The organism is Nisaea sp., assembly GCF_017640745.1.
GTDB lineage: Bacteria > Pseudomonadota > Alphaproteobacteria > Thalassobaculales > Thalassobaculaceae > Nisaea.
On record NZ_JAEPQA010000023.1, the window covers coordinates 1 to 82,635 of the forward strand.

General features: G+C 65.7%; 71 protein-coding genes and 1 other RNA gene. 36 read left to right on the forward strand and 36 right to left on the reverse strand.

Going from position 1 to position 82,635, the window contains the following annotated elements; translation table 11 throughout:
- Positions 1-1,054 (reverse strand): peptidase C39 family protein (locus JJ959_RS15655; RefSeq protein WP_292885441.1); only part of this gene is annotated, 1,054 nt, incomplete at its 3' end.
- 279 nt (positions 1,055-1,333) lie between these two features.
- Here JJ959_RS15655 and JJ959_RS15660 point away from each other — a divergent pair.
- On the forward strand, positions 1,334-1,948 hold the full coding sequence (locus tag JJ959_RS15660; RefSeq protein ID WP_292885444.1) for a LysE family translocator: 615 nt from the start codon (positions 1,334-1,336) through the stop codon (positions 1,946-1,948).
- Here the strand turns inward: JJ959_RS15660 and JJ959_RS15665 are convergent.
- Genes JJ959_RS15665 through JJ959_RS15675 form a run of 3 tightly spaced genes read right to left on the reverse strand, consistent with a single transcriptional unit; the run spans position 1,945 to position 5,647 of the window.
- A complete protein-coding gene (locus JJ959_RS15665; protein ID WP_292885448.1) occupies positions 1,945-3,213 on the reverse strand; it encodes an MFS transporter in 1,269 nt (422 codons plus the stop codon). The two genes, JJ959_RS15660 and JJ959_RS15665, sit on opposite strands and share 4 nt — an antisense overlap.
- A gap of 50 nt (positions 3,214-3,263) precedes the next feature.
- Entirely contained in the window at positions 3,264-4,430 is a 1,167-nt protein-coding gene (locus JJ959_RS15670; protein WP_292885451.1) for a Xaa-Pro peptidase family protein, read from the reverse strand.
- Positions 4,427-5,647, reverse strand: a complete 1,221-nt coding sequence (locus tag JJ959_RS15675) for an aminopeptidase P family protein (RefSeq protein WP_292885454.1) — start codon at positions 5,645-5,647, stop codon at positions 4,427-4,429. Before JJ959_RS15675 ends, JJ959_RS15670 begins: the two co-directional genes overlap by 4 nt.
- Before the next feature lie 288 nt (positions 5,648-5,935).
- Here JJ959_RS15675 and JJ959_RS15680 point away from each other — a divergent pair, with 288 nt between their 5' ends.
- From JJ959_RS15680 to JJ959_RS15770, 19 genes are all read left to right on the forward strand, one after another.
- Positions 5,936-7,474 carry a S53 family peptidase gene (locus JJ959_RS15680; protein WP_292885457.1) on the forward strand — a complete coding sequence of 513 codons (1,539 nt, stop codon included), beginning with the start codon at positions 5,936-5,938 and terminating at the stop codon, positions 7,472-7,474.
- A gap of 107 nt (positions 7,475-7,581) precedes the next feature.
- Entirely contained in the window at positions 7,582-8,403 is an 822-nt protein-coding gene (locus JJ959_RS15685) for a GntR family transcriptional regulator (RefSeq protein ID WP_292885459.1), read from the forward strand.
- A gap of 24 nt (positions 8,404-8,427) precedes the next feature.
- Entirely contained in the window at positions 8,428-9,669 is a 1,242-nt protein-coding gene (locus tag JJ959_RS15690) for an ABC transporter substrate-binding protein (RefSeq protein ID WP_292885462.1), read from the forward strand.
- Positions 9,670-9,745: 76 nt separating this feature from the next.
- On the forward strand, positions 9,746-10,645 hold the full coding sequence (locus tag JJ959_RS15695; RefSeq protein ID WP_292885464.1) for a branched-chain amino acid ABC transporter permease: 900 nt from the start codon (positions 9,746-9,748) through the stop codon (positions 10,643-10,645).
- A complete protein-coding gene (locus JJ959_RS15700) occupies positions 10,642-11,670 on the forward strand; it encodes a branched-chain amino acid ABC transporter permease (protein ID WP_292885467.1) in 1,029 nt (342 codons plus the stop codon). The genes JJ959_RS15695 and JJ959_RS15700 overlap by 4 nt, the downstream gene beginning before the upstream one ends.
- Positions 11,663-12,409, forward strand: coding sequence for an ABC transporter ATP-binding protein (locus JJ959_RS15705; RefSeq protein ID WP_292885470.1), 747 nt, complete (start codon positions 11,663-11,665; stop codon positions 12,407-12,409). Before JJ959_RS15700 ends, JJ959_RS15705 begins: the two co-directional genes overlap by 8 nt.
- Positions 12,402-13,103, forward strand: coding sequence for an ABC transporter ATP-binding protein (locus JJ959_RS15710; RefSeq protein ID WP_292885473.1), 702 nt, complete (start codon positions 12,402-12,404; stop codon positions 13,101-13,103). The genes JJ959_RS15705 and JJ959_RS15710 overlap by 8 nt, the downstream gene beginning before the upstream one ends.
- 3 nt (positions 13,104-13,106) lie before the next feature.
- Positions 13,107-14,384, forward strand: coding sequence for a 3-isopropylmalate dehydratase large subunit (locus JJ959_RS15715; RefSeq protein WP_292885476.1), 1,278 nt, complete (start codon positions 13,107-13,109; stop codon positions 14,382-14,384).
- The gene (gene leuD, locus JJ959_RS15720) at positions 14,381-14,866 is read left to right on the forward strand and encodes a 3-isopropylmalate dehydratase small subunit (RefSeq protein WP_292885479.1); all 486 of its coding nucleotides are present in this window, start codon (positions 14,381-14,383) and stop codon (positions 14,864-14,866) included. The genes JJ959_RS15715 and leuD overlap by 4 nt, the downstream gene beginning before the upstream one ends.
- Positions 14,863-15,741, forward strand: coding sequence for an isocitrate lyase/phosphoenolpyruvate mutase family protein (locus JJ959_RS15725; RefSeq protein WP_292885482.1), 879 nt, complete (start codon positions 14,863-14,865; stop codon positions 15,739-15,741). Before leuD ends, JJ959_RS15725 begins: the two co-directional genes overlap by 4 nt.
- On the forward strand, positions 15,741-17,474 hold the full coding sequence (locus tag JJ959_RS15730) for a hydantoinase B/oxoprolinase family protein (protein ID WP_292885485.1): 1,734 nt from the start codon (positions 15,741-15,743) through the stop codon (positions 17,472-17,474). Before JJ959_RS15725 ends, JJ959_RS15730 begins: the two co-directional genes overlap by 1 nt.
- Positions 17,471-19,540 (forward strand): hydantoinase/oxoprolinase family protein, encoded by a 2,070-nt coding sequence (locus JJ959_RS15735; protein WP_292885487.1) that lies wholly within the window; start codon positions 17,471-17,473, stop codon positions 19,538-19,540. The genes JJ959_RS15730 and JJ959_RS15735 overlap by 4 nt, the downstream gene beginning before the upstream one ends.
- On the forward strand, positions 19,540-20,148 hold the full coding sequence (locus JJ959_RS15740) for a cysteine hydrolase (RefSeq protein WP_292885490.1): 609 nt from the start codon (positions 19,540-19,542) through the stop codon (positions 20,146-20,148). The genes JJ959_RS15735 and JJ959_RS15740 overlap by 1 nt, the downstream gene beginning before the upstream one ends.
- Positions 20,145-21,527, forward strand: a complete 1,383-nt coding sequence (locus JJ959_RS15745) for an FAD-dependent oxidoreductase (protein ID WP_292885493.1) — start codon at positions 20,145-20,147, stop codon at positions 21,525-21,527. Before JJ959_RS15740 ends, JJ959_RS15745 begins: the two co-directional genes overlap by 4 nt.
- Positions 21,528-21,601: 74 nt before the next feature.
- Positions 21,602-22,783 (forward strand): MFS transporter, encoded by a 1,182-nt coding sequence (locus JJ959_RS15750; protein WP_292885496.1) that lies wholly within the window; start codon positions 21,602-21,604, stop codon positions 22,781-22,783.
- 145 nt (positions 22,784-22,928) lie between these two features.
- On the forward strand, positions 22,929-24,089 hold the full coding sequence (locus tag JJ959_RS15755) for an ATP phosphoribosyltransferase regulatory subunit (RefSeq protein ID WP_292885499.1): 1,161 nt from the start codon (positions 22,929-22,931) through the stop codon (positions 24,087-24,089).
- A gap of 49 nt (positions 24,090-24,138) precedes the next feature.
- The gene (locus tag JJ959_RS15760) at positions 24,139-25,431 is read left to right on the forward strand and encodes an adenylosuccinate synthase (RefSeq protein ID WP_292885502.1); all 1,293 of its coding nucleotides are present in this window, start codon (positions 24,139-24,141) and stop codon (positions 25,429-25,431) included.
- Between the two features lie 117 nt (positions 25,432-25,548).
- Entirely contained in the window at positions 25,549-27,549 is a 2,001-nt protein-coding gene (locus tag JJ959_RS15765) for a hypothetical protein (RefSeq protein WP_292885505.1), read from the forward strand.
- A 63-nt stretch (positions 27,550-27,612) separates the two neighbouring features.
- Positions 27,613-28,113, forward strand: a complete 501-nt coding sequence (locus tag JJ959_RS15770; RefSeq protein ID WP_292885507.1) for a hypothetical protein — start codon at positions 27,613-27,615, stop codon at positions 28,111-28,113.
- A gap of 26 nt (positions 28,114-28,139) precedes the next feature.
- Here JJ959_RS15770 and rpoH read toward each other — a convergent pair whose 3' ends face one another.
- Both rpoH and JJ959_RS15780 read right to left on the reverse strand, forming a co-directional pair.
- The gene (rpoH, locus tag JJ959_RS15775; RefSeq protein WP_292885510.1) at positions 28,140-29,027 is read right to left on the reverse strand and encodes an RNA polymerase sigma factor RpoH; all 888 of its coding nucleotides are present in this window, start codon (positions 29,025-29,027) and stop codon (positions 28,140-28,142) included.
- A 166-nt stretch (positions 29,028-29,193) separates the two neighbouring features.
- The gene (locus tag JJ959_RS15780) at positions 29,194-30,186 is read right to left on the reverse strand and encodes an RluA family pseudouridine synthase (protein WP_366817070.1); all 993 of its coding nucleotides are present in this window, start codon (positions 30,184-30,186) and stop codon (positions 29,194-29,196) included.
- On the opposite strand from JJ959_RS15780, the gene JJ959_RS15785 reads away from it, so the two are divergent.
- The 5 genes from JJ959_RS15785 to JJ959_RS15805 are packed head-to-tail and all read left to right on the forward strand — an operon-like array spanning position 30,185 to position 34,010.
- A complete protein-coding gene (locus JJ959_RS15785; protein ID WP_292885513.1) occupies positions 30,185-30,595 on the forward strand; it encodes a hypothetical protein in 411 nt (136 codons plus the stop codon). The two genes, JJ959_RS15780 and JJ959_RS15785, sit on opposite strands and share 2 nt — an antisense overlap.
- A gap of 19 nt (positions 30,596-30,614) precedes the next feature.
- On the forward strand, positions 30,615-30,809 hold the full coding sequence (locus JJ959_RS15790) for a hypothetical protein (protein WP_292885516.1): 195 nt from the start codon (positions 30,615-30,617) through the stop codon (positions 30,807-30,809).
- The gene (locus JJ959_RS15795) at positions 30,806-31,888 is read left to right on the forward strand and encodes a low specificity L-threonine aldolase (RefSeq protein ID WP_292885519.1); all 1,083 of its coding nucleotides are present in this window, start codon (positions 30,806-30,808) and stop codon (positions 31,886-31,888) included. Before JJ959_RS15790 ends, JJ959_RS15795 begins: the two co-directional genes overlap by 4 nt.
- A complete protein-coding gene (locus JJ959_RS15800) occupies positions 31,885-33,126 on the forward strand; it encodes a CoA transferase (protein WP_292885522.1) in 1,242 nt (413 codons plus the stop codon). The genes JJ959_RS15795 and JJ959_RS15800 overlap by 4 nt, the downstream gene beginning before the upstream one ends.
- Positions 33,126-34,010: a CoA ester lyase gene (locus JJ959_RS15805; RefSeq protein WP_292885525.1), complete on the forward strand. Its 885-nt coding sequence runs from the start codon at positions 33,126-33,128 to the stop codon at positions 34,008-34,010. The genes JJ959_RS15800 and JJ959_RS15805 overlap by 1 nt, the downstream gene beginning before the upstream one ends.
- Positions 34,011-34,125: 115 nt before the next feature.
- Here the strand turns inward: JJ959_RS15805 and JJ959_RS15810 are convergent, their stop codons facing one another.
- The 4 genes from JJ959_RS15810 to JJ959_RS15825 form a co-directional block, all read right to left on the reverse strand.
- Positions 34,126-34,410 carry a GIY-YIG nuclease family protein gene (locus JJ959_RS15810; protein WP_292885528.1) on the reverse strand — a complete coding sequence of 95 codons (285 nt, stop codon included), beginning with the start codon at positions 34,408-34,410 and terminating at the stop codon, positions 34,126-34,128.
- Between the two features lie 168 nt (positions 34,411-34,578).
- Positions 34,579-34,941: a hypothetical protein gene (locus JJ959_RS15815; RefSeq protein ID WP_292885531.1), complete on the reverse strand. Its 363-nt coding sequence runs from the start codon at positions 34,939-34,941 to the stop codon at positions 34,579-34,581.
- A gap of 134 nt (positions 34,942-35,075) precedes the next feature.
- Positions 35,076-36,890, reverse strand: a complete 1,815-nt coding sequence (locus JJ959_RS15820) for a sodium:solute symporter family protein (RefSeq protein ID WP_292885534.1) — start codon at positions 36,888-36,890, stop codon at positions 35,076-35,078.
- A gap of 12 nt (positions 36,891-36,902) precedes the next feature.
- On the reverse strand, positions 36,903-37,178 hold the full coding sequence (locus JJ959_RS15825; protein ID WP_292885536.1) for a DUF4212 domain-containing protein: 276 nt from the start codon (positions 37,176-37,178) through the stop codon (positions 36,903-36,905).
- Positions 37,179-37,386: 208 nt separating this feature from the next.
- Here JJ959_RS15825 and JJ959_RS15830 point away from each other — a divergent pair, with 208 nt between their 5' ends.
- The 4 genes from JJ959_RS15830 (at position 37,387) to ettA (ending at position 42,600) form a co-directional block, all read left to right on the forward strand.
- Entirely contained in the window at positions 37,387-37,995 is a 609-nt protein-coding gene (locus JJ959_RS15830) for a hypothetical protein (RefSeq protein ID WP_292885539.1), read from the forward strand.
- A gap of 4 nt (positions 37,996-37,999) precedes the next feature.
- Positions 38,000-39,382, forward strand: coding sequence for a 3'-5' exonuclease (locus JJ959_RS15835; protein WP_292885542.1), 1,383 nt, complete (start codon positions 38,000-38,002; stop codon positions 39,380-39,382).
- 19 nt (positions 39,383-39,401) lie between these two features.
- Complete coding sequence (locus JJ959_RS15840) at positions 39,402-40,847, forward strand: DUF294 nucleotidyltransferase-like domain-containing protein (protein WP_292885545.1); 1,446 nt, start codon at positions 39,402-39,404, stop codon at positions 40,845-40,847.
- Positions 40,848-40,917: 70 nt separating this feature from the next.
- The gene (gene ettA / locus JJ959_RS15845; protein WP_292885548.1) at positions 40,918-42,600 is read left to right on the forward strand and encodes an energy-dependent translational throttle protein EttA; all 1,683 of its coding nucleotides are present in this window, start codon (positions 40,918-40,920) and stop codon (positions 42,598-42,600) included.
- A gap of 85 nt (positions 42,601-42,685) precedes the next feature.
- Here the strand turns inward: ettA and JJ959_RS15850 are convergent, their stop codons facing one another.
- From JJ959_RS15850 to JJ959_RS15865, 4 genes are all read right to left on the reverse strand, one after another.
- Positions 42,686-43,309 (reverse strand): phospholipid-binding protein MlaC, encoded by a 624-nt coding sequence (locus JJ959_RS15850; RefSeq protein ID WP_292885551.1) that lies wholly within the window; start codon positions 43,307-43,309, stop codon positions 42,686-42,688.
- 14 nt (positions 43,310-43,323) lie between these two features.
- A complete protein-coding gene (locus JJ959_RS15855) occupies positions 43,324-44,100 on the reverse strand; it encodes a VacJ family lipoprotein (RefSeq protein WP_292885554.1) in 777 nt (258 codons plus the stop codon).
- Between the two features lie 271 nt (positions 44,101-44,371).
- Positions 44,372-46,123: a hypothetical protein gene (locus JJ959_RS15860; RefSeq protein ID WP_292885557.1), complete on the reverse strand. Its 1,752-nt coding sequence runs from the start codon at positions 46,121-46,123 to the stop codon at positions 44,372-44,374.
- Between the two features lie 102 nt (positions 46,124-46,225).
- The gene (locus JJ959_RS15865; RefSeq protein WP_292885560.1) at positions 46,226-47,182 is read right to left on the reverse strand and encodes a hypothetical protein; all 957 of its coding nucleotides are present in this window, start codon (positions 47,180-47,182) and stop codon (positions 46,226-46,228) included.
- Between the two features lie 59 nt (positions 47,183-47,241).
- Here JJ959_RS15865 and JJ959_RS15870 point away from each other — a divergent pair, with 59 nt between their 5' ends.
- The 4 genes from JJ959_RS15870 to JJ959_RS15885 all read left to right on the forward strand — a co-directional run bounded on the left by JJ959_RS15870 (position 47,242) and on the right by JJ959_RS15885 (position 53,067).
- On the forward strand, positions 47,242-47,733 hold the full coding sequence (locus tag JJ959_RS15870; protein ID WP_292885563.1) for a thioesterase family protein: 492 nt from the start codon (positions 47,242-47,244) through the stop codon (positions 47,731-47,733).
- Positions 47,734-47,737: 4 nt separating this feature from the next.
- Positions 47,738-49,531, forward strand: a complete 1,794-nt coding sequence (locus JJ959_RS15875; protein ID WP_292885566.1) for a chloride channel protein — start codon at positions 47,738-47,740, stop codon at positions 49,529-49,531.
- A gap of 342 nt (positions 49,532-49,873) precedes the next feature.
- Positions 49,874-52,183: an ATP-dependent helicase gene (locus JJ959_RS15880; RefSeq protein WP_292885569.1), complete on the forward strand. Its 2,310-nt coding sequence runs from the start codon at positions 49,874-49,876 to the stop codon at positions 52,181-52,183.
- Complete coding sequence (locus JJ959_RS15885; RefSeq protein WP_292885572.1) at positions 52,180-53,067, forward strand: 50S ribosomal protein L11 methyltransferase; 888 nt, start codon at positions 52,180-52,182, stop codon at positions 53,065-53,067. The genes JJ959_RS15880 and JJ959_RS15885 overlap by 4 nt, the downstream gene beginning before the upstream one ends.
- A gap of 115 nt (positions 53,068-53,182) precedes the next feature.
- Here the strand turns inward: JJ959_RS15885 and JJ959_RS15890 are convergent, their stop codons facing one another.
- Positions 53,183-53,623: a DUF1127 domain-containing protein gene (locus JJ959_RS15890; protein WP_292885575.1), complete on the reverse strand. Its 441-nt coding sequence runs from the start codon at positions 53,621-53,623 to the stop codon at positions 53,183-53,185.
- A 246-nt stretch (positions 53,624-53,869) separates the two neighbouring features.
- On the opposite strand from JJ959_RS15890, the gene JJ959_RS15895 reads away from it, so the two are divergent.
- The 3 genes from JJ959_RS15895 to JJ959_RS15905 all read left to right on the forward strand — a co-directional run bounded on the left by JJ959_RS15895 (position 53,870) and on the right by JJ959_RS15905 (position 56,897).
- Positions 53,870-55,687: an aminopeptidase P family protein gene (locus JJ959_RS15895; RefSeq protein ID WP_292885577.1), complete on the forward strand. Its 1,818-nt coding sequence runs from the start codon at positions 53,870-53,872 to the stop codon at positions 55,685-55,687.
- 21 nt (positions 55,688-55,708) lie between these two features.
- Positions 55,709-56,497: an enoyl-CoA hydratase-related protein gene (locus JJ959_RS15900; protein WP_292885580.1), complete on the forward strand. Its 789-nt coding sequence runs from the start codon at positions 55,709-55,711 to the stop codon at positions 56,495-56,497.
- A gap of 67 nt (positions 56,498-56,564) precedes the next feature.
- A complete protein-coding gene (locus JJ959_RS15905; protein WP_292885583.1) occupies positions 56,565-56,897 on the forward strand; it encodes a DHCW motif cupin fold protein in 333 nt (110 codons plus the stop codon).
- Between the two features lie 492 nt (positions 56,898-57,389).
- On the opposite strand, the gene ligA is transcribed toward JJ959_RS15905, so the two are convergent.
- The 21 genes from ligA to rnpB form a co-directional block, all read right to left on the reverse strand.
- Positions 57,390-59,477 carry an NAD-dependent DNA ligase LigA gene (ligA, locus tag JJ959_RS15910; protein WP_292885586.1) on the reverse strand — a complete coding sequence of 696 codons (2,088 nt, stop codon included), beginning with the start codon at positions 59,475-59,477 and terminating at the stop codon, positions 57,390-57,392.
- Positions 59,478-59,488: 11 nt separating this feature from the next.
- Positions 59,489-61,153: a DNA repair protein RecN gene (gene recN / locus JJ959_RS15915; protein WP_292885589.1), complete on the reverse strand. Its 1,665-nt coding sequence runs from the start codon at positions 61,151-61,153 to the stop codon at positions 59,489-59,491.
- 6 nt (positions 61,154-61,159) lie between these two features.
- Positions 61,160-61,993: an outer membrane protein assembly factor BamD gene (locus JJ959_RS15920; RefSeq protein WP_292885591.1), complete on the reverse strand. Its 834-nt coding sequence runs from the start codon at positions 61,991-61,993 to the stop codon at positions 61,160-61,162.
- Between the two features lie 121 nt (positions 61,994-62,114).
- Entirely contained in the window at positions 62,115-63,029 is a 915-nt protein-coding gene (gene lpxC, locus JJ959_RS15925) for a UDP-3-O-acyl-N-acetylglucosamine deacetylase (RefSeq protein ID WP_292885594.1), read from the reverse strand.
- A 181-nt stretch (positions 63,030-63,210) separates the two neighbouring features.
- Complete coding sequence (ftsZ, locus tag JJ959_RS15930) at positions 63,211-64,818, reverse strand: cell division protein FtsZ (RefSeq protein ID WP_292885597.1); 1,608 nt, start codon at positions 64,816-64,818, stop codon at positions 63,211-63,213.
- Between the two features lie 188 nt (positions 64,819-65,006).
- Positions 65,007-66,305, reverse strand: a complete 1,299-nt coding sequence (ftsA, locus tag JJ959_RS15935) for a cell division protein FtsA (RefSeq protein WP_292885600.1) — start codon at positions 66,303-66,305, stop codon at positions 65,007-65,009.
- Entirely contained in the window at positions 66,305-67,177 is an 873-nt protein-coding gene (locus tag JJ959_RS15940) for an FtsQ-type POTRA domain-containing protein (protein ID WP_292885603.1), read from the reverse strand. Before JJ959_RS15940 ends, ftsA begins: the two co-directional genes overlap by 1 nt.
- Positions 67,165-68,082 carry a D-alanine--D-alanine ligase gene (locus JJ959_RS15945; RefSeq protein ID WP_292885606.1) on the reverse strand — a complete coding sequence of 306 codons (918 nt, stop codon included), beginning with the start codon at positions 68,080-68,082 and terminating at the stop codon, positions 67,165-67,167. The genes JJ959_RS15940 and JJ959_RS15945 overlap by 13 nt, the downstream gene beginning before the upstream one ends.
- A complete protein-coding gene (gene murB / locus JJ959_RS15950) occupies positions 68,079-69,023 on the reverse strand; it encodes a UDP-N-acetylmuramate dehydrogenase (RefSeq protein WP_366817071.1) in 945 nt (314 codons plus the stop codon). Before murB ends, JJ959_RS15945 begins: the two co-directional genes overlap by 4 nt.
- Positions 69,020-70,465, reverse strand: coding sequence for a UDP-N-acetylmuramate--L-alanine ligase (gene murC / locus JJ959_RS15955; protein ID WP_292885609.1), 1,446 nt, complete (start codon positions 70,463-70,465; stop codon positions 69,020-69,022). The genes murB and murC overlap by 4 nt, the downstream gene beginning before the upstream one ends.
- Complete coding sequence (murG, locus tag JJ959_RS15960; RefSeq protein WP_292885612.1) at positions 70,462-71,598, reverse strand: undecaprenyldiphospho-muramoylpentapeptide beta-N-acetylglucosaminyltransferase; 1,137 nt, start codon at positions 71,596-71,598, stop codon at positions 70,462-70,464. The genes murC and murG overlap by 4 nt, the downstream gene beginning before the upstream one ends.
- Positions 71,598-72,722, reverse strand: a complete 1,125-nt coding sequence (locus tag JJ959_RS15965) for a putative peptidoglycan glycosyltransferase FtsW (protein ID WP_292885615.1) — start codon at positions 72,720-72,722, stop codon at positions 71,598-71,600. The genes murG and JJ959_RS15965 overlap by 1 nt, the downstream gene beginning before the upstream one ends.
- Complete coding sequence (gene murD, locus JJ959_RS15970; RefSeq protein ID WP_292885618.1) at positions 72,719-74,107, reverse strand: UDP-N-acetylmuramoyl-L-alanine--D-glutamate ligase; 1,389 nt, start codon at positions 74,105-74,107, stop codon at positions 72,719-72,721. The genes JJ959_RS15965 and murD overlap by 4 nt, the downstream gene beginning before the upstream one ends.
- Positions 74,108-74,109: 2 nt before the next feature.
- Positions 74,110-75,198: a phospho-N-acetylmuramoyl-pentapeptide-transferase gene (gene mraY, locus JJ959_RS15975; protein ID WP_292885621.1), complete on the reverse strand. Its 1,089-nt coding sequence runs from the start codon at positions 75,196-75,198 to the stop codon at positions 74,110-74,112.
- A gap of 8 nt (positions 75,199-75,206) precedes the next feature.
- On the reverse strand, positions 75,207-76,643 hold the full coding sequence (murF, locus tag JJ959_RS15980; RefSeq protein WP_292885624.1) for a UDP-N-acetylmuramoyl-tripeptide--D-alanyl-D-alanine ligase: 1,437 nt from the start codon (positions 76,641-76,643) through the stop codon (positions 75,207-75,209).
- A complete protein-coding gene (locus tag JJ959_RS15985) occupies positions 76,640-78,133 on the reverse strand; it encodes a UDP-N-acetylmuramoyl-L-alanyl-D-glutamate--2,6-diaminopimelate ligase (RefSeq protein ID WP_292885627.1) in 1,494 nt (497 codons plus the stop codon). The genes murF and JJ959_RS15985 overlap by 4 nt, the downstream gene beginning before the upstream one ends.
- A complete protein-coding gene (locus JJ959_RS15990) occupies positions 78,120-79,856 on the reverse strand; it encodes a penicillin-binding protein 2 (protein ID WP_292885630.1) in 1,737 nt (578 codons plus the stop codon). The genes JJ959_RS15985 and JJ959_RS15990 overlap by 14 nt, the downstream gene beginning before the upstream one ends.
- Entirely contained in the window at positions 79,853-80,224 is a 372-nt protein-coding gene (locus JJ959_RS15995) for a hypothetical protein (RefSeq protein ID WP_292885633.1), read from the reverse strand. The genes JJ959_RS15990 and JJ959_RS15995 overlap by 4 nt, the downstream gene beginning before the upstream one ends.
- Entirely contained in the window at positions 80,224-81,192 is a 969-nt protein-coding gene (gene rsmH / locus JJ959_RS16000; protein ID WP_292885636.1) for a 16S rRNA (cytosine(1402)-N(4))-methyltransferase RsmH, read from the reverse strand. Before rsmH ends, JJ959_RS15995 begins: the two co-directional genes overlap by 1 nt.
- Positions 81,189-81,788 carry a division/cell wall cluster transcriptional repressor MraZ gene (mraZ, locus tag JJ959_RS16005; protein ID WP_366817073.1) on the reverse strand — a complete coding sequence of 200 codons (600 nt, stop codon included), beginning with the start codon at positions 81,786-81,788 and terminating at the stop codon, positions 81,189-81,191. The genes rsmH and mraZ overlap by 4 nt, the downstream gene beginning before the upstream one ends.
- A 281-nt stretch (positions 81,789-82,069) precedes the next feature.
- Positions 82,070-82,458: RNase P RNA component class A (gene rnpB / locus JJ959_RS16010), an RNA gene on the reverse strand.
- Positions 82,459-82,635 lie beyond the last annotated feature (177 nt).

Below are 82,635 nucleotides of genomic sequence, written 5' to 3' on the forward strand. Positions count from 1 at the left end.
GGCCGAACGCCTCTTTCGGTACCGGCAGCGCCGCCGCGGCGCTTTCCGTCTCCAGGGCGTCGGTTTCGACCCACGGATCGTGGATCAGAAAGCGGCCATTCTCCTCGCCATAGACCAGCACCCAGTGCGGCGTCCGGCTGCCGACCATCTGGTAAAGGCTTACCAATACTATGGCGAAAGCGCCTTCGGCGAGCGCCGCACTGAGACCGGCATTGTCGAGCGGCGTGATATGGATCGGAATCTCCATCTCCTCCGCCGCCCGCCGATAATCCTCCTGGATCAGGGTCAGGGCCTCCCGGCGGTCCTTCTGCCGGACGCTGTCGACGAAAAGCGGCGGTTCCTCGCTGAGAAAGACCTCGACCGACAGGCCATGACGCGCCAGGGCGACGGCCATGCCGACAGGTTCGCAGCCGCCATGTCCTGATTGCATGAAGACCGTCGTCGACTCGCGCCAGAGGCGGAACTCCTCAACCCGGTTGAAGACGTAATCCGGATCGAACGCCTTCAGCGCCATCATCATGCAGGACGGACCGCAGGTGAAATCGGAGGTCTGGGAATAGTAGGACGGCGTCGTCGCCGAGAAAGAGGAGCGTGCAAGCCGCTTCTCGTAGCGCAGCGCATCGGCGTGATCCTCGTAATAGTCGAGATATTTTCCGAACTCGTGATAGCCGAGGCGTTCATACAGCGCGATCGCCCAGGCATTGTCCGGCCGGACCTCGAGCCGCATGGAAAGACAATCGTGGGAACGGGCGACGTCTTCTCCCGCTTCGAGCAAGGCGGCCGAGATCCCTCTGCCGCGGGCGCCCGGCAGGACGGCGATCGAATAGAGTCTGGCGAGGGCCGTCCCCCGCCGGAACAGGATCAGGATGTAGCCGGCGATGCCGTCGTCCGTTTCCGCGACCAGGAGCGAACTGTGTCCGTGACGGATGAATTCCCTGAAACTGCGGCGGCTGATCCTGTCGCTCTCGAAACAGGCGGTCTCGATTTCGGTAAGCGCATCGAGGTCCGTAAGCGCGGCGGCACGAATCAGCGCCTCGCTCGAGGGGGCGGCCAACGCAGGTTGTGTCCGCTGATTGAGATTTGAAATCGTCGTACTTTCCGCAGGTTCTGCAATTCACTTCCAGACCGGTGCCCGAACTGCATCCGACCCGACGGCACCGTTGCACTCCGGTCCCCGATTTACAGGCGATTATATACGATTACTGACCTAGCAAAGATATCCGAGTTGCGAAAAACGGCCATCGATTTTCTTTCGGCCTCGCCGATAGCGGTGCGCTTGTAAAAGGCCGCTTTTCGGTGGCAGACTGCGCATCCGATTATGAAGGAACCTCACATGGACGTAACGTCGTTGCTGGTCTTCGCCCTTGCCCTCGCGCTTGCCGCAGGATCGCCCGGACCGAGCCTGGCCGCGCTTGTGGCGCAGGTTTTGGCGCGCGGCTGGCGCGCCGTCCTGCCGTTCCTGATGGCGATGTGGCTTGGCGAGCTGATCTGGCTGACCATGGCGATCGTCGGCCTGGTCGCGGTCGCAGAGACCTTCCATGCCGCTTTCGTTGCCATCAAGTGGCTCGGTGTCGGTTATCTCGCCTGGCTGGCCTGGAAGATGTGGACGGCGCCTGCCGAAACCTCCGGCGCGTCGCTGCCGGAGCCGCGCAGCGGCCTGAAGATGTTCCTCTCCGGTATGGCCGTGACGCTCGGCAATCCGAAAATCATGGTGTTCTATCTTGCCTTGCTGCCGACGCTGATCGATCTCGGCAATGTCAGCTTCGCCGATTGGGTGAGCATATCCGTAACTCTGCTGGTCGTGCTCGCCGCAATCGACCTCGCCTATGTCGTGCTGGCCGCCGGGGCGCGGAACCTGATGCGCAGCCCGCGCGCCGTCCGCATCGCGAACCGGACGAGCGCGACGGCGATGGGCGGGGCGGCGATCGCAATTGCCCTCAGAGACTAGGCTGCGTCCTTCTTGTCGTCGGATGTGTCCAGCTCGTCCGGGCTGGTCGGGTCGACCGCGGCGGTGGTCTGCGCCATCCGGACCGCGGCGGTGAACGGAATGTGTTCCTCGGCCGGCGCCGCCGCCCGGACCCGCATCCGGTAAACGCAGAAAATCGCGGCCACGATGTGGATCGCGGCGGTATAGGCGAACAGATAGCGAATGCCGACCAGATCGATGATGGCAGACGCGATGGTCGGGCCGGCGACAGCGCCGAGCGCAAAGACCAGCAGCAGACCGCTTGCCGCCTCGACATAGTCGTTCGGATCGGTAATGAAGTCGTTCAGATGCGCGACGCTGAGCGAATAGATCGGAAATGCGAAGATTCCGAACATGAACCCGAAGACGAAGACTCCGTAAGGGACATGTTCCGCGAGCAGGACCATGCCAAGGCCCGCCGCGGCGGAACCGAGGCAGGCGGTGATGATCACCAGCCGCCGGTCTATCCGGTCAGAGAGACTGCCTAGCGGCCACTGCCCGATGGCGCCGGCAATCACCACGATGCTCATGAACCAGGCGACCGTCGAGACATCGGAGGAATTTGCGGTGGTCAGGGCGTAGACAGGCGCGAGTGACCAGAACGCGCCGTTCGCCAGCCCGACCGCAACGCAGCCGACCACGCCGACGGGCGAGATCCGGAAGAGCCGTCCGAGCCGGAGCTGGACGACCTCAAGCGGTGCCGGCTGATCGATCCGGGTCAGGGCGATCGGCACGGCCGCCACGGAAACCAGGATAGACGCGAGCGCGAAGAGCGGGAAACTCGCGGGATCGGCCGTCATCAGCAGAACCTGCCCGACGGTGATCACGGTCAGGTTGATGATTGTATAGACAGAGAAGACGAGGCCGCGGTTCTCGTTGGTCGATTTCTCGTTCAGCCAGCTCTCGATCACCATGTAGAGCACCGCGAAGCAGAACCCCGTGATCGCCCGCAATACCCACCAGACGACCGGCTCGAGAACGAGCGCGTGGATCAGGACCACCGTCGAGGCCACGGCGACCATCCCCGTAAAGGTCCGGATGTGGCCGACCACGCGGATGACCCTGGGGCCGTACAGGCATCCGGCCATGAAGCCGAGGAAATAGGCGGAACCCAGGATGCCAATCTCCATGGAACCGAAGGATTCCATGCCTGCGCGCACGGGAAGCAGCGTTCCCTGCAGGCCGTTGCCCATGAGCAGGATGGCGATGCTGAGAAGTAGAGGGATGAGGGGAATGATCGAAGCCATGGGGGCCCAATATAGAGAGCGGCCGAACGCGGCTCAAGGCCACCCGGAGCTTATCTCACCGGCAAGTCCAGCCCGTGCCGGCTGAGCACTTCGCAGCCTGACGGGGTTACGAGAACGGTATTGCCCAGTCCCATCGCGAGGCGCGTTTCGGGATCGCCGACCATGACATGCGGAAAGAAAACCATCCCCGGCTGCAGCTCCAGCGGGTTGCCTGTGTAAATCATCGGCGGCACGTCCATCCAGGAGGGACGGTAGGTCGCGCCGAGCGAATAGCCGCAGGCGGCAAACCGGTGTTCGGCGTGCCCTGCGGCATCAAGCCGGGCGCGGTGGATTTCGTCGACGGAGCCGAGCGCCGCGCCGGGCCGGAAAGCCTCCTGCATCTCCTCGAGCGTGTCGCGGACCAGCGCATGCAGGTCGCGCTGCGGCGTCGTCGGGCCCCCGATGGAGATGCTGCGCTCGATGCAGCAATTGTAGCGCCGGAAGGTGCCGGCATATTCGAGGATCAGCAGGTCCTGCGCATCGAGCGGCCGGGGTCCGCCGACGCCGCGTCCGTAGATTGCGCGCGACCCTGAATTCACCAGCGGACCCGCCGGAGAAACGTCGCCGCCGCCGCGCAGGGTCGTCGTCATGATGGCGGCGGTCACTTCCGCATCGATCACCCCGGCGCGGGTGACCGCCAAGGCGGCATCGTAGGCGTCGTCGGCCAGGGCCGAGGCTTTCCGCAGATAGGCGACCTCTGTTTCGGATTTGACCAGCCGGAGGCCCGAAACCACGTCGCTCGCATCGGTGAGGGTGCAGAACCCGTCCATTGCACGCTGGACCGCCGCATGGTTCTTGCCCGTCAGTCCGTAGGTTTCGAGCTCGATCCCGATACGCCCGCCCGTAAGGCCTAGGCCGGCGAGGATGTCGCGCAGCTGTCCCGCCGGGTCCGCGTCTTCCGCGTTCAGCCAAACATGGATCTCGTCGACGAGCGAGGTGTCCCGGGCCTGGGAGACGTCGGGCCGCCGGCAGAGCAGCGTCAGCGGACGTTCCTCCGTGGTCAGCACCAGGCACTGGAAGAACACGTAGCCGCCGCCGTCATAGCCGGTCAGGTAATAGTGGGTCTCCTGGCCGAAGCAGAGCAGGGCATCGAGGCCCCGCTCCGCCAGCCGCGCGCGGGCCCGGGCGATCCGTGCCCGGTATTCCGTCTCTTCGAAAGCGAGTGTCTTGGAGTTCATGCCGCCACGATATTGTGCGCCGGGCCGAACGGGAAGCGGGTGATGTTCTCGGCGCCGTCCCTGCCGATCACCAGGATGTCATGCTCGCGGTAACCGCCCGCGCCGGGCGTGCCTTCCGGAACCCAGAGCATCGGCTCCATGGAGACGACCATGCCGGGCTCCAGCACGGTGTCGATGTCCTCGCGCAGTTCGAGGCCTGCTTCTCGTCCGTAATAGTGCGACAGCACGCCGAAGGAGTGGCCGTAGCCGAAGGAGCGGTAGTCGAGCAGCCCTTGCTCGTGGAAGAAGCGGTTGATCCCGGCGCAGATCTCGTTGCAGCGCGCGCCCGGCCTGATCAGCGAGATGCCGAGCTCGTGCGCCGCCACGTTCGCTTCCCAGAGATTCAGCGTCGCCTTGTCCGGCTCGCCGAGGGTGAGGGTGCGCTCGAGCGCGGTGTAATAGCCCGAGATCATCGGGAAGGTGTTGAGACTGAGCAGGTCGCCGGGTTCGAGTTTCCGCATGGTGACCGGATTGTGCGCGCCGTCGGTATTGAGGCCCGACTGGAACCAGACCCAGGTATCGCGCATCTCGCTGTCGGGAAAAGTCTCCGCAATGGCCAGTTCCATGGCGTCGCGGCCCGCCATCGCGACGTCGATCTCCCGCGCTCCCGGTCTGATCGCGTCCCGGATCGCAGCGCCGCCGATATCGGCGATGCGTGCCCCTTCGCGGATCAGGGCGATTTCCTCCGGCGACTTCACCATGCGCTGGCGCATCGCCGCGGGGGCGATGTCGACGATCTCGGTCACGCCGGCGATTTCCTCCAGCGCATCGTGTGCCTGCAGGGTCAGATGATCGCCCTCGATACCGACCTTCTTGGCCGACCCGACCAGGTCCTTCACGGCGCGCCAGAAATTATTCCGCTGCCAGTCGGTATAGATGACGTTGTCCTCGACGCTGCGGCGCCAGGGCTGACCGCCGTCGATATTGGCGGAGACGGTGGTGCATTTGTCGTGGGTCACGACGCAGCCGAACGGGCGGCCGAAGCTGCAATAGAGGAAGCCCGAATAATAGGCGATGTTGTGCATCGAGGTGAACAGCACGGCCTCCACCCCGAGGCTGTCCATGATCCTGCGAAGGCCGCTCAGCCGGCGGGTGTATTCGCCTGAGGAAAAGGGCAGTGGAGCTTTCTCGCCGTTGTGACGGGTGAAATGCGTGGGGCGTTCGCCGATCGGCGTCATCCTGACCTCCATATCCGAACCGGACGCGTGGAGCGCCCGGAAAATCCATCCGGGCGTACAGGATGTTGGATCACCCCGCCGTCTTGTGGAGCGGCGAAGACGCATGCCTGAACCACGTCACCGGCGACGCCATCGCCGCGCATGCTGAGGCGAGGTTAGGGCCGGATTTCGGCTTCAGTCAATCCCGATAAAAGCCATTCTGCCGTCGTCTCCAAATCCAGCGCTTCCCGGAATGACCGGCTCGCGCGTCTACCGGTTGCACCCCATGCGACCGGAAGGAGCGTAGCCATGTCTGATGCCGTCATCGATCTGCCGAACAGTGCGGGAAAAATCCTCGAAGGGTCGACCCGGATCTCGGATGTCGATCCGAACGAGCCGATCGAGATCAGCCTGCTTCTGAAAGATCCGGAGCCCGGTGCGTCGGGCCGTATCACGCGGACGGAGCTTGCGGCGGCGCGGCGGAGCGGGACGCGGGAGGCGATTTCGCGGATCGCGGCCTATGCCGGGAGGAACGGATTCACCCTGACGGCCGTCGAACCGGCGAAGCTCCGGGTCAAGCTCGCCGGACCCGCCTACCGGCACGAGGCGGCCTTCCGGACGCGGCTCGCCCACTTCCATCACGCGCGCGGACGGTATCGCGGGTTTTGGGGGCCGCTCTATTGCCCGGCCGGTCTCGCGGAACTGCTCGAGGCCATACTCGGGCATGAGACCGCGCCGGTCGGGCGCTCGCATCGTCAGCCGGTGCTCGATGTCGGCGCGGCGAAGCCGATGCTCGCGAACCAGGTCGCCGCGCTCTACGGCTTTCCGCAGCAATCCGCGGCGGGCCAGACCGTTGCGATCCTCGAGTTCGGCGGCGGCTATCTGCAGTCGGATATGGCGGCGGCAGCGCGGGCGATGGGCGTTCCTGTGCCGGAGATCCTCGCGCTCTCGGTCGACGGGGCGAGCCAGGATTTCGCCGGCGGGGCCGGGGCGAGCGGCGAGGTCGCGCTCGACATGCAGGTGGTCGCGGGCGCGGCGCCGGGCGTCCGGCTCGCGGTCTATTTCGCCCCGAACGCCGCGCGCAGCTTCGTCGATGCGACGCTGGACGCGTTGCACGACCAGCAGAACGCGGCTTCGGTGATCTCGATCAGCTGGGGCGGCGCCGAGGAAGGCTGGAGCCAGGCCGGCATGCAGGCGATGAACCGGGCGCTCGCCGATGCGGCGCGGCTCGGGGTCAGTGTCTTCATCTCCTCCGGCGACCTGCTTGCCCCCGACGGCGTGGAGGACGGCCGCGCTCATGTGAACTTCCCGGCCTCCAGTCCTTGGGCGACCGGGTGCGGCGGCACCCTGCTGGACGTCTCGGGGAGCGCGGTTTCCTCGGAGACGGTCTGGAATACCGGCGATGCGGGGACCGGCGGCGGCGTTTCGCGTGTCTGGCCGGCGCCGGACTATCAGGCGAACGCGAACGTGCCGGTCAATATCGACAGCGGTCAGGCCGGGCGCGGGGTGCCGGACATCGCTGGCGATGCGGACCCGGCGAGCGGGTTCTGGGTCTTCCTCAACGGCAACCCGACGCCGGTCGGGGGAGCCAGTGCCGTGGCGCCGCTCTGGGCCGGTTTTACCGCCATGGTGAACGCGGCGCGGGCGGAGCAACAGAAACAGCCGATCGGCTTCCTCAACCCGCTGCTCTACCGCAATCCGGCGCTGCTGAAACCCGTCATCAGCGGAGACAACAAGCCCGCTGGAACCGATATCGGCTACGACGCGACCTCGGGTTACTCGGCCACGACGGGGCTCGGCAGCTTCAACAACCCGAACCTGTTCACGGCGCTGGTCGACGCGGACTGACGGCGGCATCCATTAGCCTGGAGGGAAATCCTCCGCACGCGATCAGATTCCGCTTGCGCGGCCTTTTAAACGCATATCAATATAACAATTAGCGTTTAGGAGTTTTTATGGCCGACCGGGTTGTCAGTGCTGGGATCGATGGGGTGAGCGGGGCGCTTCGCATGCCGCTCTATCACCAGATTTTCCTGATCCTGCGCCAGCAGATCACCGACGGCCTGCATGAATACGACGCGCTGATCCCGGGCGAGCAGGAGCTTGCGGAGACCTACGATGTCTCGCGCATCACCGCGAAACGGGCGCTCGACGAACTGGCGGCCGAAGGTCTCGTCGTACGCGAGCGCGGACGCGGCACGCGGGTGCGCTACCGGCCGAAGGCGCGGGCCTTCCAGTCCTCCATGGACGGGCTGCTCGAGAACCTGATCGCCATGGGGCTCGAGACCAAGGTGAAGCTGATCTCCTTCGGCTATGTTCCGGCGAACGAGGAGGTGGCGGCAGCGCTGTCTTGTCCGATCGGCCAGGAAGTGCAGCGCTCCGTCCGGATGCGCAGCGTCGAGGGCAAGCCCTTTTCCTTTCTCACAACCTATGTCCCGGCGGATATCGGACGGCGTTACGACGCCTCTGACCTCGCCAACAAGCCGCTGCTTTCGCTTCTGGAGCGGAGCGGCGTGCAGGTCGACGCGGCGAGCCAGGCGATTTCCGCCACGCTCGCGGATCCGGGAGTTGCCGGACATCTCGGCATCTCGGCCGGATCGGCGCTGCTCAAGATCAACCGGATCGTGAAGGACCGGGAGGGGCGTCCGGTCGAATACATCACCGCGCTCTACCGGCCCGACCAGTACCAGTATCGCATGGTGCTCTCGCGGGTGCAGGGAGAGACCCACAATACCTGGACTCCCAGCCAGGACGCGGCAACGACCGCAAAAGACTGAGCCAACCGAACAGGGGAAAAGGCAATGACAAAGACCAAGACTTTCAATCAGTTCTCCCGCCGCCAGGTGCTGGCCGGCGTGGCTGCCGGTGGCGCCGTTGCTGCGGCCGGCACGCTCGGCATGCCGCATATCGCGCGCGCCGCCGATCCGGTGAAGATCGGCGTGGTCCATCCGGTGACCGGTTTCCTGCAGTTCTCCGGCACCCAATGCCGCTTCGGCGCGGTCGCCGCGATTGACGAGGTCAACGCGGCCGGCGGCCTCAAGGCGCTCGGCGGTGCCAAGATCGAAGCCGTGCTGGGCGATGCCCAGTCCAAGGCCGAGATCGGTGCGGCCGAGGTCGAGAAATTCAATGAGGCGGGCGTCTCCGCCGTGGTCGGCGCCTATGCATCCGGCATCTGCCTCGCCACCACGCAGACCGCCGCGAAATACGGCATCCCGCATGTCGTCGATGTCGGCGTGAGCGACCAGATCGTCTCCCGCGGTCTGGAGAACACCTTCCGCTTCGGTCCGGGCTTCGGCACCATCACCAAGGAAGGCGTCGATCACCTGATCGCCATCAACAAGGAAGCCGGCAGCCCGGTGAAGTCCGTGGTCATCGTGCATGAGAACACGACGCCCTTCGGCAGCGGCATGGCCGGCCTGCTCGAGAAGAACCTGACCCCGGCCGGTTTCGAGGTGAAGGAGATCCTCCCGCACCCGACGGGTAACAAGGACTTCAACAACATCGCGCTGAAGATCAAGGAGCTGAACCCGGATCTGGTGATCCCGTCGCACTATTACGGCGACGGCGTGCTGTTCCTGCGCACCCTGCAGCGCCAGCGCGTGCAGCCGAAGGCGATCTATTCGGTGCTGGGCGGCGCGTCCTCGCAGTACCGTCTCGTGAACGAGTTCCCGGATGCCGCCGAATACGTGATGGACTGCAATCACTGGTTCGATCCGCGCAAGGACGCCGCGCTCGCCCTGCGCAAGAAGACCGAGGCGGCGGGTCTCTCCTATTCCTACGAAGTGTTCCTCGCCTATGAGGCGGTGATGTTCGCCGTCGACGCGATCGAGCGTGCTGGCTCCGCCGACCGCGCCAAGATCATCGAGGCGATGGCGTCCAGCACCTGGGACGGCCACTTCATGCCCTACGGTCCGACCAAGATGGTCAACGGCCAGAACGAGGGCGCGCAGGCGATGGTCATGCAGGTCCTCGGCAAGGAGATCGAGGTCGTCGCCCCGAAAGAGTTCGCGACCAAGGCCCCGGTGTTTCCGCGCCCGGCCTGAGACTGGCTCTGAACCGCGGCGGGGACGGCTGGGGCCGTCCCCGCCGTTCCTTGCGGCCTGAACGCGACTGACTTCGATGGATTTTCTCGGTATCAGCCTGCCGTCCTATTCCTTTGACACGGTCTTCGGCTCCGCCATCAGCGGCGTTTTTCTCGGTGCGATCTATGCTCTTGTCGCGCTCGGTCTGACGCTGATCTACGGCGTCCTCCACATCATCAATTTCGCCCATGGCAGCCTCCTGATGCTGGCCATGTACGCGGTCTTCTTTCTCTGGAGCGGGCTCGGGGTCGATCCCTATCTCGCCATGCTGATCGTGGTTCCGGGAGGTTTCTGCTTCGGCTATCTCCTGCAGCGCAGCGTGATCGGCCGGGCGAGCCACGGACGCGACGAGATCATCCTGCTCGCCACCCTCGGGGTTTCCATTGCGCTCGAGAATTTCGCGCTCTTCGCCTTCTCCGCCAATGAGCGAAACGTCCAGGTGCCATACGATTTCGATGGCATCGATCTCGGCTTCGTCTATGTCGTCTGGCCGCAGGTCGCGGCGCTCGCGGGATCGCTGCTGATCACCGCAGCGCTCTGGGCCTTCATGAAATTCACCGATACCGGCAAGGCGATCCGCGCCGTCGCGAAGGAGCGACAGGGCGCGCGCCTGATGGGTATCAATGTCGAGCATATCTTCGCCGTCAGCTTCGGCATCGGCACCGCCTGCGTCGCCGCGGCGGCGAGCCTGCTGGCGCCGACCTATGCCGTCTTCCCGCAGGTCGGCTATCTCTTCGTTCTGATCGCCTTCACCGTCGTCGTGCTCGGCGGCATGGGCAGTTTTGTCGGGGCGCTGGTCGGCGGGCTGATCATCGGCGTGACCGAGCAGATCGGCCGGCTCTATCTCGGCGAAAGCCTCGGCCTGATCACCATCTCGGCGATCTTCATTCTTATCCTTCTCTTCCGGCCGACCGGCCTCTTCGGACAGCGGCTATGATCGACGTCAGGACACAGCGGATCGGCTGGGCGATCCTGATCGCGGCCCTGCTGGCGGCCCCCTTTGCCATCAGCTCCGGGCGTTGGATGGAGTTCATCGAGCTGACGCTCTTCGCCGCTCTCCTCGGACAGGGCTGGAACATCCTCGGCGGCTATGGCGGGCAATATTCCTTCGGCCACGCGCTGTTCTTCGGGACCGCGGCTTACATACAAGCGCTGCTGCAGTTCAAGCTCGGCTGGAGCCCGTGGGTCACGCTCTGGTTCGCCATCGCGGGCGCGGTCGCGGTCGGCGCCTTCGTCGGGTTCCTGAGCTTCCGCTACGGCCTGCGCGGATCCTATTTCGCGCTGGTGACGCTGGCCTTCGCGGAGGCCTTCCACGTACTCGCCCGCTCCCTCGTCTCGGTGACCGGGGGCGGAAGCGGCATCCAGCTTTCGCTGAACCAGGATCCGGAAATGGCGATCGCCAGCTTCCAGTTCACCTTCGCCGGCCCGTTCCTGGCCGAGGCCGGCTATTACTACGTGATCCTGTTTTGCCTGCTGATCGGCTTCGCCGTGACCGGATGGCTCAATCATTCCCGCTTCGGCGCCCAGCTGCAGGCGGTGCGCGAGGACGAGGATGCGGCCGAGGCGCTCGGCATCAACGCCTTCCGGGTGAAGATGCGGGCGATCTGCCTTTCCGCCGCGGTGACTTCGCTCGCCGGGATCTATTACGTTCAGAAATTCCTCTTCGTGGATCCGGGCATAGCGTACGGGCCGGGCAAGTCGGTTGAGGCGCTGTTCGCTGCAATCATCGGCGGTCTCGGCACGGTGATCGGGCCGCTGCTCGGCTCCGCCTTCATCCATATCGTCGGCGAGTTCGCCAAGGAGACCATCGGCGCCATGCTCGGCGACCGGCCGGGCGTCGACCTTATCCTCTTCGGCATCATCCTTGTGCTGATCCTCGCCTACATGCCGCGCGGCCTCGTGGGCCTCGCAGAAGTAATCTGGAAACGCCTTTCTGCGAGGAAGGAGGCCGGCGATGCTTGAGGTCTCCTCCCTTACCAAGCGGTTCGGCGGCCTCGTCGCGGTCAACGGCGCCAGCCTGCATGTCGAGAAAGGCGAGATCGTCTCCCTGATCGGCCCGAACGGCGCGGGCAAGACCACGCTGTTTGCGTCCATAGCCGGCTTCCTGAAGCCGAACGGTGGAAAGGTGACGCTGGACGGCCAGGACATCACCGGGCGCCAGCCGCACGAGATCTGCCTGCGCGGCATGGTGCGGACCTTCCAGGTGGTGAAGCCTTTCGCCGGGCTGACCGTGCGGGAGAACATCGCCGTCGGCGCGCACACCCGGATCGCGAACCGGACCGAGGCTCTCGAACTTGCCGCGCAGGTCGCGGAGCGGGTCGGTATGGGCCGGCGGCTCGACCAGTCCGCGGGCGATCTGACGGTCGCCGGGCGCAAGCGTCTCGAGCTGGCGCGGGCGCTCGCGACCCAGCCGAAGCTGCTGCTCCTCGACGAGGTCATGGCGGGCCTGAACGCGACCGAGATCCTCGAGATCGTCGAGATCATCCAGGGCATTCGCGAGAGCGGCGTCACAATTCTCCTGATCGAGCATGTCATGCAGGCCGTGATGAAGCTCTCCGACCGTGCCTATGTGCTGAATTACGGCGAGATCATCGCCGAGGGCAGTCCGGCCGAGATCGCGCACGATCCGGACGTGATCGAGGCCTATCTCGGCCACGGCGCAGCGGAACGTATGAAAGCCGCGGGAGGCGCCGATGCTTGAGGTCAAGGACCTCCGCGCCGGCTACGGCCACGCCAAGGTGCTGCACGGCGTCTCGCTCAAGGTGGGCGAGGGTGAGCTCGTCGCTCTGCTGGGCAGCAACGGTGCCGGCAAGTCGACGCTGAACAACAATGTCTCCGGCATCTTCAAGCCGTTCGGCGGCAGCATCCGCTTCGACGGGATCGAGATTTCCGGTGCCTCGCCGGAGGAGATCGTCGACCGCGGCCTGATCCAGGTGCCGGAAGGGCGCCGGGTCTTTCCGAATATGACGGTCAGGGAGAATCTCGAGCTCGGCTCCTACCGCCGGGCGAAGCCGAACCGTGCGCGCAATATCGAGCATGTTGTCGAGACCTTCCCGCGCCTGAAGGAACGCTTCGGTCAATATGCCGGAACGCTTTCCGGCGGCGAGCAGCAGATGCTGGCGATCGGCCGCGGCCTGATGGCGGAGCCGCGCCTGCTGATCCTCGACGAGCCCTCTCTCGGCCTTTCGCCGCTGCTGGTCGAGGAGATGTTCACGCTGATCCAGAAGCTGCGCTCGCAAGGGCTCGCGGTCTTCCTGGTCGAGCAGAACGTCGTGCAGTCGCTGGAAATCGCCGACCGTGCCTATGTGATGGAAAACGGCCTGATCACGGTTGAGGGCGCGGCACGCGATCTGATGAACGACGAGGAGCTGCGCCGCTCCTATCTGGGGATGTAACCGATGGGTATGACGCTCGCGGAAAAGATCATCGCCCGCGCCGCCGGGCAGGACACCGTCCGGGCAGGGGAGATCGTCACCTGCCGGGTCGATCTCGCCATGATCCACGACAGCGGCGGGCCGCGCCGCGTGAAGCCAGTGCTGGAACGGCTCGGGGTCAAGGTCTGGGACAATCGCAAGGTCGTGGTCATTTCCGACCATTACGTCCCCGCGGTCGACCAGCAGAGCGCGGCGATCCTGAAGCTCACCCGCGAGTGGGTGAAGGACCAGGAGATCGAGAGCTTCTACGACCAGCAGGGCATCTGCCATGTCGTGCTGCCGGAGCGCGGGCACCTGAAACCGGGCATGTTCGTGGTCGGCGGCGACAGCCATTCGCCGACCGGCGGCGCCTTCGGCTGCTACATGTTCGGCGTCGGCGCGACGGACATGGCGGGCGTTCTGGTGACCGGCGAGACCTGGATCCGGGTGCCGGAAACCATCCGCATCGACTGGACCGGCAGCCTGCCGCACGGCTCGTCCGCCAAGGACATGATGCTCAAGCTTTGCGCCACCCTCGGCATGGATGGTGGCGACTATCAGGCGGTGGAATATACGGGCGGCACCATCGCCGGCCTCTCCATGACCGAACGCATGACAATGTCGAACATGGCCGCCGAACTCGGCGCGCAGGCGGGGCTGATCGCTGCGGACGATACGACCACGGATTACATCCGCGCCGCCGGGGCCGACCCGGAGGAGGGCACGGTCCTGAAGGGCGACGATGACGCAGCTTACCGCGTCGTCCACAGGTTCGACGCCTCCGCGCTCGGCCCGCAGGTCGCGGCGCCGGACAGTCCGGCCAATTCGGGACCGGTCGAGGAGGCGGACGAGACGGCGATCGACCAGTGCTATATCGGCGCCTGCACCGGCGCGAAGCTGGAGGATCTACGGATGGCGGCGGAAGTGCTCGGCGGCCGGAAGGTCGCCAGTTCGACGCGCCTGCTGATCGCCCCGGCCTCGACTCGCGTCACGGCGGCTGCGGCTGCAGACGGGACGCTGGCGAAACTGACCGAGGCAGGCGCGATCCTGATGCCGTCCGGCTGCGGCGCCTGCGCGGGCTACGGGGCGGGCGTGCTGGCGGAGGGCGAGACCTGCATGGCCTCCACGGCGCGCAACTTCAAGGGCCGCATGGGTGCGCGTTCCTCCAAGGTCTGGCTGGGCTCGCCCTATACGGTGGCGGCGACCGCCGTTACCGGACGTGTCGCCGATCCGCGGCCTTTCCTCGCGGAGAACGGCCGATGAGCCGGGTCTGGAAATGCGGCGACAATGTCGATACCGACCTGCTCGCGCCTGGCGCCTACATGAAGGGCCCGATCGAGGATCTGGCGGCGCATTGTCTCGAAGCCATCGATCTCGATTTCGCCAAGCAGGTGCGGCCGGGTGACGTCATCGTCGCGGGGCGCAATTTCGGCATCGGCTCCAGCCGCGAGCAGGCGGCGGAGGTGCTGGTCCGGCTCGGCGTGAAGGCGGTGATCGCCAAGAGCTTCGGCGGGATCTTCTACCGCAACGCCTTCAATCTCGGCCTGCTGGCGCTGGTCGCCGACGCGGAGACGGAGGTCGAGGCAGGGCACGAACTCGAGCTCGACCCGGCCTCCGGCACCATCACCAACATGAGTACCGGCGCGCAGATCGCCGCCGAACCCGTTCCCGAGCACCTCCGCCGCATCGTCGCGGCGGGCGGGCTCGTTCCCTATCTCGAGCAACGACTGGAGAAGCGCTCATGACGCCGTCAAGCGTCCTGAAACAACGACTGAAGCAGCCCGATATCCTCGTGGCGCCCGGCGTGTTCGACGCCTTCAGCGCCATGGCGGCGGCGAAGGCCGGCTTCGAGGCGCTCTACGTTTCCGGCGCCTCGATCGCCTATACACGCCTCGGCCGCCCGGATATCGGCCTCTTCGGGCTGGAAGAGGTCGCCGACGTGGTCTCGCACATCTCCGAGCGCGTCGATCTGCCGCTCGTCGTCGATGCGGACACCGGCTTCGGCAATGCATTGAACGTGCAGCGCACCGTGCGCCTGCTGGAGCGCTCCGGTGCCGCCGGGATCCAGATCGAGGATCAGGCGATGCCGAAGCGCTGCGGCCATCTCGATGGCAAGGCTCTGGTCTCCAAGTCGGAAATGGCAGGCAAGATCCGCGCGGCCGTAGACGCCCGGCGGGACGAGGCGACCCAGATCGTCGCCCGCACCGACGCGATCGGCGTCGAGGGTTTCGAGGCGGCGCTGGAGCGGGCCGAGGCCTACAGGGACGCCGGCGCCGACGTGCTCTTCGTCGAGGCGCCGCGGGACGAGGCGGAGATCGCCGAGGTGGTGAAGCGGTTCGGCGCGGACATTCCGCTGCTCGCGAACATGGTCGAGGGCGGCAAGACCCCGGCGATGACGGCCGAGGAACTGCAGGCGGCCGGCTTCGACATCGTGATCTTCCCGGGCGGCCTGATGCGCGCGCTCGCAGTCACCATCACCGAATATTTCCAGAGTCTGCATGCCAACGGCTCGACCAAGCCGTTCCAGGACCGAATGCTCGATTTCCGCGAGCTGAACGAGCTGCTGGGCACGCCGGGCATCCTCGAGGCGGGCCGGAAATATGACGGGGAGAACGCGTGATGGCCGACCTCGATCCGGTCACGCTCGCGGTCCTCAAGGGCCGTCTGGAGCAGATCGCCGACGAGATGGACGCGACTCTCTTCCGCAGCGCCTTCAACCCGATCATCGCCGAGGCGCATGACGCCTCGCACGGCCTCTACCACGCGACCACTGGCGAGACGCTGGTGCAGGGCAAGTCCGGCCTGCCGATCTTCGTCGGCGCCATGTCATTCGCGGTGAAGGCGGTGATCGACAAGTTCGGCGCCGAGGGGATCTCCGAAGGCGACGTCTTCATCTTCAACGATCCCTATGAGGGCGGCACGCACCTTTCCGACTTCAAGCTGGTGCAGCCCTTCTACCGCGACGGCGAGCTCTTCTGCTTCCTTGCCTCGGTCGGGCACTGGCACGATGTCGGCGGCAATGTGCCGGGCAACTACAATCCGGTCGCGACCGAGAGCTTCCAGGAGGGAATGATGATCCCGCCGGTGAAGCTCTTCTCCAAGGGCGAGATGCGCACCGACGTGGTCGATATCCTGAAGGCCAATTCCCGCCTGCCGGGCAGTCTCTACGGTGACCTGAATGGTCAGATCAACGCGCTCCGGCTCGGCAACGAGCGGCTGCACGCGCTGCTCGACGAGTACGGCGCCGGTACCGTTGCGGGCGCCATGACCGAACTGCGCGACCGCGCGGGCCAGCTCATGCGCAGCCTGATCAAGGACATGCCTGACGGGCGCTATTCGGCCGACGATTTCCTCGACAATGACGGCATCCACGACGAACCGCTTCGCATCGCGCTCGACATCGTCATAGAGGGCGAGAAGATGGTGCTGGACTTCTCCCGCACCTCGCCCGCCTGCGACGGGCCGGTGAACATCTCCCGCTCGACCGCGATCGCTTCCTGCTACGTGGCGCTGAAGCATGTCTTCAAGGACGTGCCGGCCAATGCGGGCGTGCTGGCGCCGATCGAGTTCGTCATTCCGGAAGGCAGTCTGCTCAGCGTCTCCGCGCCGAAGCCGGTCGGGGGGTACACGGAGACGATCCTCCGGATCATCGACACGGTCTTCGTCGCGCTCAGCACGGCGGCGCCGGAGCGGGTTAACGGCTGTGCCTACGGCACGATCAATGCGCTCTCGCTCGCGGGACACCGCAAGGACGGACGCCGCTGGGTCATGTTCTCCTTCTTCGGCGGCGGCCATGGCGGCAATCCGAAGGGCGACGGACTAAACCACGGCAACGCGCCGATCTCGACCGCGACGATCCCGCCGATGGAGATCCTGGAAGCGGCCTATCCGGTGCGCTTCACACAGTGGGCGCTCAGGCCCGACAGCGGCGGCGCGGGACGGCATCGCGGCGGCCTCGGCGCGGTCTACGAGATCGAGCTTCTGGAGGAGAAGGCGGACGTCTTCCTCTTCGGCGAGCGCGGCCGCTTCGCGCCGAAGGGCGTGGTCGGCGGCGGCTCCGCGGCGCTGAACAAATTCACCTACGAACAGGCGGACGGCGACCATGTCCCGCCGATGGCCTCCAAGATGGTCGGCATCAAGCTCAAGAAGGGCCAGAAGGTGCGGCTGGAGACACCGGGCGGCGGCGGCTATGGCGACGTACTTGAACGCGATCCGGCCGCGGTCGCCGAGGACGTGCGCCTCGGCTATGTCAGCGCCGAGGCCGCCAAAGAGACCTATCGCACCATCATCGCGGCCGACGGTTCCGTCGATGCCGCCGCTACCGAAATCCTGCGCGCGGAGTCTGCGCAATGAATGACCTGAGCCGGAAGACCGTCGTCGGAGTGGATGTCGGCGGGACTTTCACCGATCTCTTCTTCCTCGACGAGGCGGCGGGCACCTGCGGCGTCGCCAAGGTACCCTCGACCAAGCCGGACCAGTCGCAAGGCATCCGCGGCGGGATCGCTGAAGGCGGCGTCGAGCTCGGCGCCATCGGAACCATCGTGCACGGCACCACCGTCGGCACCAACGCGCTGCTGGAGCGCAACGGCGCCCGCACCGGGGTGATCACCACGACCGGCTTCCGCGACGTGCTGGAGATGCGCCGGCGTGACCGGCCGCAGACCTGGGGCCTCTGGGGCAGCTTCGATCCGGTCGTCCCGCGCGACCTCCGTCTCGAGGTGGACGAGCGGGTGCTGGCGGACGGCTCCGTCCATACGCCGGTCGATCCGGAAGCGGTGAAGGCGGCGGCGAGGACCCTGCTGGAGCGCGGCGCCGAGTCCGTCTGCGTCTTCTTCGTCAATGCCTATGCCAACGATGCGAACGAGAAGATCGCGCTGGAAGCGGTGAAGCAGGTCTGGCCGAACCCGCATGTGACCGCCTCCAGCGTCATCCTGCCGGAGATCCGCGAGTTCGAGCGCGGCTCGACCGCCTCCCTCAACGCCTATCTGCAGCCGCCGGTCGGCAACTATCTCGAGCGACTGGAGAACGGCCTCCGCGAGGGCGGTTTCGGCGGTCAGGTCCTGATCGTGCAGTCGAATGGCGGCGTCATGTCGGCCGAGGTCGCGCGCGCCCTGCCGGTACGCACCGCGCTCTCCGGCCCGGCGGCGGGCGTCATCGCCGGCGCCTATATCGCCGCGGCGGCGGGCGAGCCGAACATCATCACCTGCGACATGGGCGGCACCAGCTTCGACGTCTCGCTCGTGGCGGACGGGGAGAATGCGCTCAGCGCCCAGACCTCGATCGATTTCGGCATGGTGGTCCGCACCCCGATGATCGAGATCACCACCATCGGCGCCGGCGGCGGCTCCATCGCCTCGGTCGACCGCGGCGGGCTGCTGCAGGTCGGGCCGGAAAGCGCGGGCTCCGATCCGGGGCCGGTCTGCTACGGGCTCGGCAACAAACGGCCGACCGTGACCGACGCGAATGTGGTCATGGGGCGGATCAACGCGGCCCGTCCGATCGGCGGCAAGCTTGCCCGGCTCGACGTCGAGGCGGCGAAGGAGGCGATCCGCGTGCATGTCGCCGACCCGCTCGGCATCGAGGTGATGGAGGCGGCGGAGGCCATCGTCCGCGTCGCCAACGCCAAGATGGCGGGCGCGATCCGTCTCGTCTCGATCGAGCGTGGACACGATCCGAAGAGCTTCACGGCGATGCCGTTCGGTGGCGGCGGTGCGCTCCATACCGGCGCGCTGATCAAGGAGGTCGGCCTCGCCCGGGCGCTGGTTCCCCGGTATCCGGGCGTTACCAGCGCGCTCGGCTGCGTCATCGCCGACATGCGGCACGACCGGGTGCAGACCCTGAACACCCTCCTCGACGCGCTCGACGTCGCGGCCCTCAACAAGGCGGTCGACGAGATCGTCGCTGAGGCCGAGGGCCTGCTCTCGGGCGCCAACGTGGTCTTTGAGGGCGTCGAGCGCATGGTCGAGTTCGACATGCTCTATCTCGGCCAGACCCACACCGTTTCCGTCCCTGTTCCGGATGCGATGACCGGCGGCTCCGCCGCGCTCGATGTGGCGAAAATCCGTGCGGCCTTTGAGGCTGCCTACAGGTCCGCCTTCGGCAGCCTGTTGGAAGGAATTGGCATCCGGGTGATGAACCTCCGCGTCGCCGTCATCGGCAAGCGGCCGAAATTCGATCTCGCCCTGCTGGCGCCTGCCGCGGGCGGATCGGTCGAAGCCTCGCGCACCGGCGAACGGAAGATCTGGTTCGACGGTCAGTGGTGGGACAGCCCGGTCTACGACCGGCTCTCGCTGCCGGTCGGGGCCGAGGTCCCGGGCCCGGCGGTTCTCGAGCAGGCGGACACGACGATCCTCGTCGATCCGGACCTGAAGGGCACGGTCGACAGCTACGGCAATTTCGTGATCGCGAGGAAAGGCTGATGGCGAACCAATTCGATCCGGCGACCACGGCGTTGCTGCTGGTCGACATGCAGAACGACTTCCTGCATCCCGAGGGCGCCTATGCCCGCGGCGGCGCCAAGGCGGCGGAGATCGCCGCCCTGCCGGCGAAACTGAAGCCGGTGGCGGACGCGATGCGGGCAGCAGGCGGCTGGATCGTCTCGACCCATTTCACCCTGGTGCCGGGCAAGGGCGGCGAGCCCTTCATCTCGCCGCACCTGAAGCAGCTCCGGCCGTTTCTTGCCAAAGGAGACTTCGCCCCCGGCAGTTTCGGGCAGGACCTGATCGATGAGCTGGCGCCGGCCGACATCAAGGTCGAGAAGGTCGCCTTCTCCGCCTTCTACATGAGCCGGCTCGAATGGGTGCTGAACCGCGCTGGCATCGAGCATCTCGTGGTCGGCGGGATCGTCACCAACGGCGGCGTCGCCTCGACGGTGCGCGACGCGCATGTGCGCGACTTCCACGTCACCGTGCTCTCGGACGGTTGTGCGGCGTTCTCACCCGAAGTGCACGAGACCAACATCGCCGCGCTGAAAAGCGTGGCCGGTATCGCGAGCTGCGCGGATGTGATCGCCAGGCTCGGACGATGAGCCGGGTCGAGAGCACATCGGGCATCGACTTTCCGGACCGCGTCGGCATTGTCATTGTCGGCGCAGGGGCCTGCGGTCTGACCGCGGCGCTTGCCGCGCATGACGCGGGCGGCGATGTTCTGGTCCTGGAACGGGACGAGAGCCCGTCCGGCTCGACCTCCATGTCCTCCGGATTCATCCCGGCGGCGGCGACGCGCTGGCAGACGGCGAAGGGCGTCGAGGACAGTCCGGAGCTCTTCCTCGCCGATATCCAGAAGAAATCCCACGACCGCTCCGACCGGGTCGTCGCGGAACGGGCTGCAGAGACGGCGGGCGCGGCGCTCGAATGGCTGGCGGACAAGCACGGGCTGGTCTTCGAACTGCTCGACGGCTTCCTCTATCCGGGCCACAGCAAGCACCGCATGCACGCTGTGCCGGAACGCACCGGCGAGGCGCTGGAAGCGCGGCTGCTGGCGGCGGTCGAGGCGGCGGAGATCCCGGTCATGACCGGGGCGCGGGTGACCACGCTCTATGCCGATGCCGACGGGCGGATCGCCGGTGTCGAGATCGCGCGGCCGGACAGCGGGACGGAACGCATCGGCTGCAGCGCCCTGATTCTCGCCTGCAACGGATATGGCGGAAACACGTCTATGGTGGCCGAGCACATCCCGTCGATGGCGGAGGCGGAATATCACGGCCATGTCGGTAACCAGGGCGACGCGGTTCTCTGGGGCGAGGCGCTCGGTGCCGCCACGCGCGACCTGACCGCCTGCCAGGGCCACGGCTCGCTCGCCATGCCGCACCGGATCCTGATCACCTGGGCGCTGATGATGGAAGGCGGCATCCAGGTGAACCGCAACGGCGCGCGGTTCGCCAACGAACATCAGGGCTACAGCGAGCAGGCTGTCGACGTGCTGAAGCAGCCGGACGCCGTCGCCTTCGACATCTACGATGCGGGCCTGCACAAGCTCGGCCTCGAGTTCCCGGATTACCGGGACGCGGTTGAGGCCGGCGCGGTCAAACAAGGCGATAGCGTCGAGGCGCTGGCGACCGCGATCGGCGTTCCGGCGGCGAATCTCGCCGCCGCCATCGCCGAGACGGCGGGCGAGGGGATCGACCGCTTCGGCCGCGATCTCTCGAAGACCCGCGCCCTCGAGGCGCCGTTCTATGCGGTCCGCGTCACCGGCGCGCTCTTCCACACCCAGGGCGGCCTCGCGGTCGATGGAGAGGCGCGCGTGCTCCGGCCGGACGGCAGTGCCTTCCCGAACCTCTTCGCGGCGGGCGGTGCCGCCGTCGGGGTCTCCGGTCCGGAGATCTCAGGCTACCTCTCCGGCAATGGCCTCCTGACGGCCGTCTCCTTCGGGCGCATCGCGGGAATGGCCGCCGCATCTGGCGGATAGGCCGGCATTGACAGAAGAGGGCGGGCCGGTAACGGTCCCGTCTTCCCGATTTCTGCCAAAGCACAGTGCATCCCATGACAGACCGTTCCGATGTCCCGTCTGACGAGTCCGGCCATCCGCCCACTGGGATGCATGCCGGCCGCGGGGCATTGCTGCGCTGGTTCGTCTCTTCCGCGACCCTGAACGTGCCGCAGGCAGCAAGCCCAGTCGCCTTCGCGCTGCTGACTCTCAGCCTCACCGGCGACGCCAGCGGGGGCGCTGCTCTGATCCTTGTCATGACGGTTGCCCAGGTGCTCGGCGCGGTTCCGATCACGCGCATGGGCCGGACCCTGCCCGCGGCGCGCTACCTGCAGATCCTGATTGCGATACGGACGCTGGCGCTGGTGCTGATGGCCATGCTTGCCGTCTCCGGCATTCCCTTCGCCTGGCTGTTCGTCTGCGCAGCCGTCGCGGGTTCTGTGAATGGCGCGGCGTTCGGGTATCTCCGCTCCATTCTCAACAGCCTGACCACGACATCCGGACTCCCGCGGGCGCTCGGGATCGCGGCGACCCTCGGCGAGGTCACCTTCGTCCTGTCGCCGGTGATCGCGTCCGGACTCGGCAGCATCTCGCCGGTCTTCGCCATCCTGGCGCTCGCGGCGCTCGGCGCTGTGCCGGTCGTGCTGGTCCCGCATGTCGCGTCGGTGCATGGCGAGAAGGTGCAGCCGGCCAAGACCTCGGTGCTGACCCCGGCAGTTGCCCTCTGGCTGCTCTGCGCGACGGTGGGCGGTGCGGTTGTCGCCGCGATCGAGATCGGTGCCGTCGCCCTCGCGCTCGCGTTCGGCAACGAGCCGGCGCTGGCAATCATGTTCACGGTGCCGCTCTGTATCGCTTCGATCTCCGGCGGCATCTGGGTCAGCGTCTTCAACCGCAGCCTCTCCCGGCCGGCTGTGGTGATCCTGCTGATGATGATGGCTGCGGGCGCGACGCTTGCCGCATCCGGACTGTCGCTGGCGACGACGATTGCCGGGGCTGTCGTGATCGGCTCTGTCATCGCGCCGCTCGGAACCTATTATTCCCTCACCCTCGACACGCTGGTCCCGCCGGAGAAGCGGGCGGAAGTCTTCGCGCTTCTGCGGACCGGGAACGCGGTCGGGGTCATCTTCGCGAGCTCGGTTCTGACCGCATTCTCCATCACGGCGGCGCTCGGCGCCGTTGCGGCGGCGATGTTCGCCACGGCGCTTCTGGTCGCGGCCGCCTCGCTGCCGAGGCGCTGAGGCGGCCGGTCATGCAAAGCAGAGAGCGAAGAAAGCCGGGGCATGCCGGAAACGGGAGACTGCCCGGCGCCAGCATCCGGTTGCGGCAGCAGCGCAAAACCGCTAGGACAAGTCGCTTTTTTGCCTTCAGAGCCGGAGAGACCGCGTGTCGCATCCTGACAGTGAGAGCGAACTGACCAGACGCGCCCTGCTGCCCGCGGGATTGCGCGACGTGCTGCCGCTTGACGCGGCGCACGAGGCGGAGGTGATCCGGGCCCTGCTCGCGCAGTTCGCCGCGCATGGCTACGACCTCGTGAAGCCGCCGCTGGTCGAGTTCGAGACCTCGCTGTTCGCGGGACCGGGCGCGGCCATGAGCAACAGTACCTTCCGCCTTATGGACCCCGTCTCGCAGAAGATGATGGGGGTGCGCGCCGACATGACGGTGCAGATCGCCCGCATCGCCACCACCCGTCTGCGAGACGAGCCGCGTCCCCTCCGTCTTTGCTACGCCGGCGAGGTCCTGCGGGTCTCCGCCAATCAGCTCAATCCGGAGCGCGAACTGGTCCAGGTCGGCGCGGAACTGCTTGGCGGCGACAGTGTCGCGGCGGATGTCGAACCGATCCTGCTGGCGGTCGAGGCGTTGCGCGCCATCGGCGTCGGGAACCTTTCGGTCGACCTGACGGCGCCCCGGGTGATCCCGGTGCTGCTCGAAGAGGCGAACCTTCCGGCCGATACCCTGCGCGCGCTGCGCACGGCGATCGACCGCAAGCACGCGGCGGAGGTAAGCCGCCTTGCCGGACCGCTGGCGCCGGTCCTGAAGCAGCTGATGGACGCGACCGATTCCTGGCGGGAGGCGTTGGGCGATCTGAAGAACGTCACGCTCCCGGATGCCGCTCGGGCCGCGATCGAGCGGGTCGGTGCGATCGCGGAGAGCATAGCCGCGGTCGAGCCGGATCTCGCGATGACGATCGATCCGGTCGAGAATCGCGGTTTCGAATACTACACCGGCTACGGTTTCAGCATTTTCTCCCGCGGCGTGCGTGGCGAGCTCGGACGCGGTGGCCGCTATCGGGTGGATGGCGGTGAGGGACTGCGTTCCGCCGGCTTCACGCTCTACATGGAATCCGTGATGCGCGCGCTGCCGGAACCGGCACGCCCGGAACGGCTCTACCTGCCGTTCGGGACCTCCCCGGAGACGGCACGCGAACTGCGCGCCGACGGCTGGATCACCATTGCAGGATTGGACAAGGAAGGCGATCCGGCGCTAGAAGCGTCGCGCCTCCATTGCACCCATCTGCTGAAGAACGGAGCGCCGGTCGCGCTCTGAACCCGGGCCGCCGACCTGCGGCCGGAACCTGAGAAAGACGAGACAGACCATGAGAAACGTCACCGTGATCGGCGCCCAGTGGGGCGACGAAGGCAAGGGGAAGATCGTCGACTGGCTCTCGGAGCGCGCCGACGTGATCGTGCGCTTCCAGGGCGGCCACAATGCGGGCCATACGCTGGTCATCGGCAATCAGACCTACAAGCTGAGCCTGCTGCCGTCGGGTGTGGTGCGCGACGGCAAGCTCTCGGTGATCGGCAACGGCGTCGTGATCGATCCCTGGGCGCTGGCGAGCGAGATCGAGACGCTCGGCAAGGCCGGCGTGAAGATCTCCACCGACAGCCTCGTGATTGCGGACAACGCCTCGCTCATCCTGCCGGTGCACCGCCGGATCGACCAGGCCCGCGAAGCGGTCAAGGGTGAGGGCAAGATCGGCACCACCGGCCGTGGCATCGGCCCGGCCTACGAGGACAAGGTCGCCCGACGCGCTGTCAAAGTCTCCGATCTCGCCGATCCGGAATGCCTCGCCGTGCGGGTGCGCGAACTGATCGCGCATCACAACATCTTCCTGAAGGGCGCCGGTGAGGACCTCGTCGACCCGGAGGAGACGCTGGCGCAGCTGGCCGAGATCTCCAGGACGGTGCTGCCGTTCGTGCGACCGGTCTGGCGCGAGCTTCAGGCCGCGGTTGCAAACGACAAGCGGATCCTCTTCGAGGGCGCGCAGGGCGTGATGCTCGACGTCGACCACGGCACCTATCCGTTCGTCACCTCCTCCAACACCGTAGCCGGACAGGCCGCGGCGGGTTCCGGGCTCGGCCCGCGGGATGTCGGCTACGTGCTCGGTCTGGTGAAGGCCTACACCACGCGCGTCGGCTCCGGCCCGTTCCCGACCGAACTCAATGACGAGAACGGCCAGCGGCTCGGCGAGCGCGGACGCGAGTTCGGCACCGTCACCGGACGCAAGCGGCGCTGCGGCTGGTTCGACGCGGTGATGGTCCGCCAGGCGCTGAAAGTGTCCGGCGTCGACGGCATCGCACTGACCAAGCTCGACGTGCTGGACGGCTTCGAAGAGCTGAAGATCTGCGTCGGCTATGAGCTGAACGGCGAGCGGATCGACTATTTCCCGGCGGGCGCGGGTCCGCAGGCCGCCGTGACCCCGATCTACGAAACCGTCGAGGGCTGGTCCGAAAGCACTTTCGGGGCCCGGTCATGGGCCGATCTTCCGGCCAACGCGGTGAAATACATTCGTTATCTCGAGGAACTGATCGAAACGCCGGTCGCCTTGCTGTCGACCAGTCCGGAGCGCGAGGACACCATTCTGGTGCATGACCCGTTCCGCGGTTAGGCCTCATAGAAGACTGTAGTTTCGGCGGGTAAACCCCTTCGTCTGCTGCTTTTTCTTGCATTCTCGGCGAAAGCTTGGGAAACCGGAGGAGCTCTTGGATGAAGGGACCTGCCTAAAATGGCGGATGTGGTCTCAGTCAACGACCGGTTCGATATCGATCCCGGTCAACCCTTGCCCGACTATGATTCGCCGACGGCGAAGGCATATGCGTGCCGTGACGCCACCAGCAAATCCGATTTCTTGGCCCTGGTCTGCGAGCCGAAATACCCGCTCAGGGTCGAGGCGATCAATGCCCTGAAGGGCTTTCCGAACCACAGCCTGATGCGCGTTCAGGATCATGGCGTCGTCAACTGGACCCTGACCGGCCGGAGGATGCCGGTCCTTGTCGTGGACCGTCCGCGCGGCGGGCGGGTCTTCAAGTCCGAGGACGACACGATCGAGCCCTTTACGGACGAACAGCTGACCCGTGGCTTCCTGACGCCACTGGTCGCGACCCTGCGCGAGATGTCCCAGCGCGGCGTGACCCATCGCAACATCCGTCCCGACAATCTGTTCTACAGCGATCCCAACCGCCGCTCCGTGATGCTCGGAGAATGCATCAGCTGTCCCGCGGGGCTTTTCCAGCCGGACAAGTACGAGAGTCTCGAAAACGCGATGGCGGACCGCACCGCGCGGGGTGACGGCAGCGTGCTCGACGATCTCTTCTCGGTCGGAGCCACCGTGCTCAGTCTCGTGACCGGCAGGATGCTGCCGGAGGATCCGGACCCGCAGCGCGCGATCTTCGACCGTATCAATCTCGGGTCCTATGCCTGCCTCGTCGGGGGCACCCGGCTGCAGATGAACATGGTCGAGCTGCTCCGCGGCCTCCTGACCGACGAGCCGCGCGAGCGCTGGACGATCCGCGATATCGAACTCTGGCTCGGCGGGCGCCGGCTGACTCCGAAGCAGGTCAAGCTGCCGCAGAAAGCTGCGCGTCCGCTCATGGTCGGGGGCGGTTCGTACGAGAATGTGCGGGCGGTCGCGCATGCGATCGGGCGGAACTGGAACACGGCGGCCGAACTGGTCAGGGGACAGGATTTCGACAACTGGCTCAGGCGTTCGCTCGGCAACGAGAATGTCGTCGAGGCGGTCAACAAGGTCACCGGTGGGGCGAATGGTATCCAGAGCGCTCCGAAGGAAGAGGACGCGCGCCTGATCACCCGGGTCGCGATCGGCCTCGATCCGGCCGCGCCGATGCGGCACAAGGGATTTTCCACCCATATCGATGGCGTCGGCCCGACGCTGGCACTCAATTTCAACGACGATGCCACCCGGCAGAAGGTGGCGGCCTTCATCGGCAGCCGCTCCGTCGGCCCCTGGATGTCGGTGCAGACCCGTTCGAAACAGGATCTGCTCGGGCTGTTCTCCAAGTTCGACAAACTGCCGACGCTGCTCAACAGTACCGGCCCCGGTTACGGGATCGAGCGGGTGCTCTACGAGCTGAACGAAGACATCCACTGCATGAGCTCGATGATCGAGCACCTCTACGTCACCGATCCGGAAGAGGTGATCCCGGCTCTGGAAGCCGTGGCGCAGCAAAGCCGTCGTCCGCCGATCCCGATGGACCGCCATCTGGCGGCCTTTCTCGGCGCCAGGTCGCCCGATATCGACGATCGCCTGTTGCGGCCGCTCGGCAATGCCTCGGACAATCGCCCGGCGATCGACGCGCTCAACGTGCTGCGCCTGCTCGCGCGGATCCAGACTCTCTCTCGCAACGGTCCAATGCCGGGACTGAGCCATTGGTTCGTCGAGCTGATGAAGCCGGCGGTCAACGCCTTTCACAATCTGAAGGCCCGGGCAGCTGTCGAGAACAGTGTGATGAAGGCTTCGGATTCGGGGCAGCTCGGGGAAATCCTGAAGATCTTCGACGATCAGCGCGCGCAGCAGCGGGACCAGCAGGGATACCAGCGCGCGCAGCAGGAATTCACCCAGTGCGCGGTCCAGATCGCGCAGATGAATCTCGATCTGCAGAACAAGGACAGTCTGGCGGCGGAAGTCGGCGAGCAGGCCGCCGCCGTGGTCTCGGGCGTGGTCGGCAGCGTCGGAACCACCGCTATCGTAATCCTTTATTTGGTATAAACTCGCGGATCGGATGTTTGCGGCGGCGGTTTCCGTCGGCATTGGGATGTATCGGGACGGGCGATGGCAGCAAGTTCGGCAAATGCCGCTTCGATGAAGGTGATCGTTTTTACGATCGTCGGCGGGCTGATGCTGTTCACCCTGCCGACCGTGCTCCTGCTCGGGATCGTCATGATGCCGACCTTCGCCGCCATGGCGATCGACCGGCGGCGGGAGAAATACACCACGCTCTGTGTCGGCTGCATGAATTTCGTCGGCGTGCTGCCCTTTGTCGCCCAGCTCTGGACGGAAGGGCATTCCTACGAGCGCGCCTTCGCCATCATGGCCGACCCGTTCGCCTGGCTCACCATGCTGGGGGCGGCTGGCCTTGGCTGGTGCATCTACCTGATCGCGCCGGGGATCGTCTCGATGGGAATCGCGATGCGGATCGAGCAGCGCATCAGCCGACTACGCCGGCGCCAGCGCGAACTGGTCGAGGAATGGGGCCCCGGTGTGGCGGGGGCGCTCGATGATCCCGAAAAGAGAGAAGCCAAGGCCGCCGAGGACGCCAAGCAGGGTGGCTAGCTGAACGTCCCGGCGGGGTGGTTTGCTCAGGCGGTCTCGAGCCGCTGTTCGATGGCGGCGTTCTTCATCGCTTTCTGCAGTTTTTCGAAGGCGCGAACCTCGATCTGACGCACCCGTTCGCGGCTGATGCCGTATTCCTGGCTCAGATCCTCGAGGGTGGTCGGATTGTCGAGCAGGCGGCGCTCGGTCAGGATGTGGCGTTCGCGTTCGTTGAGCGCCTCCATGCCGACTGCGAGCAGCTTGCGGCGTTGCTGCAGTTCCTCGCTCTCGGCCAGAACGTCTTCCTGGCTTTCGTTCTCGTCGACCAGCCAGTCCTGCCATTCGCCTTCGCCCTCGACGCGGAGCGGGGCATTCAGGGAATGGTCCGGGGCGGAAAGCCGCCGGTTCATGTTGATGACGTCCTGTTCCGGCACTTCCAGCTTCGTCGCGATTGCCGTCACCCGTTCCGGAGAGAGGTCGCCTTCCTCGATCGCCTGCATCTGGCCCTTGAGCTTGCGCAGGTTGAAGAACAGCTTCTTCTGCGCCGCCGTGGTGCCGATTTTCACCAGCGACCAGGAGTGCAGGATGTATTCCTGAATCGCGGCGCGGATCCACCACATCGCATAGGTGGCGAGGCGGAAACCGCGCTCCGGATCGAAGCGCTTCACCGCCTGCATCATGCCGACATTGCCTTCGGAAATCAGTTCGGCGACGGGGAGACCGTAGCCGCGATAGCCCATGGCGATTTTCGCGACGAGGCGCAGATGGCTGGTGACCAGCTTGTGGGCGGCCTCGGAATCGTCATGCTCCCGCCAGCGCTTGGCGAGCATGTATTCCTCTTCCGGCTTCAGCATCGGAAACTTGCGGATTTCCTGCAGATAGCGGGTGAGGTTGCCTTCAGCAGTAAGCGTCGGAAGTTGTGTCGCCTGTGCCATGTGATCCCCTTCGTCACGTGTCCGGCGGCTTCGTCCTTCGTCCGCCGGTTTCGGGGAAACGCGCCCAAGCGCCCTTTGTTCCCCCGTCCGGTACACTATGTAGTGTTCTTCTGTGGCGATTTTAAGGCCTTGTTAAGGGTCAATTGGTCGCCACAGGAAAACAATCTTATTCGCCAGACTGCCGGAGACCCGCGAGCAGCGCCTCCATATCGTCCGGCAGGGCGCTTTCGAAGCGCAACTGTTCCTTCGTGACCGGATGTTCGAAACCGATGACCGCCGCGTGCAGGGCCTGCCGGCGGAAAGCTTTCACTGCCTCCGGGTCGCCTGCCTTGTGGCCGCGTCCGTAGAGCGGGTCGCCGATCAGCGGATGGCCGATATGGGACATGTGGACGCGAATCTGGTGCGTCCGTCCGGTTTCCAGCCTGCACTCGACCAGAGCTGCACGGGTACCGAAGCGTTCGATGATCTTGTAGTGCGTCACCGCCGGCTTGCCGTTCGACGTTACCGCCATCTTCTTGCGGTTGCGCTGGCTGCGCCCGATGGCGCCCTCGATCCGGTCCTTCGATTTCGACGGCACGCCTCGGGTGACCGCGCGGTAGAGCCGCTCGATCGTGTGCGCGGCGAACTGTACGACCAGGCCGTGATGCGCCTCGTCGCTCTTGGCGACGACCATCAGGCCGCTGGTGTCCTTGTCGATACGGTGCACGATCCCAGGCCGCTTGACCCCGCCGATGCCGGAGAGCGAGCCGCCGCAATGGGCCAGCAGAGCGTTGACCAGCGTGCCCTCGCTGCTGCCGGGCGCCGGATGCACAACCATGCCCGCCGGTTTGTCGACGACGATCAGGTCCTTGTCCTCGTAGACCACGGTGAGCGCAATGGCCTCCGGTTCCGGGTCCGCAGGCTCTGGCGGCGGCACATGAATGCGGTAGGTCCGCCCGGGTTTGACCGCTTCCGAGGGGTCGGTTATCGTCGCCCCTCCGGCGCTGACGCGGCCGTCCAGGATGAGATTTTTCAACCGACTCCGGGACAGTTTCGGCACATCGGGCATCTCCACGAGACGCCCGGCGAGCCAGCGGTCGATGCGGTCGGTCGTCTCGTCGCTCTGCCCGGCCTCGCCGGAGGCGATCTCTATCTGAAGTGTCTCTGAAGCAGGATCCATGGCCGCGAAGCTACCCGATAGCGATCAGAATCAGAAGCCGGCAGAACCCTCCTGGCTGCTGCCCGCCAAAATTGCCGTTGTCGTGATGGGAATCATGATCTTCGCTGGCCTCGGCGTGATCGCCTATACCATCGCCACGCGCCTCGCCGGAAGCGGCGGAACGGAGACGGCCGACGTACCCGCCGCGGTCTCCCCGTCGCCTGCCTCCAGCCGTCAGGCGGTCGCCGCCCCCTTCGGTACGGTGCAGATAGAGATCCCGCAGGGCAGCCGGCTCGGCGCGGCGGAGTTCGACAGCGGCCGGATGATTCTGCAGATGAACATGCCCAACCGGAAAATCCGTCTTCTGGTATTCGATCTGGCCACCGGGAAACAACTCGGTACGTTCGAGCTGGCCCCGCCTGCGAACTGATCAAATTGAGGAACGCCCCATGAGCAAATGGAACTCGGAGACGCTGCGCGTTGTGATTCCCGACGGCGCGACGCTCGGCCCCGCGCAGTATCACGACGGCAAGATGATCCTGCAGGTGACCGGTCCCGAAGACCTGATCCGCCTGATCGTGGTCGATCTTGCGACGGGCGATCCTCTCGGCAGCGTCGCCCTCATTCCGGAAAGCAAGGCATGAGTACGAATTCCAACGCCTGGAAGGTCAATTTCGCCAGCGACAATGTCGGCGGTGCGGCGCCCGAGATCCTTGCGGCGCTTGGCGAGGCCGCGTCCGGCTTTGCCATGCCCTACGGCAATGACGACCTGACGGAGAAGTTCCGCCGGATGGCGGCGGAGACCTTCGAAACCGAGCTCGCGGCCTATCCGGTCGCGACCGGCACGGCGGCCAATTCCATTGCCCTCTCCACGCTCTCGCCGCCCTACGGCGTGATCTATTGCCACGAGGGCGCGCATATCGAGGAGGACGAGTGCGCGGCGCCGGAATTCTATATCGGCGGCGGCAAGCTGACCGTGCTCGGCGGGGCCGACGGCAAGTTTACCGCCGAGGCGCTCGCAACGAAGCTCGGCGATCCGAGCGCGGCCTCAGGCGTGCACCACGCCCAACCGGCGGCGGTCAGCATCACCCAGCTCACGGAGAAGGGCACGGCCTACTCGCTCGACGAGATCAGGGCCATCGCGGACGTCGCCCACGCCCACGGGCTGAAGCTGCACATGGACGGCGCCCGCTTCGCCAACGCGGTGAACGCGCTCGGTTGCTCGCCGGCGGAAGCGACCTGGAAATCCGGGGTCGATGTGCTTTCCTTCGGCGCGACCAAGAACGGCGCCTTCGCGGCCGAGGCGGTGATCTTCTTCGATCCCGCGCTGGCGGGGGATGTCGAGTTCCGGCGCAAGCGCGGCGGGCATCTCTTCTCCAAGATGCGGTTCCTCTCGGCCCAGCTCTGCGCCTATCTCGAGAACGGCAACTGGCTGCGCTACGCGGCGAACGCCAACCGCGCGGCGAAGGTTCTGGCCGACGGCCTTTCCGGACTGCCGGGCGTCGAACTGCTGCATCCCGTGGACGGCAACGAGATTTTCGCCCGCATTTCCGCCTCCGTGCATCAGGCGCTGCGTGCTGCAGGCTGCCAGTACTACGCCTTCGGCGAGGCGCCGGACGGCTCGGTCGGCATCCGCCTCGTCACCGCCTTCAATACGGGTGATGCGGAGACCGGACATTTCCTCGACGCGGCCAGGGCCGGCGCGAAGGGAGCGGCGGCATGAGCAAGGCCCAGGCAAGGCCGGGCCGCTACCCGGCGAACGACTACCAGACAGGCGCGAAGCTGCCGCTCGACGGCGTCCGGGTGCTCGACCTTTCCCGCCTCGTCGCGGGCAATATGGTCACCCACGTGCTTGCCGATTACGGCGCCGAAGTGATCAAGCTGGAGCGTCCGGGCTTCGGCGACGATCTGCGCAACTGGCGCACCGAGGGCGTCGCTACCCACTGGAAGGTGTTCTGCCGCAACAAGAAGAGCGTCACCCTCGATCTCCGCAAGGAGGAAGGCAAGGCGCTGTTCCTGCAGCTGGTGGAGACCGCCGACGCGGTGGTCGAGAATTTCAAGCCGGGCACGCTGGAGGAATGGGGGCTCGGGCCGGATGTCCTGCAGGCCCGCAATCCGAAACTGACGCTGGTCCGCGTCTCCGGCTGGGGCCAGACCGGGCCCTGGAAGCACAAGCCAGGCTTCGGTTCGTTGGTCGAGGCGATGAGCGGCTTCGCGGCCCTCAACGGGTTCGGCGACCGGCCGCCGGTGCTGCCGCCGCTGGCCCTCGCCGACATGATCGCCGGGCTCTACGGCGCCTTCGCCGTGATGGTCGCGCTGCGAAATGTCGAGGTCTCGGGCGGGAAGGGGCAGAGCATCGATCTCTCTCTCTTCGAGCCGATCCACGCCATTCTCGGCCCGGAGGCGGCGAACTATGCCCTCTCCGGCAAGGTGCCGCCGCGCACCGGCAGCCGTTCCAACCTTACCTCGCCGCGCAATACCTACCGCTGCAAGGATGGCAAATACGTCGCGCTCTCGGGCTCGATACAGGCGATGGCCGAGCGGCTCTTCCGGACCATAGGCCGGCCTGACCTGATCGACGATCCGCGCTTCAAGACGAACTCGGACCGGGTGAAGAACAACGACATCCTCGATCCGATCGTCGCCGAGTATATGGCCGAACGGACCCAGGCGGAGTGTCTGGAGATCTTCGAGAAGGCCGGCGTCACGGTCGGTCCGGTCGCCGACGTCGCGCAGCTCGCGGACGACGACTACATGGAGGGCCGCGGCGTGGTCGAGGCCTTCCCGGACCCGGATATCGGCACCCTGCCGATGCATGCGGTGATCCCGCGGCTTTCCGACACGCCGGGCGCGGTGCGCAGCCCGGCGCCGGAACTGGGTGAGCACAATGCGGAAATCTGGGGCGGGCTCGGCATCGACGCGGCCGAGCAGGCACGTCTCGTGAAAGAGGGAGTGATCTGATGGCCGGTAACCTCCCACTCTGGCGTTCGCTGCTCTATGTACCGGTGACCAATGAGCGATTCGTCGAGAAGGCGGCCGCGCGCGGCGCCGACGCGATCAAGCTCGATCTCGAGGACAGCATCCCACCGGCCGAGAAACCGGCTGCCCGGAAGGCGCTGCGCGACGCGGCGCAGGTAATCTCCAATGCCGGCACCGAAGTGCTGGTGCGGATCAACCGCCCCTGGCGCCTCGCCGTGCAGGATCTGGAGGCCGCTGTCTGGCCGGAGGTCTCCGGTCTCTGCCTGCCGAAACTGGAAAGCGCCGATCATTTGGCCTTCCTCGACGAGACCGTGGAAGAGCTGGAGCGCGAGCGAGGCCTTGAGCCCGGCTCCATTTGCTTCATGGGTCTGATCGAGACCCCGCGCGGCCTCAACAACGTGCGGGAGATCGCCAAGGCGAGCCCGCGTCTGAAGGGCCTTTCGCTCGGCCAGGAGGATTATTCCGCCGCCCTCGGCATGCCGAGCCTCGGGCCGGGAGACCTCACCGAGGACATGCGCCTTGTCCAGCGCGCCGCCCGCGAGGCCGGCATCCTGCCGCTCGGTTTCGCCGGCTCGATCGCCGAGATCACCGACATGGAGGCGTTCCGCGCCAGCGCCGAACGCGCCCGCGCCCTCGGCATGGAGGGCGCCTCCTGCGTCCATCCGGCCCAGGTTCCGATCCTGAACGCGGTCTTCTCCCCGACGGAGGAAGAAGTCGAGACGGCGGAGGCGATGGTCGCGGCCTACGACGCGGCGATGGCCGACGGTCTCGGCGCGGTCAGCTTCCGCGGCAAGATGATCGACGTGCCCGTCGTGGAGCGGGCGCGAAGGGCTCTGGTGCTGCGGGATCGGATCGCGGGGCGGTAACAAGAGTCCGTCATCCCGGACTTGATCCGGGACCTTTCGATAAGAGATCTCGCCATTTTCTGCGGAAGGTCCCGGCTCTTCGGCCGGGATGACGATGGTGGGGAGGCCTGGCTCGCTAGAAGAGCTCCCCGAACCGGTCGCGCCAATCCGGATTATGCCGTTCGATCAATTCGAATTTCCACTGCCGCCGCCAGCGCTTCACCTGATGCTCGCGCCTTATGGCGCTTTCCATAGTCTCATGGGGCTCGAAATAGACCAGGTTATTGACGTTGTAGCATTTGGTGAAGCCGGCAATTGCTCCGCTCTTGTGCTGCGCTATGCGCGTTCTGAGATCGGAAGTAACTCCGGTGTAGAGAACGCCCTGACGCTTGCTGGCGAGGATGTAGACAAACGGCTGCATAACCTCCTGATGGGCGGCGCAGGCAGTTTTTCTTTCCCAAAATAAAAAACAGTCGTCATCCCGGCCAACGCGCCGGGACCTTGTGCGGAAAAGGGCGTAGCACGTCGTCGAAAGGTCCCGGATCAAGTCCGGGATGACGAACTTCCTTGGATGGATGAAGAAGGCGCTTTACCGCCCCAGTAACTGCCCGATCAGGTCGTAGACCATGTAGGAGATTTCGCTCTCGAGCGGCAGAGACAGCATCCCCATGGCGCCGTACCCGAGCAGCCAGGGCATCAGGTAGAAGCGGATCATGAAGAAGAACCAGGCGACATAGAGCGGGTGCAGCCAGGGCAGCAGGAAGCCCGGCGTCACCGGCGCGAAGAGGCGGAGCAGCGGGTTCGTCACGCGGACGAAGAAGCGCATGAAGAAGAAGTTCGAATCCTCCGGCAGGAAGATCGACATCGCGAAGCGGCCAAAGAGGGTCCACATCACCGTGCCGAGCAGGTAGTCGATCACCAGGACCCAGAGGGGAAAGGCGCTTGCATCCATCGGGGCGTATCCTCCCGCCGCTTATTCTTTTGATTGGGCATAAAAAATCCGGGACGAAGCTTGGCCCGTCCCGGATTTCTCTTCAAGCCTGTCCGGGACGGATATGACGCCGTCCCGGGTGTGAGAGGTTTGTCCTAGTGAGTCGCGTCGAGGACCGTGCCGCCGCGCGGCGTGCGGACCGCGTCGACCATCCGCTGGGTTTCCTCGTCCGGCTCTTCGGTCATCAGGCTGACCACGATCATCAGCACCAGGCTGACCGGCATGCCGATCACGCCGAAGCGCAGGTGGTCGATGCCGAACCAGGGCGTGCCGCCGGCGAAATAGACGTAATAGAGATACGCCGATCCCGCGACGAACCCGCCGACCATGCCGGCAATCGCGCCCTCACGGTTGGCCCGCTTCCACCAGATGCCGAGCACCAGCGGGAAGAACAGGCCGGAGCAGGCGAAGTCGAACGCCCAGGCCACCGCACCGAGGATCGATGTCAGTTTCAGGCTGGCGACGAACGCGCCCGCCGCACCAACACCGAGGAGTAGGATCCGGGCCACGACGAGCCGGGTCTTGGTCTCCGCCTTCGGGTCGATGATCTTGTAGTACAGATCGTGGCTGAGGGCGTTGGCGATGGCGAGCAGCAGCCCGTCCGCCGTCGACATGGCCGCAGCCATACCGCCTGCCGCCACCAGGCCCGAGATCACATAGGGCAGACCGGCGATTTCAGGCGTGGCCAGCACGACGATGTCGGCCCGCATGAAGAGCTCGTTGATCTGCAGGATCCCGTCCCCGTTGGAGTCGGACACCTTCAGGAAGTCGACAGCCGCCCATTTCTGGATCCATTGGAGCGCGTTCACATCGGCGATGGACTTGCCGATGATTCCGGTCGCCAGATTCGGATCGAGCAGCGAGAGCTTGGTGAAGGTCGCCAGTGCGGGCGCCGTGAAGTAGAGCAGGAAGATGAAGAGGATCGACCAGCCCACCGAGATCCGCGCGGAGCGCACGGACGGCGTCGTGAAGTAGCGCATGAGGACGTGAGGCAGCGAGGCCGTGCCGCACATCATGCAGAGCACCAGCGTGGCGAATTTCCATTTCGCCATCAGGGTATCGCCCGGCGCGTTGATCGGATTGACCAGAGCCGCCAGACCGCCGAAGGTTTCGGTCGGCTTCAGCGCGCCGACCTGATGCAGGGCTTCGAGTTCCTGCACGCGATGGACGGCATCACCGTAGGCGAGCTGCGGGATCAGGCCGAAGCCGCTCTTGTTCGACATCCAGACGACCGGGACGATGTAGGCGATGATGAGGACGATGTACTGGGCCACCTGGGTCCAGGTCACCGCCCGCATGCCGCCGAGCATCGAGCAGACGAGAATGCCGGCAAGGCCGAACCAGACACCGACCTCGAACGGGATCTGCAGCGCCCGGGCCGCGACCGTACCGGTGGCATTGATCTGCGCCGTCACGTAGGTGAAGGACGCGACCACCAGGACGATCACCGCGCAGAGACGGGCGAAGTTGCCGCCGTAACGCGTGCCGATGAAGTCCGGCACCGTGTAGCAGCCGAACTTGCGGAGATACGGCGCCATCAGCGAGGCGACGAGCACGTAGCCGCCGGTCCAGCCGACCAGGAAGGCCATGTAGCCGTAGCCGCCGAAATAGATGCCGCCCGCCATGGCAACGAAGGAGGCGCCGGACATCCAGTCCGCCGCGGTCGCCATGCCGTTGTAGAGCGCCGGGACCTGCCGGCCGGCGACATAGTACTGGTCCGTCGCCATGGTGCGCGAGAGCACGCCGATCAGGGCGTAGATCGCGATGGTGAAGCCGACGAACAGGTAACCGATCGTGTCGGGACTGACACCGGCCTGTTCGAGAATGGCCATCAGGATAATGAAGAGGAGGAATCCGCCTGTATAGAGGCCGTAGATCTTCCCCAGATTCTGGATGAAATCACCCTTCATGTCGGATCTCCTCTACTCGTCCTCGTTTTCGTCTTCAGCGACGCCGAATTCCTCGTCGATCTTGTTCTGGGCGCGTGCGAACCAGAAGATGATGACGACGAAGGCAAACAGGGAGCCCTGTCCGGCCATGTAGAAGCCGAGCGGGAATCCGAGGAAGGTGATCGAGTTGAGCTGCGGCGCGAACCAGTGCACGCCGAAGGCGAAGATGAACCAGATGATCAGTGTGATTATTGTGAGGTTCTTGGTGCGCTGCCAATGAGCCTCATGAGTGGAGTCGGCTTCCGCCATCTTGGTACCCCCCTTTCATGTCACCGTCATTCACTGACGGTTTTTTGTGTATCGCGTGTACCACGCAATATTCTTAGTCTATGACGGTTTAGTCGAATCAGCTACAGCTTTGTGAAGGTCTTGAATTTACTGTAGTTCGTGTGAAACTCGGAAAGTTGTTATGTTTCATGGCGTTTTGAGGGAGTTTTGGCGGAAGGCGAGACTGTTTATGCCGTTCTCGACCCGCTGGAATGAGAAGCCGCTCGACGATGTCGAATCGGCATGTGGGTTTGTGAGTACACGGGCCGCTTTTGTCGCCCAGACCACGCTCTACGGCTATGTCCGGACCCGCGCGGGGACGCGCTATACACAGCTTTTCGACGACGATCTTTTCGCCCAATCCCTGAATATCGCGAAGTGGCAACTGTTCCTCGCCTGCGCGGCCGATCTCGCGGCATATGTCGCGGCGAGGTGCCGCGAGCGGCTTGACAAGGACAGCGAACAGGAACTTGCGCTCTTGTTTCTCGGGTCGGCACTCGCGGAGTATGAGGAACCCGCCCGGACGGTTCCGGACTGGGCGGAGGCGGTCCAGCGGGCGGAGTCGCGATTGCGGCTGGTCAGGCCGGATCCGGAAGATCCGGTTGCGGCGTTCAGGGGCAGTGAGGATGCGCTGATCCATTGGGCGCCGATCGCCGACGAACTGAAGATCCATGACGAGGGGATCGTGCGGAACTCCATCCGCTTCAAGTGGAAGGATATCCGGACCCAGCTGGAGTCCTCGCTGAAAGCCGACGCGGTCGCGGAGGATTTCGTCGCCGTTCGGCCGGCCGCCGAGTAGAGCTGTGGCACCCGCGCGGAACAGGGACGACTCGCCGCTCCGCCGCGCGATCGTCATGCGCTACCGGACCCGCCGTACCCATGCGGTGCTGCTCTCGGCGATCCCGGCGATCCTCGCCGTCGCGCTTGCCGTCTTCGCCGTCCGTCATGTCCTGCTCGCCGATGAGCCTGACTGGTCGCTGCTTGTCTTGCCGGTCATCGGTACCGCGGCGGCGGGCCTGCTCACCTACGCGGTCTATGGCATCATCGCGGCGCATATCGGCGATCTCGACAGGATGAAGGAGGATCTCGACCTCGCGGCCAGTACGGGCCGGTTGCCGGCAAGATGGCGGCAATTCACCGGCGGGCCGGGGGAGATCGCGGGGTTGTCGCAGACGATCGAACGGGCGTTTATCCGCCGCCAGCGGCACGATTCCGAAGGCGCCTGGATCGCCGGCGTCCTCGCGGGCATCCCGGCGGCGGTAATCGTCTTCACCGGCACCGGTCTCGTCGCGCTCTCGAATGCCGCCGCCCGGAGGCGCCTTGGCGAATTCGGCACCGCGCCGGGACACAGCATCTTCTCCATCGTTGACCATGGATTGCTGGGGGCAGCGCTCCGGCGCGCGCGTGAAAGCAGGCGCCCGGTCGAATTCGCTCTGACCGATACCGAGGGCAAGACCGTCGAAGCGCAGGTCGCGGGGCTGGCGGAAGGCGGAGTGGTGTCTTTCCTGGCCCCCGTCGAGGAGGTCCTGCCCGAACAGACGGCGATGGATCTCAGCCTTGGCAGCGCCGCGCCGGAGCCGGCTCCGTTCCTCGGTTCGACCCCGCTCGGTGACGTGCCGATCGTCAGCCTCGATCTTGAGACGACGGGGCTGGAAGCCGCGCGCGACCGGATCGTCTCCATCGGAGCGGTCCGGGTTCAGGACGGTCATGTCTTCACCGGCGCCTGCCTCGATCTTCTGGTCAAACCCGGGATTCCCATCCCGGAACGGTCTTTCCGCGTGCACGGGATCGGCGACGAACTGGTCGCCGGCGCGCCGCCGCTGCCGGAACTCTGGGAACAGCTGGCCCGGTTCTGCGAAGGCTGCGTCATCGTCGGCCATCAGATCGGGTTCGATCTGGCAGTGCTCGCCGCGGAGGCAAAGCGTCACAAGCTGCCGCCGATCAGCGCGCCGGCCCTGGATACGATGGCGCTGTTCAAGCAACTCGCTCCGGACGGGGGGATCGGGCTCGACAGCGCCGCGGCAGCCATGGGGCTGAGCATCTTCGGCCGTCACACCGCGCTGGGCGACGCGATCGTTACCGCGGAACTGTTCAATGCGATGGTGCCGGAGCTGCGCGAGCGCGGCATCTCCGATTACGGCTCCGCCCTGGATGTGGCGGCGCCGCGCCCATGGGGCCGGGAATAGGGCTGTCGGGGAGAGAGTGATGGAAGAGGGTGCCGCGTTCGACAGTTATCCCTACCGCCACAGTCTCAGCGACGTGGTGGCCTGGGAGCCGCTGGACATCGGGCCGGAGGCGAGTCTCGAGGAGGCCGCGGCGGCGATGGCGGCACGCGATGTGGGCTCGATCCTGGTGCGGGAGGCTTCCGGCGTCCATGCGGGGATTGTCACGGAGCGCGACATCGTCCGCCATATCGCGGCCGGAGGGAGTGCCGGCGCGGCGGTCGGGTCCGTCATGTCATCGCCCGTCCAGTCGCTCCCAGCCGATTCCCTCGTCTACAAGGCCATGGGGCGGATGGAGCGGCTCGGCATCCGCCATCTCGCGGTGACCGATCCCGACGGGCGGATTGTCGGCGTGATCTCGCTCCGGACCATCCTGAAGACCCGCAATACTGCCGCCTTCGCGCTTGGTGACGCGATCGAGGCAGCGCCGGATGCGGTGGCCATTGCGGCTGCCCGGGCGTGCCTGCCGGACCTGGTGCGGGCCCTGATGCAGGACGGCGGCCGGGGCACGACCGTCGCCGGCGCGATCAGCGCGGCGATGCGGGATTCGACGGAGCGGGCGGGATTGCTGGCGCTCGCCTCGATGGAACGGGACGGTTTGGGACCGCCGCCCGCGCCTTACATCCTGCTGGTGCTCGGCAGCGGCGGGCGCGGCGAAAGCCTGCTCTCCCCGGACCAGGACAATGCCGTGATCTACGACGGGACGGAGACGGACGACAGCTGGTTCGCGGAATGGGGAAAGCGGCTCACGGATATCCTCGATACCGCCGGTGTGCCCTATTGCAACGGCGGCGTGATGGCGTCGAACCCGCTCTGGCGGGGAACGCCGGCAAGCTGGCGCGAGCGGGTCGCCGGCTGGATCCGCAGCGGGCGCGGCGAGAGCATCATGAATGTCGATATCTTCTTCGATTTTGCTCCAGTGCTCGGCGACGTGGCGCTTGCGGCGTCGCTGCGCCGCGACGCGATCGGCGCGGTCGCGAAGCAGACCGTGTTCCTCGGCAATCTCGTGCAGCATATCGGAGGGTTTCGCCCTCCGCTCGCCTGGGACGCTTTCGGTCTGCTCAGCGGCTTTCAGCTCAAGGACGGTCGGGTGGATCTCAAGATCGGCGGGACCCTGCCGCTGGTCTCCGCCGCCCGCGTGCTGGCGCTGCGCCATGGAATCGAGGCCACCTCCACGACCGAACGCTTGCGGCTCCTGAAGGAAAAAGGCGTTCTGTCGCCGGGCGATGCCGCGGCAGCGGCAGAGGCGCTGGAAGCGATTATGTCCATTGTCCTGCGGCAGCAGCTGGCCGATCTCGAGGCCGGGAAGCCGCCGTCGTCGAAGATCGACCCCGCCCTCCTGGATCGCCGGGAGCGGCGCAGATTGCGCGCCCACCTTGAGGTGATCGATCTGCTGCAGCCGATGGTTCAGGGCGCGATCAGCGGCTAGTTGCCGCCGCCGCCGCACTTGTCTAAAACTGCGCCCTCTGACGTCTTTCATTCTCGACAGGAGCGGCCCCTTGGCAGCCTATCAGTACATCTATGTGATGAAGGGTCTGAGCAAGACCTATCCCGGCGGGCGCGAGGTTCTGAAGAACATCCATCTGTCCTTCCTGCCGGGCGCCAAGATCGGCGTGCTCGGGGGCAACGGCGCCGGTAAGTCGACGCTGCTCCGGATCATGGCCGGGGTCGACGAAGAGTTTCAGGGCGAGGCCTGGGCGGCCGACGGCGTGAAGGTCGGCTACCTGGCGCAGGAACCGCAGCTCAACCCGGACAAGGACGTGCACGGCAACGTCATGGAAGGCATGGGCGAGACCAAGGACCTGCTCGACCGCTTCAACGAGGTCAGCGCCCGCTTCGCCGAGGAAATGACCGACGACGAGATGAACGATCTGCTCGCCGAACAGGCCGAGCTGCAGGAGAAGATCGACGCCGCCGACGCCTGGGATCTGGACCGCAAGGTCGAGATCGCCATGGACGCGCTGCGCCTGCCCCCGGGCGATGCCGACGTCACAAAGCTTTCCGGCGGTGAGCGCCGCCGCGTCGCGCTCTGCAAGCTGCTGCTCTCGGCACCGGACATGCTGCTGCTCGACGAGCCGACCAACCACCTCGACGCCGAATCCGTGGCCTGGCTGCAGCGTTTCCTGCACGACTTCCCGGGCACCGTCGTGACCGTGACCCACGACCGCTACTTCCTCGACGAGGTGGCGGGCTGGATCCTCGAACTCGATCGCGGCCGCGGCATTCCCTATGAAGGCAACTATACCGGCTGGCTCGAGCAGAAGCAGAAGCGGTTGGAGCAGGAGGGCCGGGCCGAGGATTCGCGCCAGCGCACCCTCAAACAGGAACTGGAATGGGTCCGGCAGTCGCCGCGCGCCCGTCAGGCCAAGAGCAAGGCGCGTCTCAACGCCTACGAGGAACTGCTCGCCAAGAGCCAGGAAAAGGCCAGCGATGCCGCGCAGATCGTCATCCCGGCAGGCCCGCGCCTCGGCGGTCAGGTGATCGAGGCGGAGCACCTCTCCAAGGGCTTCGGCGACCGCCTGCTGATCGACGATCTTTCCTTCAAGCTGCCGCCGGGCGGCATTGTCGGGGTGATCGGTCCGAACGGCGCCGGTAAGACGACCCTGTTCCGCATGATTACCGGGCAGGAGCAGCCGGATCAGGGAAGCTTCACCGTCGGCGACACGGTTGTGCTCGGCTATATCGACCAGTCCCGCGACTCGCTGAATCCGAACAAGACCGTCTGGGAGGAAATCTCCGACGGGCTGGACGAGATCGATCTCGGCCGCCGCAAGATGCAGAGCCGCGCCTATTGCGGCCAGTTCAACTTCCGCGGCGCGGATCAGCAGAAGAAGGTCGGCCAGCTCTCCGGCGGTGAACGCAACCGCGTCCATCTCGCCAAGATGCTGAAGTCCGGCGCCAACCTGCTGCTGCTCGACGAACCGACGAACGATCTTGACGTCGATACGCTTCGGGCACTGGAAGAGGCACTGCTGGAATTCGCCGGCTGCGCCGTGGTCATCACCCACGATCGCTGGTTCCTCGACCGTATCGCGACCCACATCCTCGCCTTCGAGGGCGACAGCCATGTCGAGTGGTTCGAAGGCAACTTCCAGGCCTACGAGGAAGACAAGAAGGCCCGTCTTGGAGCGGACGCGCTCGAGCCGCACCGGATCAAGTACAAGCCGATCGCCCGCGCCTGAGCGGAGCGCGGTCCCGAAACATGAAACGCCGGCCTTTTGGCCGGCGTTTTTGTTTGGGCAATGCGGATGTTGCCGGGGGTAGGGATCAGGCGCGTTTGCGCAGGTTCTCCAGGATCTCTTCCATCTTGACCAGCAGTGAGTCGATCTTCCCGCCATTGCTGTCGATGACGGCGGAATACTCGTTGCGCTGGGTGATGCCCATGCTGATGCCTTCGATCACGACATCGACGATCTTGAAATTGCCGTTGTCCTCGATCAGGCGCCAGTCGACGAGCACACTGCTCTCCGGGTTGGCGGGATCGACGATCTTGCTCTTCACCATGGTGAAGCGGTCGGCCTCTGTGTTCCCGGTGACCTCGAAGGTCTGCCCAGAATACTCGTCGAACTGATTCGTGTAGGTGAAGACGACGCTCTCTTCGAACAGCTTCAGATAGGTTTCCCGCTGATCGGGACTGGCGCGGCGCCAGTGCTTGCCGAGCACAAACTGCCCGATCCAGGCCATATCGAAATTCGCCTGCAGCAGTTTGCGGAATTCTTCGCGCCGGGCGTCACCGACCAGATCCTTGTTCGTAACCATGCTGAGGGCGGTCTCTCCCAGCTTGGCGACGAACTTCTCCGCATTCTCGCCCTTGCTGTCGGCGAGGGCGGGATACGTCGCAAGCGAGACGCAGACCAAAAGGCCGAAGATGGCGCGCTGCAGAACGGTCATCGAGATGCCTCAGGCTAGTTCGTGTTCGCCGGAAGCTCGCCGGTCACGGAACGCGGGCGATCGGACGGTTCGAACTTCTCGAATTCCTGGCTGCCATCGGCGGCCTGCACGCCTTTTGGCGGCTGCCCGTTGCTGATCTCCGCATCGCGGCGCTGCAGGTAGATCGACCGAACACGCGCATAGTAATCGACAGACGAGGCTCTCAGATCGTTGATCGAGTCGTAGTTGCGGGCCCGGAAATCGACCGCTTCGCCCGTGCCGCGCGCGATGGTGATCGCGTTGCGGGCCCCGGGGCCGGAGACGATGTAGGTAAGGGGATCGAAGAACCTGTCGACGACCCTGCCAACCAGATCGCGACCGTTAGACGGGCCGAGGATCGGAATGACGAGGTAGGGACCTCCCGCGACACCATGCACGCCAAGTGTCTGGCCGAAGTCTTCGTCGCGATAACCCCAGCCGAGCCCGTTGCCCCAGTCGATCAGGCCGGCGGTCACGCCGTTGACGAAGAACTGGCGTGTCGCGTTGCCGGCGTTGTCCGTATCGCCCTGCAACAGGCTGTTCGCAATCACGACCGGTGAGCGCAGCCAGAGAAGGAAATTCCGGACCATGTCCTGGATCGGATCCGGCACGGCGGTCTTGTAAACGAATGCGGTCGGCCGCAGGACCATCGTGTCTACGGCGTCGTTCATCGCGAAAAACACACGGTTGACCGGCTCGATGGGGTCGTAAATCTGCGGACCCTCAGCCGCGTCCTGCGGAGCGGAGGCGCAACCCGCGAGCAAAAACAGCACGAGAAAAACGCCGGCTGCCCGATGCATCCGAGACAAAAATGTCATTTTCCCAACCCGTTACCTGTGCATCCCAGCGGACGCCCGCCCCTGCTTCCGAAGTTCGCAACCCTATTCACAGACATGGGGTTGCCAACCTCGGTGTCTTCAGCCGCGAGGATTAGCTGGTACCATAGAGGTTTAAGCAAGGCCAGAGCCCCGCAATTTATCCACGATTTGTTAGCGCACTGATGTTGCAAAAATATCGCGCTCCGGCGTGCCATGGTCCACCTGTCTATCTGATGCGGCGCGCCAGCGCGAAAGCGCGGCGGTTCCATTCGATCGTGCCGACGGCCTTGTAGAGGCGCCCGGCCTGGATCGTGAAGGCGGCGGCGGTGGCATTGTCGATATTGATCGAGAGCAGGCCGATCATGAGCAAAGCGTCGGCCTCGCTGATATGGTCGGCCGCCTGACGGAACAGGCCCCGTGCCTCGGCATAGGCCTGCTGCGCCTGCGACAGGCGCCCTAGTTGCGATTCGAGATCCCCGATGGCGCGGAGCGCCGCTCCCTCGAGGGCCATCTCGTTCAGGCCCCGATACATCGTGCGCGCCTGAGCGAAGGTTACCCGGGCCCGGTCCGGCATCTCCATCAGCAGGTCGATCTGGCCCATGTCCATCAGGGTTTGCGCCGCATCCCGGGTGCCGCCGGCATTCCGGTAGTGGTTCTGGGCTTCCTTCATCACCTCGCGGGCGCCGCGATTGTTTCCCTTCTGCATTTCGACGCGCCCCTTGCCCTTGAGGGCGTCGGCGAGAATCGGAAGCTTGTCGCCGCCTTTGGAGAGCTGGATGGCGCGCTCGAAATTGACCCGCGCGTCTTCCAGGCGCCCGGCCATGCGCTCCATTTCGCCGAGCCCGATCACGAAGCGCGCTTCCAGGCTGTCATCCTTCGACTCGGCGAGCAGGGTCCGCGCGACGGTACCCTGGGAGCGGGCGAAATCGAACCGGATCGGGGCCCGCCTCAGGTCGCCGCGGCCGGCCATCAGCGTGCTGTTGCCGACTCGTCTGGCGGCGTCGCGAAACCGGTCGGCGGCTTCGAGGGCGGTCGCCTGGGCGTTCGGAGCCCTTTCCAGGCGGCGCAGGATGTCCGTCATGGCGAGCCGGGTCATCGCCTCGCCGATGAAGTCGCCGGTGCGGCGGTAGAGCGTCAGGGCGCGTTCGAGGCGGTTCTGTGCTTCCGCCGTCTTTCGCGTCTGCCGGTCGATTTCCGCCCGGCAATAGAGCGCGTGCGCTTCTCCGCTGCGGTCGCCGACCTGGCTGAACAGGAAATGCGCGTGCTCGAAAGCGCCGGCCGCTTCGTCCGACTTGGTGAGCTGCATCGCCGCTTCGGCGAGCCCGAGGGTCGCGTTCGCTTCGCCGAAGCGGAAATTCTCGTCGGCGAACAGACGTCCGGCCTCGGCAAAGGCTTCCCTGGCGCCGTCGAAACTCTTCCGCTCGACCAGAAGATAGCCCTGCTGAAGCAAGGCGTTTGCCATGCTGGAGCGGAGTTTGGAGGTGTTTGCCGCGTTATAGGCGGATTCGTAGTTTCGCGCCGCGTCGTCCGGGTGACCGCGCGCACGCTCGAGCTTGCCGAGGCTCAAGAGGCAATCGACGATGCCCTCATTGTCCTTGGCTTCCTTGAACAGGTCGCGCGCTTCCTGAAAGTTGTCCTTGGCCTCCGAGAACAGTCCGTGCAGGCGGAACCCTTCTCCCTGGGCCCACAGCCGCCCGGCCATCGCTCCGGGGCCAGTGCTGAGCGTTCCGCCCGAGCGCATCGCTTGGACGCCGCCGCCGCGCTGGATATCTCGCGAGACAACCCAGTCGGCGATCAGACCGCAGAAGCCGAACACACCGATTGTGACCGCCACCAGGTGCTGGTAGTTGGGCGCCTTGCCGAGGGTGAAGAAGTAACTTGCGGTCACAGCGATCGAAGTCAGCGCGACAATCGTCAGGCGTCTTTGCCAGATGCCGAGCCGGCCCCGGCGTTTCGCTCGTGTGATCGCAGAACGCAAAAGCGGTTTCCCTTCCGCTGCCCCAAAACGGGAGTTGGACAGATGGCACGTAATCTAATTCAGATTCTATGCCATTCCGTTAACAACGGGCGCTCAGCCTGTTCACAAATGCGTCTTTCCCGCCTGAGTTGCGAGTATTCTTCCGGAAAAATACCGGTAAATCGGCTTCTGCAGCGCCGGAAGAATGTAAATGGGAAACTGGACGACGGCGAAAAAAAGAAACGCCTCCGGCCCGAGCGCCGGTCCGGCCGCGGCCATGAACAGCGCCATGTTGCGATTCCCCGAACAGAGGGCGACGGAAAGTTGATTCTGTCTCCCGGTCCAGAAGAAAAGCAGCCCGCCTGCGACTTGCAGCGCGATGCTCGCGGCGAAGGCGGCAGCTGTGTAAAGCAGGACCGTCCCGGGGTCCCTTTCCAGCCAGTCCCGTACCCCATCCATCACGGAGACGGCGAAGATCAGCATCAGAAGCACCGCAACTCCGTCGATGATGGCCGATTTCTCGCGCAGGAAGGTGGGGCCGAGCTTGCGCCGCAGTACCGTCGCGGCGATGGCGCAGCCGGCGATCATCAGGGCAAGCCTCAAGGTCAGGGCGCCGGCGCCGAGATCGACCTCGATTCCGATCAGCCAGAACAACAGGCCCGGAAGGATGAAGGGGAAGGCAAAGGTACAGATGACCATCAGGAACAGCGCGGCGGCCGCATCGAGCCCGATGATCAGCGCGATGACCGGAACCGTGACCAGCGGCGGGCTGCCGCTCCAGATCAGAAGCGGAACCGCGAGATCCGAAGGGACTTCGAGCCAGGTGAGCACGAGATAGAATAGGCAGGGCGTCGCCACCAGCAGCCACGCGATGGCCACCAGGTGGGTTCCGAAGCGCCGGCTGGTCTGACCGAGCGAGGACGCGTCGGTCCGGGTCATCGCCAGTGTCAGCATGACGATCACTGTGGGCGCGAGCAGCGGTTTCGCGACCGCAGCCAGTTCCGGCAGAGCGAGCCCGATGAAGACTCCGAGGGCCATGACAAGCGCTGCGCGCCGTCCGAGATATTGCAGCAGCCTCACCTGGATCCGCTCCTTTTGCGTCATGGCAGGACGGCAGAATTGCCGGTATGGTCGGCTTTATGGAACCGGCTGATTCGAATAAGTGTTTCGCCTCCGGCGAACTGACCGTCCCCACCGAGTGGACCGACTATAACGGGCATATGAACGTGGGCTACTACGTCGTTGCCTTCGATAAGGCGACCGACGTCGTTCTGGACCATCTGGGCATCGGGGAATCCTACAGGCGGGCCGAAGAGGCGTCCGTTTTCGTTCTGGAGGCGCATGTCACCTATGACCGCGAGGTGCATCCGGGTGACCGCTTGCGCTTCACGACGCAGTTTCTCGATCACGATTCGAAACGCGTGCACCTGTTCCACCGGATGTATCATGCCGGGGAAGGCTATCTCGCCGCGACCAATGAACTGATGATCATGCACATGGACCTCACGACGCGCCGTCCGGCGCCGTTTCTGGCTTCCGCGCTGTCGCGGATTGCCGAACTGCACGATCTCCATAAAACGCTGCCGCGACCGGATGCCGCCGGACACGCGATCGGCATCCGGCGACGGTGAAGAAATGTCCGACGGCTTTCCGGTGAAGTGGATTTCCAAGGGACGTGAACGGGCGCTCCATGCGCTTCGGAACGAGCAGGTGCTGCTGTCCGGACTGGCCGTCGTCATCGGCGTGGCGGCGGCCTTTTCCGCCGTCCTGTTCCGGGAACTGATCGGCCTTATCCAGACGGGCTTTTTGGGTTTCGAGCACGAGCGGGTGGCGTCGGGAGTTGCCGGTCTCGCCTGGTGGCACGTGCTGCTTGCGCCGGCCGCCGGCGGGCTGCTGATCGGATTGTTCCTGCGGTACCTCATGCCCGGCGGCCGGCCCCAGGGCGTGGCCGATGTGATCGAGGCGAACGCGCTGCGGGCTGGGCGCGTCTCCGGCCGGGTCGGTCTCGGGGCGGCCTTCGTCAGCGCGGCCTCCATCGGCGCAGGCGCCTCTGTCGGGCGGGAAGGGCCCGCGGTGCATCTCGGGGCCACGATCGCAAGCTGGATCGGGCGCCGCTTCCGGCTCAACCGCTCGCAGTCCCGCACCCTGCTCGGCTGCGGCGTCGCGGCGGCGGTCGCGGCATCGTTCAACGCGCCGGTGGCCGGGGTCTTCTTCGCCCTGGAGGTTGTCATCGGGCATTACGCGCTGACCGCCTTCGCCCCGATTGTCATCGCCTCGGTGGCCGGCACGGTGGTGTCGCGGACCTATTTCGGCGACGTGCCCGCTTTTGTCGTGCCCCCGCACGAGATCGCGTCCTTCTTCGAGTTCGGAGCCTTTGCCCTGCTCGGCATCACCTCCGCCGTCGCCGCGGTTACCTTCATGCGGGTGTTCCGGTTCTCGCAGAAAGTGGCCGACTCCACCCGGCTGCCGCTGTGGATCCGGCCGGCCGTGGGCGGGCTTGTCATCGGTGGCATTGCAGTCTTCTACCCAGAAATTCTGGGTGTCGGCTACGAGGCCATGGATAACGCGCTGAACGAGAACTATGCGCTGCTCATGCTGGTCACTCTGGCCCTGCTCAAGATCGTCGCGACCGGTATCTCCTTCGGTTTCGGTTTCGGCGGCGGCGTCTTCAGTCCGAGCCTGTTCATCGGCGCCATGGTCGGGGGCGCCTTCGGAATTATTGCGTCGATCCCGAACCCGGATCTCTCTTCCGGGCACGGCGCCTACACCCTGGTCGGGATGGGAGCTGTTTCGGGGGCGGTCCTCGGGGCGCCGATCTCGACCATGCTCATCATCGTGGAGCTGACGGGCGATTACCGGCTGACGATCGCCGTCATGGTGGCCGTGGTGATCGCGTCGCTGCTGACCCGGACCCTGCACGGACCGTCGCTGTTCCACGATCAGCTCGCGGCGCGCGGCATCACCGTGCGCGGCAGTCACGACGTCGCCGTGCTGAGCGGTATCACCGTGAGAGACCTGATGCGGGACGACCAGGCCTCGATCCGCAACGATGCGTCACTCGAGGAGGTCAGGAAGGCCCTGCTCAGCGCGGCCGGAGGCGTGATCTACGTGACCGACGAAAAAGGCCGGCTGCAAGGCAGCGCAACCTTGGCCAATCTCGGAAAACATGCGTTCGGAACCGGTACGGAGGCGGAATTCAAGCTCGACGATGTCCTTGACCGGTCGCGTCCGATTCTCGCCGCGGGAGACGAATTGGGGTCGGTTTTGGACCGGTTCGGTTCGGGAGGCGACGGGCAGCTTCCGGTCGTCCGCGAGCCTGCATGGCCGGTTCTTGTCGGACGGCTCGACGAGGCCGATGTCATGCGCGCGTACAATCAGGCACTGGAACGCCTGCGCGACGAGGAACATGGGGAAAGCCGGGGGCGTTGAGCGGGACTTGTTCGCCAAAAGACGACGGGGTGCTTCCATTCACCCGTTGGGGACAAGTGATGGATTGGCACCCCGTCTACCGTTTGTCGCGACCATTTGGGACCGGCTCTTGAAAGGTGCGACAACGGATCCGAAACCGTACTAACGCTTGACCCGATCCATCTGTGATATAGCTAGCGCAAGACGCGCCTTCGGCAATGGGACCGGGTATTCGTTCTTGGTGGTTTTTTCAAAATGTCTGAGGACCACCTCGATTTAAATGAACTGTAAGCCCTAATTTACTAAAACTTTGTTAAAGGGCGAGGCATTTGGCAAGCTCTTTCGGATCGTGCGCTGGATTGAATGACTGATCTGTTTTTTGAAAGTGAACCTGAACAGCCGCTTTCGGGCGGTGCCGAGACCGAGCCCTACTTCGACGGGCTGAACACGCCACAGGCAGAGGCGGTACGGTCTCTGGACGGTCCGGTTCTGGTGCTGGCCGGCGCCGGAACGGGCAAGACCCGCGTGCTGACGACGCGGCTCGCTCATCTGATTTCGACCGGCACGGCGCGGCCCTGGAACGTGCTTGCTGTCACTTTCACGAACAAGGCGGCGCGGGAGATGCGCGAGCGCGTGGCTGCCGTCATCGGCCCGATGGCGGAGCAGGTCTGGCTCGGCACCTTTCATGCCCTCGGCGCCAAGATCCTGCGGCGTCATGCGGAGCTCGTCGGGCTGCGGCCCGACTTCACCATCCTCGATGCGGACGATCAGCAACGGCTGCTGAAACAGATCCTGCAGGCGTCGAACATCGACGACAAGAAATGGCCGGCGCGCGCCATGATGGGGGTGATCCAGCGCTGGAAGGATCGCGGACTGACACCCGACAAGATCGGGCGCGATGAGGCCGGCGATCTTGCCGGTGGGCGGCTTGTCGAGATCTACCGGCAATACCAGGAGAGGCTTAAGATCCTGAACGCGGTGGATTTCGGTGATCTGCTGTTGCTGGTCGTCGACATCTTCCAGAGCCATCCCGATGTGCTCTCGCGATACCACGATCAGTTCACCCACATTCTTGTCGATGAATATCAGGACACGAACGTCGTCCAGTATCTCTGGCTTCGGCTGCTGGCGCAGAGGAACCGGAATATCTGCTGCGTCGGTGACGACGATCAGTCGATCTATGGCTGGCGCGGTGCCGAGGTCGGCAACATCCTGAAATTCGAGAAGGATTTTCCCGGCGCCCGGATCGTCAGGCTGGAGCAGAATTACCGCTCCACCTCCCGCATCCTCGCGGCGGCTTCCGGTCTGATCGCCCACAATGAGGGGCGGCTCGGCAAGACGCTCTGGACCGAGGGTTCGGACGGCGAGAAGCTGGAGGTCCGCGGGCTCTGGGACGGCGAGTCCGAGGCCCGCTATGTCGGCGAGGAAATCGAGGCGCTGCAGCGCAAGGGCGCGAAACTCTCCGAGATTGCGGTGCTGGTGCGCGCCGGATTCCAGACCCGTGAGTTTGAGGAACGCTTCCTCACCATCGGTCTGCCCTACCGGGTTGTCGGCGGCGCACGGTTCTACGAGCGGATGGAGATCCGCGATGCTCTCGCCTATCTCCGGGTGATCAATCAGCGTGACGACGATCTCGCCTTCGAGCGGATCGTCAACAAGCCGAAGCGGGGGATCGGCGACAGCACCATGCAGGCGGTGCATCACCTCGCCCGGAACGAAGGTACGTCGCTCTACCGCGCGGCCGCGCGCATCGTCGAGACCGACGAGTTGAAACCGGCGGCGAAGCGCAAGCTCGCCGAGGTGATCGAGAATTTCGAGCGCTGGCGCTCTCTCGTCGAGGTCGAGGACCACAGCGACCTCGCCCGTATCGTGCTGGACGAGTCCGGCTATACCGAGATGTGGCAGAAGGACAAGTCGCCGGAGGCGCCCGGACGGTTGGAGAACCTCAAGGAACTCTGCGGTGCGATGGAGGAGTTCGAGAACCTCGCCGGCTTCCTCGAACATATCAGCCTGGTCATGGAAAACGCGGAAAGCGCTGATCAGGAGCAGGTCAGCATCATGACCCTGCATGCCGCCAAGGGCCTCGAATTCAACGACGTCTTCCTGCCCGGCTGGGAGGACGGCATGTTTCCGAACCAGCGGGCGCTGGACGAGAACGGCGCCGCCGGGCTCGAAGAGGAACGGCGGCTGGCCTATGTCGGGCTGACGCGGGCGCGCAAGCGCGTACATATCAGCTTCGCCGCGAACCGCCGCGTGCATGGCATGTGGCAGAGCTCTGTTCCGTCGCGCTTTGTCGAGGAATTGCCGGACGAGCATGTCGAGATTTCCAGCGAGACCGGGTTCCAGGGCTCGCGCTATGGCGGATATGGCGCCGCGTCCGGCGCTGCGGATCTCTGGGGAGACGGGGGTTTCGGCTATGGCTCGGCCCAGTCGGGACGCGGTCCCGGCTATGGCCGGCGAAGGGGCGAGAGCCGTGCCGGGCCGCCTCTTCTGGAAGGCAAGGGCTATGTCGTCGACCGGTCCTCGCCGTCGGGCTTCTCGGTCGGGGAACGGGTCTTCCACCAGAAATTCGGCATGGGCACCGTTTCCTCCATCGATGGGGACAAGCTGCAGATTGCCTTCGACAAGGCAGGCAGCAAGAAAGTCGTCGCGAGCTTTGTGAGCAAACCATGAAACCAATCTGGCAGGTCTCGCTGGAGACCTCCGCGGAGGCGGCGCTGCCGCTTTCCGACGTCCTCGAGCCGTTCGTCGAGGCGATTTCCGTATTCGAGGAAGAGGATCGCGGGATCTGGGTCCTCAAGGGCGTGACGACCGAGGAGCCGGACCGGGGCGCGATCGTTGCCGCGCTTTCGGTCGCGGCCGCGGTCGAGGGGTGTGCCTTGCCCGAGGTGGAGGTCGCCCTGTTGCCGGAGACCGACTGGATCCGGCTCAACCGGGAATCCTTCCCCGCGATGCAGTTCGGACGCTTCCTGGTGCATGGCTCGCATCTCCGTGGGAAGACGCCGAAGGCGGTTCTCGCGATCGAAGTGGATGCGGCGCAGGCCTTCGGCTCCGGCTCGCACGGAACGACCGAAGGCTGTCTGCGCGCGATCGGCATGCTGGCGCATCGGATACGGCCGCGGAACGTGCTCGATATGGGCTGCGGATCGGGAATTCTCAGCATGGCGGCGGCGAAGATCTGGCCCGACGCCCGCGTGCGCGCCGTGGATATCGATCCGGTGTCGGTGACGACGACGCGCGAGAATGCCGTCGCGAACGGTGTCGCCGCGCGGGTGCGTGCCGACGCCGGAAACGGCTATGACGTTCTGGCGCGGGAGCCGGCGGGCTCCTACGATCTCATTCTTTCCAACATCCTTGCCCGTCCGTTGTGCCGGATGGCGCCGGACCTGGCGCATCAGCTCAAGCCGGGCGGCATGGCGGTGCTGTCGGGATTGCTCTTCCATCAGACTGCCGCGGTCGTTGCGGCGCACCGGAGCCAGGGGCTCCGCTTGGTGCGCAAATGGCGCTACGGCGACTGGATGACGCTGCTGCTGGAAAAGAAAACCGGCACGGTCTGAGGACCGCGCCGGCAGGGACGCATCTACTTAGGGGAAAATCGGCGGTTCCGGATGGGAGGAAGGTCCGGAACCGCCGGTATTCGAGCTTGGAAAGCCTCCTTTGGGGAGGGGGATATCAGGCGGCTTCCCGGTGCTCGTCGGTATTCGCGGCTTCGACGGTAACGACCGCCGGAGCTTCGGCGACGGCGGCCATCGGAGCGATGATCGTCTTCGCGGCGACCGGCTCGGTCGTGGACGCGGCCAGCTTGCGGGCGACATGGGCGATATCGCTGCGATAGAGGCCGATATCCGCCAGCATGCGGTCGTCGAGGTCGTTCAGTTCCGCCATCGTACGGGAGACCCGGAGGCGGTTGATCAGGTTCGAGAACATGGTTTTCACTCCGTTCACAAGAAGGGTGCCGATGTAGCGGTTCCATTCCTCGCGGATGTGCATCTCGGCGGAATAGAGGCTGTGATTGCGGATCACTGTGTTGTCCGGATCGCTGACCCGGGCAACAAAGGGGCCCGCTTCAATCACGCGCAGGTTATCGGCGCGGCTCAGTTTGTAGTAGTTCATGATCTTCGCCTCGTAAGGCTCTGTTGTTCGATGACTGGAATATAGATCCTCGCTTGACATGCGAGGAGCGATGTGTTTGCAGCGCAGTTATGCGTTTTGCGCATGCGCAAGAGCAATTGCTATGCGCTGACTTAATCGCTCGTTAATATTTCTTGCCTGTCGTTCGGGTTTCGCTCCCTTGTTCCCATTCGCTCCGCTGCCTAATCTGACGGCGATCGATGATTTTGAAGAAAGCGGGGGGATCGCATGTCCGAAACGGGCGGCGCCGCGGAACGGCTGGCAGCATTGAGGGCGGCCCTGGCGGCGGCAGGGGTCGACGGCATGATCGTGCCGCGGGCCGACGAGCACCAGAGCGAATACCTGCCCGCCTCGGCGGAACGTGTCGCCTGGCTCACCGGCTTTACGGGATCCGCCGGAACCGCAGTCGTGCTGCCGGAGACGGCGGCCGTGTTTACCGACGGCCGCTACACCCTGCAAATCCGGGATCAGGTTGATGGCGCGCTTTATGAGCGCCTGAACAGCGCTGACAAGACGCCCGCCGACTGGATCGGGGAGCATCTTCAGAGCGGCAAACGGTTCGGAGTTGACCCGTGGCTGCATACGGACCGCCAGCTCGAACGCTTGCGCAAGGCGGTGGAAAAGGCGGGCGCTGAGCTGAAGCTGCTGGAAAGCAACCCGATCGATGCGATCTGGAGTGACCGGCCGGAGCCCCCGGCCGAACCGATGAAACCGCACCCGACGGCCTATGCTGGCAGGAGTTCGGAGGAAAAACGCACGGAAATCGGCGCGCTTCTCGCCGGGGCAAAAGTCGATGCCTTGCTGGTCACCTCTGCGGAATCCATCGCCTGGCTCCTCAATGTCCGCGGCGACGACGTGCGGAACACACCGCTCTGTCTCTGTTTCGCGGTGTTATCCGCCGACGGAACGGCGGAACTCTTTGTCGACCCGCGCAAGATCGGCGACGAGGTCCGTGCCCATCTCGGCAATGCGGTCACGATCCGGGGGCGGGAGGAACTCGGGGCGGCTCTCGATGCGATCGCCGCCGCAGGCAAGGTCCTGAGGATCGATCCGGAGAGTGCGCCGGCCTGGCCGATGGAGCGGATCCGGACCGCGGGCGGCAAGCTGGATACGGAAGCCGATCCGATCATTGCCGCGAAAGCGGTGAAGAACGATGTCGAGCTGATCGGCGTACGGGCTGCGCATTTCCGCGATGGCCTCGCCTATGCGCGTTTCCTCTGCTGGTTCGCGGCGCGGGCGCATCAGGGCGGGCTCGACGAGATGACGCTGGTCGAGCGGCTGCACGGCTTCCGGGCGGAACACGAGATGTTCCGCGGGCCGAGCTTCGACACCATTTCGGGGGCCGGCCCCAACGGCGCGATCGTGCATTACCGGGTAACGGAGGAGAGCAATCGCGATCTCAATCCGGGGGAACTGTATCTGGTCGATTCCGGTGCGCAATATCTCGACGGCACGACGGACATTACCCGCACCCTGTCAACCGGTGTGGTCGGCGACGAGGAACAGCGCTGCTTCACCCTGGTGCTGAAAGGCATGATCGCGCTCTCCGAAGCGGTGTTCCCGGCGGGGACGACCGGCGGCCAGCTCGACGTGCTGGCGCGCCGTCATCTCTGGGCGGCCGGGCTCGACTACGATCACGGCACCGGGCATGGCGTCGGTGCCTATCTCGGCGTGCACGAGGGGCCGCAACGGATATCGAAGTCCGGTGGCGGCGCCGAACTGAAACCCGGCATGATCATCTCCAACGAACCCGGATACTACCGGGCCGGCGCTTTCGGTATCCGGATCGAGAATCTGGTGGTCGTGGAGGAGCGCGAGGTTGCCGGGGCGGAGCGGCCGATGCTCGGGTTCGAAACCCTGACGCAGGCACCGATCGACCGGGCGCTGATCGATCTCTCGCTGCTTGATCGTCACGAGATCGCCTGGCTCGACGCCTATCATGCACGGGTGCGCGACACGCTTGGTCCGGAACTCGATCCGGAGACCGCAGCCTGGCTGGTCGACGCGACCGCGCCGCTGGCGGACAAGGAACAGGCGCAGGCATAAAGGGGCAGAGGGGGGACAGAGATGGCTTACGAAACGATTCTGTACGATGCGACAGACGGCGTTGCGCGGATCACGCTGAACCGCCCGGAAGCGGGGCACGCGGTCAATCTCGCGCTGGCTCACGAGTTGCTCGAGGCCGCGATCAACGCGAGCGAGGATCCGGATGTGCGCGCCGTCATTCTCGATGCCAGCGGCACGGTTTTCGGCTTCGGTGGCGATCTGAAATACTTTGAATCGCAGAGCGACCGGATCGGAGCCTGCCTGAAGGAAACCACCGCCTATTTCCACGCTGCCGTCTCCCGGCTGCACCGGTTGAACTCGCCGGTGGTCGTCGCCGTTCAGGGCATGGCGGCGGGGGCGGGCTTCAGCCTGTCGCTGATCGGCGATATCGTGCTGGCGGCGAAATCGGCTCAGTTCAAGATGGCCTATACCGCCGCAGGTCTCTCGCCGGACGGCAGCTCCAGTTATTTCCTGCCCCGAGTCGTCGGCATGCGGCGGGCGATGGAGCTGATGCTGACGAACCGCACCCTGAGCGCCGAGGAGGCGCAGGACTGGGGCATCGTCACCCGCGTGGTCGAGGATGACGATCTCGCAGACGAGGCGACCAAGCTTGCGCAGAAGTTCGCGAGCGGTCCGACCCGTGCCTATGGCGGCGTGAAACGGCTGCTCGCCTCCAGTTTCCAGCAATCGGTGGAAGCGCAGATGGAGGACGAGACCCGGACCATCGCGGAGCTCGCCCAGACCGAGGACGGTCGCGAGGGCCTCGACGCCTTCCTCAACAAGCGGAAGCCGAACTTCAAGGGGCGCTGAGCGGCCGGGGCGTCATCGGCGCGCCATTCCTGTTCGTGCTTGTGGGCATTTGTAGAGACCAGACCCCATGAAACTACCCGACAATCCTTTTACCGTCGTCGATTGGGCCACGATCGAGGCGACGGAACATCCGGGCGAAACGGGGAAGGCCCTGTGGCGCACGCTTGCCATGGGCGACATCCGTATCCGCCAGGTCGAATACACGCCGGGCTACCTGGCCGATCACTGGTGCGATCGGGGCCATATCCTCTATGTGCTGGAGGGCGAGCTTGAAACCGAACTGCGTGACGGGCGGCGTTTCGTTCTGAAGCCCGGCATGAGTTATCAGGTATCCGATTTCGGGGACCCCGCTCACCGTTCATCGACCCGGACCGGCGCCAAGCTCTTCATCGTCGACTAATCCGACGGCACACGTTCCTGCGGCCTCGCTGCAGAGCTGAAGCGCCGACCTGCCGCGCGTAAAAAAACGGGCTCCGTTTCCGGAACCCGTTTTCAGGGGAGGGGAGTTGTAAGGCTTTCGTTCGGGCTCATCCGGCAACGATGGCGAGAACCAGCGTGAGAACGCCGATCGCGGCCATGTGGGACAAACCGACATAGTGGAAACTCGTCATCGCAACCTCCTCGGGGGTAAGAGGCACTGAGCCCGTCGCTCGTTCGCCGTTGCTGATCCCCAAATAGGCGATCTACTGCAAAGCGAGTAATCGAGAAATCTCAGGGTTGATATGCGTCAATTACATAGCAGGTGGGCTTGTCGTCCCGACGGGGAATAGCATGGCCTCGTTCGGCATCTGCCCTTAGTTGTCGCCCCGGTGGAGGCCGGGCCCCAGCGATGTCGCTCGAGTTTCTGCGATCCCCTGGGTCCCGGCCCGCGCCGGGATAACGAGAAGAGGGCTTAAGACGCCCCGATCATCTCCAGCCATTCTTCTTCGGTGAGGATCGTGACCCCAAGTTCCTCTGCCTTGCGGGCTTTCGAACCGGCATCGGCGCCGACAATCACATAATCCGTCTTCTTCGAGACCGACCCCGCGACCTTCGCGCCGAGGGATTCGGCCTTCGCTTTGGCTTCGTTGCGGCTGACGGAGGTGAGGGTTCCGGTGAAGACCACGGTCTTGCCGGCCACCGGGCTGTCGTCCGCGACCTGGCGCACGAAGCTCTGGATTTCCAGTTCGTTCTCCAGATCGCGCAGGACCTCGCGGTTGTGGTCCTCATGAAAGAAGGCCGTGAGGTCCTCCGCGACCGAGGGGCCGATCTGGTCGATGTTGATCAGATTGGCATAGGATTCGGATTCCGGATCGCTCGCTTCCAGCATGGCTGAGGTCAGCGCCTCCAGCGTACCGTAATTGGCGGCGAGCAGCTTGGCGGTCGCCTGACCGACCTGACGTATGCCGAGAGCGTAGATGAAGCGATCGAGGCCGATATTCCGGCGCTCCTCGATTGCGGCGAGCAGGTTGGTCACGGACTTCTCGCCCCATCCCTCGCGCTCCATCAGGCTGTCCGCACGGGTCTTCAGGCGGAAGATGTCGCCCGGCTGCTTGATCAGGTCGTCCTCGTAGAAGGCCTCGACCTGCTTGGCGCCGAGCCCCTCGATGTCGAAGGCGTCGCGCGAGACGAAATGTTTCAACCGCTCGACCGCCTGGGCGGCGCAGATCAGGCCGCCGGTGCAGCGCCGGATCACCTCGCCCTCGGGGCGCACCGCCTCGCTGCCGCAGACCGGGCAATGGGTCGGGAAGACATAGGGCTCCGTGCCTTCGGGGCGGCGCTCCTCGACCACGCGGACGACCTGAGGGATGACGTCGCCGGCGCGCTGGATCACGACCGTATCGCCGACACGGACGTCCTTGCGCCGGATCTCGTCCTCGTTATGCAGGGTGGCGTTGGAGACCACGACGCCGCCGACCGTGATCGGCGTCAGCCGCGCGACCGGGGTGAGGGCGCCGGTGCGGCCGACCTGGATCTCGATCTTCTCGAGGATCGTCTCCGCCTGTTCGGCCGGGAACTTGTGCGCGATGGCCCAGCGCGGCGCCCGGCTGACCATGCCGAGCCGGTCCTGCCAGTCCAGCCGGTCGACCTTGTAGACGACGCCGTCGATATCGTAGTCGAGCGTCGGGCGGGCGTGGCCGATCTCCTCATAGGCCTTGAGCGCCGTATCGGCCCCGTCACAGAGCCGGGTCATCGGGTTGGTCACGAAGCCCCACTGCTCCAGCCTGTCCAGGAACCCGCGCTGGGTGTCCGCCGGCATCTCGGAGACCTCGCCCCAGGAATAGGCGAAGAAGCGGAGCGGGCGGCTCGCGGTGATCGACGGGTCGAGCTGACGGACCGATCCGGCGGCCGCATTGCGCGGATTTGCGAAGATCTTCTTTCCCGCCTCTTCCTGCCGCTGATTGAGTGCGGCGAAATCAGCCTTGCTCATGAAGACCTCGCCGCGCACCTCGAACACGGCGGGCGCTCCGTCCGGGAGCTCTGCCGGAATGTCGCCGATGGTCTGCAGGTTGCGGGTGATGTCCTCGCCCTCGGTTCCGTCGCCGCGGGTCGCGCCCAGCACGAACTTGCCGTTCTCGTATCGCAGCGACGCCGAGAGACCGTCGATCTTCGGCTCGGCGACCAGCGCCACCGGCTCCTCCTCGCCGAGACTGAGGAAGCGGCGGATACGGGCGACGAAGTCACGAACGTCCTCTTCGGAGAAGGCGTTTGACAGCGAGAGCATCGGCCGGCGGTGGCGGACCTTCGAGAAACCCGCGGCCGGTGCCGCGCCGACCCGCCTTGACGGGCTGTCAGGCCGGATCAGGTCGGGGAAAAGCGCTTCGATCTCGTCGTTCCGGCGGCGCATCGCGTCGTAGTCGGCGTCGCTGATCTCCGGCGCGTCCTTCTGGTGATAGAGCTTGTCGTGCTTTTCGATCTGCGCCGCGAGCCAGCGCAATTCGAAATCCGCCTCCGCGCGGGTAAGGGTTTCGACCGGTTTCGGGTCTGCCGGCGCTGCCATGGATCTCGTCCTCAGGCTGGATTGAGTAGACTGTCGGCCGCCGCTCGCGCCTCGTCGGTCACGGTCGCGCCGGAGAGCATGCGGGCCAGTTCCTCGCGGCGTTCGCTCGCGGCAAGTTGGGAGACCGCCGTCTTCACCAGCTCGCCGTCCGCCTGCTTGGCGACATGCCAGTGCCGGGCGCCGCGCGCCGCGACCTGCGGCGAGTGGGTGACGACCAGAACTTGCGTCTCGGAACCGAGCCGCGCGAGCCGTTCGCCGACTGCCGCTGCGACCGCGCCGCCGACGCCGCTGTCGACCTCGTCGAACACCAGGGTCGAGACCGGATTGGCCTCTGAGAGCACCACCTTCAGGGCGAGCAGGAAGCGCGAGAGCTCGCCGCCGGAGGCAATCCGGGCGAGCGGGCCGAAAGGCGCACCCGGGTTGGTCGAGACCTGGAAGCTCACCCGCTCCGTTCCGCCGGCACCCCACTCGCTCTCGGCAAGCGGCTCGAGCTCCGTCTTTACCCGTGCCTTGTCGAGCTTGAGCGGTGCCAGTTCTGCGGTCAGCGCCTTGTCCAGGCGGGCGGCCGAGGCCTCGCGTGCCGCGCTCAGGCTCTTTGCCGCCGCGACATAGGCCTCGCGGGCCTTCTCCTCGGCACGGGCGAGGTCGGCGAGACCGCCGCCGGCATCGTCCAGCGCGGCGAGGCGGGCGGAGAGCGCCCTGTGGATCTCCGGCAGCCGGTCGGCCTCGATATCGTGCTTGCGGGCGAGCGCGCGCAGCATATGCAGCCGGTCGTCAACCTCCTCGAGCCGCCCGCTGTCGGTCTCGACGTCCGAGGCGATCTGGCTGAGCGCGTGCTGCGCCTCCTGGATCTCGGCGGCGGCCCGGTCGAGCCCGTCGATCACGGAATCGAGCCTGTCGCCCGCCCGGTCGCGCACCCGCTCCAGAATGCGCTGGGCGGTCGCGATTGCCTGTTCGGCGCCGTCCTCGCCTTCCAGCGCCCCGGCGGCACCGTTCATCGCCTCGAGGATCTGCGCCGCGTTCGCCAAGAGTGTCCGGTCGGAGGCGAGGCGGGTCTCCTCGCCCTCCTCGGGCGCGGCCGCGTCGAGTTCCTCGACATTGTGGCGCAGCAGCTCCTCGTCGGCGCGCGCCCTTTCCAGTTCCTCGCGGGCCCGGCGATGCGCTGCACGGGCCTCGCTCCAGGTGCCGTGGGCGGCGCGGACCGCGGAGAGCAGGCCGCCATGACCGCCGAACAGGTCGAGTGTTTCGCGGTGGGTCGCCGGATCCATCAGGCCGCGCTGGTCGAACTGGCCCTGGATCTCGACCAGGGTTTCGCCGAGCCGCTTCAGGGTGGCGACATTGACCGGCTCGTCATTGGCGAAGGCGCGGCTGCGTCCGTCGGCGGTGAGGACGCGCCGCAGGATCACCGGTCCGTCCGCCTCGATCCCCATCTCCTCGAGGATTTCCGCCGATCCGTGGCCGTCGGGGACCTCGAAACTTGCCGTGACGACGGCCTGTTTGGCGCCGTTGCGCACCAGTCCGCTGTCCGCCCGAGCGCCGAGAGCGAGGCCGAGCGCGTCGAGCAGGATCGACTTGCCGGCACCGGTCTCGCCGGTCAGGACGGAGAGGCCGGGCCCGAAAGCGAGGTCGAGCCTGTCGATCAGCACCACGTCGCGGATCGTGAGGCCGGTCAGCATGTTACGTCAGAATACCCAGAGGCCGAGACCGAGAAGGCCGTCGCCGTCACCGCCGCCGCGGCTGCTGCCGGTGGTCACCAGCGCGTAGCTGTCCTGGTACCATTCGCTGCCCGGATAGTTGTGCCCGAGCACCGCAGCGGTCCGCTGGGCCTGTTCGTGCAGGCCAAGGGCGGTATAGGCCTCGGTCAGGCGATGCAGTGCTTCGGGCACCTGGTCGGTGGTGTCGTAATCCTCGACCACCTTCTTGAAGCGGTTGATGGCGGCGAGATACTTGCCCTGGCGCAGGTAGAAGCGGCCGATCTCCATCTCCTTGCCGGCAAGGTGGTTCCGGGTGAGGTCGATCTTCAGCAGGGCATCACGGGAATATTTGCTCTCCGGAAAGCGCTGGACCAGTTCGTCCAGGGTCTCCATCGCGTTGCGCGTCAGTTTCTGGTCGCGTCCGACATCGACGATCTGCTCGTAGTAGCAGAGCCCCTTCAGGTAATAGGCATAGTCGACATTCTGGTTACTTGGATTGAGCTGTATGAAGCGGTCGAGCGCACTGATCGCGTCGTCGTACTTGTTGCTCTGGTAGAGCGAGTAGGCGGCCATCAGCTGGGCCTGGGTGGCCCAGACGGAATAGGGATGCTGGCGCTCCACCTCGTCGAACAGCGGTGCGGCTTTCTTGTAGTCGCCGTCGAGCGCAGTATCGACCGCCTCGTTATAGAGCTCCTCGACCGGGCGCTCGACATATTCGAGCTTCTCCTCGTCGGAGCTGCAGGCCACGAGGGCAAGGGCGCAGGCTAGCAGTGCAAGGTTCTTCAGCCGCAGCGGACCCAGACCTCCATAGGCGAACTTCATCGGATTTCCCCGGACATGTGTCCTTAGAAAATACGGTCCCGGGGCGCTGCAGCCAAGGGGCTAGCTTCCGGCCGACGCGGGTCGGCGAGAACGCTCCGTCCTGAGTGATCGGATAGAGGAATTAAGCGGTCGCGGCAAGCAGCGGATGGTCGTGATCGGCAGCCGCCATCTCTGGCGTCATCTCGACCAGCTCCCAGGCGCTTTCGTCCGCGAACAGCTCCCGGAGCAGCTTGTTGTTGAACAGATGCCCGGACTTGGAGGCGTCGACACGGCCGAGAATCGGCGCGCCGGCGAGATAGAGATCGCCGACGCAATCGAGGATCTTGTGGCGCACGAACTCGTCCTTGAAGCGCAGTCCGCCCTCGTTGAGGATCCGGTCGCCGTCGACGATCACCACATTGTCGAGATTGCCGCCACGGCCGAGGCCCGCGGCCCGCAGCCGGTCGATATCCTGCATGAAGCCGAAGGTGCGCGCGCCGCTGATCTGCTCGTTGAAGGTGCCGTTGACCAGTTTCACGTCGAGCTGCTTCTCGGTGATGGCCGCGCTGTCGAACTCGATCTCGAAATTGACGGAGAAATGATCGTCCGGGCTGAGCGCGATATGCCGCTTGTCATCCGAGGCGGACACGGGCTTCAGGACCCGGATCGCCTTGCGCGGCGCGGGAAGCTTGCGCACCCCGGCACATTCGATCAGCAGGACGAAGGGCTCGGAGGAGCCGTCCATGATCGGCACTTCCGGGCCGTCGATCTCGATCAGCGCATTGTCGATGCGGCAGCCGGCGAGCGCCGCCATCAGATGCTCGACGGTGGAGACGGTCACGCCGTCCGGGTTCTGCAGCCGGGTGCACATGGTCGCATCGTGGACCATGTCCCAGCGCGCCGGGACCAGCGGATCCTTGCCGGAGACATCGGTACGCTTGAAGACGATGCCGTGATCGGCATCCGCGGGGTGCAGCGTCATCACGCAGTCGACACCGCCATGCAACCCGACACCCGTGCAGGATATGCTCGTCTTCAAGGTCTGTTGCGAAATCACTTAACGATGCTCCTGCTGCAACCGCCTGATTTGCCCGCGTTTTCCCGGCAAATTCTGAACGGAGTTGCTCTAGATAATGAAAGCCCCAGAAGATGTATCAATATCTCCCGGGGCTCTCAAATCACTCTTTGTAACTGAATATTACGCCGTAAGCATTTGATGTAACGGCGTAAAATCCAGGTTAGTTAGCCTGCCTGCGAAGGAAGGCCGGAATGTCCAGAAGGTCGTCGTCCTGACGGGACGGTGCGACCCTTTCCGACTGTTCCAGAGCGCCGAGACGGGCCTGCTTCGGTTCCGCTGCGTTGACGTCGACGAAACGCTGCGGGCGGGCTTCCGGGGCCGGCTCGGACGGCTTCTTGCTGCCGATCCCTGTCATCCGGGTGAACAGGCTCGGGGTCTTCTCCGCGGCGCTCTCGCGCCCGCCGGCATTGACCATCGCCGCTGCCTGGAACGGATCCGGCTCGCCGCCGGCGGCCTTGGTTTCCGGCATCGCCGGCGGCGGGGCGATGAAGCTGTCCCCGGCCTTCGGTGCGGCCGGCTCTTCTTCCGTCTTCATGCTCTTCGCGGCATCGGCCTTGGTCTGGGCTTCGAGCGCGGCCTCGTCGAGATCCATCTCGCCGATCACGAGGGTGTTGCCGGCGACGTGGACGGTCTCGGTCGTGGCCGAGATCGCCGGGATGTCGGCGGCCGGAGCGGTCGGCATGGAGGTGGCGGAGGCAACCGCAGCGGCTGGGGCTGCTTCGGCGGCCGGCTTCGGCATCGGAGATGCCTTCGCCTTGGTCGGAACGACGGTCAGCGGCGGGCGCTTGGCGGCCATGCCCTCGGCGGCGATGCCGGTGGCGACCACGGAGACCCGCATGGTGCCTTCCATCTTCTCGTCGAAGGTCGAGCCGAAGATGATGTTGGCTTCCGGATCGACTTCCTCGCGGATGCGGTTGGCGGCCTCGTCGACCTCGAACAGGGTCATGTCCATGCCGCCGGTGATGTTGATCAGCACGCCGCGGGCACCCTTCATCGTGGTGTCCTCGAGCAGCGGGTTGTTGATCGCGGCCTCGGCTGCGTCGATGGCGCGCTTCTCGCCACTCGCCTCGCCGGTGCCCATCATCGCCTTGCCCATCTCGCTCATGACCGTGCGGATGTCCGCGAAGTCGAGGTTGATGAGACCCGGCATGATCATCAGGTCGGTGACGCCGCGCACGCCGGAATGCAGCACGTCGTCGGCCATGTTGAAGGCGTCCGCGAAGGTCGTCTTCTCGTTCGCCACCCGGAACAGGTTCTGGTTCGGGATGATGATCAGCGTGTCGACATACTGGGTCAGTTCCTCGATCGCCTGATCGGCGATGCGCATGCGGTGCTGGCCTTCGAAGTGGAACGGCTTGGTCACCACGCCGACGGTCAGGATGCCGTTCTCGCGGGCGGTCTGGGCGATCACCGGAGCGGCGCCGGAGCCGGTGCCGCCGCCCATGCCGGCGGTGATGAAGACCATGTTGCTGTCGCGCAGGTTCTCCATGATCTCGCCGATTGCCTCCTCGGCGGCGGCGCGGCCGACTTCCGGCCGGGAACCCGCACCGAGACCCTGGGTCACGCCGGTGCCGAGCTGGATCGTGCGGTCGGCGAGCGACTGCTTGAGGGCCTGGGCGTCGGTGTTGGTGACGATGAACTCGACGCCTTCGAGGTTCGAGCGGATCATGTTGTTGACGGCATTGCCGCCGGCGCCGCCGACGCCGACCACGCTGATCCGGGGCTTCAGTTCGTTGTCTTCGGTGGGGACGGAGATGTTGATGGTCATGGGGGTGGCCTCCTGTTCTCGCGTTTAGAGGGTGCTCTGGGGGATGCGTGCCTTAAGCACGCGGGTATTGGGCCTTTCGGCCGGGGACGGTGAACGTTCTGTCACTGAATTCTTGTGGCTCGGTTGTCGGGCCGTTGCGTTCGGGCGCGGGCCGGCATGTGCGGCGGGGTGGAACCGGGTCTCGATCATCAGAAGTTCTCCCTCAGCCAGGAGCCGACGCGGCCGAACAGCCCGCCGCCGGTCTCCTTGTTGGCGACATGTCCCTGCCGGGACGCGTCGAGTGCCGGATCGGCCGCATAGGCGAGCAGTCCGGCGCTCGTCGCGAAGGCCGGACCGCTGGCGACATCGGCCAGCCCGTTGACCCGGATCGGCCGGCCCAGACGGACCTGCTTGTCCAGGATTTCCTGCGCCAGATCCCGGATCCCCGGCATCTGGCTCGCCCCGCCGGTGATCACCACGCGGCGGCCGGCGACCTTGTCGAAACCGCTGGATTCCAGCCGGTTGCGGACAAGTTCGAAGGTTTCCTCCAGACGCGGATGGATGATCCGGATGAGGAGGGATTTCGGGACGTGATTGGGATGGGTCTCGTCCTGCTCGCCGACCAGCGGGACGTCGATCACCTCGCGCTCGTCGAGGCTGGATGGGATGGCGCTGCCGTAGAGCGTCTTCAGCCGTTCGGCCTCGTGCACCGGGGTGGCGAGACCGCGGGCGATGTCGCTCGTGATGTGCGCGCCGCCGACCGGCACGCAGTCGGTATAGATCACACTGCCGTCGAAGAAGACGGCCATGGTCGTGGTGCCGCCGCCCATGTCGATCACGGTGACGCCCAGATCGCGCTCGTCCTCGACCAGGCAGGCGAGGCCGGAGGCGTAGGGCGAGACCACGAAGGCCTCGATTCCGAGATGACACCGTTCGATCACGCTGGCGATGTTGCGCACCGCGCTGGAGGCGGCGGTGACCATGTGCATGGAGGCGCCGAGACGGACGCCGCACATGCCGCGCGGGTCGCGGATGCCGCGGCTGCCGTCGATGGAATAGCCGACCGGGATCGAGTGGATGAGCTGACGGTCGGCCTCGACCTCGAGTTTCTGCCACTGGCTGAGGATGCGGCGCATGTCGGTATCGCCGACTTCCTGCCCGCCGATCGCGACCTCGACGCCGACGGTCTGGGAATGCGGATAGCCGCCGGAGAGATTGACGAAGACCCGCTGGATGGTCTCGTCGGCCATCTTCTCCGCCGTATGGACCGCGGCGCGCACGCATTCCTCGGCCTCGGCCATGTCGATCACCATGCCGCTGCGGATGCCGCGCGCGACCTGGTGGCCGATGCCGGTGACCCGGATGCCGGGCAGGCTCTTGCCGCCTTCGCCGGGCGCGATCCGTGCGCCGCTCTCGCCGATCCGGGCGATCAGGCAGCAGATCTTCGTCGATCCGATATCCAGGATCGCGACGGTGCCGGTGCGCGGCTTGACCAGGCTCTTGCGCATCAGGTGTCCTTTCCCGGGTTACGGAGACGGCTGGAGACGTCCGGCGCGACGCGGACCACGAGCTGGTTCGGCAGGCGCAGGTCGATGGCGACCACGTCGCGGTCGAGCACGTGATGGTCGCGCTGCAGCTGGGCGAGATGGGACCAGGCCTTCTCCGGTGCCCGCTCCGGCAGCTCGATGTCGACGCCGGTATCGAGGCGTACGTTCCAGCGCCGCTCGCCGATCCAGGTGACGGCGCGCACGCGCTTGTTCAGGTCGGGCTCGCGGGCGAGCAGGGCGAGGAAGGAACGGGCGCGAACCGGCGCTTCGTCGCTGACGACAATCGGCAGATCGGCGAAGCGGCGCGGGTTCTGTCCCGGTACCTCGACGCCGAGATCGTCGATCAGGGTCAACTCGCCGTCGCGCTGCCAGAGCGCGAGCGGGGTGCGTTCCTCCAGGCGGACGAAAAGCGTATCGGGCAGGCGCCGTTCGATGGTCGCTGTGCGGACCCAGGGCAGCGCATCCACGCGCGCCTTCAGCGCGGCGAGATCGACGCCGAGGATCGGCGTGCCGCGGTCGGTGGCGATTGCGCTCACCAAATCGCTGCGTTCGGTGCGGTAGCGGCCCTCGACGAGGATGTCCGAGACGACGAGGCCGAGTTCGTTCGAGACCGCGATGCCGGCATCGTCGATGGCGGCGGCGAGCTGGCCGATGGCGCCGGTGCGGGCCGCATGCCAGCCGGTGCCGGCGACGATCGCGGTCAGGGCGGCGAAGCCGGTGCCGATCAGGACCTGCCGCATGCGGCGGGCCGACAGCCTCGGACGCCGGGCCGGACGACGCTTGGCGGCGGTTTTCTTGCTTTTGCTGCCCTTGGCCGGGCTCAGTAGTCGCATCGTGCGTCCTCCACCAGCTTGGCGCAGAGCGCAGGGAAATTCATGCCGCGGAAACTCGCCTGTTCGGGAACCAGAGAGGTCGGGGTCATGCCCGGCTGGGTGTTGACCTCGAGCAGATAGAGATTGTCGGGATCCGCTTCGGCTTCGGTGTCGTCGAAGCGCAGATCGGCCCGGCTGACGCCGCGGCAGCCGAGTGCCGAATGCGCTTTCTCCGCCATTTCCAGCGCGCGGGCGGTCACCGCCTCGGGCAGCCGCGCCGGCAGGATGTGGATCGAGCCGCCGGCGGCGTACTTTGCGTCGTAGTCGTAGAAGCCGCGCTCCGAGGTGATCTCGGTCACCGCGAGGGCGGCCCCGTCCAGCACGGCGACGGTCAGCTCGCGGCCGGCGATGAATTTCTCTTCCAGCACCATGTCGCCGAAGGGCCAGTCTTCCTTCGTCGGACGGTAATTGTCGCCCGGACGCACGATGTGGACGCCGAGGCTGGAGCCCTGGTCGATCGGTTTCAGCACGTAGGGGCGTTTCAGCGCCTCACGCTCGAGGGCTTCTTCCCGGGAGCGCACGACGCCGACCGGGCATTTGATGCCGGCGCGGGCGAAGAGTTCCTTGGCGCGCGGCTTGTCCATCGCGATGGCCGAGGCCTCGACGCCGGAATGGGTATAGGGAATATCCATGATGTTCAGCAGGCCCTGGATATTGCCGTCCTCGCCGATGCGGCCGTGCAGGGCGTTGAAGCAGACATCCGGTTTCAGTTCGGCGAGCCGGAACGGGATCTGCCGGTCGACATCAACCTCGGTCACCCGGTAGCCGGCCTCGCGCAGGGCCTTGGCGCATTCCCGGCCGCTGGAGAGCGAAACCTCGCGCTCGCCCGACCAGCCGCCCATCAGAACCGCGACGTGCTTGCTCATGCGCCTTCTCCCTGTCTGGTCACGCCGATGCGCCGGATTTCCCAGCGCAGCTCCACGCCGCTCTTCTCTTTCACCCGGCGCCGCACGGACTCGCCGAGGGTCTCGATGTCCGAGGCCGTCGCGGTTCCGGTATTGATCAGGAAATTGCAGTGCTGTTCCGAGACCATCGCGCCGCCGACACGCAGACCGCGGCAGCCCGCCGCGTCGATCAGCTGCCAGGCCTTGTGGCCTTCCGGATTGGCGAAAGTGCTGCCACCTGTCCGTTCGCGGATCGGCTGGCTGCTCTCGCGGGCCTGCTTGATCTCGTCCATCGCCCGGGCGATTTCCGTTTTGTCTCCGGCGGGGGCGTGGAAGGTCGCTTCGGTGAAGATCCAGTCGGCCGGCGCGTTGGTGTGGCGATAGGACATGCCGAGCGCGGCGGCCGGCACGCGCCGGATGATGCCGTCGCCGGTCACCAGTTCGGCGGAGAACAGGACGTCCTTGAACTCGCGGCCGTAGGCGCCCGCATTCATGCGCAGGCCGCCGCCGATGCTGCCCGGGATGCCGGACATGAAGGCGAGGCCGTCGCGGCCTTCGGCGAGCGCGGCCTTCGCCAGGTTGAGGTCGAGCACGGCGGCGCCTGCGGTCACCATGTCGGCGCCGAAGCGGATTTCGTTGAAACCCCGGGCGAGCCGGATCACCACGCCCGGAATGCCGCCGTCGCGGATCAGCAGGTTGGAGGTCACGCCGATCACGGTCACCGGCACATCGGCCGGCTTGCCGAGCAGGAAGGCCGCGAGGTCTTCTGCATCTGCCGGGCGGAACACGATCTCCGCCGGACCACCGACGCGGAACCAGGTCTGCTGCGCGAGATCGACATTCTCCTGATAGCGCCCGCGCACTTCGGGCAGACGCTCGATCAGGGGACGGGTCTGGTCGGTACGAAGGGCGGCCATGGTCATTGCCCCTCCTTCCCGGCGGCGCGCGTGGCGCCGCTCACCAGCGGTTCGAGCTGGCCCGGCAGGGCCTGCGCCCAGTTGGTGATGCTGCCGGCGCCGAGGCAGACGACCATGTCGCCCGGCTTCGCGATGTCCGCGACGATGCCGGCGAGTTCGGACGGGTCGTTCAGTGCATAGACGTGACGGTGCCCGCGGGCGCGGAGACCGGCGATCAGGCTGTCCCGGTCGGCGCCCTCGATCGGATCCTCGCCGGCGGCATAGACGTCCGCGACGACGACGCCGTCGGCATCGTTGAAGCAGGCGCAGAAATCCTCGAAGAGGTCGTGCAGGCGGGAATAGCGGTGCGGCTGCACAACGGCAAAAACCCGTCCGTCCGGGCAGGCCGAGCGCGCGGCGGAGAGCACGGCGCTGATCTCGACCGGATGGTGGCCGTAGTCGTCGATCACCGAGATGCCGTCCGTCTCGCCGGTCTTGGTGAAGCGCCGCTTCACCCCGCTGAAGCCGGCAAGCGCCTTGGCGATCATGTCGTCCTTGAGGCCCATCTCGATGCCGATGGCGATCGCGGCGAGGGCGTTGGAGACGTTGTGCTGGCCGTACATCGGCAGGATTACGCCCTCAATCGTGCGCTCGGTGTCGTGCGCGCGATCCGCGATCACGACGTCGAACGTCGCACCGGAAGAGGTGATCTCAAGATTGACGGCGCGGACGTCGGCCTGCGGCGAGAAACCGTAGGTGACGATGCGGCGGTCGGAGACCTTCGGGATCAGCTTCTGCACCGTCGGGTGGTCGATGCAGAGGGTGGCGAAGCCGTAGAACGGGATGTTCGCGACGAAGGCTCGGAAGGCGTCCTGCAGCTTGTCGAAATCACCGTGGAAGTCGAGATGTTCCGGATCGATGTTGGTGACGACGGCGATGGTCGCCGGCAGCCGGTTGAAGCTGCCGTCGCTCTCGTCCGCCTCGACCACCATCCAGTCGCCGGAGCCGAGCCGGGCATTGGTGCCGTAGGCGTTGATGATGCCGCCGTTGATCACGGTCGGGTCGAGCCCGGCCGTGTCCAGCATGGCGGCGACCAGAGAGGTTGTGGTCGTCTTGCCGTGGGTGCCGGCGCAGGCGATCGACCATTTCAGCCGCATCAGCTCGCCCAGCATTTCGGAGCGGTGAACCACCGGCAGCATGCGCTCGCGCGCGGCCAGCAGTTCGGGGTTGTTGCGCTTGATCGCGGTGGAGATGACGACGATGGAGGCGTCCTCGATATTCGCGGCCTGCTGGCCGATGAACACCTTGATGCCGAGATCCTTGAGGCGGCGCACATTCGGGTTTTCCGCAATGTCGCTGCCCTGCACCGAATAGCCGAGATTGTGCAGTACCTCGGCGATGCCGGACATGCCGATCCCGCCGATGCCGGTGAAATGCATGGTTCCGATGCTGAGGGGCATCTCTCTCATGCGGCGCGTCCTTGTTGCGGGTTCGAGGGAGCGGCGGCAAGCGCCGGCGCGGTGGCGATGACGAGATCGGCGAGACGTTCGGCCGCATCCGGCGTGCCGAGGTCGCGCGCCGAGGCGGCAGCCCTGTTCAGGCGGTCCGGGGCCTTCAAGAGGCCGAGCAGGGCGCCGGCGAGTTTCGGAGCGGTGAACTCGTCCGGTTCGGTCATGACCCAGGCCGCCTTGCCGGCCTCGACGGCACGGGCATTGGCGGTCTGGTGGTCGTCGGCGGCGCTCGGATAGGGCACCAGGATCGACGGTCGGCCGAGGGTGGTCAGCTCGGCGATGGTCGAGGCGCCGGAACGGGCGATGACCAGATCGGCGGAGGCCATGCGGTCCGGCAGATCGTCGAAGAAGGCGCGGATGTCGGCGGCGACGCCGAGGCGCTGGTACTCGGCCTTCACCCGCTCGATGTCTTCCGCCCGGCTCTGCTGGGTTATGCGCAGCCGGGCGCGGAGATTTTCCGGAAGCTCGGCGATTCCGGCCGGGACGACATTGGAGAACACGGTCGCGCCCTGGCTGCCGCCGAAGACCAGCAGGTTCACCGGGCCATCCGAGACGACGGTCCTCTCGCCGCGGAGCGCAAGCACGCTGTCGCGCACCGGGTTGCCGGTGAAATGGCATTTCGCGGCCTCGCCGGCCGAGAGATTGGTCATCTCGCGGAACGAGGTGGCGATCTTCTCGGCATGCGGCGCAAGGAACCGGTTGGCGCGGCCGAGCACGGCATTCTGTTCGTGGAGGACGACCGGCAGGCCGAGGAAGGCGGCGGCGCGTACGGTCGGTACTGAGGGATAGCCGCCGAACCCGACCGCGATCGCGGCACCGAGGCCCTTCATGTGGATCGCCGCCTGCAGCGCGCCGATGCCAAGCTCCACGATCGCCTTCGCCTTGCCGGCGACGCCGCCCTTGCTCGGGCTGGCGGCGCGGATGCGGCGCACGGCAATGTCCGGGTTTTCGCCCTCGTAGCGCCCGCCGCGGTCGTCGGTGACCAGCGCGACGCGGACGCCGCGCGCGATCAGCGCCTGACCGAGCGAGAGGGCCGGGAAGATGTGCCCGCCGGTGCCGCCGGCGGCGAGGATGACGGTTCCGCCGCTCATCACAATGCCTCCATCCGGCCGGCCCGGTTGCGGGTCAGCGCCAGCATCAGGCCCATGCCGAGGGCGAGCGCGAGCAGGGAGGAGCCGCCATAGCTGATGAAGGGCAGGGTCATGCCTTTCGCCGGCATGAGCTGCAGGGCGGAGGCCATATGGATGATCGACTGCAGGCCGAACTGGGCCAGCAGGCCGGCGCCCGCCAGCAGCACGAACAGGCTCTGCTCGGAGAACAGGCGCGCGAAGCCGCGCAGCACGACGAAGCCGAACAGAACGATCAGCAGCAGGCAGACGATGGCGCCGAATTCCTCTCCGGCGACGGAGAACACGAAGTCGGCATGGGCGTCCGGCAGGAAGGCCTTCACCTGACCCTCGCCGGGGCCGGTGCCGAGCAGGCCGCCGCTGCGGAACGCTTCCAGCGAGCGCTCGACCTGGTAGCTGTCGCCGGCCGCCGGATCGAGGAAGCGGTTGATCCGGTCGTTGACGTGCGGCAGCAGGAAATAGGCCGCGACCAGGCCTCCGGCGCCGAGCAGGATCGCACCGCCGACCAGAATCATCGGGAGGCCGGCGAGGAAGAACTGGCCGAACCAGACCAGCGAGACCACGACGGTCTGTCCGAGGTCCGGCTGCAGCAGCAGCAGGGAGACAACGAGGCCATAGAGCGCGATCGCGATCCACTGACCCGGGAAGCCGCTTTCCTTGCGCCACTCGGCGAACATCCAGGCGGCGACCACGGCGAAGCAGGGCTTCAGGAATTCGGAGGCCTGCAGGGAGAACCCGGCGACGCTGAGCCAGCGCCTGGCGCCCTTGATCTCGGCGCCGAACATCAGGGTAAGAACCAGCAGACCGATGCAGCCGATGAAGCCGATGGTCGCGGCGCGCCGGACCTGCAGCGGGCTCATCAGCGAACAGGTGAAGAGCACACCGGCGGCAACCGGAAGCAGCATCAGCTGGCGGCGCACGAAGTGATAGCTGTCGAGGCCGATCCGTTCGGCCACGGCCGGGCTCGCGGCGAAGATCATCAGCGCGCCGAACAGGATGATGAGCAGCAGCACGCCGGCGGTCCAGCGGTCGACGGTCCACCACCAGCGGCCGAGAATGCTCGTGTCTGTGCGGGCGATCGTGCTCATGGCCGCGCCTCCCCGCCGTCACCCATCTCGGTCAGCCGGAGAACCTGGTCGCGGAAGCGGTCGCCGCGCTGCTCGAAATTGTCGAACTGATCCCAGGACGCGGCGGCCGGCGACAGCAGCAGCGTCGCGCCCCGCAGATGTTCCTTGCGCGCCATGTGGTGCGCGGCATCGACGGCCTTGTCGAGGGTGCCGCACTGGGTGTGCGGAACGGCGTCCCCAAGGGTCTCGCCGAAGCTCGACGCGGATTCGCCAATCAGGAAAGCGTGGCGGATCCTCGGGAAGTACGGCTTCAGCGGCGCGATGCCGCCTTCCTTCGCGCGGCCGCCTGCGATCCAGTAGATCGGGTCGTAGCAGCCGAGCGCGCGTTCGGTGGCGTCGGCATTGGTGGCCTTGCTGTCGTTGACGTAGCGGATGCCGTCGCGCTCGGTCACCAGTTCCTGACGGTGCGCGAGGCCCGGGAAACTGAAAATCGCGTCCGCGATCACGGACGCGTCGATCCCCGCCGCGCGGCAGGCGGCATAGGCGGCCGCGGCGTTCTGATGGTTGTGGTCTCCGGGCAGGGTCTTGGCCGGGGTGAGGCTCATGACCGGCTTGCCACAGGCAACGAGCGAGGAGCCGGAATAACGCAGATCCGCCGCCGCATTGTCCTTGCCGGAGATGCGCATCAGCTTCGGCGCCTGCGCGTCGATGCCCTCCGCGATGGCGGCGGATTCGGCATCGTCGATCCCGACGATGGCCGTGTCGTTCGCGGTCTGGTTCGCGAAGATCCGGACCTTGGCGTCGATATAGCCGCGGAACCCGCCATGCCGGTCGAGATGATCCGGCGAAATGTTCAGCAGGATCGCGATCTCGGGGGCGAGCGACGGCGTCAGCTCGAGCTGGTAGGAGCTGAGTTCGAGGATGTACGTGCCGTCGGCGCCGAGCGGCTCGAAGGAAAGCACCGGCGTGCCGAGATTGCCGCCGACCTGCGCCTTCTTGCCGGCGGTCTCGAAGATATGTCCGATGAGGGCGGTGGTGGTCGATTTGCCGTTGGTGCCGGTGATCGCGATCACCTTTGCGTCCGGGCACTCGGCGAGCATCAGCTCGACATCGCCGATGATCGGCACGCCCGCCGCTTTTGCCATCGCGGCGGCCGGGTGCGGCTCCGGATGGGTATGCGGAATGCCCGGGCTGAGCACCAGATAGTCGATTTCGGACCAGTCGACAGAGTCCGGGGCCGCGATCGTCGCATCCCGCCGCCCCGCGCTCGCGCGCCGTTCGCCGTTGTCGTCCCAGGCGAGCACCTCGGCGCCGCCCTCGACCAGCGCCTCGACGGTGGCGAGACCGCTGAGGCCGAGGCCCATGACGAAGAGGCGTTTACCCGATTTGCTGTGGCAGGGGATCATCTCTACCTCAGCTTCAGGGTGGACAGGCCGATCAGCGCCAGGATGACGGCGATGATCCAGAACCGGATGACGATGGTCGGCTCCGCCCAGCCCTTCTTCTCGAAGTGATGGTGCAGCGGTGCCATGCGGAAAACGCGTTTGCCGGTCAGCTTGAAGGAGGCGACCTGGACGATGACCGAGACGGTCTCCAGCACGAAGAGGCCGCCGATGATGGCGAGCACCAGCTCGTGCTTGGTGACGATGGAGATGGTGCCGAGCGCGCCGCCGAGGGAAAGCGAGCCGGTGTCACCCATGAAGACCATGGCCGGCGGCGCGTTGAACCAGAGGAACCCGAGGCCGGCGCCGAGCAGGGCGCCGCAGAACACGGCGAGTTCGCCGGTGCCGGGCACATGGTTGATCTGCAGGTAGTTGGCGAACACCGCGTTGCCGGTGAGGTACGCGATCAGCGCGAAGCAGAGGCAGGCGATCATCACCGGGACGATGGCGAGGCCGTCCAGCCCGTCGGTCAGGTTGACTGCGTTCGAGGCGCCGACCATGACGAAGATCGCGAAGGGCGCGAAGAACCAGCCGAGATTGATCAGCACGTCCTTGAAGAACGGCACGGCAAGGCCGTTCGCAAGGTTCGCCGGCATGGCGGCCTGGACCATCAGCACCGCGACCAGGGAGATCGCGATCTGACCGGCGAGCTTCAGCTTGCCCGGCAGGCCCTTGGTGTTGCGCTTGGTGAGTTTCAGGAAGTCGTCCGCGAAGCCGAGCAGCCCGAAACCGCCGGTGACCAGCAGCACGGCCCATATGAAACTGTTGCTGAGATCGGCCCAGAGCAGGGTCGAGACCGAGAGCGCGATCAGGATCAGCAGCCCGCCCATCGTGGGCGTGCCCTTCTTGGTCAGCAGGTGGCTCTCCGGTCCGTCCTCGCGGATCGGCTGCCCTTCGCGCTGCTTGGAGCGCAGCCAGTCGATCAGCCAGGGGCCGAGCACGAAACCGATCAGCAGCGCGGTCATGATCGCGCCGCCGGTCCGGAACGTGAGGTAGCGGAACAGGTTGAAGATCTGGGCCTGGTCGGCGAGCGGAGCGAGGAAATTATACAGCATGGCGCGGCCTAGCCTCCGTAGGCCGCGTTGCGCGGCATTGAAAGTCGGGTTTCCGGAAGCGCGCGGATCGCGGCGACGATCGGCGCCATCCCCGTGCCGAGCGAACCTTTCACCAGCACCACGTCGCCCTCTGCGAGCTGTTCGGTCACCATGTCGGCGACTTCCGCGGCGCTGTTCCCGTGCCCGCCAAGCAGGATTGGCGGCAGGTTGCGGGCCAGGCGATCCATCATCGGGCCGACCGTGAAGACCAGATCGGCCGCGCCACAGACCTTGGCCAGCAGATCGAGATGGAGGAATTCCGAGCGGTCGCCGAGTTCCAGCATGTCGCCGAGCACGGCGATGCGCCGGCCAGTGCCTTTCGGCTTGGTCATCGCCAGCACTTCGAGCGCGGCGGTGACCGAGGCCGGGCTGGCATTGTAGCTCTCGTCGATCAGCAGCAGGCCGGTTTCGCCGAGCGCGATCTCTTCCTGCCGGCCGCGGCCCGCCTTGGCGGAGACCTCGCGGATCGCCCGCGCCGCTTTCTGCAGGTCGAGGCCGAGCGCGTGCATGCAGGCAAGCACCCCGACGGAATTGAAGGCCCAGTGCAGGCCGATCCCGTCGATCCGGTAGACCAGCTGCCGGCCCTCGACGCGGACCACGATGTTCGAGCCGTCCGGGCCGCATTCGGCGCCGATCAGACGGACATCCGCGTCCTCGCTGCGTCCGAAACTGACAATTTCCGCGCCGACCGCTTCGGCGCGTTCGGCGCAGAAGTAGAAATGCGCGTTGTCGCGGTTCAGGACCGCGAGACCCCGGTCCTTCTCGAGGCCTTCGAAGATCTCGGACTTGGCTTCCGCGATCTGCTCGACGTCTCGGAAGTGCCCGATATGGGTTTCCTCGACATTGGTGATGATCGTCAGATGCGGGCGGACCAGCCGGGTGAGTTCTGAAATCTCGCCGAGATGGTTCATCCCGAGCTCGAAGACCGCGTATTCGGTATCCGCCGGGAGCCGCGCTAGGCTCAGCGGGGCGCCGATATGGTTGTTGAGATTGCCGGCACTCGCATGGACGGTGCCGAAAGCGGCGAGGGCGGCCGCCAGCGAATCTTTCGTGCCTGTCTTGCCGACGCTGCCGGTCACGGCGAGCACCGTCGCCTTGCAGCGTTTCCGCGCCGCGGCGGCGATGTCACGAAGGCCGGCGAGTACGTCCGTGACCTCAAGCAGGCGCGCGTCGGCGCCGAGACCGGCCGGAATGCGGCTCACCAGAGCGGCCGCGGCCCCGGCCTCGAGTGCGGATCCGACATAGTCATGACCGTCCACCCGCTCGCCGGGGAGGGCGACGAACAGGCAGCCGGGCGTCACTTTGCGGCTGTCGATGACGAGATCCGCGATCTCGAAGGCGGGGCCGTGCAGGGTGCCGCGCGTCGCCTGTTCCAGCTCACCCGATGTCCAGAGCATATCGGTCATCGGACGTCCCCCAGAAGCGCTGAAACGATAGCGCGCGCGGCGTCTCGGTCGTCGAAGTCCCGGATTTCGGTTCCGACGATCTGATAGGTTTCGTGGCCCTTGCCGGCGACGATCAGCGCATCCTTGGGGCCAAGTGCCCGGATCGCCGTCTCGATCGCTTTCGCCCGGTCGCCGATTTCGGCGGCGCCGGGGCAGGCGGCCATGATTTCGGCGCGAATCGCGGCCGGGTCCTCGGTGCGCGGATTGTCGTCCGTCACATAGACATGGTCGGCGAGCTCGATGGCGGTCCGGCCCATGATCGGGCGCTTGCCCCGGTCGCGGTCGCCGCCGCAGCCGAACACGATATGCAGAGCACCGCCGACATGCGGGCGGATCGCCTTCAGCACGGTCTCGAGCGCTTCGGCCTTGTGGGCATAGTCGACAAAGATCGGCGCGCCGTTCGGATGCTGCGCCGCCAGTTCCATGCGCCCGCGTACACCCTCAAGCTTCGCGAGAACGCCGATAACCCGTTCAAGCTCCGCGCCGGCGGCGACGGTGATCGCGGTCGCGGCGAGGATGTTCATCGCTTGGAACGCGCCGATCAGCGGCAGCTCGACCGCATGGGTGTGGCCGGCATGGGTGACGGAGAAGCGCTGGCCGGTGGCTGTCGCCTCCCAGTCGGTCATGCGGAAATCGGCGCCGCATTTCCGTCCGAAGGTGAGTACGCGGATGCCGCGCTCGGCCGCGATCTCGGCCAGCTCCGCCGATTGCGGCGCGTCCGCCGAAAGCACCGCGGTGCCGTCGGCCTGCAGCACGCGCTCGAACAAACCCGCCTTGGCCTTCAGGTAATCGGCCATGGTGCGGTGGTAGTCGAGATGCTCGTGGCTGAGATTGAGGAAGGCGGCAACGCCGACCTTCACGCCGTCGAGGCGGAACTGGTCGAGACCGTGGCTCGAGGCCTCCATGGCGAGATGATCGATCCCGCGGTCGGCAAGACCGGCGAGAGCGGCGTGCAGGGCAACGGGATCGGGCGTCGTCAGGCCGGGACCTTCCGAGCCCGCGTCGGTCGTGATTCCGAGGGTCCCGAGGCTGGCGCTCTTCTCGCCGAGCGCGGCCCAGATGCGGCGCACGAACTCGACGGTTGAGGTCTTGCCGCTGGTGCCGGTGACGGCGGCCACCGTTTCAGGCTGGCGGCCGTAGAAGCGGGCCGCCATCAGGGCGAGGCGGCGGCGCGGATTGTCGTCCGCGATCAGCGCGATGTCGTTTTCGACCGGGGTGGTTCCGTTCTCGGTCAGCACGGCGACCGCGCCGCGGCGGACCGCGTCGGTGATGAATTTGCGGCCGTCGAGAGTGCTGCCGGAGAGCGCGGCGAAGAGATATCCCGGCTTCACGTCCCTGCTGTCGGCGGTCAGGCCCGCGATCTCGCGCTCAAGCGCGCCCGACGCCGCCAGGGAGGCGGTGCGGGTATCGCGGCGGACCAGGTCGCCGTTTATCAGCTCAGAAAGACGCAAGTGCTTTATTCCCTTTGGGTTCGGGGATCTTCACCATGAGAGCGCGGCGGATTTCGGGCGCATCCTCGTCAACCGGCGCCACATTCAGCAGCGGTGCGGCGCGCTCGACGATCCGTTTCACCGCCGGAGCGGCGACCCAGCCGCCGGTGGCGTATCCGAACGAGCTCTTGTTGCCTTTCGGCTCGTCCACCATGGCCAGCACCACGTAGCGCGGAGCCGTCACCGGGAAGACGCCGACGAAGGAAGACAGCAGGGCCTTGCGGCGATAGGCGCCGCCCTGGCCCGGTTTCTCCGCGGTGCCGGTCTTGCCGCCGACGAGATAGCCTTCGGCGGAAGCGTTACGGCCGGTGCCGTTCTCGACCACGAGACGCAGCAGCCGGCGGACGGCCGCGGAGGTTTCTTCCTTGATGATCCGTTCGCCGACCAGCAACTCGTCGCTGGCGCGGCGGAGCAGGGTCGCGGGGCGGTGGATACCACCATTGACCATGGCCGCAACCCCGTTCGCGAGATGCACGGGGCTGACCGCGATGCCGTGGCCGAAGGAGATCGTCATGGTGTTGATCGGACGCCAGGGGCTCGGCGCCATCGGGAACCCGCGTTCCGGCAGTTCGATCGCGGAAGCCTTTAGAAAGCCGAGCTTTTCCATGAAGGCGCGCTGACGTTCTCCGCCGACATCGAGCGCCATCTTCACCGACCCGACGTTTGACGAGTACATGAAGATTTCAGGCACCGAGAGCCAGCGGTTCTTGGCGTGATAGTCGCTGATGGTGAAGCGCGCGATCCGAATCGGCTTGCTCGCGTCGTAGCCGCCGGAGAGCGAGGTGGTGCCGTAATCGAGCGCCATCGCCGTGTTAAAGATCTTGAAGGTCGAGCCCATCTCGTAGACGCCGAGCGAGGCCCGGTTGAAGAGGGCGTCGTCGGAGATCTGGTCGCGCCGGTTCGGGTCGAAATCCGGCAGCGAGACCATGGCCACGATCTCGGAGGTGTCGGTGTCGAGCACGATGCCGGCAGCGCCGATACCATCGAAGGCGTCGATCTGGGTCTGCAGTTCCTCGCGCAGGATGTGCTGCACGCGCAGGTCGATGGAAAGCCGCAGCGGCTCGCTGCCGTCGCGGAGCAGGGAGTCGTGGGACTTCTCGATCCCGGAAAGTCCGATATCGTCGAAACCCGCGCGGCCGATGATATGGGCGGTCAGCCGGCCCTGCGGATAGATCCGCTTGCTTTCCTTCTGGAAATAGAGCCCCGGCACGCCCAGCCTGTTGATGTCGTACTGCTGACGCGGCGTGAGGTTGCGCTTGATCCAGATGAACCGCTTGTCGGACGCCAGCTTTGCGAGCAGGTCTTCGCGCTCCAGTTCCGGAAGCACAGTACGCAGCTTGTCGGCCGCTTCCACCGGATCCATGACGCTCTTCGGGTCGGCATAGAGCGACGGGACCGAAAGCGTGGTCGCCAGCAGCATGCCGTTGCGGTCGACGATGTCGGCGCGGCCGGTCTTGTGCGCGAGATTGCTGCTTTCCTGTGCGAGGTTCGGTTCGGCGCCGCGGTCGAAGACGGAAACGTCTACCACCCGCGCCGCGATCACGCAGAAGGCGAGGGCAAAGACGGAGCCGGCGATCAGCAACCGGGTGCGGCCCTGTTCCAGAGCCTGCCGTCCGGTGCCTTCGATCCGTACCGTCTTGTCCGGCTTCGGGATGTCGTTGATATCGATCCGGGTATGGGTCATTGCGGCGCTCCCACGGTCACCGGGCGGGCCATCGGCAGGACGATGCCGCCGATATGTGCGGCCTCCGTCAGCGGCGCCTCGCCGTCGCTGTTGAGCGGCTGCGGCAGCATGTCGAGGGTGGCGCGCTGCAGGCGGTCCGCCGGACGCTCCTCGCTGAACTCGCGGATCAGCCGTTCGAGCCGCTCGGGGCGGTTCAGGTAGCTCCATTCGGCCTTGAGCACCTGGATCGCTTCCTGATTGTCGAGAATTTCGCTGTGCAGGGCGTTCAGCCGGTCCTCGCGCTCCTGGACCTCGTGCTTGACGAGGAAGAGCGTGATCCCGGCGCAGGTCGCGAGCAGCAGCCAGAGGGCGGTGGAGCGGCGCACCATTACGCGGCCTCCCTGTCGTCCCAGGCCGGCGCATCGGTACGCTCGGCAACGCGCAGCCGCGCGGAGCGGGCCCGCGGATTGCGCTTTTCCTCTTCCGCGCCGGGGCCGATCGGCTTGCGCGTGATCTCTATGAAGCTCGGCGCCGGGCCGGTCTCGCCGGTTTCCGGAACGTGGCGGGAGGGCCGCGCGGTCTTGCCGGCACGGGTGCGGATGAAGGTCTTGACCCGGCGGTCTTCCAGGCTGTGGAAGGAAACCACGGCGAGGCGGCCGCCCGGACAAAGTATCCGTTCGGCGGCGGCGAGCCCGCGGTCGAGTTCGCCGAGTTCGTCGTTCACATGGATGCGCAGCGCCTGGAAGGTCCGGGTCGCGGGATCGATCGTGTCCTTGCCGCGGGCGCGCGGCACCACCCCCCGGACGATCTCAGCGAGCTGGGAGGTCCGAAGGATGGCGCCGCTGGTCCGTGCCAGGACGATGGCTTTGGCGATGCGGCGGGAGTGCCGCTCTTCGCCGAGCCGGTAGATCAGGTTGGCGAGGTTCTGCTCGCTCTCGGTATTGACGACATCGGCGGCGCTCGGCCCCGACTTCTCCATCCGCATGTCGAGCGGGCCGTCCTCGCGGAAGGAGAAGCCGCGCGCCGCCTCGTCGATCTGCGGCGAGGAGACGCCGATATCGAGCGCGACGCCGTCGACATGGCCGATGCCCGCCTCATCGAGCAGGCTGTCCATGTCGCCGAAACGGCCCTGGATCAGGGTCAGGCGGTCGCCGAAACGTTCGATCAGGGCCTGGCCGCGCGCGATGGCGTCCGGGTCGCGATCAATCGCGACGACCTTGCAGTTCGCAGCCTCGAGAATGGCGGTCGTGTAGCCGCCCGCGCCGAACGTGCCGTCGAGGAAGGTCTTGCCGTCGGCGATCCTCAGGGCGTCGACGACCTCGTCGCGGAGCACGGGGATGTGCACCGCGCCGCTCATTTGTCGCTCCCGCGCCCGGCCATCGGCAAGGTGATGCCGCGGTCGCGTGCGCGCTTGCGTTTCTCGTCCCGGTGCGCCGCATAGGCGTCCGGTTCCCAGAGCTGGAAGGACTTACCGAGGCCGACGAACATGATGGTGTCGGAGATGCCTGCATAGTCGAGCAGGTCCTTCGGCATCATCACGCGGCCATCGCCGTCGATGGTGAGCTGCCGCGCGTCGGCGAGAATGGTCTGCAGATCCTCGGCTTCTTCGGAGAAGGCGTCGAGCCGGTCGATGGAGTCGACCATTTCCTGAATGCGTTCGTCGCCGCAGCCATCGATGCAGGGGTGCTTGAAGGACGGGTAGAGGATCAGGCCGGAGGAAGCCTGCCGTTCGAGGACGCTGCGGAAGGACGCCGGAACGGACACGCGGCCCTTCCGGTCAACCTTGTTCGCAAATGTGGACAGAAAAACTGCCACGACGTCCCCCGTTTCAATCCGGTCTTCCGCGTCCGGAAGCCCGTTCCACCCAGAAGCCGGAACCGTTGCGGTCCGGCCTTGTGTCCATCCGTCCAGGGCCGGTGCCTTGCTGCCATGGAGTCGACATGGGAGTGGCACGGTCCCTTATGGGATATAATGGGATATCATGGGAAAAACTGGAGTGCAATGGGAATATGGCGGGAAACCGCGGTATTCGCGGTGTTTTTATTGTGATTTTTGAAGGATTTAAGATTAACGAACAGAACTCGCTGAACAGTTGCGGTTCTGCCGGAAAAGCGCTGCAAAGGGAAATACCCGCCGGGGCAATATTAGTTATTTGTTCTTGATTTGTTCTTTTTGTGATGGACTTGTTCCGTGTGAGAAATCTCTCACCATCGCCGGTGTCGGTGGGAAATTACGGGATCAGGCGGTCTGTAAGCCGGGTTCTGTCCAGTGCGTGAGCACCTGTATGGCCATTCCTCTGGGACGATCGTTACCGACCGCCTCGCGCGACCTACCCGGATGACGATGCGAAAACCCATCTGCCGCCGCCTCGCGGCGCGACCGGCCATCCCTATTTGGTCTTGCTCCCGGTGGGGTTTACCGTGCCGCGTCCGTTACCGTCCGCGCGGTGCGCTCTTACCGCACCCTTTCACCCTTGCCTGCCAGCCGAAGCGGGCGGGCGGTTTGCTTTCTGTGGCACTTTCCCTGGGGTCGCCCCCGCCGGGCGTTACCCGGCACCGTGTCTCCGTGGAGCCCGGACTTTCCTCCAGCGGCCGAAACCGCCAGCGGCCATCCAACCGCCTGATCCGCGCTAGAGATAGGGGCGGGATGTGCCGGAGGTCAAGCAACGCTGCCGATGCGGCGCAATAAATGTCGCGGGGAAGGAAAATTGCCCCTGTATCGGCGGTTAGGATCGCCGCGATTGATTTGCGCGGTCGCCGGCTTCATTAAGGAAGCCGGATCGCATTTGCCGTTTGTTCCC

Excerpts from the sequence above, each read along its gene's own strand:
- JJ959_RS15660 (WP_292885444.1), top strand. The coding sequence starts at position 1,334 with ATGGACGTAACGTCGTTGCTGGTCTTCGCCCTTGCCCTCGCGCTTGCC.
- JJ959_RS15665 (WP_292885448.1), bottom strand. The coding sequence starts at position 3,213 with ATGGCTTCGATCATTCCCCTCATCCCTCTACTTCTCAGCATCGCCATC.
- JJ959_RS15670 (WP_292885451.1), bottom strand. The coding sequence starts at position 4,430 with ATGAACTCCAAGACACTCGCTTTCGAAGAGACGGAATACCGGGCACGG.
- JJ959_RS15675 (WP_292885454.1), bottom strand. The coding sequence starts at position 5,647 with ATGACGCCGATCGGCGAACGCCCCACGCATTTCACCCGTCACAACGGC.
- JJ959_RS15680 (WP_292885457.1), top strand. The coding sequence starts at position 5,936 with ATGTCTGATGCCGTCATCGATCTGCCGAACAGTGCGGGAAAAATCCTC.
- JJ959_RS15685 (WP_292885459.1), top strand. The coding sequence starts at position 7,582 with ATGGCCGACCGGGTTGTCAGTGCTGGGATCGATGGGGTGAGCGGGGCG.
- JJ959_RS15690 (WP_292885462.1), top strand. The coding sequence starts at position 8,428 with ATGACAAAGACCAAGACTTTCAATCAGTTCTCCCGCCGCCAGGTGCTG.
- JJ959_RS15695 (WP_292885464.1), top strand. The coding sequence starts at position 9,746 with ATGGATTTTCTCGGTATCAGCCTGCCGTCCTATTCCTTTGACACGGTC.
- JJ959_RS15700 (WP_292885467.1), top strand. The coding sequence starts at position 10,642 with ATGATCGACGTCAGGACACAGCGGATCGGCTGGGCGATCCTGATCGCG.
- JJ959_RS15705 (WP_292885470.1), top strand. The coding sequence starts at position 11,663 with ATGCTTGAGGTCTCCTCCCTTACCAAGCGGTTCGGCGGCCTCGTCGCG.
- JJ959_RS15710 (WP_292885473.1), top strand. The coding sequence starts at position 12,402 with ATGCTTGAGGTCAAGGACCTCCGCGCCGGCTACGGCCACGCCAAGGTG.
- JJ959_RS15715 (WP_292885476.1), top strand. The coding sequence starts at position 13,107 with ATGGGTATGACGCTCGCGGAAAAGATCATCGCCCGCGCCGCCGGGCAG.
- leuD (WP_292885479.1), top strand. The coding sequence starts at position 14,381 with ATGAGCCGGGTCTGGAAATGCGGCGACAATGTCGATACCGACCTGCTC.
- JJ959_RS15725 (WP_292885482.1), top strand. The coding sequence starts at position 14,863 with ATGACGCCGTCAAGCGTCCTGAAACAACGACTGAAGCAGCCCGATATC.
- JJ959_RS15730 (WP_292885485.1), top strand. The coding sequence starts at position 15,741 with ATGGCCGACCTCGATCCGGTCACGCTCGCGGTCCTCAAGGGCCGTCTG.
- JJ959_RS15735 (WP_292885487.1), top strand. The coding sequence starts at position 17,471 with ATGAATGACCTGAGCCGGAAGACCGTCGTCGGAGTGGATGTCGGCGGG.
- JJ959_RS15740 (WP_292885490.1), top strand. The coding sequence starts at position 19,540 with ATGGCGAACCAATTCGATCCGGCGACCACGGCGTTGCTGCTGGTCGAC.
- JJ959_RS15745 (WP_292885493.1), top strand. The coding sequence starts at position 20,145 with ATGAGCCGGGTCGAGAGCACATCGGGCATCGACTTTCCGGACCGCGTC.
- JJ959_RS15750 (WP_292885496.1), top strand. The coding sequence starts at position 21,602 with ATGACAGACCGTTCCGATGTCCCGTCTGACGAGTCCGGCCATCCGCCC.
- JJ959_RS15760 (WP_292885502.1), top strand. The coding sequence starts at position 24,139 with ATGAGAAACGTCACCGTGATCGGCGCCCAGTGGGGCGACGAAGGCAAG.
- JJ959_RS15765 (WP_292885505.1), top strand. The coding sequence starts at position 25,549 with ATGGCGGATGTGGTCTCAGTCAACGACCGGTTCGATATCGATCCCGGT.
- JJ959_RS15770 (WP_292885507.1), top strand. The coding sequence starts at position 27,613 with ATGGCAGCAAGTTCGGCAAATGCCGCTTCGATGAAGGTGATCGTTTTT.
- rpoH (WP_292885510.1), bottom strand. The coding sequence starts at position 29,027 with ATGGCACAGGCGACACAACTTCCGACGCTTACTGCTGAAGGCAACCTC.
- JJ959_RS15785 (WP_292885513.1), top strand. The coding sequence starts at position 30,185 with ATGGCCGCGAAGCTACCCGATAGCGATCAGAATCAGAAGCCGGCAGAA.
- JJ959_RS15780 (WP_366817070.1), bottom strand. The coding sequence starts at position 30,186 with ATGGATCCTGCTTCAGAGACACTTCAGATAGAGATCGCCTCCGGCGAG.
- JJ959_RS15790 (WP_292885516.1), top strand. The coding sequence starts at position 30,615 with ATGAGCAAATGGAACTCGGAGACGCTGCGCGTTGTGATTCCCGACGGC.
- JJ959_RS15795 (WP_292885519.1), top strand. The coding sequence starts at position 30,806 with ATGAGTACGAATTCCAACGCCTGGAAGGTCAATTTCGCCAGCGACAAT.
- JJ959_RS15800 (WP_292885522.1), top strand. The coding sequence starts at position 31,885 with ATGAGCAAGGCCCAGGCAAGGCCGGGCCGCTACCCGGCGAACGACTAC.
- JJ959_RS15805 (WP_292885525.1), top strand. The coding sequence starts at position 33,126 with ATGGCCGGTAACCTCCCACTCTGGCGTTCGCTGCTCTATGTACCGGTG.
- JJ959_RS15810 (WP_292885528.1), bottom strand. The coding sequence starts at position 34,410 with ATGCAGCCGTTTGTCTACATCCTCGCCAGCAAGCGTCAGGGCGTTCTC.
- JJ959_RS15815 (WP_292885531.1), bottom strand. The coding sequence starts at position 34,941 with ATGGATGCAAGCGCCTTTCCCCTCTGGGTCCTGGTGATCGACTACCTG.
- JJ959_RS15820 (WP_292885534.1), bottom strand. The coding sequence starts at position 36,890 with ATGAAGGGTGATTTCATCCAGAATCTGGGGAAGATCTACGGCCTCTAT.
- JJ959_RS15825 (WP_292885536.1), bottom strand. The coding sequence starts at position 37,178 with ATGGCGGAAGCCGACTCCACTCATGAGGCTCATTGGCAGCGCACCAAG.
- JJ959_RS15830 (WP_292885539.1), top strand. The coding sequence starts at position 37,387 with ATGCCGTTCTCGACCCGCTGGAATGAGAAGCCGCTCGACGATGTCGAA.
- JJ959_RS15840 (WP_292885545.1), top strand. The coding sequence starts at position 39,402 with ATGGAAGAGGGTGCCGCGTTCGACAGTTATCCCTACCGCCACAGTCTC.
- JJ959_RS15850 (WP_292885551.1), bottom strand. The coding sequence starts at position 43,309 with ATGACCGTTCTGCAGCGCGCCATCTTCGGCCTTTTGGTCTGCGTCTCG.
- JJ959_RS15870 (WP_292885563.1), top strand. The coding sequence starts at position 47,242 with ATGGAACCGGCTGATTCGAATAAGTGTTTCGCCTCCGGCGAACTGACC.
- JJ959_RS15875 (WP_292885566.1), top strand. The coding sequence starts at position 47,738 with ATGTCCGACGGCTTTCCGGTGAAGTGGATTTCCAAGGGACGTGAACGG.
- JJ959_RS15880 (WP_292885569.1), top strand. The coding sequence starts at position 49,874 with ATGACTGATCTGTTTTTTGAAAGTGAACCTGAACAGCCGCTTTCGGGC.
- JJ959_RS15885 (WP_292885572.1), top strand. The coding sequence starts at position 52,180 with ATGAAACCAATCTGGCAGGTCTCGCTGGAGACCTCCGCGGAGGCGGCG.
- JJ959_RS15890 (WP_292885575.1), bottom strand. The coding sequence starts at position 53,623 with ATGAACTACTACAAACTGAGCCGCGCCGATAACCTGCGCGTGATTGAA.
- JJ959_RS15895 (WP_292885577.1), top strand. The coding sequence starts at position 53,870 with ATGTCCGAAACGGGCGGCGCCGCGGAACGGCTGGCAGCATTGAGGGCG.
- JJ959_RS15900 (WP_292885580.1), top strand. The coding sequence starts at position 55,709 with ATGGCTTACGAAACGATTCTGTACGATGCGACAGACGGCGTTGCGCGG.
- JJ959_RS15905 (WP_292885583.1), top strand. The coding sequence starts at position 56,565 with ATGAAACTACCCGACAATCCTTTTACCGTCGTCGATTGGGCCACGATC.
- ligA (WP_292885586.1), bottom strand. The coding sequence starts at position 59,477 with ATGGCAGCGCCGGCAGACCCGAAACCGGTCGAAACCCTTACCCGCGCG.
- recN (WP_292885589.1), bottom strand. The coding sequence starts at position 61,153 with ATGCTGACCGGCCTCACGATCCGCGACGTGGTGCTGATCGACAGGCTC.
- JJ959_RS15920 (WP_292885591.1), bottom strand. The coding sequence starts at position 61,993 with ATGAAGTTCGCCTATGGAGGTCTGGGTCCGCTGCGGCTGAAGAACCTT.
- ftsZ (WP_292885597.1), bottom strand. The coding sequence starts at position 64,818 with ATGACCATCAACATCTCCGTCCCCACCGAAGACAACGAACTGAAGCCC.
- ftsA (WP_292885600.1), bottom strand. The coding sequence starts at position 66,305 with ATGCGCAAGAGCCTGGTCAAGCCGCGCACCGGCACCGTCGCGATCCTG.
- JJ959_RS15940 (WP_292885603.1), bottom strand. The coding sequence starts at position 67,177 with ATGCGACTACTGAGCCCGGCCAAGGGCAGCAAAAGCAAGAAAACCGCC.
- JJ959_RS15945 (WP_292885606.1), bottom strand. The coding sequence starts at position 68,082 with ATGAGCAAGCACGTCGCGGTTCTGATGGGCGGCTGGTCGGGCGAGCGC.
- murB (WP_366817071.1), bottom strand. The coding sequence starts at position 69,023 with ATGACCATGGCCGCCCTTCGTACCGACCAGACCCGTCCCCTGATCGAG.
- murC (WP_292885609.1), bottom strand. The coding sequence starts at position 70,465 with ATGAGAGAGATGCCCCTCAGCATCGGAACCATGCATTTCACCGGCATC.
- murG (WP_292885612.1), bottom strand. The coding sequence starts at position 71,598 with ATGAGCGGCGGAACCGTCATCCTCGCCGCCGGCGGCACCGGCGGGCAC.
- JJ959_RS15965 (WP_292885615.1), bottom strand. The coding sequence starts at position 72,722 with ATGAGCACGATCGCCCGCACAGACACGAGCATTCTCGGCCGCTGGTGG.
- murD (WP_292885618.1), bottom strand. The coding sequence starts at position 74,107 with ATGATCCCCTGCCACAGCAAATCGGGTAAACGCCTCTTCGTCATGGGC.
- mraY (WP_292885621.1), bottom strand. The coding sequence starts at position 75,198 with ATGCTGTATAATTTCCTCGCTCCGCTCGCCGACCAGGCCCAGATCTTC.
- murF (WP_292885624.1), bottom strand. The coding sequence starts at position 76,643 with ATGACCGATATGCTCTGGACATCGGGTGAGCTGGAACAGGCGACGCGC.
- JJ959_RS15990 (WP_292885630.1), bottom strand. The coding sequence starts at position 79,856 with ATGACCCATACCCGGATCGATATCAACGACATCCCGAAGCCGGACAAG.
- JJ959_RS15995 (WP_292885633.1), bottom strand. The coding sequence starts at position 80,224 with ATGGTGCGCCGCTCCACCGCCCTCTGGCTGCTGCTCGCGACCTGCGCC.
- rsmH (WP_292885636.1), bottom strand. The coding sequence starts at position 81,192 with ATGAGCGGCGCGGTGCACATCCCCGTGCTCCGCGACGAGGTCGTCGAC.